Raw genomic sequence first — 110,671 nt, 5'->3', positions numbered from 1 at the left:
TCACTTGGTTGGCCGAGATCACGGGGATGCGCAGCTCGGCCTCCAGTTGGGGGATCACGTCGTACGTGGGCAGGTTGGTGCAGCTGATGAACAGCGCGTCGGCGTCGTCGCGTACGGCCTGCCGCGCCATGTCCACGACTTCCCGGTAGGGGACCTTCCAGATGTGCCGGGTCAGTCCCATGAAGGCGCAGCCGGCCACCGCGACGCCGGCCTGGGCGACGTAGGCCTCCAGCGACCGGGTGACCGAGACGGTGTACGGCGTCACGAGTGCCACCCGCCGTACGTCCAGCTCGACCAGGGCCTCCAGCAGCGCGCCGGAGGTGGTGACCGCCGGTACGGCCCCGGCCCTGCTCATCGCCTCGCACATCGCCCGCTCGCCCATCGTGCCGCCGACGAAGCTGCCCGACGTGCAGGCGTAGGCGACCACCTCGGGGGCGATCGCGGTCAGGGTGCGGACCGCCTCGCTCAGCGTCTCGTGCTCGCTGACCAGGCGGGCGAGGTCCAGACTCACCTCGACCGGCACGTACGGGGTGCGGGTTACATGGAGGGAGACCGCGTCCGGCACCCAGCGCCACAGCTCGCGGTCGAGGGCGAAGTCGAAGGGGGCGACGACGCCGACCCCACGCTGCGGGGCGGGCCCGCCGAGAAATGAGACGTCCATGGCAGGCACCGGCCTCACGCTGGGCAACGAGTGTGCAACGGATCGTGGGAACGCCCGTGTTGACGACGGTAGGTTCGGGTGCGAGCGTGGTCAATCCGCCCGGATCGCTCCTCGGCCGAGACCGGGCCGACCCGTCGCCACCGACCGGCCGGAGGAACGGCTGCTCATGCCCAACCCCACCCTCCTCGTCCTGGACGCCGAACCCCTCCCCCGCCTCGGGCGCCTCACCGGTCACGCCCGTGTCGAGCACACCGACGCGGCGGGGCTCGCCGAGCGCCTGCCGCGTGCGGATGTCCTCTTGGTATGGGACTTCACCTCGCACGCCGTGCGGGACGCCTGGCCGGGAGACGGTCCCCGGCCGCGCTGGGTGCATACGGCGAGCGCCGGTGTGGACCATCTGATGTGTCCGGAACTCGCGGCTTCCGACACGGTGGTGACGAACGCGCGCGGCGTCTTCGACCAGCCGATCGCGGAGTACGTCGCCGCGCTCGTGCTGGCGATGGCCAAGGACCTGCCGGGGACGCTGGAGCTCCAGCGGGAGCGGACCTGGCGCCACCGCGAGACGCACAAGGTCGCCGGGACCCGGGCCGTCGTGGTCGGTTCGGGGCCGATCGGCCGGGCGATCGCGCGCACCCTGGGAGCGCTGGGCGTCAAGACCGCGCTCGTGGGCCGCGCCGCACGCCCCGGCGTGCACGGCCCGCAGGACACGGACCGGTTGCTGGCCCGCGCCGACTGGGTGATCGCGGCGGCACCGCTCACGGACGAGACGCGCGGGATGTTCGACGCCCGCCGCTTCGGCCTGATGCAGCCCTCCGCCCGGTTCGTCAACATCGGCCGCGGTCGGCTGGTCGTGGAGGACGCGCTCGCCGAGGCCCTGGCCAAACGCTGGATCGCGGGGGCCGCCCTGGACGTCTTCGAGACCGAACCCCTGCCCGCCGAGCACCCGTTGTGGCGGGCCCCGGGCCTGATCGTGTCCCCGCACATGAGCGGCGACACCGTCGGCTGGCGTGACGAACTCGGCGCGCAGTTCGTGGAGTTGTACGAACGGTGGGCTGCCGGGAAGCCGCTGGAGAACGTGGTCGACAAGCAGCGTGGGTATGTACCCGGACACTGACGTTCCCGGGAGGGTGGATGACCGAGCTCACCGAGCTGACCGCCGTACGGCTCCTCGAGGGGTACCGCAAGGGCGAGTGGGGTCCCGTGGAGGCGACCAGGGCGGCGCTGGAGCGGGCCGAGGCGATCCAGCCGGAGGTGAACGCCTTCGTCCGGCTGACCGCCGAGGACGCGCTGGAGCGGGCCCGGGAGTCTCAGGAGCGATGGCGGCGCGGTGAGCCGCGGGGGCTGCTCGACGGGGTGCCGGTCACCGTCAAGGACATCCTGCTGCTGCGCGGGGCGCCGACCCTGCGGGGCTCGAAGTCCGTGGACCCGGCGGCCGGGCGGTGGGACGAGGACGCCCCCTCCGTGGCCCGGCTGCGGGAGCACGGGGCGGTGTTCCTCGGCAAGACGACGACCCCCGAGTTCGGCTGGAAGGGCGTGACGGACTCGCCGCTCAGCGGGATCACGCGCAACCCGTGCGACCCCTCGCGCACCGCGGGCGGTTCGAGCGGCGGCAGCGCGGCGGCCGTGGCGCTCGGCGCGGGGCCGCTGTCGCTGGGCACGGACGGCGGCGGCAGCGTCCGCATCCCGGCGTCGTTCTGCGGGATCTTCGCGCTGAAGCCGACGTACGGGCGGGTGCCGCTCTACCCGGCCAGCGCGTTCGGCACGCTGGCGCACGTCGGGCCGATGACCCGGGACGCGGCGGACGCGGCGCTGCTGATGGACGTCATCGGCCAACCGGACGCGCGCGACTGGTCGGCGCTGGCCGCCCCGGCCGGTCCGTACACGGACGCCCTGGCGGGCGGGGTGCGCGGACTGCGGGTGGCGTACTCGCCCTCGCTGGGCGGGCAGGTGGCGGTGCGGCCGGCCGTCGCGCGGGTGGTGCGGCGGGCGGTGGAGCGGCTGGCGGAGCTCGGCGCGTACGTCACGGAGACCGACCCGGACCTCACCGACCCGGTGGAGGCCTTCCACACCCTGTGGTTCAGCGGGGCGGCCCGGGTGACCCGGCATCTCGGCCCGCACCAGCGGGAGTCGCTCGACCCGGGCCTGCGGGAGATCTGCGCGCGGGGCGCCCGGTACTCGGCGCTGGACTATCTGGCCGCGGTGGACGTGCGGATGGACCTGGGCCGCCGGATGGGCCGCTTCCACGAGACCTACGACCTGCTCGTCACGCCGACCATGCCGATCACCGCCTTCGAGGCGGGCGCCGAGGTGCCGAAGGGATCCGGCCTCCGGCGGTGGACGGGCTGGACCCCGTTCACCTACCCGTTCAACATGACGCAGCAGCCCGCCGCGAGCGTGCCGGTCGGCGTGGACGGGGACGGCCTGCCGGTCGGACTCCAGCTCGTGGCCGCCCGGCACCGGGACGATCTGGTGCTGCGGGCGGCCCACGCGCTGTACGAGGCGGGGGCGGCCTCCGCCGGCCGGTCTACGCCCTCCGGAAGCTGAGCGTCTCCCCCGCCGCTCCCGACCTCCACAGGTCGTTGCACGCCTCGGCCATGGTCTCCAGGCCGTCGACGACCTGGCCCCAGACGATGCCGGGGACCCAGCCGACGTCGCCGTTCAGCAGCAGGTTGTTGCGCTCGTAGAACAGGGCCAGGTCGACGAGCGTGGTCCCGGCGCGGACCTCGCGGTCGTAGCCGTAGGCCTTGGTCCCCAACTCCGCCCCGGCGAAGGTGAAATAGCACAGATCGCCGGGGATCGGGGTGATGGTCGGGTTCTCCAGGGGTGGCTCGGCTCGGGCGAAGGGCGGGAAAAGGGCGTAGATCTCGTTGCGTGCGTACTTCGCGTGGTAGACGTCGCCGGCCAGCGGAAGGGAATCCCAGACGGCCGCGCAGGTGATCGGCGCGCGGTCGTCCAGCAGCCTGGCCGTGCAGGTGACGTCGCGCTTGACCAGCGAGACTTCGATGTAGCGATCAGCCATGCCCTCCATGGGAGTGCCCACCGCCGCCGCGGTCAAGGGCGCGCGGGACGAGTGCGGGGCTTGAAAAGGTCGGCATAACCCGGATGCGGTCGGGTAGCCGCGCGCCCATGGCTCCACCACTGAGAAGCCCACACAGAAGCACACTGCGAAGTCCCGAACCCATATCCGGGCCCCCCTTCGGGTCCACACGCCGGTCGCTGCTCGCGGGGGTGGCGGCGCTCGGCGCGCTGGGTGCCGCCGGTTGCAGCAGGGTCGCCACCGCCTCGGACGTCGAGGGCGGTGATCTGCTGGACCGGCTCCGGGCGGCGGGCGTCGTCCGTCTCGGCATCGCGGGCGAGATCCCGTTCGGCTTCATCGACAAGGACGGCGAGCTGACCGGTGAGGCACCGGAACTGGCCAAGGTGATCTTCAAGCGGCTCGGCGTCGACCGGGTGCAGCCGGTGCCCACCGAGTTCGGGTCGCTCATCCCGGGCCTGAACAGCCAGCAGTTCGACGTCGTGGCCGCCGGGATGTACGTCAACCCCGAGCGCTGCGAGCAGGTCGTCTTCGCCGACCCCGACTACCAGATGCTCGACTCGTTCATCGTGCGCAAGGGCAACCCGAAGGGGCTGCACAACTACCAGGACGTGGTCGAGAAGAAGGCCAGGTTCGCCACCGGGACCGGTTACGCCGAGATCCAGTACGCCGTCGAGGCGGGGTACGAGGAGAGCGAGATCCTGATCGTCCCGGACCAGGTCGCGGGCCTGAACGCGGTCGAGGCGGGACGCGTGGACGTGTTCGCCGGCACCGCGCTGACCACCCGTGAGGTGGTGAAGAAGTCGTCCAAGGCGGAGGCGACCCGGCCGTTCGCGCCGCTCGTGAACGGCAAGCCGCACGTCGACGGAGGCGCCTTCGCGTTCCGGCCGACGGAGACCAACCTGCGGGACGCCTTCAACGTGGAGCTGCGCAAGCTCAAGAAGAGCGGTGAACTCTTCCGCATCCTGCGGCCCTTCGGGTTCACGAAGGCCGAGATGACGGATCTGACCGCGAAGGAGCTGTGCGGCGGATGACCTCCGGACTCTGGGAACTCGTGCTCAAGGGCGTCTGGGTCACGATCCAGCTGCTCGTGTGCAGCGCCCTGCTGGGCGCCGTGGTGTCCTTCGTCGTCGGCGTGGCGCGCACCCACCGGCTGTGGATCGTCCGCTTCCTCGCGGGCGTCTACACCGAGGTGTTCCGCGGCACGTCGGCGCTGGTGATGATCTTCTGGGTGTACTTCGTGCTGCCCATCGCCTTCGGCTGGCAGCTGGTGCCGCTGTGGGCGGGCACCCTCGCGCTCGGCCTGACCTACGGGGCGTACGGCTCCGAGATCGTGCGCGGCGCGCTGAACGCGGTCGACCCGGCGCAGCAGGAGGGCGGGATCGCGCTCAGCTTCACGCCCTGGCAGCGGCTGCGGCTGATCCTGCTGCCGCAGGCGGTGCCGGAGATGATCCCGCCGTTCTCCAACCTGCTGGTCGAGCTGCTCAAGGGCACCGCCCTGGTGTCGATCATGGGCATGGGCGACCTGGCGTTCAGCGGCAACCTGGTGCGCCTGGCGCTCCAGGAGAGCGCGGAGATCTACACGATCGTGCTGCTGATCTACTTCGTGATCGCCTTCGTCCTGACCCGTGGGATGCGCGGCCTGGAGCGCAGGCTCAAGTCCGGCACGGGCAGGCCGGTCGGGAGCACGCCCGACCAGGAGCTGGACCGCCCGCAGACCACCGGTGTGGGAGGTGCTGTCGCATGAAGTGGGACTGGAGCGCTGTCAGCGGCTTCCTGCCGCACCTGTGGGACGGTCTGCTGGTCACCGTGCAGATCCTGGCCCTCGGTTCGCTGATCTCCTTCGCGCTGGGCCTGGTGTGGGCCCTGCTGATGCGGACGCCCTCGCGCTGGGTGACCTGGCCCGTCGGCGTGGTCACGGAGTTCGTGCGCAACACCCCGCTGCTGGTGCAGCTGTTCTTCCTCTTCTACGTGCTGCCCGAGTGGGGCCTGACCTTCTCGGCGCTGAGCACCGGTGTCTTCGCGATCGGGCTGCATTACTCGACGTACACGATGCAGGTCTACCGGGCCGGCATCGAGGCCGTGCCGGTCGGCCAGTGGGAGGCGGCGACGGCGCTGAACCTGCCGCTGCGCCGGACGTGGACCGCGGTGATCCTGCCGCAGGCGGTGCGCCGGGTCGTCCCGGCCCTCGGCAACTACGTCATCTCCATGCTCAAGGACACGCCGATGGTCATGGCGATCACCGTGCTGGAGATGCTCGGCCAGGCGCGCCTGTACTCGCAGGAGCACTTCCAGTTCACCGAGCCGCTGACGGTGATCGGCGTGGCCTTCATCGTCATTTCCTACCTGGCCTCCCTTGCCCTGCGAGCCCTGGAGCGACGCCTTGCCCACTGACACCCTCCCCACCCCCGGGACCGGCCCCGAGAAGGACCCCGTCCGCAGCAGCGGCGAGCTGATCCGGCTGGAGCAGGTCACCAAGCGGTTCGGCGACAACACCGTCCTGGACCACCTGGACTTCTCGGTCGACGCCGGCAGGCACGTCACCCTGATCGGGCCGTCCGGCTCCGGCAAGACCACGATCCTGCGGCTGCTGATGACCCTGCTCAAGCCCGACGAGGGCACCATCACGGTCGACGGGCAGCAGCTGTTCCCGGCCTCCGACAAGCAGGTCCGCGAGGTCCGCAAGAAGATCGGAATGGTCTTCCAGCAGTTCAACCTGTTCCCGAACATGACGGTGCTGCGCAACATCACCGAGGCGCCGGTCACCGTCCTCGGCCTGTCGAAGGACGAGGCGGTGGAGCGCGCCAAGGGCCTGCTCGACATGGTGGGCCTGGCCGACAAGTGCGACGCCCACCCGGCCCAGCTCTCCGGCGGCCAGCAGCAGCGGGTGGCGATCGCCCGGGCCCTGGCGATGCGCCCCCAGGTGCTGCTGCTGGACGAGGTGACCTCCGCGCTCGACCCGGAGCTGGTCGCCGGCGTGCTCGACGTCCTCAGGGACATCGCCCGCTCCACCGACATCACCATGCTCTGTGTGACCCACGAGATGAACTTCGCCCGGGACATCTCCGACCAGGTACTGATGTTCGACTCGGGCCGGATCATCGAGTCGGGCCCGCCGGAAAAGATCTTCGGCGACCCGGAGCTGGACCGGACACGGGAGTTCCTCAGCGCAGTGCTGTGACTACCCTCCGCGACCAGGCGGAATCCTGAGCCCTCCGGCTGGGGCATGTTTCTGGCGTATGCCAGAGTGTCATTGCCCCAGCCCGGGGCCCCGCGAATCTTGTCAACCCCCGCTCCGCGCAAGCCCATTGCCGGTTAACCTGGAACAGGTTCACTGACCGGATTACGGCCCTACAGCAAGCGCAGGGGGAGACCACCGTGGCGCTGAAGCACGAGCCGACCACCCCGTACCACTCGACCCAGGAGGCCCTGCGCGTCCTGGAGACGGTGGCGCGCGGTTCCAGCGGTGTCACCGACACCGAGATCGCCCGGCACACCGGCATCACCCCGGAGCGGTTGACCGCGCTCCTGCGGATGCTGCGCCGCGAGGGCTATGTCGAGCAGATCGCCGACGGCGCGTACGTCACGGGCGAGACCCTGATCCGCCTGGGCTCCGCCCACCACCGCGAGCAGGCCCTGCGCGAGCGGCTCCAGCGCGCGCTCGACCGGCTGCGCGACGCGGTCGGCGCCGCCGTCTACATGAGCCGTTACGTCGACGGCGAGATCAGCATCACCCAGTACGCCGACAGCCCGGCCACGCCCAAGGTCAACGAGTGGGTGGACTTCCGCTCCTCGGCCCACGCCACCGCCATCGGCAAGAGCCTGCTCACCCAGCTCGACCACGCCGGACGCCGCGACCACCTCGCCCGGCACAAGATGGCCCGTCTCACCTCTCGCACCATCACCAGCGACCGGCTCCTGCTCTCCCGCCTGGCGGCCCAGCCACCGACCGTTCCCGTCCTGGACCTCCAGGAGTACGCGATCGGCACGGTCTGCGCGGCCGTCCCGATCACGGCCGGTTCCTCCGTCGGCTGCCTGGCCCTTTCCCTGCCGGTCGAGCACGCCCACCGTCTGCGCCAGGCCGCCGACGCCCTCAACCGCCAGGCGGCACCGGTCCTGCTCTCCATGGCGATCTGACCCTCGCCCGGGTGGTCCGGAGCACCCCTCGGCATTGGGTAGTATTTTCTCCGTCGCCCGCCGCGGAACACTGTTCCAGCGGCAGGCGGGAGTCATGCGCCGCTAGCTCAGTTGGTTAGAGCAGCTGACTCTTAATCAGCGGGTCCGGGGTTCGAGTCCCTGGCGGCGCACAGATGAGGGGCCTCTCGTGGGAGCGAGGGGCCCCTCGGTGTGTCCGGGATTCCCGGTGTTCAGAATCCGGCGACATCCGAGGCCATCGACGACATCTCGGTGTACACCACCATGAAGCCGACGCAGAACACGACGATCACACCGAGGAACGCCAGGACGCCGAACGTGGCCGCCGCGTGCTTGGTCCGGCTCGGCGCGTGGGCCGTGGCCCGGACCTGGGGGCCGTCGGTGTAGTAGACGGTGACGAGGTCGCCCTCGAGGATCGTCCCCGGCCCGTTCTCCTCCTCGAACCGGATCACACGGCCGTCGTGCGCGGAGAACTCGTAGACATGGTGCAGCGTGGTGCTGACAGAGGTGTCGCCCCCGCCGTGGGTGGTCGTGTACGTCCGCAGGCAGCGCGCCTGAGCCGTCAGACCGCTGTCCCAGGCGCTGCGGATCTGGAGCCAGCGACGCAGCACGCAGTACGCCATGACGAGTACGCCGGCCATGATCAGGCCGGGTATGCCGTAGAACAACACGTCCATCGCGGATCCCCCGAAGTCGATGCGCAGGACCCGAGTGGCCGGCGTGGGGGGAACCTACCCACGCCGGCCGCCCCGGTGACTCAAGGGAACCTCAAGGTTCAGAAGGTCACGTCCGAGCAGGCATAGAACGCGTTGGCCGTGTCGGCGATCGTCCACACGGCCACGATGACGTGATGGCCGCTGAGCCCCGACGGCAGTCTGCCGCTGTGGGAGAGCGTGGACGGCGGGCGCTGCCCGTTGTACGGCACCGTGAAGAACGGTGTCAGGTTGAGGTCGGACCGGGCCAGGTTGTGGTTCTGATTCCAGCCCGGCTTGGTGATGTAGTACTTGAAGTCGGTCGTGGCGTGCATGGCCGTGAACTGCCAGCGGAACGTGTAGCTCTGACCGCCCGACACGCGGGTGGTCGGCCAGGCGGCGCCGGACGGGGTTCGTGGTGCGCTGAGCTGGCTGAAGTGGCCGAGGCCGGCGTTGCATATCTGCCCGTCGGCAGGGCCGGAGCCGGGGAAGCCCTTCGGGCCCTCGACGCTCTGCGGCTCCCACTGGATCGAGCCGCAGCCCGTCACGGTGCCGTTCTGGCAGAGCTTCTGCCGGCTGATGGGGAGGTCGGTGTAGCCGTGGCCGCTGGCGCCGCCGGAGGAGAGCACGAGGGCTCCGGTCGTGGCCAGTCCCACCGCGGCCGCGGACAACTTGGTCCTTGTACGCATGCTGCCGCTCCTGGAGAACGTGGGGGAAGTTCGGTGAGCCGTGCGTGTAGGTCTAGACCAAGTTCGAGATTATGGGCGTTAGTTGAACATGTCCATACCAATCACGGGGTCGTTTCTCCGCGCCCGGCGCAGAACGCCACCGTCAGGTCCTTCACCAGCGCCTTCCGCTCGTAGTCGTCGAGTTCGACCAGGCCCCGCACGGTCAGCCGGGTCACGGTGTCCTCCACCGAGTCCACGACCGAGGTCAGCACGCTCGCCCGGTGCTGGGCGTCCAGCGCGGCGATCCGGCGGCGGTGCATCGCGGCGGCCACCTCCGGGGCGTACTCCACGCGCACCGGCTGCACGGAGAACACCTCCAGACCCACCGGTGCCGCGTCCGCCGCCACCAGCCGGGTCAGCGCCTCGCCCGCCGTGTCCCCGGCCCCCATAGCCCCGCCCGGCATCTCCACCGGCACCCGCGCCAGAGCCGCCTCGACGCACTCGCGCAGATACGTCTCGTGGTCGTCCACGCCCAGCGTGGCCCGGGCGGTGTCCCGCACCCGCCACACCACCAGGACCACCACCCGCAGCGCGACCCCGCTCCCGTCGGACGCCGGCACGGGCTCGCTGCGCCAGTGCCGCAGCCGTACGTCCACCCGGCGGCGCAACAGCAGCGGGTTGACCCACAGCAGGCCCGAGCGCCGCACGGTCCCCCGGTAGCGGCCGAAGAGGCCCAGCACCCAGGCGCCCCCGGTGCGGCCCCGGGCCAGCCCGCCGAGCCCGAACAGCCCGAGCGCCCCGGCCCCGGCGTAGGCCGCCCACTGCGCGGGACCGAGTCCGGCCCCGGCGTACGCGGGCAGCCGCAGCGCCTCCAGGGCGAGCGGCGGCAGCACACCGGCCCACCAGGAGGTGGCCACGCCCCCGGCCGCACCGCAGGCCCCGGCCAGTACGCCCGCCGCGCCGGGCAGCACCCGCGCGGGCCGCTCCACCAGTTCGGGATCGACCTGCGGCACCGGGCGCTTCGGGGCGGGAGCCGGGCGCCGCAGGCGCGGCTGCTCCCCCGTGCCCTGCCTGCGGGCGACGACCGCCGGTTTCAGCGGGACCGGCGCCGGATGGGGGTCGTCACGGAACAGCAGGTGGACGGGGATCTCGGTGGTGGACTCGTTCTGGATGAGCCGGGCCGGCCGTGCCGGGCCGTCGGCCGGCCCGTCGGGCTCGGACGTGTGGGACGTGGTCGTACTCATGCGTGCCTCCAGCCTCCGCGCCAGATGCGTCACAACGGTGGTTCCCGGGGCGGCCCCAGGAGGGGCGACCGGGATGCGGGGCCCGCCCGAAGGGGGCCGAGGGGGCCCGGAGGCCCTACGAGAAGAGGCGCCGCCAGGTCTCCGGGCCCGGGTGGCCGTCCGCCGCGCCGCCCCGCCAGCCCTGGGTGCGCTGGAAGGCCTCGACGGCACGCCGGTCCGCCTCGCCCCAGCGCGGTCCCGGCCCGACCCGGTAGAACCTGCCGAACCCCTTGCGGACGAGCTGCCGGCCCAGCTGGGTGACGTAGGTGTTGTGCGCGCCGGGGCGGAACATCGCCCGCCCCGGATAGCCGGGCACGCCGTGCGGGGCGGGCGGCGGACCGACCGCCCCGCCCTTCACGTCCTTGCCCTTGCCGGTGACCAGCAGTTCCCAGGTGTGCGGGCCGGGCAGCCCGTCGGCCTCCGCACCGGTCCAGCCCTGCGCGAGCTGGAACGCCCGGGTCGCCCGCCGGTCGGCGTCGGTCCAGCGTGGGCTCGGGCCCGAGGCGTAGGAGCCGCCGGCCCCGCGCGCGACGAGGAGGCGGCCGAGCTGTGTGACGTACTTGTTGTTCGCGCCGGGGCCGAAATACGCCGCTCCGGGGTACGGCGTGGCGGCCGGGGCGCCCGGCCGGCCGCCGTCCTTCCCGGGGACCGGCTCCTCGGGGGTGACGCCCTTGTAGCGGTAGGGGACGTACCGGTCGGAGTTGTTCCAGTAGGCGTACGGGGTCGCCTGCCGGCGGGTGTGCGGACGGGTCTGTTCATAGGCGGTGTAGGTGGTGTGGGAGGCGTCCGTCCAGCCGCCGAAGATGGTGACGTGCGAGCCCTGCTCCGGGTCGGCCGCATTGTGGAACAGCAGAATGTCGCCCGGCTGGAGTTCCTCCTTGGAAATCTTCTCCCCGTACTGGGCGAGGCTGCCCGTCCATTCGTTTCCGGGCAGCTTCCAGGCCATCGAGACATAACCGGAGCAGTCCTGGCGGTAACCGTCGGACCAGTAGGCGGTCATGCTGTACGGCACCTTCGCGGCGACCCAGGTCCTGGCGCGGTCGATGATCTCCGCGCGCGTGATGGAGGTCGGCTTCGGGGCGATGGGGGGCTTGGCCGGACGGCCGCCGGGGCCGTGCAGCGGTGCCATGTCCCCCTGGGGGGTGTCGGGCTCGTCACCAGCGGGAACGCCCGGCCGGTGAGGAGCGTGCGGAGCGGCTGCGGCGGGCACGGCATGGCTCGCGCCGAGGGCGGCGGAGGCCACGGCGGCCAGGGCGAGGGCCCGGTGTGCGGCCGGATGGGCACTGGTCCGCCCGGCCCAGGAATGCGGCAGGACGCGACGCCAGTGGACGCAGCCGGGGCAGTCGCAATCGCTCGCGGGGTCGATTTCCTCGAATACCGGAGACTCCATGCGATTCCCCTCACACTTCCGGCGGAAATTGCGGCGCCCGTGCACCTCGGGGCGCGCGTCGTCAGTTTCGCAACTGTCTTCCGCACCCGCATGCTGACGGTCCGAATGATGTACGCGGGCGCCTGTCCGGGTCCCCGCCCGGGGCCGGGCGGGTGGTCCGGAGCACCTGCGGACGTCCTGTAGAGTTACGACGTCAGCAGGCGCCGCTAGCTCAGTTGGTTAGAGCAGCTGACTCTTAATCAGCGGGTCCGGGGTTCGAGTCCCTGGCGGCGCACCGACCGGAAGGCCCCTCGCGGAAGCGGGGGGCCTTCCGCATGCCCCGTGGTCGGGCGCCGTCCCGGAATCTCCTTTCGCGGCTCCCCTCCGGGCTTGGCCGGATACCCTCTCGCCATGGCAGCGCGAGACCTACAGGAGCGGATCAAGAAGCTCATCATCGACCGCCGGCTGGCCTCCGGGGCCCCGCTGCCGACCGAGCCCGAGCTGATGGAGTACCTCGGCGCGAGCCGGAACTCGGTACGGGAGGCCCTGAAGGCGCTCCAGGCGATGGGCATCGTGGAGATCCGGCACGGCTTCGGCACCTACGTCGGTCCGATGTCCCTGGCCCCGATGATCGAGGGTCTCGCCTTCCGCACGGTCGCCGGGCACTACCGGGGCGAGGACTCCCTGCTCCAGCTGCTGGAGCTGAGGGAGGCGGTGGAGACCGGGCTCGTGTCGCGGCTCGCCGGCCGGATGCCCGAGGCGGACCTCGTTGAACTGGACGCGCTCGTGGACCGTATGGAAGAGCAGGCCGCGCGGGGAGCCGGCCTCGCCGAGACCGACCGGGCCTTTCACGCCACCCTCTACCGGGGGCTGGACAACGTGCTGCTGTGCGAGGTCCTGGAGGCGTTCTGGGACGCCTTCCACCGGGTGCGCACGGATCTCGGGGGCGAGCCGCAGGACCCGAAGGTCACCTGCCGGCAGCACCGGGAGATCCTCGACGCGGTGCGGTCCGGCGACTCGATGCGGGCGGAGGAGGCCATAAGGGAACACTTCGGCAACATCCGCGCCCGCCTGTCCACCACGGCCCCACAGGGCCTCCCACACGCCACAATGAACGCGTTTGACCGGTAAATACCGCTTTCGCATCTTGCGATCATGATGGACGCCGTAGAACCCTGGCTTTCTGCTTTGACAAGATGCTGCGGGTTCGCGGCAGTTGGGGGGATTTAGGACCGGTTGCGGGCTGCGCGGGGGTAGGGGCCCCCGTTCATGAACCGATGCCGTGGGGGGCATCATGCAACCGGAAGGTCGCGTTGCCGTGTCTATAAGGTGTGGATGACGTGGTGACCGCGATCCACCACTGACACGTCCGTGAAGGTCGAGGGGGACCTGGAGCGGACGGTACGAAGCTACGAAACACGCGGCTGTCCGCGTGTGGGGGGATGACTCATGACGTCGAGGCCCACGGGTGCCCGGCAGGAAAACGACCCGTCCCAGACCACCCAGCTCAGGGTGCCGTCGCACCGGATGAGCACCACGGGGACGTTCCGGCGGATCAAGAAGACGCTGCCGAGATACGACTACGAGCACTACAGCCGGCTCGCGGGTCCCCTCACCCAGCCGGATCCGAGCAAGCCGTACAAGGTGCAGTACCGCTCCCTCATCTCGCAGGAGCCGCACCGCATCCGGGTGGCCCTGATGCTGGCCGCGGCCCCGGTGCTGTCCCTGGTGCTGCTGTTCTGGCTGCTCCAGCCCGAGCACTGGACCGAGCGCGACTACCCGGCCTTCGACTGGCTGCCCGCGCTCGACATGGTGATGCTCGTCTCGATCGGCCTGATCGAGTTCTTCCGCTGCATGAACGTGCTGTCCAACGCGCACGCCACGCTGGTGGCCCGCGACCCGATCCCGGTGGTGCCCGAGACCGGCACCCGAGTGGCCTTCCTCACCTCCTTCGTGCCCGGCAAGGAGCCGCTGGAGATGGTGACGAAGACCCTGGAGGCGGCCGTCAGGATCCGCCACCGGGGTCTGATGCACGTGTGGCTGCTCGACGAGGGCGACGACCCCGAGGTGAAGGCCGTCTGCGAGCGCCTCGGCGTGCACCACTTCTCCCGCAAGGGCGTCGCGAAGTGGAACCAGGCCAAGGGCCCGCACCGCGCCAAGACCAAGCACGGCAACTACAACGCCTGGCTTGAAGCGCACGGCGACAACTACGACTTCTTCGCCTCGGTCGACACCGACCACGTGCCGCTGCCCAACTACCTGGAGCGGATGCTCGGCTTCTTCCGCGACCCGGACGTCGGCTTCGTCATCGGCCCGCAGGTCTACGGCAACTACGACAACCCGATCACCAAGGCCGCCGAGTCGCAGCAGTTCCTCTTCCACGCGCTGATCCAGCGCGCCGGCAACCGCTACGGCTCCCCCATGTTCGTCGGCACGTCCAACGCCGTGCGCATCAAGGCGCTGAAGCAGATCGGCGGTCTGTACGACTCGATCACCGAGGACATGGCGACCGGCTTCGAGATGCACCGCCACAAGAACCCGGCCACGGGCCGCAAGTGGCGCTCGGTGTACACCCCGGACGTGCTCGCGGTCGGTGAGGGCCCGAGCGCCTGGACGGACTTCTTCACCCAGCAGATGCGCTGGTCGCGAGGGACGTACGAGACGATCATCGGGCAGTACTGGAAGGGCTGGTACTCGCTGCCGCCGAGCAAGCTCTTCAACTACACGATGATGATCATCTTCTATCCGATGTCGGCCCTCAACTGGATCCTGGCGGCGCTGAGCTGCTGCCTGTTCCTGGGCCTCGGCGCCTCGGGTGTGAACATCGACCCGGCCGTGTGGCTGATGCTCTACGGCAACGCCTCCGCCCTTCAGATCGGCCTGTACGTCTGGAACCGCCGGCACAACGTCTCGCCGCACGAGCCGGAGGGCTCCGGCGGTGTGGCCGGCATGGTGATGTCCGCGCTGTCGGCGCCGCTGTACGCCAAGGCGCTCGTCGACTCCGTGCTGCGGCGCAAGAGCAAGTTCGTGGTCACGCCCAAGGGCGACTCGGCCAGCCCGGACCGCTGGTTCGGCACGTTCCGCTACCACTGGTACTTCGTCGCGATCTTCGGTGGGTCGATCACGGCCGGCTTCGTCTTCGGCCACTCCCACCCCGCGATGATCATCTGGGCGACGTTCGCGCTGCTGATCACCGCCTCGCCGGTGTTCGCCTGGCGCTGGCAGCTGCGGCAGGACGCGAAGAAGCCCTCCGGTCCTGCCGCGGGACAGCCGCAGGACCCCGCGGGGACGCCCCGTACCCAGCCGCTGCCCATCCCGCAGCAGCCGTCGGGCCACACCCCGCAGCAGAAGCCCACGTGGGCCGCGACCCCGGGCGCACACGGGGAGGTCGGGGGATCCGACCAGACCATGCAGATCGCCCTTGGTGGACTTGGGGGACGTAAGGAATGAACGACCGTGCAGGCCGCCGCCGGGCCCGTCGACTCGCGATCGGCACGGCGGTGGTACTCGCGCTGGCCGGGATGAACGGGCCGTGGCTCTACCGCTTCAGCACCGAGAAATACCACCAGTACACAATCAACAAACCGGAGTACAAGGCCGCCAACGGCAAGTGGGAGATAGTCGACTTCCCCGAGGAGTACCGGCAGAACACCATCCACGCGGCGCTGCTGCGCACCGGCAAGGTGCTGCTCGTCGCGGGGTCGGGCAACAACCAGGACAACTTCGACGCGAAGAAGTTCGACACCCGGATCTGGGATCCGGTCAAGGGCACCGTCAAGAAGGTCCCCACGCCGGCCGACCTGTTCTGCACCGGCCACACCCAGCTCGCCAACGGCAACCTGCTGATCGCCGGCGGCACCAAGCGCTACGAGAAGCTCCAGGGTGACGTCACCAAGGCCGGTGGCCTGATGATCGTCCACAACGAGAACCCGGACGCGCCGATCACCCTGCCCGCGGGCACCACGTTCACCGGCAAGAAGAACGGCAAGACCTTCGTCTCCAAGGACCCGGTGCTCGTCCCGCGCGCCAAGAAGGTCTTCGACAAGGCGACCGGCAGGTTCCTGCGCAACGACCCCGGTCTCGGCCGGATCTACGTCGAGGCGCAGAAGCGGGGCAAGAAGTTCGAGACGGGCACGCAGGACAACTACCGCGTGCACGGTCTGAAGGGCGCCGAGGCCAAGAACACCTACGGCATCGCGCAGAAACTCGCCCTGGACAAGAAGGACTTCCAGGGCATCCGGGACGCCTTCGAGTTCGACCCGGTCGCCGAGAAGTACATCAAGGTCGACCCGATGAAGGAGGCCCGCTGGTACCCGACGCTCACCACCCTGAGCGACGGGAAGATCCTCAGCGTCTCCGGCCTGGACGACATCGGTCAGCTGGTCCCGGGCAAGAACGAGGTCTTCGACCCGAAGACCAGGAAGTGGGCCTACACCGGCAAGGTCCGGCAGTTCCCGACGTACCCGGCGCTGTTCCTCATGCAGAACGGCAAGGTCTTCTACTCGGGTTCCAACGCGGGCTACGGACCGGACAACGTGGGCCGTGAGCCGGGCGTGTGGGACGTCGACACCAACAAGTTCTCGAAGATCCCGGGCCTGAGCGACCCCACGCTGATGGAGACCTCCGGCACGGTGCTGCTGCCTCCGGCGCAGGACGAGAAGTACATGGTGGTCGGGGGCGGCGGCGTCGGCGAGTCGGAGCGGTCCAGCGAGAAGACGCGGATCGTCGACCTGAAGAAGCCCAACCCGCGCTTCGTGGACGGCCCGTCCCTGGACAAGGGCACGCGCTACCCGAACGCCTCGATCCTGCCCGACGACAGCGTGCTGATCTCGGGCGGTTCGCAGGACTACCGGGGCCGCGGCGACTCCAACATCTTCGAGGCGCGGCTCTACGACACCGAGAAGAACGAACTCAGGCGTGTCGCCGACCCGCTGGTGGGCCGCAACTACCACTCCGGGTCGATCCTGCTGCCCGACGGCCGGGTGATGTTCTTCGGCTCCGACTCGCTCTACGCCGACGCCGCCAACACCAAGCCGGGCGAGTTCGAGCAGCGCATCGAGATCTACACGCCGCCGTACCTGTACGGCGACGCGGACCGGCCCTCGCTGGCGGGCGGTCCGCAGACCATCGAGCGCGGCGGGACGGGCACGTTCACCTCGTCGGACGCGGCGAAGGTCAAGAAGGTCCGGCTGATCCGGCCGAGCGCCGCCACGCACGTCACCGATGTCGACCAGCGGTCGATCGCTCTGGACTTCAAGGCCTCCGGTGACAAGCTCACGGTGACCGTGCCGGAGAACCGGAACCTGGTCCAGGCGGGCTGGTACATGATGTTCGTGACGGACGCCGACGGCACGCCGAGCAAGGCGCAGTGGGTCAAGGTGCCCTGAGTACCGGACGAAAAGGGGCGCCCTCCCGCCGGGAGGGCGCCCCTTTTCATGCCGGTGCCGTCAGCCGGTGGCCTTCGCCAGCTTCAGCGCGTAGTCCGCCCACCACTGGCCCGCCTTGGGGCCGCCCTTGCACTCGCCGTCCGACTCGCCCGGCCGCTTCACCCACAGGTACGCGTCGACCAGCGGGTCGGCCGTCTGGGTCGTCGGGGTCTCACCGAGGGAGCGGCCCGGCGGGTTGCACCAGCGCTCGTCGGGACTGCCCGCGGTGTAGGGGCCCTTGCCGTTGCGGCTGGTGTCGATGACGAAGTGCTTGCCGCCGACCTTGGCGGAGAGCTGCTTGCCGTAGGCGATGGAGTCCTCGGTGGAGTAGAAGTTGGAGACGTTGACCGAGAAGCCGTCGGCCTGTGCGATGCCGGCCCGGGTGAGGGGCTCGAAGATCTGGTCGGGGTTCTGCCAGCCGGCGTTGCCCGCGTCCAGATAGACCTTGGTGTTCTTCAGGGACTTCAGCTTGGTGACGGCGCCCTTGAGGAGGTCGTAGCGCTCCTCGTGGAACTGCTCGGGGGTGCAGCCGTCGACGAGGTGCAGCAGGGCGTCCGGTTCCAGGATGACCATGGCGGACCGGTCGCCGATGCCCGCCGCGACGCCGTCGAGCCACTCCCGGTAGGCGTTGCCGTCGGCGGCGCCGCCCTGCGAGTACTGGCCGCAGTCGCGGTGCGGGATGTTGTAGAGGACGAGCAGGGCCGTACGGCCGGCCTTGTCGGCGGCCTCGGTGAAGCCCCGGGTCTGCCCTTCCGGATCGTCCGGGCCGACCCATTCGGCGACCGGCTGCTCGGCGATCTTGCGGATCTGCTCGGCGTCCCGCTTCTTGCCGGACTTCTCCAGGGCGACGACCTGCCGGGCCGCGGTCCCGTCCGGATTGACCCAGAAGGGGGCCTTGTCCTTGGGCTGTTGGGTGATCCCCGCGTCGGCACCCTTGTCCGATCCGTCTCCCCCGTCGGAGGAGGAACACCCCGTGATCAGCAGTGCCGCCCCCAGCACCACCGCGGACATCCGCCTCCCGGCGAACGCCCCGACCCCCCTGCTGCCGTACATGCAACTCCCCCTTGGTGCAGCGTTCCAAGTCTCAATCCTGACATACGCCCCTCGGCGCTCACGGGGCGAACCCCACCTGCGCGGATGACGCAGCGCCACCGTATCGGGACTTGGCGTCATCCCACCTCTGGGCCGGGGTGGCCCTTTGGTTCTGGTGTCTTCTCAGCACGTGCCCGGCCTTGGACCAGAGATTCACCCACCGTGACTCACGCGTCGGACCTCACAGGCCGGTCCCCGTCAGATACGCCGAGACGACCACGTTCGCCGTGTAGCTGCGGGTCGTACGGTCGAAGCTGCCGCCGCAGGTGACCAGGCGCAGCTCGGCCCGGCCCGACTCGCGGGGGCCGTAGGCCTGGTGGGCGTCGAAGCGGTCCCGGGTGAGCACCTGGACGGACTCGACGGTGAACTCGGCGACCTTGGTGTCGGCCCGGATCACCCGGATCGTCTGGCCCGGCCGCATGGCGCTGACCTTGTAGAAGACGGCGGGCCGGGTGTCGGTGTCGACGTGCCCGACCATGAGCGCGGTGCCGGGCGCCCCGGGTGCGACCCCGTCGGCGTACCAGCCGACCACGCCCGGCTGGTCGTACGGCGGCGGATCGAGCGCCCCGCGTTCGTCGAGGCCGCGTGCGATCACGGGGGCCTGGACGCCGAGCCCGGGGATGTCGACGCGCTGCGGCAGCGCGTCGCCCAGCGGGCGGTGCTCGGGCGGCAGCTTGATGTCCGGGGGGCGTCCGGCCGCCGCCATGTCACCCGTGGTGGGGGCGGAGATGCCGTGCCGCATCTCGGTGACCTCACGGCCCCACAGCCACAGCCCGAGCAGCAGCACCACCCAGGCCAGGCCGGTCAGCATCCGGCCGGTGCCCGGGAAACGCCCGTGCCCGCGCCCGCCGCTCACGTCGTGTTCCAGCCCCTGGTCCTGATGCCACATGGTCATTCCGATCCACGACGACGGCGGACGGCGCGCAGCGCGACGACCACCGCGGCCACGCCCGCGAGCATCAGTCCGGTCACCCCTTGCGCCGTACCGGGGCCGGTCCCGCGGTCCTCGGCGGCGAGGGAATCGGCGGCACCGCCACCGCCCGCCTGGACGGGGGCGACGGGTGAGGCCGGTGCGCCGGGCCGGCGGGAGGGGGTGTCCTCCTCATCGACGCCGGGGGCGGACGGCTGCCCGCCCTTGCCGGGAGCGGGCGGCTGCCCGGCGGCCCCGGTGACGGCCTCGGGGGTATCGAGCGCCGTCCTGGGGGCATCGGACGCCGCGTCCGGGGCTTCCGGCCCGTCATGGGAGCCATCGGGTGCGTCCTCGGCGCCTTCCGGCCCGTCCTCGGCGCCTCCCGGTCCGCCTTCGGGGGCTTCAAGCCCGTCCTCGGGGGCTTCCGGCCCGGCTTCGGGTGCTTCACGCACCGCCTGGGAGCGAGGCTGTCCGCCGTCCCTGACGGTGAGGGTGCCGGTGCGCCGCGTGTCGCCGCAGGTGACCCGCACGGCGTACTTGCCCGCCGGGAGCGTGGAACGGACACGGCTCTCGCCGGTGAGCTCATGTGCGCCGGTGACGGTCAGCCGCGCGTCCGCGACGAGCGCGGGGGAGGCGGCCACGGCCGTTCTCTGCGCGCAGCCCGTCACCCGGAGGGTGACGTCACTGCCGGGGGCGGGAGCCGCCGGGGTCACCGACACGCTCCCTCCGTCCGCCGCGTACGCCGCCGGGGCGAGGGCGACGACCGCCAGGACGCTCGTACAGACAGTGACTCTCAGGCAACCCATCGTGAACCTCCAGACGCCTGGAAGCCTCCCCCGCGCGGTGGGCCGCCGCATCCTCAGGGACGCGGCGGCTGCTCCGTACGGGTGACGACGGGTTTGAGCGCGCCCGTGCGGCGCCGCCCGAGCTCAGATCCGCTCGACGAGGTCCGCGATCGAGTCCACGACCTGGGAGGGCCGGTAGGGGAAGTCCTCGACCTGCTCGGGCCGGGTCAGGCCGGTGAGCACCAGGAACGTCCGCATCCCGGCCTCGATGCCGGCCAGGACGTCGGTGTCCATCCGGTCGCCGATCATCGCGCTGGTCTCGGAGTGCGCCCCGATGGCGTTCAGACCGGTCCGCATCATCAGCGGGTTCGGCTTCCCCGCGAAGTACGGCTTCCTGCCGGTCGCCTGGGTGATCAGCGCGGCCACGGCGCCGGTCGCGGGCAGCGGGCCCTCGGTGGAGGGGCCGGTCTCGTCGGGGTTGGTGGCGATGAACCGCGCGCCGCCGAGGATCAGCCGGACCGCCTTCGTCATGGCCTCGAAGGAGTACGTGCGGGTCTCGCCGAGGACCACGTAGTCCGGCTCGTGGTCGGTCAGGATGTAGCCGATGTCGTGCAGCGCGGTGGTCAGCCCGGCCTCGCCGATGACGTACGCCGAGCCGCCCGGCCGCTGGTCGTCCAGGAACTGGGCGGTGGCCAGGGCCGAGGTCCAGATGGACTCGATCGGCACCTCCAGGCCCATGCGGCGCAGCCGGGCGTGCAGGTCGCGCGGGGTGTACATCGAGTTGTTGGTGAGGACCAGGAAGGGCCGGCCGGACTCGCGCAGCTTCTTCAGGAAGGCGTCGGCGCCGGGGATCGGTACGCCCTCGTGGATGAGCACACCGTCCATGTCGGTGAGCCACGACTCGATGGGCTTGCGGTCTGCCATGTGCGGGTCTCCTGCCGTACGCGGTCCAGCGTGCGGTCCAGCCTAAACAGTGGCGGGATCTTGCGGAACGGCCCGTGTGCGGCGTCCCGACTGGCGGGACGGCCTGCTCAGCGGCGGCGGCGTACGACGAGCAGCGCCCCGCCCCCGGCGAGCAGCAGGGCCGCGGCGGCCGCGGCGACCTGGGTGCCGGTTCCCGTGCGGGCCAGTTCCTCGGCGAAGGGGAACCGGTCCTCGCGGGGCGGCACGGAGGCGTCGGAGTCGGGGCGGGGCTCGGTGCCGGTGTCCGGATCCGTGCCGGTGTCCGGGTCCGTGCTTGTGTCCGGGTCGCTGCCGGTGTCGGTGTCGGTACGCCCGCCGCCGTCGATGCCGAACCGGTAGTCGTTGGACTGGCCGACCCAGTCGCCGTCGTCGTCGTGCCGCTGCACCACGGCGGCGTTGGCCGTGACGTGGTTGGGCACGGCGTCCGAGGTGAGCGTGAGCCGCACCTTCACGGTGACGGTCCTGCCCGGTCCGACGGTGAACCCGGCGAAACGGTCGTCCTCGTCGGCGAACGCCCCGACGAGTTCGTCCTCGCCGGTCTTCTCGAACCGTACGGGGTGGGCCCGCTCCCCCTCGAAGAACTCCAGGCGCGACTGGGACGGTTCCAGGGCCCGCTTGTCGTCGACGAGCACGACGACGGGGTGGATCCCGGTGCAGGTGCGGTCGGTGGTGTTGGTCAGGTCGACGTACCAGGTGCCGAACCCGCCCCCGGCCGTGTAGGTGTCCGGGCCGCCGTGGATGCGGGTGCTGAGCGGGAAGGTGTGGTCGTCGGGCGCGGCACAGGCGGGTGCCGGGGCCTCGGCGTGCGCCGGATGAACCCCGGGGAGCAGGACGGCGGCCGCAGCTGCCGCCGCCAGGCAGAGGTGAGCGGGCGTGCAGAGTCGCATGATGATGTGACATTCCGACCACCGGAGACCGTGAGACGCCCCGGCCGCGAACCGGCCCCGAACGGCGGCGCGGATCCGCCCGGTCGGCGGACACCGGGACCTGGCCAGGAGCGGCTGGCCCACCATCCCGGCCAGGATCTTCCCCACCGGGACGGTCGCGACCGCCGGGGTTCGGGGGCTGGGGCAGCGCCGGCTGCCCCACACGACCGCCGGGGGCTCGGGGGCAGGGGGCACGACCGGCTGCCCCACTCGACCGTGCGGCGCCACAATCGGCCCCGAGCCCGACACCGGCACCAGCACCAGCACCAGCACCAGCACCAGCGGACACCGCTCCCCCGCCAGAGTGCGGGAGCTGCCGGACCACCACCCAGCCAGCGGTCTTCCCCACCAGGACGATCGCGACCGCCGAAGGGCCGGAGTCAGGGGCAACACCGGCCGCCCACCCCACCACCCGCGCCTCAACCGGCTCCGAGCCCGAACACCGGCCCCAGCACCAGGTGAGCCGCCCCCACCGCCACGGCCCCGGCGCCCCCCGGTGCGACGCGTACCGGAACCGCGTCCTGGCCGGTTCGTCGCGCGTGCGCTTCCAGTACCGCTCCGACCCCGGCCGTGAAGGCCTCCGGAGCCGCGGCCACCGTGCGTCCGCCCAGCAGGACGACGTCTATGTCGAGCAGAGCGGCGAGGTTCGCCGCCCCGGCGCCCAGCACCCGCGCGGCCTCCTCCAGGTCGCCGCGTGCCACCGCGCCGAGGCACAGGGCTTCGACGCAGCCCCGGTTCCCGCAGGTGCACGGCGGCCCGTCGAGCTGGATCACCTGGTGGCCGAACTCCCCCGCCCCGGTCCTGGCACCGCGGTGCACGGTGCCGCCGATCACCAGTCCGGCCCCAAGACCCGTACCCAGGTGCAGGTAGGCGAAGGAGCCGCCCTCGCCCCCGGCGGCCAGGCCCAGGGCCGCCGCGTTGGTGTCCTTGTCGACCACGACCGGCACCCCGAGCCGCTGCGCCAGGGCATCGCGCAGCGGGAAGCCGTCCCACTCGGGGAACCCGGTCACCCGTTGCAGCACACCCCGGGCGTGGTCGAGCGGCCCGGGCAGTGCGACGCCAGCCCCCAGCAGGGCGCCGCCGAGTCCGGCGACCGATTCCCGCACGGCCCCCGCGACCGCGGCCAGCACGTCCTGCGCCCCCGCTCCCAGATCCAGCGCGGCCCGCCGCTCCCCCACCACGCCGCCGCGCAGATCCACGAGCACGGCCCGCACCTCGTCCCGGTCCAGATGCACCCCGACCGCGTGTCCGGCCTCCGGCACCAGCCGCAGCACGGTGCGCGGCTTGCCCCCCGTCGACGCCCGGCGGCCGGCCTCCGCCGCGAGGCCCTCCTCCCGCAGCCGGCCCGTGATCTTGCTGACGGCCTGCGGGGTGAGCCCCGTCCGCTCGGCGAGTTCCAGGCGGCTGATGCCCTCGTCCCCAGCGGTCCGCAACAGGTCCAGCACCAGCGCGGTGTTGTGGCTGCGCAGAGCGAGCAGATTGACCCCGCCGCCCCCGCCCCCGACCCCTGCCCTGCCTGCTGCCCCGGCGCTTCCCGCCCCGCGCATGCCGCCCACTCCGCCCGTACGGTCGTCCGCCCTGTTCACGTCCCCATTGTCCCCGGCGCTTGCACTTTGGCAACAGCGTTGCGAAAGTGGGTGGCATGACTGGCACACCCCTCGGCACAGCCCCCGGCTCGCCCCTCCGCGTCGGCCTCGTCGGCTACGGCCTCGCCGGCTCCGTCTTCCACGCCCCGCTGATCGCCGCCACACAGGGCCTGGCCCTCGACACGGTGGTCACATCGAACCCGGAACGGCAGCGGCAGGCCCGGGCCGAGTTCCCGGACGTCCGCCTCGCCGCCACGCCCGACGAACTGTTCGACCGGGCCGACGAGCTGGACCTCATCGTCGTGGCGTCCCCCAACAAGACGCATGTGCCGCTCGCGACGACCGCGCTCAAGGCCGGCCTGCCGGTCGTGGTCGACAAGCCCGTCGCGGGCACCGCGGCCGAGGCCCGCGAGCTCGCCGCCCTGGCCGAGGAGCGCGAGCTGCTCCTCTCCGTCTTCCAGAACCGCCGCTGGGACAACGACTTCCTCACCCTGCGCAAGCTGCTGGACGAGGGCGAGTTGGGCGACGTGTGGCGCTTTGAATCCCGCTTCGAGCGCTGGCGCCCGAAGCCCAAGGGCGGCTGGCGGGAGTCCGGAGACCCCGCAGAGATCGGAGGTCTGCTCTACGACCTCGGCAGCCATGTCGTCGACCAGGCCCTGGTCCTCTTCGGTCCGGTGGCCTCCGTCTACGCGGAGACGGACATCCGCCGCCCGGGCGCCGAGACGGACGACGACACCTTCATCGCGCTCACCCACACCAACGGTGTCCGCTCCCACCTCCACGTCTCCGCGACGACCGCCCAACTCGGCCCCCGTTTCCGGGTTCTGGGCTCCACCGCCGGCTACGTCAAGTACGGCCTCGACCCGCAGGAGGCGGCGCTCCGGGACGGACTGCGCCCCGGCCCGGACTGGGGCGTGGAACCCGAGTCGCTGTGGGGCCGCGTCGGCTCCGGCGAGTCCCCGGTGACCGGCGGCGGACGCGCCGAACCGACCCTCCCGGGCGACTACCCCGCCTACTATGCGGCCGTGGCGAAGGCCCTGCTGGAGGGCGCCCCCAACCCGGTGACCGCACGGGAGGCCGCCGCCGCCCTGGACGTACTGGAGGCCGCCCGGCGTTCGGCCCGCGAGAAGGTGACGGTGACGCTGTGACCCACAAGAGCAACCCCTCCCACAGCCAGGGGCTCACCCCGAAGTTCCACCCCGAGCTCACCCCGAGCCTGGAGGAGCTGGAGAAGCAGGAACGCCTCCTGGTGTTCCGCCGGTTCACCCACGACGACGCCTGGGCGCTCGGCTCGCTCCTGGTCGAACTGGCCCGGGAGCGGCAGGCCCCGGTCGCCATCGACATCCACCGCTCCGGCCAGCAGCTCTTCCACGCCGCGCTGCCCGGCTCCAGCCCGGACAACGACGCCTGGATCGCCCGCAAGCGCCGGGTGGTCGAGCGCTACGGCTCCGCCTCCTACCTGGTCGGCGCCCGTTTCCGAGCCAAGGGCAGCACCTTCGAGGAGTCCTCCCGCCTCGACCCCGACACCTACGCGGCCCACGGCGGCTCCTTCCCGATCACGGTCGAGGGCGTGGGCGTGATCGGCGCGGTGACGGTGTCCGGGCTGCCGCAACTCCAGGACCACCGGCTCGTGGTGGAGGCACTGGAGCGGTTCCTGAATCAGTAGGCCACGCCGGAATCATCACCGGTCGCCTCCGGTTGGCACCTGCGTACGCGCGATCGAGCACGGCGCCCCGACCGGAGGGAAACCCACCGATGACCACCCCCCTGAAAGAGTCCGTCGGCCGGTACGGCATCTGGAGCGTGGGCCTGCGCTCGGAGGACCCGGACCGGCGCGGCGAACTCGCCGAGGCCGCAGCCGAACTGGAGGAACTCGGCTACGGCGCCGTCTGGCTGGGCGGCAACAGCTCCGCCGCCAACGCCGCCCCGCTGATCGAGGCGACCTCGAAGCTCACCGTCGGCACCAGCATCCAGAGCATCTGGCAGCACGAGCCGGACGCCGCCGCCTCGGCCTTCGCGGAGCTGGAGTCGGCCCGCCCCGGGCGGTTCCTGCTGGGCCTCGGGGTGAGCCACGCCAAGCGGGTGGAGCAGTACGCCCGCCCGTACTCGGCCCTGGTCGAGCACCTGGACGGGCTGGACGCCGCGGGAGTGCCGCAGGAGCGCCGTCTCCTGGCCGCCCTGGGCCCGAAGTCGCTCCGGCTGGCCCGGGACCGGGCGGCGGGCTCGATCCCGTACCTGGTCACCCCGGAGCACACGGCGCACGCCCGCGAGATCCTGGGCGATGCCCCGCTGCTGGCCCCGGAGCTGGGCGTCATCCCGGAGACGGACCCGGACCGCGCCCGCGCCCTGGCCCGGGAGTTCCTGGAGATCTACCTGCCCCTGCCGAACTACACCAACAACTTCCTCCGGCACGGCTTCACCGAGGACGACCTCGCGGACGGTGGCAGCGACCGTCTGGTCGACGCCCTGTTCGCCTGGGGCGACGACACGGCGATCCGCACGAAGATCGACGCGTTCTTCGAGGCGGGCGCGGACCATCTCGCCCTCCAGGTCCTGGACGGCGAACCGCGCGACGGCCTGCCGAGGAAGGCCTGGCGCAACCTCGCCCCCGTACTGACCTGACCTCGACCGCCCCCCAGGGGCGCGGGGAACTGCGCGACCAACCACAAACCACCCCCAGCCAACCGGTCACCACGGCCCCCCGCCCCTCAGAAGGGCGTGACGCAACCTCGCCCCCGTACTGACCTGACCGCGACCGCCCCCCAGGGGCGCGGGGAACTGCGCGACCAGCCACAAACGACCCGCAGCCGGAAACAAACCGCATTTCCCCGCCCCACCCAGCGGAGCGCCTACGCGTTCTTGAACTCCTGCCGCTGCCGCCCCAGCCCCTCGATCTCCAGCTCCACGACGTCCCCGGCACGCAGGAACGGCTTCGGCTCGGGCGCCCCGAGCGCCACGCCCGCCGGCGTCCCCGTGTTGATCACATCGCCCGGGTACAGGGTCATGAACTGGCTGAGGTACCGCACGACCTCCCCGACCGGGAAGATCTGCTCGGCCGTCGTCCCGTCCTGTTTCAACTCCCCGTTGACCCACAGCTTCAGGGACAGGTCCTGCGGATCGCGCACCTCGTCGGCCGTCACCAACCACGGCCCCAGCGGATTGAACGTCTCGCAGTTCTTGCCCTTGTCCCAGGTCCCGCCCCGCTCGATCTGGAACTCCCGCTCCGACACGTCGTGCGCCACGGCGTACCCGGCGACATGCGCCAGTCCTTCCTCCGCGGACCCGAGATACCTGGCCGTACGCCCGATGACGACGGCCAGTTCGACCTCCCAGTCGGTCTTGAGGGACCGCCGCGGCACGAGGACCGTGTCGTACGGCCCGACCACGGTGTCCGGCGCCTTCATGAAGACGACCGGCTCGGCGGGCGGCTCCGCGCCGGTCTCGCGTGCGTGATCGTGGTAGTTCAGCCCGATGCAGACGATTTTGCCGATCCGCCCGAGCGGCGGCCCGACGCGCAGCCCGGTGGCGTCGCGTACGGGCAGCTCACCGGCGTCGGCGGCGGCCCGGACCCGGCCGAGGGCCTCCTCGTCGGCGAGCAGCGTGCCGTCGATGTCCGCGACGAGGCCCGACAGGTCCCGCAGGGTCCCGTCGGCGTCGAGCAGCGCGGGCCGCTCCGCCCCCGCCGTACCGACTCGCAGCAGCTTCATGATCAATCTCCCTCGATCGCGGGCGCCCGCCCGATGCGCGCGACCCGGATGCGGCGGGGGAGCCATCGGAGGACTGGTCGATCCTCCAAGCTGGGGGTCCACTCCGCAATACCCCGTTCACGTAGTGGACCCCGGCCGCCTGCTCACCGGTACAGCACAGCCCGCTCGACGGCGCTCCACGTCGTACTGGTCACCACGTACAGCGCGGCGGCCAACGGCACGACGGCCACGGTGACGAGCGTGAAGAACGACATGAACGGCATCACCTTGGTCACCGCCCCGAGCCCGGGCAGCTGCTCCCCGCCTGCGGCCTGGGCGACCGGGTTGGCGGCCATCATGCGCTTGCTGAGCCGGTAGCCGAGCGCCGCGACGCACCCGACGACCACGAACAGCCCGGCGTAGACGAGCCCCGCGCCGCTCAGGACACCGCCCTGGAGCGCGTCCACCCACCGCTCCCCCAGTGGCGCGGCGAACAGCCGGTGGCCGAGCAGGCCGTTGGCCTCGCCGCCGATCGTGTCGCTGGAGAACAGGTGGTAGAGCAGGAAGAACGCGGGCGCCTGGAGCAGCCCGGGCAGGCAGCCGGCCAGCGGCGACACCTTCTCCTCGGCGTGCAGCTCCAGCACGGCCTTCTGGAGCTTCTCGGGGTTCTTCCCGTGCTTCCTCCGCAGCTCGGCGATCTTCGGCTGGAGCGCGGTCCGGGCCTTCTGGCCGCGCGCGGCGGCACGGGAGAGGGGATGGACGAGAAGGCGTACGAGCGCGGTGAACAGGACGATCGACGCGGCGGCGGCCGAGGCGCCGAACAGCGGCTGGAGCAGGTCGGCAAGGTGCTCGACCAAGGTGGCGAAGACGGACATGGGTGAGCCCTCCGGGGGTCTCGTCGTGCCGGAACATGTCATGGCGGCAGGACGACCCGCGCGGGGTCAGCTCAGGAAGTCAGGCCCCTACGCGACGGTCGCCCGGAGGGCGTGACCGGGTGCCCGGGGACGGGTGCGGCCCCGGGCGTCCGGGTCGCGTTGGGGCAGGAAGGCCGTACGCCGGTCCCGGTCGCGGATGGCCGTGCGCACCCGGGTCCGCGGCACGGTGGGCGCGCAGCGCGAGGCGACGACGGCGCAGAGCGCGAGGGCGGCCGAGGCCGCGGTGGTCGCGGCGAGGGCGACGGTGGCGGAGAGGCTGCCCGTGTCGAGCAGCGCCACTTCGACGAGCAGGAAGAGCAGCGCGAGGGCGGGACGCAGCGTGGCCCAGCTCCGGGTCATCGGCAGCCCCTCCCCTCGTACGTGTGTATGCCTGCTGTCCGTTATACAGGACCGCCCTCCCGTCCGGGCCTCATACAAGACCGCCTCCCGCCCCGGGCCCGTCACTTCGTACACGGGTTTGAGAAAGGTTCGTCAGAACTCTCGACAACCCACCCGCCACACCCGATGCTTCTCGTCACCCGACAACGGGACACCCCTGCGACGCCGGGCCGGGGACCGGCGTGCGCCCTCATCTCCCTTACGGAGGAGCCGTGATCCGACGCAGAAGTCTGCTGGCCGCAGCAGGCGGAACGTTCCTCGGCAGCGCCCTGGCGACGGGCACCGCACGCGCGGACGCCACGATCGCCGTCAACCCGTCGACGACCTACGGCACCTGGGAGGGCTGGGGCACCTCCCTCGCCTGGTGGGCCAACGTCTTCGGCGCCCGGGACGACTTCGCCGACCTGTTCTTCACCACCAAGTCAGTGACGTACAACGGTCGTTCCCTGCCCGGTCTGGGCCTCAACATCGCCCGCTACAACCTCGGCGCGTGCAGCTGGAACAGCGTCGGCGGCGAGACGATGGTCAAGTCGCCCAACATCCCCGCCTTCAAGCAGATCGAGGGCTTCTGGCAGGACTGGAACAACGAGGACCCCACCTCCTCGGCGTGGAAGTGGACGGCGGACGCCAACCAGCGCGCGATGCTGGTGAAGGCGACACAGCGCGGCGCGATCACCGAACTGTTCGCCAACTCCCCGATGTGGTGGATGTGCGCCAACCACAACCCCTCGGGCGCCTCCGGCGGCGGCAACAACCTCCAGACCTGGAACTACCGCCAGCACGCCAGCCACTTGGCCGCGACAGCCCTGTACGCGAAGAACAACTGGGGCGTGAACTTCGCGACGGTCGACCCCTTCAACGAGCCGGCCTCCACCTGGTGGACCGCGACCGGCACCCAGGAGGGCTGCCACATGGACCCCGCGGTCCAGGCGGCCGTCCTGCCCTACATGCGCAGCGAACTGGACAAACGCGGCCTCACGGGCCTGCGCATCGCCGCCTCCGACGAGACGAACTACGACACGGCCCGCTCCACGTGGTCGTCGTTCAACTCCACGACCAAGGGCCTGGTCTCCCAGGTCAACGTGCACGGCTACCAGGGCTCGGGCGGCCGCCGCGACCTGCTCTACACGGACGTGGTGACCACGTCCCGCAAGAAGCTGTGGAACTCCGAGACGGGCGACAGCGACGGCACCGGCCTGACCATGGCCTCGAACCTCTGCCTCGACTTCCGCTGGCTGCACCCCACGGCCTGGTGCTACTGGCAGGTCATGGACCCGTCGACGGGCTGGGCGATGATCGCCTACGACGCGAACACCCTCCAGCCGACCACCGTCCAGACCAAGCACTACGTCATGGCCCAGTTCAGCCGCCACATCCGCCCGGGCATGACGATTCTGACCACGGGCGTGGACAACGCGGTGGCGGCGTACGACGCGACGGCCCGCCGCCTGGTGATCGTCGCGGTCAACACGGCGACCTCGGCCCAGACCCTCACCTTCGACCTGTCCCGCTTCTCGACGGTCACGGGCGGCTCGGGAGGCCTGGTCCCCCGCTGGAACACGGTCACCACGGGCGGCGGCGACCTCTACACGGCCCGCTCGGACATCCGCCTGTCCGGCAAGTCCGTGAGCGTCCCCTTCGCGGCGAAGTCGGTCCAGACGCTCCAGATCGACGGCGTGACCCTGTAGTCAAGGCCGCGGTCCGGCCGCGGTCCCGAGGCGGCGGTTCGGGACGAAACGTGAAGCCCGGGGTGGCGAGCGGGGGAAAGTCGGGAGGCCGAGTGGTCTGGCCTGCGCATCTCTCACGCTCGTCACCTCCCGGCAGTACGGTGTCCCCCATGCGCCCCGACACGCCTGCCGAAAACGTCGACCACACCGCCGAGGCGGCACGCCTGGAGCGGACCGCCGGCCTGTATCCCGAGGATGCCGAGGCCCTGCTGCTGCGGGCAGCGGCCCACCTGGAGCTCTCCGGCGACCGCCCCACCGCGACGAAGCTCTACGACCGCCTCCTCGCCTCCCCCGAGGCCCTGGACAACCCGCTCCTGGTACGGGCGCTCAAGGCCTCCAACCTCTGGGAGTACGGTCACGAGGCCGAGGCCCGCGCGATCATCGAGGGCGTCCGGGCGGCGTCCCCCAAGGACCCGGCCGCCTGGGTCATCGTGGCCGAGTCCCTGGAATCCCACGACGAACTGGAAGCGGCCCACGACACGTTCACAGAGGCCGTACGCCACCTCCTGACGGACGTCCCGGAACCCCCGCAGCCGACCCACCCCCTCCTCTTCGGCCGCCACCGGGTCCGCCGCATGCTGGGCCGCTCCCACGACGAGTGGGACGCCCTGGCGGACTCGGTGCACTCCCTGCCGATCTCCCTGGACGAGCTCCACGACCCCAAGCGCGTGTGGTCCCTGGGCTCGGAGAACCCCGCGGAACTGGAAGCGGAGATCCTGCGCCTGCGAGCGGAGGTCGGCGCGTACCGGGAGGCCCTGTCCCGGCCGTTCCCGGTGGCGATCCTGCACTGGCCGGCGGGCGAGTTCACGGAACTCCTGGAGGCGTACCCCGCCCTGTCGACGGAGTACCCGTCCCACGCCGAGCACCTGACCTCGATAGAGCAGTCGCTCCGCGAACTGTCCACCTCCGGCACCCCGAACCTGGGCATCGTCACGGGCACGGTCCCGTCCTACGAGGCCTTCGCGGCCTCGGAGAGCGCGTCCCCGAACGACCCGACGCTCCTGCCGCAGTACGCGACGACACTGGCGGCGAGGGGGCGGGCGGTGGCTTGGCCACCGCAGCGGGGGGCTGGGTGCTGGTGTGGGTCGGGGGAGGCGTATGGGGGGTGTCACGGGTCGGACGCGTAGGCAAGAAGTAACGCCTCACTGAGACACGAAAGGCGCGGTCGGCGATGGAAACGTCTCCTGAGATCCGTGCGCGAATGAGTCGGCAGAAAAGCCGGAACACCGAGGTCGAGATGGCCCTGCGTCGAGCTTTGCACGCTGCAGGGCTGCGATACCGAGTGCATCGCAAACCCCTTAAGGGAGTGCGTCGAGAGGCCGACGTCTTGTTCAGTCGCGCGAGGGTCGCCGTGTTCGTGGATGGGTGCTTCTGGCACGGATGCCCAAAGCATGCGACCTGGCCGAAGAACAACGCCGAATTTTGGCGTACGAAAATCGAGGGCAACAAGCGGCGCGATCGGGACACTGACGACCGACTGGCTTCCGCCGGGTGGTTGGCACTTCGAGTGTGGGAGCACGAGAATCCTGTCGAAGCGGCAGCTCGCGTCCGGAACGAAGTAGAGGCTCGCCTATCCGGCACTGTCAGAAAAAGGTCCATTTAGTCGACCTGCGCAGAAGGATTACACACCGCTACCGCAAGGCACCAGTCCACCTGAGAACCCAAGAAGCCACGGGTCGCCCTCTTGGGCGGCTGCATTCATCCGGATGGCCGGGCTGACCGGGGAACGCCCCGAGGAGACCGGGCCTCGGCCCTCGCGATGCCCTACAGGGCAACGAAGTGGGCACGTCCCTTTGCACCGAGTGGCGACCATGCTTCACCAACATGCGCTTGGACTAGGCCCTAGACAACGGTTGCCGCACCCCTCCGTGACCCCCAGCTCCCGCAAGGGCTTCGGCGCCGACAGTTACTCAAGGGACGCCCTCAGCGTGGAGTCGCTCCCGCCCAAAGTGAAGCGAACCATTCCGCTCGACCCCTCTAGATCTTCGGCCACTTGGCAACAGTGCGCTCGTATGATTTTCTAACCCTCGCGCTGCATCCCGAAATCCCGGCCATGCCGACACATCCCCCACGCGGCGCTGAGAGGTACAGCCATGCCCAAGGCTCGGTACACCTTCGAACTCCCCCAACATGCCGTGGACTACGGGGTGGAAGTTCCTATCAGGGATCTCAACATCGACCCCCAAGCGCAACGGACCCTCAACGAGCGACGCGCCCAGAACATCGCGGACAACATGGTCCGCGAAGCCATAGGCTCGGTGATCTTGTCGAAACGTTCAGACGGAGATTTGTACATCGTTGATGGACAACACAGGTGGCGCGCGTGTGCGCTGGCCGGAATCCCAACCATCAGAGCCGAGGTTCACCACGGTCTGACGCAGGCCCAGGAAGCAATCCTCTTCCTGATCAAGAACCGGGAATCCCACAAGCCTCGCCCCGTCGACGAATACCACGTTGGCCTCACTGGGGGGGTGCCGCTCTTCGTCGACACGGACAGAGTCCTCGAAAAGCACGGCTTGACCCTCGGGTCAACCTCCACCAATGGCGTCGGAGCCGTATCCGGTGCGCTCCAAATTGTCGATCGCTATGGATCCTCGGTCTTCGACAGGACGCTTACCGTGGCAGAGGCCGCTTGGGGCCGGTCGGCAGAGACATGGGACGGTATGCTCCTCGGCGGCATCGGCATGTTTCTGGGTCGCTGGGGAGACCTCATCGATGATAGCGAGCTAGCGCGAAAGATGTTGTCAATGGGCACGGCAGCTAAATGGCGCTCCGAGATCCTCAGCCAATCGTCGCGCGGCGGATTCAACAACAGCGGAACAGGATCACGAGTCACCACTGCATATCGCTTGGTCGCTGCGGCTTGGAACAAGGGACGCAAGGCCGAAAATCGTATCGAAGCATGACAACAGAGCCCGCCGATGGGCTGGGAGCGGTGACACACCGAGGGCTCTCACCCAACGGGGGCCCATGCGCATCCCGTCCCAGCCCGACGCCCATACGGATGGCAAACTATGCGGATACCTGCTTGGACTGAAGACGAACTCGTGCTGGCTGGGGCGCTTGTGGTGAAGAACGGCTGGCGCGAGCTGCGGACCGGGGACGTGGACGTACAGGAGCTTTCAGAGCTGCTTCGTTCTCTTCCCATCCATCAGCCTGAGGCTCGGCTAGTGCCTGGCTTCCGATCTCCGGACAGTGTCAGCAGGAAGACGACTGACTTCATGACGAACCACCCGGCCTATCCCGGGAGGGCCACCCGGTGCGGCAAACCCACACTGCTCATGATCGAGGCGTTCACCAAGCGCGAAGCCGAAATGCTCCAAGCGGCAGAAGCCATTGAGGAAGGCATCGCCTCTGGCGAACTGCACCGCCTACCAGAACAGCCCGACGAAGTAGACGAGAGCGGCTCGACTGCCATCGAAGGTCGACTCCTTGTGCGTCGCGCACTGGCTCGCGAGCGGGATCCGAAGCTGCGAGCGTTGAAGATCAAACAGACACTGCTCGGCGGGGGCCAGCTGCGATGCGAGGTCTGTGAGTTCGACTTCGGCCGCACCTACGGGGAGCTTGGCTACGGTTACATCGAGGTGCACCACGTCACTCCCCTCCACGCTACGGGCACCAGGGAGACCAAGATCGCCGACCTTGCCTGCCTGTGTGCCAACTGCCACCGCATGTGCCACAGGAGCCGTCCTGGAGAATCCTGGCGCACGCCGGCCGTTCTCCGAGAGCAGATGGGGAGATCTGTTTCTGCGACTGCTCACTAGGCCGCGTCCGCCTCGGCCTCGTAGTGCATTTGGGCCTGGTCGAGGAGGTCGTCGGGATCGTGCCCGCGGGCAGCCGTCCAGTGGAGCAGGTCTGCGATCAGCTCGATCGCGGACTGTGCGAGGCCCGATTCCCTCCTCCCACCGTTCAGAGCGATACCGCCACGGCCAAGCTGATAGTTCTCAAGCACTTCGACGGCTCGCTTGGCACGTCGGCAGGATCGCTGTTCGTTGGGGATCGGGATCTCGCACCACACTGCCTTGCCCGCCGAAGTGAGCATTGCTCCCCAGTCGACTGCCAACCCTGCCAGTAGGTGCAGCCCGCGGCCGCACTCCCTGTCACAGTGGGCAACCTTCAGGGTCGGCAGTACGGGGCTCCTGTCGTGGACTTCAAGGCGTAGCCGCTCTCCCCTCCTCTCAAGGATCAGGGTCGCCAACGCACCTTCGCCTACGTGCTTGAGGACATTGGTGGCCAGCTCTGTGACGAGCAGCTCGGCTTCGTCGGAGCCAAGAGGAATGCCCCATCGGTTCAGCTGCTGAACGGTGGCTTGCCGCAGTAGACGCACCTCCACCGGCGCTGCTTCGAAGGGCAGCACGCAGCGGAGTCGAGGCTCCATGACTTCATGGCCGGGCATGACACTCCTCCCTCCGTGGCCGCGCGACGCGCTGATGTCCCGCCGTATCCGTACGGCTGCGCTCGGTAGCGACCGGAAGAGAGCATGGCACAGAGAAATCTCAGTGCGTAACTTCTCATGAGAATCTATCGGGTGAATCCGCTGGTGGCCCCGGTTCAGGGCTACCTAGCCTGATGGGCGTCCACGGGCTGAGCCCGGCACATGGCGAAGGAGCCCCATGTCCGAACGGAGCACGACACGACGCCGCCAACTGGGCGCCACCATGCGCAAGTTGCGCTCTCGCAGGGGTCTGACGCTAGAGGAAGCCGGACGCCTCGTCGGCGTTTCGAAGGCGACCGTTAGTCGGTACGAGACCACCGCCGGGCCGGTCAAGTGGCTGGTCGTCGACGCGCTCTGCCGTGAGTACGGAGCGACGGACGCCGAGCGGCGATCAGTGGTCAACCTCGCCAAGAACGCCAAGGAGCAAGGCTGGTGGAACTCCTTCGCCGACTCGATCCCGGAGAGCATGAACCTGCTGCTCACACTTGAGGACGAAGCCGTCCGTGAGAATCACTTCTGTTGTGTCTACGTCCCTGGGCTTCTTCAGACACGCGCCTACAGCACGGCGCTCCAGAGGGCGAACGAAGTGCCCTTGGCGCAGACGGAGATCGAACGGCTAGTCGACATTCGCATGAAGCGGCAGGAACTCCTGTCCCGCCCGAAGCCGCTGCATCTGTGGGCGATCCTTGATGAATCGGTGGTCCGGCGCGTCGTCGGGTCTCCGACGGTGATGAGGGAGCAGCTCGACCGGCTCCTCGAAGCCAACGAATCCCCGCACATCACGCTCCAGGTGCTTCCGTTCTCCCAGGGTGCGCACGCCGCGGCGCTCGGGAGCTTCGTCATGATCGGCGGTCCTGAACCGGCCCTCGACGTGGTGTACGTCGACATCCATACGGGTTCGCTCTTCCTGGAGAAGGAAGCGGAACTAGAGCGATACAGACTTGCGTTCGAGTACCTCCGCGCACAAGCGTTGGACATGGAGGCCTCCTCCGCCATGATCGATCGCGCCCGCAAGGAGCTCTGAATGTCCGCTGGTTCCCAGATAGCCTCCGAACCCAGATGGTTCAAGTCGTCTTACAGCGGTGCGAACACCACGGAATGCCTGGAGTGCGCCTACGTGGTCAGCGGCACGCTCATACGCGACTCCAAAAGGTCATCGGGCCCTGTCGTCTCCGTTGGAAGCGGAGCTTGGCGTTGCTTCATAGGAGCAATCAGTGCGCATGACCATGAACGACGGCTTGGCGAATCGAGCGCCCGCCCGTACAGCACGCATTAGAACGTGCCGCGCAGCCCCTCCTCGAACCGGTACTGCTCGACGAGTTCCTCCCACTCTTCGGGCTCGCCCTCGCTCAGGACGATGCGCCGCGTCTCACCCACAAGGGTGCGCACCCGGTCTGCCACCTGGGCCGCCTGCTCGCTGGACGTCAGCACGCCCAGGACCAGGACGGTGGAGTCGTCCTCCTCGCCCTCGCCGGCGAGGGTGAAGCTCCAGGGGACATCACACGGGGGCGCATGGTCGGGGTCCGGGCACAGGAGGTGTTCGATCGGGGCTTGGAGGGCGAGTGCCTCCTCCAGGCTCGGGCATCCGTGGATGCGGATCTCGTACAGCCGCGGTTCGTCTCCTGGTGGTGGCACGCGTCCCTCCTGGTTCGGCTCAAGGTTGCCGACCCTAGGGGCCGCCGCGTGCTCGCGCATCGGGTTATCGCGCCGGGACCCGGGTGAACCCGCCCTGCCAGGACCTGTCGGGCTACGTGCCGGCCTCGGGAAGGTTTCCGTTGCCGCCCAGGTTGGCGACCATGCGGCGCAGGACGTTGATCGTGGTGACGAAGTCGGCCTCGGGGATGCCCTCGTGGGTCTGGTGGTGGACGCGGAGGTTGCGTTCGCGGGCACGGAGGCGGCCGGCCTCGCCCTCCTCGGTGAGGGTCAGGCCGCCCGTCGCGTCCTCCGTGAGCCAGCCTCGGGCGATGAGGTCGTCGTAGACCGCGTCGAAGTCGGTGTTCTGGTCGTCGTAGGGGATCAGGCGGTCGGTGAGGGTGGCGCGGGTCCAGGTGCCCGGGGCGCCGGAGGCGTGGTTAAGGGTCCACCAGTGGGGCTGGGTGAGGTTCTCCACGGCCAGTTGCTCTCGTATGGCCCCAACGACCCTGCGGTAGGCCTGACCGGTCCATGCCCCGATCGGCTGGGCGGCCAGTTCCTCCTGGGAGTACTCCTTGAGGTTCTCGATCGGTGCGCTCATGCCGGTCAACGTAAGACCTCAAGCGAACTTGAGGTCAAGGAGGTAGGCGCGGATCTCCGCGTGGAGGCGGGCCGACTGGTCCAGGTGGACGTCGTTGGCCGCCCCGGGGATGCGGACCGTCCTGGTGTCCGGGCGGTAAGCGAGCATCGGGGCCGGTTCGTCGGGACCCATCGTGCCGTGTTCGCCCTGGACTGTCCCAGCAGGGTCACGGGAGCCGGAGCCAGTTCCTCGATCAGGGTGACGGCGTCCTGGACGTGGGCCTCGCGGGTCGTGGTCGCTGGGGTGCGGGTGTCGGCACCGTGGCCCCGGGCGTCGTACGTCACCACGCGGTGGCCGTCGGCCCGCAGTTGCCCGGCGAGGGTGTCCCATTCGCCCTGGTGGCCCGCCAGGCCGTGCAGGAGGAGGAACGTGGTCGCGGGCTCGCCCGCGGGGCGGTAAGCCCTGTGGGCGATGTGCGTGCCGTCGGGGGGTGAGGGTTCCGGACCTCGTGCGGATCAAGGGTTCCCCGTTGTCGTCGGCTCGGGCGGCTGCGCCGACGGCCGCCCCCTGTGCGTCGCGGGGCGGCCGTCGTGCGCGCTTCGGAAGCCCAGGAGCCTACGACGCCGGCGTCAGGTCCGCTCGGCCGAACAAGAGGGCGTAGCCGGGAGGGAGTTGGGCGAGGACGCGGGTGACCAGGTCGTCGCCGATCAGGGACGACAGGACGCCCAGGACCGAGCTGACGTCCCAGCGGGCCGTGGCGGGGGTGGCTCCCGGCGTGCGGGACGCGACCTCGTCGACGAACTGCGCGGCTGTCAGGCGGTGCGTGGCCGGGATCTGGGAGGCGATCAGGCGGGCGGCCTCCCCGGGCAGGGCGCGGGCCAGGTCGACTCGTTCGTCGCCGGTGACGTGGGTGCCGAGGGCGGCCAGGACGGTACGGGTGACCTGTTCCGCCTTCGACGGGGTGGGGTAGAGGCCCGACTCGCGGACCGCATCGATCAATTGGAGCCAGCCGTCCACGTCGTCGAGGCGGGGGGCGTGTCCTGTCGTCACACGGGGCACCGTCGGCGTGCTCATGTGTGGGGTTTTCCTCCGGGTGCGTGCGGGGGCGTGGGTGTGGGTGTCGCGCCGCCGGTCGGATCGGACCGGACCGGCGGCGCGGCCTGCGTGCGGGCGGTTGTCGCGTGCCGTGGGTTCAGCCGCTGATCTGCCTGCGGCTGTCGCCGCCCGAGATCTGGATGCGGCGGGGCTTGGCCTGCTCGGCCACCGGGATGCGCAGGGTCAGGACGCCGGCCTCGTAGGAGGCGTCGATGCGCTCGGTGTCGAGTGTGTCGCCGAGGAAGAGCTGGCGGGTGAAGGTGCCGGTGGGACGCTCGGCGACCAGCGGTTCCGCGCCCTCGGGGGCGGGGGACCTGCGCTCGGCTCGCACGTTCAGGACGTTGCGCTCGACGTCCAGCTCGATCGTCTCGGGGTCGATGCCGGGGAGGTCGAAGTGGACGAAGAAGTCGTCCCCGGAGCGGTAGGCGTCCATCGCCATCGCGGACGGGCGGCCGGCGGAGCCCAGGACCTGCTGGGTGAGTCGGTCGAGTTCACGGAAGGGATCCGTGCGCATGAGCATCACTGGTCACTCCTCTCTTCGGGTGCAGCGGGTGCGATGCCATACGGTCTGCGTCTTCTTATATAGCTCGGAGGAGGAAACTTGACAAGCCCAGGCTCAGGTTCGGGTTTCGGGGACCTGCGGGGCTAGCCTCAAGATCCCGAGCAGGGCGTAGAACGCAGGAGGCAGGCATGGCGAAGGTTCCCAGTGCGGTGGTCGCCGCGAGCGGGCTCGTGGGCGGGTACGGCGTGGCCCGCTGGACCAGGCAGCGGCCGCTCGGCGGGGTCGTGCTGGCCGCGGCCGGGGTGGCGGCGGCACGCCAGTGGCGGCAGCAGGCGGGCAACGTGACCGCCGGGGCGTTGTCGGCCGCGTACGTCGCCGCCTTCGCCGGGTCCCATCCCCTGGCCAAGAAGGTGGGTGCCTGGCCCGCCGTCTTCGGGGTGGCGGGGGCCGTGGGTCTGGCGTCGTGGGTGGCGGCGGACCGGCGCGGCTGACCGTCGACCGACCGGCGGAACGGCTGGCCTCTCGGCCGATGGGTCTGGTGACCCGTCGGCCGGTGGGGCGGTGGGGCGGTGGGACGGTTGACCGGCCGATGGCCGGCCGGTGTGAGAGTCCGCCGACCGCATGCCTGCCGTCTGTGCGCCTGCCTGTCTGCCGGGTGGTCGATTGACCGACTGGTCTCCGCACAGACAGCAAAGAACCCGGCCCTGAAATCAGGGCCGGGTTCTTGTCAGAGCGCCGGGCAGGCCTTGCACCTGCATCTCCCCACAGGAAGTGGGGCGTCTTTCCTTGGACCACCAACGCATCGTCCGTTTGCCGGAGTCCGGCGACCGGATGCAGATCAACTATAGCGCAGTTTCTGTTATCGCCCCGCCACCCGGCCGTCTCCTCACCGTCCCCCGCAGATACGCGACTTAGACGCTGAGGTACGACGACGTGACACAACGGATCAGCCGCCGAAGCATGATGAAGGCAGCGGGCATCGGTATCGGTGCCGGTATGGGTGCGACCGCGCTCGCCACCCCGGCCCACGCTGCCGGCGCCCCCTTCGCTCATCCCGGGCTGCTGCACACCCGTGCCGATCTGGACCGTATGGCGGCCAAGGTGAAGGCCGGTGCCGGACCGTACGCCGCCGGGTTCGCCAAGCTCACCGCCAACCGGCACGCGCAGAGCGGCTGGCAGGCGAATCCGCAGGCCGTCGTGTACCGGGGGTCGGGCTCGCCCGAGAACTACAGGGTCCTCTACAACGACCTGCACGCCGCGTACCAGAACGCCCTGCGGTACCACGTCAGCGGCGAGGAGCCGCATGCCGACACCGCCGTGGCGATCCTCAACGCCTGGTCGGGGAAGCTGACCCGGCTGGAGGGCAGCGCCGACCGGTTCCTCGCGGCCGGGTTGTACGGGTACCAGTTCGCGAACGCCGCCGAACTCGTCCGGGATCACGCGGATTTCGAGCTCGGGCGGGCTCGGGAGTTGCTGCTCGGCGTGTTCCATCCGCTCAGTGACGACTTCCTGACCCGTCACAACGGCGCGGTCGTCACCAACTACTGGCCCAACTGGGATCTGGCGGCGCTCGCCTGTGTGCTCGCGACCGGGATCTTCTGTGATCAACGGGCTGTCGTGGAGCGGGCCGTGGAGTACTTCAAGCACGGCGACGGGATGGGGTCGGTGAAGCACGCCATTCCGGTCGTGCACGAGGACGGGCTCGCGGAGTGGGTGGAGGCCGGGCGCGACCAGGGGCACGCGCTGCTCGGGGTCGGGCTGATGGGCACGGTGTGCGAGATGGCGTGGAACCAGGGGATCGATCTGTACGGCTACGACGACAACCGGTTCCTCAAGGGGGCGCAGTACGTGGCCAAGTGGAGCCTCGGCGGGGACGTGCCGTACACGGCGAACAGGCGGAAGAAGGGGGCGATCGGGGGGTGGTCGGGGAGCGAGACAGCGTCCGGTGTGGCCGGAGTGGACCCGGGGATGACCCGGCCCATCTGGGCGATGATCGCCAACCACTACACCAAGCGGCGGGGGTTGCCGGCGTCGTACGTCACACGGGCTGCGGCTAAGGCGGCGCCTGAGGGTGGGGGCGGGGACTACGGGCCGAACAGCGGGGGGTTCGACCAGCTCGGCTTCGGGACGCTGGCGTTCAGCCGGGACCGGCAGGAGGCGCCTGCCGGAACGCCGAGTCCCGGTCCGGCCGGTGGCGGTGTCAGGACGCAGGCTTCGGCGTCTCCGGCGGCGGCGGGAGACGACCTCGCCGCCACCGGGTCCGGGGATGCGGCGGGGTGGATCGCGGCGGCGGGCGTGAGCGCGGTGGCCGGCGGGCTGCTGATGCTGCGGCGACGGGGGCGGGCCGGATAGCGGCTGGGCGTGTGCGGGGTGGGCCACCAGCCTCGTCGGCGGAGGGGGCCCGGGGAGCGGCTGGCGTATGCGGGGCGACCGTCGGCCGCGTCGCGAGGGCCCGCACGGCCGGGACCACCGGCCGCCACCTCCGTCCGCCCCAGCCGTAGGCGATACGGCGGCGCCCTGCCTCAGAGCGGTGACCGGTGGGCTGCCCAGGCTCCGGCGACGGGGGCGGGCCGGATAGCGGCTGAGCGTCTGCGGGGTGGGCCACCGGCCTCGTCGACGGGGGCGGCCCGGGTAGCGGCTGCGCGTGTGCGAGGCGGGCCGCCGACCTCGTCACCGGGGGCGGGCGATAGCGGCTGGGCGTGTGCGGCGCGGGCCACCGGCCTCGTCGACGGGGGCGGCCCGGGTAGCGGCTGCGCGGGTGCGAGGCGGGCCGCCGACCTCGTCGCCGCAGGCGGGCCGATAGCGGCTGGGCGTGTGCGGCGCGGGCCACCGGCCTCGTCGACGGGGGCTCACACGGCTGGGCCCCGCACGACCGGGACCGCACGCCGGACCCGCATGGCCGGGACCGCCGCCCGGGATCACCGGCCGCCACTCCCCTCCACCCCAGCCGGAGGCGACGCGGTGGGGAGGCGGACCGTGGCGAGGAGGCCGCCGCCGGGGCGGGGCGTGAGGGTGAGGGAGCCGGCGTGGGCGCGGACGACGCTGTGCACGATGGCCAGGCCGAGGCCGACGCCTGCGTGTTCGTCGGTGCGGACGCGTTCCGTTCCGCGCTGGAAGGGCTCGGTGAGGGTCGGTATCAGTTCCGGCGGTACCGGAGGGCCGGTGTTCTCGACCCGCAGCACGCTCGCGTCGTGCCGCGTCTCGGTGTGGACCGTCACGGTGCCGTCGGCGGGGAGGTTGTGGACGATGGCGTTCTGGACGAGGTTCGTCACCATCCGCAGCAGGAGTTCGGCGGAGCCGCTGGCCGGGGCGGCCTCGCCGGTGACGTCGAGGGTGATTCGGCGCTGTTCGGCGAGGGGGAGCAGCGTTTCGGCGGCCTCTTCGGCGACGAGGGAGAGGTCGACGCCGGCGCGGGTGAAGGTGCCGCGGTCGCTGCGGCTGAGCAGCAGGAGGGCCTCGGTGAGACCGATCGCGCGGGTGTTGACGGCCTGGAGGCGGGCGAGGAGTTCCTCCCGGTCGCGGGTGGGGTCCTTGCGGGCGACGTCGAGCAGTGTCTGTGAGATGGCCAGCGGCGTGCGCAGTTCGTGGGAGGCGTTGGCGGCGAACCGCTGCTGTTCGGCGACGTGCGACTCGAGTTGTTCGAGCATGGTGTCGAAGGCGTCGGCGGCTTCGCGGAATTCGTCCCGGCGGCCTTTCAGGCGGATCCGGTGGGACAGCGATCCGTTCCCGGCCGTCCGTGCCGCGGCGGCGATCCGCGTGAGGGGCGCGAGCATCCGGCCGGCGAGGAGCCATCCCCCGACGAGGCCGAACAGGAGCAGGAAGCCCATCGCCACGGCCGCGGCGGGGGCGAAGGTGCGCACCAGAAGGTAGCGGTTGGGTGAGACCCCGAGCAGGCCCTGGGAGTTGTCGGGTACGTAGCGCAGCAGATACGCCCACACCACGGCCAGCAGGAGCGCTCCTGCGACGGCGAGGAACCCGGCGTAGCTGAGGGTGAGCCTGAGCCGGACGCTGAGCCCCGGGCGTCTACGCATGCCCGTGCCCATGGCCGGGGCCGCTGTGGATGCGGTAGCCGACGCCCGGCACCGTGGCGATGATCCAGGGTTCGCCGAGCCGTTTGCGCAGGGCGGAGACGGTGATGCGGACGGCGTTGGTGAAGGGGTCGGCGTTCTCGTCCCAGGCCCGCTCCAGCAGCTCTTCGGTGCTGACGACCCCGCCCTCGGCGGCGACGAGGACGTCGAGCACGGCGAACTGCTTGCGGGTGAGCGCGACGTAGCGGCCGTCGCGGAAGACCTCCCGGCGGAAGGGGTCGACACGCAGGCCGGCGATCTCGCGGACCGGGGGGCGGGCGTAGGCGCGTCTGCGGTCCAGCGCCCGCAGCCGTATGACGAGTTCCCGCAGCTCGAACGGCTTGGTGAGGTAGTCGTCGGCGCCGAGGCGGAAGCCCGACTCCTTGTCGTCGATCCGGTCGGCCGCGGTGAGCATGAGGATGGGGATGCCGCTGCCGGAGGCGACGATGCGCCGGGCGACCTCGTCGCCGGAGGGCCCGGGGATGTCGCGGTCGAGGACCGCGAGGTCGTAGGAGTTGACGCTCAGCAGTTCCAGGGCGGCGTCGCCGTCGTTCGCGATGTCGGCGGCGATGGCCTCCAGCCGCAGACCGTCACGGACGGCTTCGGCCAGGTAGGGCTCGTCCTCCACGATCAGTACGCGCATGCCGGCAGCCTAGGCAGCACGGCATACCGCCGGCGTATGCAAAGACAGGGCCCTTGCCTCAACCCGCCGGTGCCGGCTCGGGACGCGTCCCGTGCGACGGCGAAGCCGCCCCGGTGCGCCACCAGCGGCGTGACGCCAGCGCGGCCAGGACGGCGCCGGCGGTGTTGACCAGGACGTCGTCGACGGAGGACACCCGGTCCAGCCGCAGGACGTACTGCGCCGTCTCGACCAGGGCCGAGCAGCCCGCCCCGAGGGCCAGGATCCGCGGCACGGACGCCAGGGCCGCCCACCGCATCGGGCCGAAGAAGCCCAGCGCGGCGAAGACCAGCAGGTTGCCGGCGATGCCGAGCGCTCCCATGGTGACCAGGTCCCGCAGCGGCACCAGGCTGACCCGGGCGGGCGCGGTGCCGGCCGCGCCGCCCGGCATCATGGTCAGCCACAAAAACGGGACCATGCCCACCTCGGCCAGTGACTTCGGCCAGGCCCCCGGGACACCGGCGGCCCGTCGGCGGTGGGCCACCGCCCATGCCACCAGCGCGGACAGTGGCAGGGTGACCAGTGTCATGAGCACCACGCCGTTGAAGGTGTCGAAGCAGCCGTGCCACCGCCCGGCCACGCAGGTCGGGGCGGACATCATGAGCGGCCGCCGCAGGGTGAACGCGGCGGCCGCCAGGCCGGTCAGCAGCAGTAAGGGGATCACGATGCCGCGTGTGCGGCGGGGTGGTGCCGGCAGGTCGGTGTGGGGTGTCATGCCTCCATTGCAGAGGGGGAGCCGTTGCGGGGGCGTATGCGGTTTCGCATACGCCCCCGATACACCGTCCGCGGCGGACGGACGCTCCGGCCGGTTGTGCTCAGGTGCCGGCGCCCGCCCGCTTCTCCGCCGCCGTCAGCGGCTTGGCGATGTCCTCCAGGGAGCGGCGTTCGGCGTTGACCGCGAGCAGCGCCGCGACCAGGCCCGCCAGGCACATCAGCGTCGCGCCGATCGAGAAGGCGAGGACCGTGTCGCCGACGACGCCGGTTTCCGTGAGCTTGGCGAAGAGCAGCGGGCCGCTGATGCCGCCGGCCGCGGTGCCGATGGCGTAGAAGAAGGCGATGGACATGGCGCGGGTCTCCATCGGGAAGACCTCGGAGACCGTCAGGTAGGCGCTGGAGGCGCCGGCCGAGGCGAAGAACAGCACCGCGCACCAGCACGCGGTCATCGTGGCCGCGCTCAGCGAGCCCTGGTCGAAGAGCCAGGCGGTGCCGAAGAGGAGCAGGCCGGACAGGATGTAGGTGCCGGAGATCATCACGCGGCGGCCCACCGTGTCGAACAGCTTGCCCAGGATCAGTGGTCCGACGAAGTTGCCGATGGCGATGACGGCGAAGTAGTAGCCGGTGTTGCCGCTCGGGACGTCGAAGAACGTCGTCAGGATCGCGCCGAAGCCGAAGGTGATCGCGTTGTAGAGGAAGGCCTGGCCGATGAAGAGGGAGAAGCCGAGGACGGCGCGCTTGCGGTAGTCGGAGAAGACCGTGCGGCCGATCTCCAGGAAGGAGACGCTGCGGCGCTGGTGGATGGTGATCTCGCCGTCCGCGGGCGGCAGCGGCTCGCCGTTGTCCCGTTCGATCTTCTGCTCGATGGAGGAGACGATGCGTTCCGCCTCGTCGTCGCGGCCGTGGATCAGCAGCCACCGGGGGCTTTCCGGGACGTGCCGCCGGACGAGGAGGATGACCAGGGCGAGGACCGCGCCCAGTGCGAAGGTGAGGCGCCAGCCGACGTTCGCCGCGAAGATGTCCGTGTCCAGCGCGACGATCGACAGCAGCGAGCCGAAGACGGCGCCCAGCCAGAAGCTGCCGTTGATCATCAGGTCGGTGCGGCCGCGGTACTCCTTGGGGATCAGTTCGTCGATCGCGGAGTTGATGGCCGCGTACTCGCCGCCGATGCCGAAGCCGGTGAGGAAGCGGAAGAGGAAGAACCACCAGGTGTCGAAGGAGACGGCGGTCAGGGCGGTGGCCGCGAGGTACACCGCCAGGGTGATCATGAAGAGCTTTTTACGCCCCCAGGTGTCGGTCAGACGGCCCCAGAAGAGGGCGCCCAGGCAGGCACCCGCCACGTACAGGGCGGCCGCCATGCCGGTGACCTCGCCGGACGTGATGGGCAGACCGCTGCCGGGCTCCGACAGGCGGCTGGCGATGTTGCCGACGACGGTGACTTCGAGACCGTCGAGGATCCACACGGTGCCGAGGCCGAACACGATCGTCCAGTGCCAGCGCGACCACGGCAGGCGGTCCAGGCGGGCGGGAATGTCGGTGGTGATGGTTCGGCCTCTTTCGGCCTGCGCGGTGCCCATGGGCTCCCTCCTCGTCGAGCGGAACCCGGTTCTAGTGCCCTGAGCGGTTTCCCTTACGCCCTGAGCCACCTCGCCCACGCCGTGATCCGGCCTCTCACGCGCCGAGCGCGTGCGACACCGTGTAGATGAGCAGACCGGCCAGCGAGCCGACCACCGTGCCGTTGATGCGGATGAACTGCAGGTCGCGGCCGATGTTGGCCTCGATCTTCTTCGTGGTGTGCTCGGCGTCCCAGCTCGCCACGGTGTCGGTGATCAGGGAGGTGATCTCCTTGCGGTAGGTGGTGACGACGTAGACGGCCGCGTCCTCCAGCCACTGGTCGACCTTGTCCTGCACCTTGCGCTCGGCCGCCATGCGCGAACCCAGCGACAGCAGGGAGGCGCGCACCCGCAGCCGCAGCTCGCTGCGCTCGTCCTCCGCCGCCGCGACGATCATGGACCGGACGGCCGTCCAGGCGCTGGCGATGAGGTCCTGCACCTCGCCGCGGCCCAGCACCTCACCCTTGAGCCGTTCGACGCGGGCGCGGGTGTCGGTGTCGGACTGGAGGTCGGAGGCGAAGTCGGTGAGGAAGCGGTCGAGGGCGCCGCGCGCGGGGTGGCCGGGCATGTCGCGCATCTCGGTGGCGAAGCGCAGCAGCTCCCGGTAGACCCGCTCGCCGACCTTGCGGTCGACGAACTTCGGCGTCCAGCCGGGGGCGCCGCCCTCCACGGCGTCCATCACCTCGTCGCGGTGGAGCACCAGCCAGTCGTGGGCGCGGTTGACGACGAGGTCGACGACCCGTTTGTGGCCGCCGTCCGCGACGACCTTCTCCAGCATCTTGCCCATGCCGGGCCCGATCTCCTGGGCGTTCGCGCGGCGGGTGATGGCCTCGCCGACCACGGCCTGGACGTCGGAGTCGCGCAGGACCCTCAGGGCGCCGCGCAGGGCGGTGGACAGCTCGGCGGTGACCCGGTCGGCGTGCTCGGGGACGGCGAGCCAGGCGCCGAGCCGGCTGCCGATGCCGACGGCGCGCAGCCGCTGCCGTACGACGTCCTCGGAGAGGAAGTTCTCACCGACGAACTCGCCCAGGGAGACGCCGAGCTGGTCCTTCTTGGTGGGGATGATCGCGGTGTGCGGGATGGGGATGCCGAGGGGGTGCTTGAAGAGGGCGGTGACGGCGAACCAGTCGGCGAGGGCGCCGACCATGCCCGCCTCGGAGGCCGCGGCGACATAGCCCGCCCAGGGCCCGGCGCCGCTGTTCTGCGCCCACTTGGCGAGGACGTAGACCACGGCCACGAACAGCAGGAGTCCGGTGGCGGTGAGCTTCATCTGCCGCACGCCACGCCGCTTTTCCTCGTCCGCCGGGCTGAAGGTCGTCATCGCACGGTTCACGGCGGCTCCGGGCCGGGCATGCTGCCCCCCGACACCGGCACCCTTTTCTTCTGCTTTCGTCCGTTCCATCCGCTCCACCCGCTTGGTGATCCCGCACACATTGTCCCTTCCTGACCGACTCCTGGAACGGAACAGGAGTTCCCGGCGTCTGTCGGGAGGGGGTATTTGCCACGGGGTCCTGTGAGCTTCCCCCGGTCCATGACGCATCATGGGCACATCAGATCGGAGCCTTGGGCTCCCATCGCCCGAGGAGAACAACACAGCATGACCCGAGGACGTGGTTACGCCCTCCTGGGCGTGGTCGTCGCAGCGATCATGGCCCTTTCCACCGCCATATACATCGGAGTGGCATCCGACGACGGCACACGCAACCGGACCGCCCTCGGCGACGGCCGTGTCCCGCACAACTCCGCGGCCCCGGCCTCCACCGGCACCTGGGTCGGCACCTGGTCCACGTCCCCGGCCGCCGCCGAACCCGGCACCGAGACGACGGGCATGGCGGACCGGTCGGTGCGCAACGTCGTCCACACCAGCGTCGGCGGTACGAGTGCCCGCGTGACGCTGTCCAATCTCTACGGCCAGGCGCCGCTGAACATCACGCGGGCGTCGATCGCCGTCTCCGCGGGCAGCGGCACGGCGGCGGCACTCGCGGACACCATGCGGCAGCTGACCTTCGGCGGCGGCCCCTCGGTCGTCATCCCGCCCGGCCGGCAGGTGATGAGCGACGCGGTCCGGGTCGTCGTCCCGCACGACTCCGACGTCCTGGTGACCACGTACACCCCGACCAGCTCCGGCCCGGTCACCTACCACCCGCACGCCCGGCAGACCTCCTACGTCGCCCAGGGCGACCACGCGCAGGACACGACGGGCACCCCGTACACCGAACAGAGCGTCTACTGGCGCTACCTGACCGCGCTGGACGTGCTGAGCAACGAGTCCGACGGCACGATCGTGGCCCTCGGCGACTCGCTCACCGACGGCATCACCTCCACCTCGGGCGCCAACAACCGGTGGACCGACGTGCTCTCCGACCGGCTGCGCGCGCAGATCGCGGCCGGACGGGACCTGCCCCGCTACAGCGTCGTCAACCAGGGCATCAGCGGCAACCGGGTCCTCACCGACGGCCTGGGCCGCCCCGCGGACAACCCCAGCGCCCTCAACCGCTTCCAGCGGGACGTGCTGGAGCGGCCGAACGTCAAGGTCGTCGTCATCGACCTCGGCGTCAACGACATCCTGCGCAACCCGCGCCTCGCCGACCCGAACGCGATCCTCGACGGACTGCGCACCCTGGTCGGGCAGGCGCACGCCCGGGGCGTCAAGGTCGTCGGGGCGACCCTGATGCCGTTCCACGGCCACCGCGGGTACACCGACGCGCGTGAGGCGGTACGCCAGACGATCAACGCGGAGATCCGCGCCGGGAAGGTGTACGACGCCGTGGCCGACTTCGACAAGGCGCTGCGCGATCCGTACGACCCGCGGCGGCTGCGCCCCGACTACGACTCGGGGGACCATCTGCACCCCAGCGACAAGGGGTACACCCGCATGGCGGAGTCCTTCGACCTGGAGACGCTGAAGGGGTCGGCTCCGGCGGAGCTGTAGTCCCGTCCGCTGCCGGGCGTCACAGCCCGGCAGCAGCCCTCAGTGCTCCCAGTGGGAGTCCCGGTGGCGGGACCCGTCCAGCTCCCGCCGCCCCGTCTTGCGCGCCGGCTTCTCCTGGCGGCGCTCCTCGCGGACGCGCAGCTTCTCCGCCCGGGTGAGCTTCCGCTGCACCCCGACGCCGCCCCAGAACGCGAAGCCCGTGACGACGACCCGCGGGGCGCCCGGCTCCCCCGCCACGCCCTCCTCGCGGTGGTCGAAGCCGCCCATGACGCCGATACCGCGGACGACGACCTCGACCCCGGGCGGCACGATCACATCCACCCCGCCCATGATCGCGATCGCGTTCACCTCGACCTCGCGGTCCGCGAAGTTCGCCTCGCGCAGGTCGATCTCACCGCCGCCCCAGAAGGCGAAGCAGGTGAACCGCCGGGGCATCGTCCAGCGCCCCTTGCGCTGGAAGCCGGACATCACGGCGACAGCCCAGCTGGAGGACCCCTCGCCGCCGACGATCCGCCCGGACCAGTCCGGGCCGGCGGCGGGGTCCTTCGTCAGGGACACCGCCGGAGCCGTGACCCCCGCGGCCGGCAGGTCCCGGGTGATCGGCTCCAGCTCCCCGTAGGTCCGCGCCCGGTACGTCGCGTCCAGCCGCTCCTCGAACTCCGCCATGTCGAGACGGCCCTCGGCCACGGCGTCCCGAAGGATCTCGGCGACCCGTTCACGGTCGGCGTCGGAGGCGCGGAGGTCCGGGACTGCGTCGTCGGTCATGCACAGCAGATTACGAGTTCACCCCGCCGGGGGCTACGAGATCGACCGCTCGGCCTGTTCCGCGTACATCTTCGCGATCACCGCCTCGATGTCCGGCTCCCGCACCGACAGGTCCACCAGCGGGTATTCGGCCGCGATCCGCGCCACCAGCGGCGCCGCCGACTCCGACGCCGGGAACGCCAGCCACTGCCGCGGGCCGTCCACCCGCACCACCCGCGCGGGCGCGGGCGCCTCGATCGGCGGCAGCTCCCGCTCCAGGTCCACCACCAGGGTCCGTTCGCCCTCCCCCGCCTCGTGCAGCCCGGCGAGCGGACCGTCGTACATCAGACGTCCGTGGTCGATGACCATCACCCGCTTGCACAACTGCTCGATGTCCTGGAGGTCGTGCGTGGTCAGCAGCACCGTCGTGCCGCGCTCGGCGTTCAGCTCCCGCAGGAACTCCCGCACCCTCGACTTCGAGACGACGTCCAGCCCGATGGTCGGCTCGTCCAGGTACAGCACCTCCGGGTCGTGCAGCAGCGCCGCCGCGATGTCACCGCGCATCCGCTGCCCCAGGGAGAGCTGCCGGACCGGCACGTCCAGCAGGCCGCCCAGGTCCAGGAGATCGACCAGCCGGCCGAGGTTCTCCCGGTAACGGGCGTCCGGGATCCGGTACATGCGGTGCATCAGCCGGTAGGAGTCGATCAGCGGCAGGTCCCACCACAGCGTCGTGCGCTGCCCGAACACCACGCCGATCCGGTGCGCGAGCCGCGTCCGCTCCTCGGAGGGGTTGATGCCGGCCACCCGCAGCCGTCCCGCGCTGGGCGTGAGGATGCCCGTCAGCATCTTGATCGTGGTGGACTTGCCGGCCCCGTTCGGCCCGATGTAGCCGACCATCTCGCCGCGCTCCACGCGGAAGGAGATCGAGTCCACGGCCCGCACCCGCCGCCGCTCCCGCTTCATGAAGCCCGTCTTCTTGCGCACCTCGAAGACCTTCTCCACACCGTCGAGTTCGATGAACCCGCCGTGCGCGGTCCCGCTCGCCGAATCGGTCAACTCAACTCCCTGTACTCCGGTACGAACGAAGCCCCGTACGCCACGCCAGCCCGGCGAGCACACAGCAGGCCACCGCCACCAGCGGCGAGGCGAAGGCCACCCACCCGGGCAGCCCGACCGGGTACGGCCGCCCCAGCACATAGGAGGCGGGCACCCAGTTGACGAAGGCCAGCGGCACCATGAAGGTCACCCCCCGCACCAGGTCCTTGCCGAACACCGACGGCGGATACTGCAACAGCGTGGTCCCGCCGTAGGTGAAGGCGTTCTGCACCTCCGCGGCGTCCTGCGCGTAGATCTGGAAGGCCGCCCCGGCCACGAACACCGCCGAGAAGATCGCGGCACCGCTCAGCACCATCACCGGCACCAGCAGCACCCTGTCCGCGCTCCAGTCGACGTCCACCGACACCAGCGCCCAGCCCAGCACCACCACGCCCTGGGTGATCCGGCCCAGCCGGCGCAGCGCGAACCGGTCGGCCCCGACCTGGGCGAGCACCGGCGCCGGACGCACCAGCAGCGTGTCGAACGAGCCGTCGCGCATCCGGGCCCCCAGGACGTCCATCGAGCCCAGCGCCAGATCGGCGATCCCGAACGACGTCACGGACAGCCCGTACAGGAAGGCCACCTCCGGCAGGGACCAGCCGCCCAGCGAGTCGACCTGCGAGAACATCAGCAGGATCCCCACGAAGTCCAGGCCGGTCACCGTCAGGTTCCCGATCACCGTGACGACGAAGGAGGCGCGGTAGGTCATGCTGGAGCGCACCCACATCCCCGCGATCAGCCGGTAAGCCCGCAGCCCCTCGCGCAGCGCACCGCGCTCACCCACCCTGCACCACCACCCGCCGCGTCGCCGCCGACTGCATCAGCCTGCCCACCGCCAGCAGTGCCACCGCCCACGCCGCCTGGAAGGCGAACGCCCCCAGCGGGTTCGTCTCCCCCATCAGCACATCCGCCGGCATCTGGATCTGCGCCGCCCACGGCAGCACCCGCACCACCTCGCCGAGCACACCGGGGAAGGCGTTCAGCGGCAGCACCATGCCCGAGAAGAAGACCCCCGTGACCATCAGCACCTGGCTGACGCCCGTGCCGTCCATCAGCCAGAACACGCTCAGGGCCGCCAGATAGCGGATCGCGAAGCTCACCACCGTCGCCAGCAGCAGCGTGACCGCGAAAGCCGCCCAGCGGTTGACGTCCGTCGGCAGCGCCATCGGGAAGAACACCGCGCCGAAGACGAACGGAACCACCCCCCGCCCCAGCATCTGGAACAGCGCCCGCCCCACGTCCCCCGCCAGCCACCACACCTGAAGATCGGCCGGCCGGTACAGATCGACGGCGATCTCACCGGTGCGGATGCGCTCCATCAGCTCCTTCTCCGCGCCCCCGCCCTGGATCGCCAGCGTCGCGTACAGGCACTGCCCCAGCCACACATAGGTCACGGCCTGCGCCTGGTCGTACCCCCCGAGGTGCGGCTTCTCCTCCCACAGCGCCAGATACGTGTGGACGAGGATGACGCCGAATACCGTGTTCGTGAACACCCCGGCCAGCGTCGCCGCCCGATACGTCGCGTACCGCCGGAAACCCCCCGCCGCGACGGCCGCGTACAACCGTCCCGAGCCCACATCCACCGCCCTCCTCGCCACCCGGCACCGAAGCGCAGGAGCCTAGTGGCCCGGCGAACGGGCGTGCCACGCAATTTCACGGACCCACGCAGGCGGCGCACGGCGAGCGGGCACCGGCCCAGACGGTACGATCCGTTGCGTCCGCGCGGGCCGAGGCGCCCGTGGTCAGGGCGAGCAGCGTGGCGGCGGTGCCGGCCGGGCGGAGCGCGAGAGCCGTCACGATCCACGGTCGTGTCACCCTGCGGGCCGGTGCCGCACGGAAGAGTGGCCCTGCGGACAGGCGTACGGAACAGCGCGGTTCACCCCGAGCCCGCCCCCCACGCGCTCACCCGCACACGGCCCACCGCACCACACGCCTCACAGCCCGGCCCTCGATCAGGGAACTGATCAACGGATGGGACAGTCTTCATCCCAGGGGCGCAAGAGCGAGCAGAGACGTACGGGAACGACGTACGACGCGAAACAGGAGTCCGTGCACGACATGAGTGACGAGCCTCAGCCGCAGCAGCCGAACCCGGGCTGGGCACCGAGCAAGCCGCAGGCGGACGCCGGCGGCGACCCGGGCACGCCCGCGGCCACCGCGGCCGGGAAACCGAAGCGGACCGGCTGGCGCCGGCTGATCCCGACCTGGCGCATGACGCTCGGCGCCTTCATCGTCGCCGCGCTCCTGCTGGTCGGCGGCTTCTTCCTCGGCTACTCGCTGGTGCAGATCCCGCCCGCCAACGCGCTCGCCACCAAGCAGGCCAACGTCTACCTCTACGCGGACGGCTCCGTCATCGCCCGCGACGGCGAGGTCAACCGGGAGAACGTCACCCTCCCGCAGATCTCCAAGGACGCCCAGCACGCCATCCTGGCCGCCGAGGACCGCGACTTCTACACCGAGTCCGCCGTCGACCCCAAGGCCATGGTCCGCGCCGCCTGGAACACCGCCCTCGGCAAGGGCAAGCAGTCCGGCTCCACCATCACCCAGCAGTACGTGAAGAACTACTACCTGCGCCAGGACCAGACCGTCACGCGCAAGGCCAAGGAGTTCTTCATCTCGATCAAGCTGGACCGCGAGGTCAGCAAGGACCACATCCTCGAGGGCTACCTCAACACCAGCTACTTCGGCCGCAACGCCTACGGCATCCAGGCCGCCGCCCAGGCCTACTACGGCAAGGACGCCAAGGACCTCGACCCGGCCCGCGCCGCCTACCTCGCCGCGCTCGTCAACGCCCCCAGCCAGTACGACGTCGTCGCCCACCCCGAGAACCGGGGGGCCGCCGAGTCCCGCTGGAACTACGTCCTGGACGGCATGGTCAAGAAGGGCTGGCTCAGCGAGTCGAAGCGCACCGGCATGAAGTTCCCCATGCCGAAGGAGTCCACCCTCTCCACCGGCATGTCCGGACAGCGCGGCTACATCGTGCGGATCGTGAAGGACTACCTCGTCCAGAACAAGATCGTCGACGAGCGGCGGCTCGACGGCGGCGGCTACCGCATCACGACCACCCTGCAAAAGGGCAAGCAGGACGCGTTCGTGAAGGCCGTCAACGACAAGCTGATGTCCAAGCTCGACAAGAAGAACAAGGTCGACACCTACGTCCGCGCCGGCGGCGCCTCCGTCGACCCCAGGACCGGCAAGGTCGTGGCGATGTACAACGGCATCGACTACGTCAAGCAGTACACCCCCAACGCCACCCGCAGGGACTTCCAGGTCGGCTCCACCTTCAAGCCGTTCGTGTTCACCTCGGCCGTCGAGAACCACTCCGAGACCCAGGACGGCCGCGTCATCACCCCGAACACCATCTACGACGGCACCAACAAGCGCCCCGTCCGCGGCTGGACCGGCGACCCGTACGCCCCGGAGAACGAGGACCAGCACTCCTACGGCGACATCACCGTCACCGAGGCCACCGACAGCTCCGTCAACTCGGTCTACGCACAGATGGCCGCCGACGTCGGCCCCGCCAAGGTCAAGCAGACCGCGATCGACCTGGGCGTCCCCGAAAGCACCCCCGACCTCGCCGACGGCCCCGCCATCGCGCTCGGCACCGCCACCGCCAGCGTCCTCGACATGGCCGAGGCCTACGCCACCCTCGCCAACCACGGCCGGCACGGCACGTACACGATGGTCGAGAAGGTCACCAAGGAGGGCACGCCGATCGACCTGCCCGAGCGGCGCACCCGGCAGGCCGTGAGCCGCGAGGCCGCCGACACCACCACCTCGATGCTGCGGAGCGTCGTCCAGAACGGCACGGCCTCCGCCGCGCAGGCCGCGGGCCGCCCCGTCGCCGGCAAGACCGGCACCGCCGAGGAGGACACGGCCGCCTGGTTCGCGGGCTACACCCCCGACCTCGCCACCGTCGTCTCCGTCATGGGCCAGGACCCGGTCACCGCCGCCCACAAGTCGCTGTACGGCGTCATGGGCCTGCCCCGCATCAACGGCGGTGGCGCACCCGCCGAGATCTGGACCCAGTTCACCCAGGACGCCCTCAAGGGCAAGCCCGCCAAGGAGTTCGACCTCAGGCTCCAGCCCGGCGCCGACGTCTCGCAGGCCCCCAGCAGCGAGGCCCCGGCCGACCCCACCACCGGCGGCACCACCGACGGCGGCACGACCACCGGCGGCGAGGAGACGGCCACCCAGACCCCCGAACAGTCCCCCAGCGCCCCCGAAGGCCAGACGGAGGGCCAGACCGACGGCGGCGGCACCGACGGCGGCACCGGCGGCCAGTCCCCCACCGGCGGCGGCACCGCGGACGGCGGAACGACCGACGGCGGCACGACCGACGGCGGGACCACCGACGGCGGCGCGACGGACGGCGGAGGCGGCGACGCGAGCGACGGCGGCGCGACAGGCGGCCCGACCGGCCCCGGCTGGGGCGTCGTCCCGCAGGGCGCCCGCCGCGAATAGCGCGACGCCCGCTCAGTGCCCGCTGGTCGCCTTCAGCCCCACCACGGCGACCAGCAGCAGGCACACGAAGAAGATCCGGGCGGCGGTCGCAGGCTCCCCCAGCACCACCATGCCGAACACCGCCGCCCCGGCCGCACCGATACCCACCCACACGCCGTAGGCGGTCCCGATCGGCAGGGTCCTGGCGGCCTGCGACAGCAGCAGCATGCTCGCGACGATCCCGGCACCCGTGAGCACACTGGGCACCGGACGCGTGAAGCCGTCGGTGTACTTCATGCCCACCGACCACCCCACCTCGAGCAGACCGGCGACGACGAGCAGAACCCAGGCCATGACAGGCACCTCCGGAAACGGGCTGACGGTGAAGGTGCGTCGTCTTTGCCTTGATCCCGGTACGGCGCGTCTCGTCGGGGGTGCCTCCAACGTAGCAAAGCCGCAGACACGGCGAAGGGGCTGGTGACCCGGGTCACCAGCCCCTTTTTCGCACTGCCGCCGGTCCTACAGATACAGGCCCGTCGAGTCCTCGGCACCCTCGAACCGGTCCGCGGCCACCGCGTGCAGATCACGCTCGCGCATCAGCACGTACGCGATCCCCCGCACCTCCACCTCGGCCCGGTCCTCCGGGTCGAACAGCACCCGGTCACCCGCCTCCACGGTCCGCACGTTCTGCCCCACCGCCACGACCTCGGCCCACGCCAGCCGCCGGCCGACCGCCGCCGTGGCGGGGATGAGAATGCCACCGCCGGAACGCCGCTCGCCCTCGCTGGTGTCCTGCCGCACGAGGACCCGGTCGTGCAACATCCGGATGGGCAGCTTGTCGGGATGGGTGCTGTGCTCGTTTCTCTTGGCGCTCACGCCCTGCAACCTACCTGTCTTCCCGGCGAACGTCCGCAGTCGGGTCAGCCCTTGCGCCGCCGCGCACTGACCGCGAGCAGCCCGACCACGCCCACGACGACGAGCGCCACCGGCACGACCCTCTCCAGCCGGGGCGCGCCGTCCTCGTCCACGAACCGGGCCCGCACGTCGGTGACGGCCTTGTTGACCCCCACGTAGGCCCGCCCGAGGGTGTGGTCGATGTTCGAAGCCACCTTGGCCTTGGCATCCCCGACGATCGTCTTCGGGTGCACCCGCACCCCGATCTCGTCGAGGGTCTCGGCCAGGGTCGCGCGGCGGCGCCTGATGTCCGCCTCGATCTGCGCCGGGGTCCTGGTGTCCGCCGTGTCCGCCACCGTGTCGCCTTTCGAAGTCGGTGTGAAGCCTGTGCCGGACAGTCTGTCAGCTCCACGGCTCGTCGCACTGCCCCGACCCCCGGTTACGCTGGTCCGATGAGCGAGCGACTCCAGCCGGGGGACGTGGCCCCCGCCTTCACCCTGCCCGACGCCGACGGCACCGAGGTGTCCCTGTCGGACCACAAGGGCCGCAAGGTCATCGTGTACTTCTACCCGGCCGCCCTCACGCCGGGCTGCACGAAGCAGGCCTGCGACTTCACGGACAACCTGGAGCTGCTGGCGGGCGCGGGCTACGACGTCATCGGCATCTCCCCCGACAAGCCGGAGAAGCTGGCCAAGTTCCGCGACAAGGAGTCGCTGAAGGTCACGCTCCTGGCCGACCCGGACAAGCAGGTCCTGGAGTCCTACGGCGCGTTCGGCGAGAAGAAGCTCTACGGCAAGACGGTCGTCGGCGTCATCCGCTCCACGATCGTCGTCGACGAGGAGGGCAAGGTCGAACGAGCCCTGTACAACGTCAAGGCGACGGGCCACGTAGCCAAGATCATCAAGGACCTGGGGGTCTGAGCCCTCGCGGCCCCTTCTCCGAGCGGCTCGTACCGGTGGCCCCCGGTACGAGCCGCTCCGCATTTCGGGCGTGACGATCCGATAAACGGTTCGTTACTCCGTACGAGATCACGAACGAGTGGTCGAGGGCGGAGGGCGTTTCATGGGGGCCAGTGCGTACACCAAAGAGCGGCTGGAGGAGGCGGCTCGGGGGGCACGGACGTTGTCGGAGGCGCTGGAGAGGCTGGGGGTGGATCCGGCGAGTTCGACGCGCCGGTATCTGGCCGCCCGGATGAGCAAGCTCGGCGTGGACGTGTCGCACTTCGAACGGGAGGGGGTGAAGTGGACGAGAGACATCCTCGAGCGGGCGGTCGCGGCGTCGACGAACATGTGCGACGTGCTGCGGCACCTCGGGCTCGAGGTGGTGGGTGGACATCACACGCACATCAGCCGACGGGTCAAGGCGTTTGGCATCGACACGTCGCACTTCACCCTGCCGACACGACGTGGGAAACCCTGGCGTCCGCGAACACCGGAAGCCTTCCTCCTCGAGCAACCGGCCCAACGCGCCCGGCGCATTCCGAGTGACCGCCTCAAGTGGGCGATGACGTCCTCGGGAGTGGCGGAGCGGTGTGCCCTGTGCGGCACGGAGGCGGTGTGGCGGGGCCGCCCACTACCGCTGGAGGTCGATCACATCGACGGCAACTGGAAGGACAACAGGATCGGGAACCTTCGGCTTCTCTGCCCCAACTGCCATTCGACGACGGACAACTACCGAGGGCGCGGCAAAGGACATGCCGCGTGAACAGCGGGCAGGGACGGCCCACGCCCGAGGAACTACGATCCGCGGTCACCGAGTCCGTCTCCATCGCCGAGGTGCTGCGCCGCCTGAGGCGCCCGGACAGCGGCACGCAGCGCGGGCACCTGCGTCGGTGGATCGCCGAGGATCACCTCACCACCGAACACTTCCTGGGCCAGGCCCATCAACGCGGGAAGACCCGCCCGACCTCGGCCAGACGCCCTGAGGACGTCCTGGTCAAGCAGGACGGCGGACGCCGGACCCGTACCGCTGTGTTGCGCCGGGCGCTCCACGAGACGGGCAGGCCTGCCATATGTGCCGAGTGCGGGGTCGGCCCCGAGTGGCTCGGCAAGCCCATGACGCTGGAGGTGGATCACATCAACGGGGACTGGAGCGACGACCGGTTGGAGAATCTGCGGTTGCTGTGTCCCAACTGCCATGCGGTGACGAGCACGTGGTGCAGAGGCGGCAGCAGACGTTCCTCGTAGCCGCGCTGCACGTGACCGGTACGATGGCGTGGATGCGGCCGTGGCGGAATTGGCCTACGCGCAACACTTAGGATGTTGTGGGAGAAATCCCTTGAGGGTTCGAGTCCCTCCGGCCGCACACCTTTGAATCGATGGCCCACCCGGTGCACCGGGTGGGCCTCGTCGTCAGCCCAACAGTTCCCCCACCACCGGCACCAACGCCCGGAACGCCTGCCCCCGGTGGCTGATCGCGTTCTTCTCCTGGGGGGTCAGTTCCGCGCAGGTGCGGGAATCGCCCTCCGGCTGGAGGATCGGGTCGTACCCGAAGCCGTTGGAACCCGTGGGCTCGTGGCGGAGGGTGCCGCGGAGTTGGCCCTCGACCACCCTTTCCGTACCGTCGGGCAGGGCGAGCGCCGCCGCGCAGGCGAAGTGGGCGCCGCGGTGTTCGTCGGCGATGTCGGAGAGCTGGGCGAGGAGGAGGTCGAGGTTGGCCTTGTCGTCGCCGTGGCGGCCGGACCAGCGGGCGGAGAAGATGCCGGGGGCGCCGTTGAGGACGTCGACGCAGAGGCCCGAGTCGTCGGCGACGGCGGGGAGGCCGGTGGCCTGGGCGAGGGCGTGGGCTTTGAGGAGCGCGTTCTCGGCGAACGTCACGCCCGTTTCCTTGACGTCAGGGATGTCGGGGTAGGCGTCGGCTCCGACGAGTTCGTGGGGCAGCCCGGCTTCGGCGAGGATGGCGCGAAGTTCGGTGATCTTCCCGGCGTTGCGGGTGGCGAGGATCAGGCGACTCATGGCCCCAGTATTGCCCGGGCAGGATCGTGCCCCGTAAGGGGCGCGGGGAACTGCGCGATCAGCCCCCACGCACCGGCACGCGCCCGCGTCAGAAACCCGGCAGACGACAAGCCCGGCCCAGCCGGCGCGGCGTTACGGCGTGCAGACCTTGGTCAGTTCGCCCGCCGCGTCCGTGACGGGGCTGATGTCGGGTGTTTCGTCGCCGTTCTCGACGGCCCCTTGAACCTCGATCAGAGCCTTGCGCATGTCCTGGGTCGCCTTGTCCAGGTCGGCGTTGTCCGTTTTGTCGCCGATCTTGTCGAGGTTGTCGCCGATGGACTGGATGGACTCGTCGAGTTGTGTCGGGTCGTTGGCCGCGCTGTCGACCGCCTGCTGGAGTTCCGTGACGCTGTCGGCGATGGCGTCGGCGGTCTGGACGCAGTCCAGTGCTTTGTCGACGGCGGCGCAGCCGGTGGTGAGTCCGGCGGTCAGCGCGATGGCCGCCAGGGTGGCGGCGACGGCTGCGGTGCGGCGTCGGCGGCTCGCGGCCATGGAGCGGTCCCTCTCGTTCGGTGGGGCCGGTCGGGCCCGCGTGGCTGGCCGGGCGCACAGGGATGAGCCGTGCGCCCGTACTCCTTCAGACGCGAGTGTGCTCGGCGCGGTTGCCCGCACCGAGCGCTCTTCTTGGTGTGCCCTTTACTTTCCGAGGACGGTGTCAAGGGCGGTGCGCTGGTGGGCGGCGAGTTCTTCGCAGCCGGCGACGGCGAGGTCGAGGAGGGCGTTCAGTTCGTCGCGGGCGAAGGGTTCGGCTTCGGCGGTGCCCTGGACTTCGACGAAGCGGCCGTCGCCGGTGCAGACGACGTTCATGTCGGTGTCGGCTTTGACGTCTTCCTCGTAGCAGAGGTCGAGGAGGGGGACGCCGCCGACGATGCCGACGGAGACGGCGGAGACGGTGCCGGTGAGGGGCTTGCGGCCGGCTTTGACGAGCTTCCTGCCCTGCGCCCAGGCGACGGCGTCGGCGAGGGCGACGTAGGCGCCGGTGATGGCTGCGGTGCGGGTGCCGCCGTCGGCCTGGAGGACGTCGCAGTCGAGGACGATGGTGTTCTCGCCGAGGGCCTTGTAGTCGATGACGGCGCGCAGGGAGCGGCCGATGAGGCGGCTGATCTCGTGGGTGCGGCCGCCGATGCGGCCCTTGACGGATTCGCGGTCGCCGCGGGTGTTGGTGGAGCGGGGCAGCATGGAGTATTCGGCGGTGACCCAGCCTTCGCCGCTGCCTTTGCGCCAGCGCGGGACGCCTTCGGTGACGGAGGCGGTGCAGAAGACCCTGGTGTCGCCGAAGGAGACGAGGACGGAGCCTTCGGCGTGCTTGCTCCAGCCGCGCTCGATGGTGATGGGGCGGAGCTGCTGGGGGGTGCGGCCGTCGATTCGAGACATGGCGCTGAGCCTATCCGTACGCGCGCGACGGGCCCCTTCCGCGGTGGGGAGGGGCCCGTGCGGGTGACGTCGGGTGGCGTCAGGGTCCGTCAGGCGTGAAGCCCGGGACGATCCCCGCTCTTCACATCATGTCTTCGATCTCGGCCGCGATGGGGTCGGCGTCGGTGCCGATGACGACCTGGATCGCGCTGCCCATCTTGACGACGCCGTGGGCGCCGGCGGCCTTCAGTGCGGTTTCGTCGACCTTGGAGGGGTCCACGACCTCGGTGCGGAGGCGGGTGATGCAGCCTTCGACCTCTTCGATGTTGTCGATGCCGCCGAGCCCGGCAACGATTTTCTCAGCCTTGCTGGCCATGTTCGTTCTCCCTGATCCGAACCGCTTTGTCGCAGTAACCCACAGTTGGCCCATCTTCGCGAGCGGTCGTGTCGTGTGTGCCGAAGGATGGCCTCACGTCTGCGCGACCGTGCGTTCGACTGGTCTACACCACGAGCCCGTGTCTCGACAAAAGTCTCTCGGTGAAGGGGACCGGAATGAGTGCCGACAGCTCTGCCGGTGCCGGGGCCGCCGAGGGTCCGGCGCGGGTGCGCTGGAACCGGGTGTTCCAGGGTTTGCAGAAGATGGGGCGCAGTCTGCAGTTGCCGATCGCGGTGCTGCCCGCGGCGGGGATCCTCAATCGGCTGGGGCAGCCGGATGTGTTCGGGGAGGACGGGCTGGGCTGGACGAACGTCTCGAAGGTGATGGTGGGGGCGGGCGGGGCGCTGCTGGACAGTTCGCTGGGGCTGCCGCTGTTGTTCTGCGTGGGCGTTGCGATCGGGATGGCGAAGAAGGCGGACGGTTCGACGGCGCTGGCGGCGGTGGCCGGGTTCCTCGTGTACTTCACGGTGTTGCGGCAGTTTCCGGAGGGGTGTCCGCAGGGGTCGGTGGCGGTGCCGAACGTGGGGTGCCAGGTGACCGACGGGGACCGGGCGGTGACGGCGTTCACGTTCCAGAATCCGGGGGTGTTCGGCGGGATCGTGATGGGGCTGCTGGCGGCGTTCTTCTGGGCGCGTTTCCACCGGACGCGGCTGGTGGACTGGCTGGGGTTCTTCAACGGGCGGCGGCTGGTGCCGATCCTGATGGCGTTCGTGGCGATCGCGTTCGCGGCGCTGTGTCTGTGGGTGTGGCCGCCGATCGGTGACGCGCTGGAGGGTTTCAGCGACTGGATGGACGGTCTCGACGCGTGGGGCGCCGGTGTGTTCGGGGTGGCGAACCGGGCGTTGCTGGTGGTGGGGCTGCACCAGTTCCTGAACGTGCCCATCTGGTTCCAGTTCGGTTCGTTCACGAAGCCGGACGGGACGGTGGTGCACGGTGACATCAACATGTTCCTGGCGGGCGACCCGGACGCGGGGCAGTTCACCTCGGGTTTCTTCCCGATCATGATGTTCGCGCTGCCGGCGGCGGCCCTGGCGATCACCCATTGCGCGCGGCCGGAGCGGCGCAAGGAGGTCGGCGGTCTGATGCTGTCGGTGGCGCTGACGTCGTTCGTCACGGGCATCACGGAGCCGATCGAGTACTCGTTCCTGTTCGTCGCGCCGGCGTTGTACGCGGTGCACGCGTTGCTGACGGGTGTGTCGATGGCGTTGACGTGGGGGCTGGGGGTGCATGACGGGTTCAGCTTCTCGGCGGGGCTGATCGACTACGTCATCAACTGGAATCTGGCCACGCGGCCGTGGCTGATCGTTCCGGTCGGGCTGGGTTTCGCGCTCGTCTATTACGTGATCTTCCGGTTCGCGATCACGAGGTTCGACCTGAGGACTCCGGGGCGGGAGCCGGCGGAGGACGTGGAGGACAGCGCCAAGGCGTGATCGCCGCGGGGGCGGAATTGGCGGGTTCCACTCGTTCGGCCTACCGTGCTACAACTGGTCTACACCACTCACCGGTGGAGGTCGCGCGGCGATGTCCGCGTTCCCCTTTCTTTGAGACGCCGCCGTCCCCCTTCGCATGCTTCCTGGGCGGCGCCGTGCCCCCTGGAGGAAGTTCATGTCCACAGACACAGCCGCGCCCGCGGGCCCGAGCAAGGGCTCGGCCGTGATGGCCGTCCTTCAGCGCATCGGCCGCAGCCTGATGCTGCCGGTCGCCGTGCTGCCCGCCGCCGCCCTGCTGGTCCGACTCGGCAACACCGACATGCTCGGGCGCGAGTCGTTCCCCGCCTTCATCACGAAGATCGCGGGCTTCATGGCGGCCGGCGGCAACGCGATCCTCGACAACATGGCGCTGCTGTTCGCGGTGGGCATCGCGATCGGCTTCGCCAAGAAGTCGGACGGCTCCACGGCCCTGGCCGCCGTGGTGGGTTACCTGGTCTTCAAGAACGTGCTGGCCACCTTCACCGACAAGAACCTGCCGAAGGTCGCCACGGCGGTCGACGGCAAGGTCGTCATGGTCGACGCTCCCGTGGACGCCAAGGTCCTGGGCGGTGTGGTCATGGGCATCGTCGTGGCCCTGCTCTACCAGAAGTTCTACCGGACCAAGCTGCCCGACTGGGCGGGCTTCTTCGGCGGCCGCCGCCTGGTTCCGATCCTGTCCGCGTTCGCGGGTCTGGTCATCGGCATCGTCTTCGGCTACATCTGGCCTGTCCTCGGCACGGGCCTGCACAACTTCGGTGAGTGGCTGGTCGGCTCCGGCGCGGTCGGCGCGGGCATCTTCGGTGTCGCCAACCGCGCGCTGATCCCGATCGGCATGCACCACCTGCTGAACTCCTTCCCCTGGTTCCAGGCCGGCACCTACGAGGGCAAGAGCGGCGACATCGCCCGGTTCCTGGCGGGCGACCCGAGCGCCGGACAGTTCATGACCGGCTTCTTCCCGATCATGATGTTCGCCCTGCCGGCCGCCTGCCTGGCGATCGTGCACTGCGCCCGGCCCGAGCGCCGCAAGGTCGTCGGCGGCATGATGTTCTCCCTCGCGCTGACCTCGTTCGTCACCGGCGTCACCGAGCCGATCGAGTTCACCTTCATGTTCATCGCCCCGGTGCTGTACGCGATCCACGCGGTGCTGACCGGCGTCTCGATGGCACTGACCTGGGCCCTGGGGATGAAGGACGGCTTCGGCTTCTCGGCCGGCGCGGTGGACTACTTCCTCAACCTGGGCATCGCGACCAACCCGTGGGGCCTGGCCCTGGTGGGTCTGTGCTTCGCGGCGGTCTACTACGTGGTGTTCCGCTTCGCGATCACCAAGTTCAACCTGCCCACGCCGGGCCGGGAGTCCGACGAGGAGCTCGCCGAGCTGCAGAAGGCGGAGGCGAAGTAGCCCGCCGACACGCGAAGGGCCCCGGAACCGATCGGTTCCGGGGCCCTTCGCGTGGGTCGGGCCTCAGATCTCGTACGTCTGCCCCGGCGCGGCCAGGTCCACCCGGCCGTCGTAGACCTCGCGGGCGTCGGCGAGGTTGACCTGGGGGTCCGTCCACGGCGGGATGTGGGTGAGAACCAGGCGGCGGGCTCCGGCCCGGGCCGCCGTCTGTCCCGCCTCGCGGCCGTTGAGGTGCAGGTCGGGGATGTTCTCCTTGCCGTGCGTGAAAGCCGCCTCGCACAGGAACAGGTCGGCGTCGCGGGCGAGTTCGTCCAGCGCGGGGCTCACGCCGGTGTCCCCGGAGTACGTCAGCGTCCGGCCGCCGTGCTCGATCCGGATGCCGTACGCCTCCACGGGGTGGGCCACCCGCTCGGTGTGCACCGTGAAGGGGCCGAGCTCGAAGGTGGACGGCTTGACCGTGTGGAAGTCGAAGACCTCGCTCATGGAGGAGGCGGAGGGGGTGTCCGCGTAGGCGGTGGTCAGCCGGTGTTCCGTGCCTTCGGGGCCGAAGACGGGCAGGGGGTCGCAGCGGCCGCCGTCGTGGCGGTAGTAGCGCGCGACGAAGTACGCGCACATGTCGATGCAGTGGTCGGCGTGCAGGTGGCTGAGGAAGATCGCGTCGAGGTCGTAGAGACCGCAGTGGCGCTGCAACTCGCCCAGGGCACCGTTGCCCATGTCGAGAAGCAGCCGGAAGCCGTCGGCCTCGACGAGGTAGCTCGAGCAGGCCGATTCCGCGGACGGGAACGACCCCGAGCAGCCGACGACGGTGAGCTTCATGAAGCAGAAACCTCCGCTGGCGGGAATGTCGGAGAGGGGCGTCGGGGGTCGTGCGGTCCGTCGAGGGTAAGGCGCAAAACCTCCGGTAGCTCCTCCACAAAGGCCTGTTGTGGGCGAACTCACCTGTGCTGTCACCGGTATGGCTGGCAGGGCCGGGAGTGATCCCCGCGAGGAGGGCGCGTGGCGGGGGCGGCGCCGGTAACGTCTCAGTATGGACACGTCCTGGTGGCTGGCGCTCGCCGCGGTGGTGCTGCTCGCGCTCATCGCCACACTCGTCGACGGCTGGGGCCGGGGGCGGCGGCCGTCGGCCCGGCGGGGGCACACGGCGGCACCGGTCCTCACGCCGGAGGGCCGGCCGCAGCCCGCGGAGATCTGGTGGGCCGACGTGCCCTACGAGGACGAGGCCCGCACCAAGGACCGGCCCTGCCTGGTGCTGGCCGTGCGCGGGGAGCGGGCGACGGTCGTGAAGATCACCACCCGGTACCGCGACGAACGCGCCGGGGTGATCCCGCTGCCGCCGGGGTCGGTCGGTGACACGCAGGGCCGGGCGAGCTTCCTGGAGACGGACGAGCTGCGGGAGGTCCCGGTGTGGGGGTTCCGGCGGCGGGTCGGCGTGGTGGATCCGGCGCTGTGGGACCAGGTGCGGTACCTGGCGGGCTGAGCACCGTACAAGGGGAAAGGGCTGGAGTCGTCGACTCCAGCCCCTTGTTGTCGCCTCTCGCCGTCGGCTACGCCCAGAGCTGGCCCTGGAGCGTGTCGATGGCCTCCTCCGTGGTGGCCGCCGTGTAGACGCCCGTCGAGAGGTACTTCCAGCCGCCGTCGGCGACGACGAACACGATGTCGGCGGGCTCCCCGGCCTTGACGGCCTTCTTGCCGACGCCGATCGCGGCGTGCAGCGCGGCGCCCGTGGAGACCCCGGCGAAGATGCCCTCCTGCTGGAGCAGCTCGCGGGTGCGGGTGACCGCGTCCGCCGAGCCGACCGAGAAGCGGGTGGTGAGCACGGACGCGTCGTACAGCTCGGGGACGAAGCCCTCGTCGAGGTTGCGCAGGCCGTAGACCAGGTCGTCGTAGCGCGGCTCGGCCGCGACGATCTGGATGTCCGGCTTGTGCTCGCGCAGGAAGCGGCCCACGCCCATGAGGGTGCCGGTGGTGCCGAGTCCGGCCACGAAGTGGGTGATCGACGGCAGGTCCGCGAGGATCTCCGGGCCGGTCGTGGCGTAGTGGGCGCCGGCGTTGTCCGGGTTGCCGTACTGGTAGAGCATCACCCAGTCCGGGTGCTCGGCCGCGAGCTCCTTGGCGACGCGCACGGCGGTGTTGGAGCCGCCCGCCGCCGGGGAGGAGACGATCTCCGCGCCCCACATGCCCAGCAGGTCCCGGCGTTCCTGCGAGGTGTTCTCCGGCATCACGCAGACGATGCGGTAGCCCTTGAGCTTCGCCGCCATCGCGAGCGAGATGCCGGTGTTGCCGGACGTCGGTTCGAGGATGGTGCAGCCCGGGGTCAGGCGGCCGTCCTTCTCCGCCTGCTCGATCATGTGCAGGGCCGGACGGTCCTTGACCGATCCCGTCGGGTTGCGGTCCTCCAGTTTCGCCCAGATGCGGACGTCGGCGGACGGCGACAGCCGCGGCAGGCACACCAGGGGGGTGTTGCCGACCGCGGCCAGGGGGGAGTCGTAGCGCATGGTCGATCAGACCATGCCGCCGGCCACGGCCGGCAGGATCGTGACGTTGTCGCCGTCCGACAGCTTGGTGTCGATGCCGTCGAGGAAGCGGACGTCCTCGTCGTTCAGGTAGACGTTGACGAAGCGGCGCAGCTGACCGCCGTCCACGATGCGGGCCTGGATGCCGGCGTGCCGGGTCTCGAGGTCGGTGAAGAGCTCGGCGAGGGTGTCTCCCTTGCCCTCCACTGCCTTCTGGCCGTCGGTGTAGGTGCGGAGGATGGTCGGGATGCGGACCTCGATGGCCATGGCTTCAGGGCTCCTGTCGGGAGTAGTCGATCGGGGCGCGCGGCAGCGCAGGAACAGCGGGGTGGTGCGTGTGTGCGGCGCCGCGGCTCACGGCCGTACGGCGGCAGGGTGCTGCGTCAACAGATGGCGCTGGCGAGCCTGCACAGGTCGACGTGCAGCCGCGCCACGAGCAGATCGCCCGGCGTCTTTTCGCTCACGTCAAGGAAAACCATGGGCTCATCGTATCGATTCCCGGTCCGGGTCCTGGAATGTGATCCCACATGGCGGACGCTTTCGGGCCGGAGAGTGAGACCGCCCTGCTCAGACGCCCTCAGTAGGCCTCGACGACCCGGACCTCCTCCTCCGTGACCTCGCCCTCGACGATGCGGAAGGAGCGGAACTGGAACTCGCCGGCGCCGTCGGTGTCGGCGGTGGAGACCAGGACGTAGTGCGCGCCGGGCTCGTTGGCGTAGGAGATGTCGGTGCGCGAGGGGTAGGCCTCGGTCGCGGTGTGGGAGTGGTAGATGACCACCGGCTCCTCGTCGCGGTCGTCCATCTCGCGGTAGAGCTTGAGCAGGTCGCCGGAGTCGAACTCGTAGAACGTGGGCGACATGGCCGCGTTGAGCATGGGGATGAAGCGCTCGGGGCGGTCCGAGCCCGCCGGGCCGGCGACGACGCCGCACGCCTCGTCGGGGTGGTCCTTGCGCGCGTGGGCGACGATCTGGTCGACGAGGGCCTGGGTGATGGTCAGCATGCTCGCCAGGATAAGCAGAAGGGCCGTTCCGTACCGAGGAATGGTACGGAACGGCCCATATGCCGGACGCCCTGAGCGGCAGCCGCAGGGGGTGCCACGAGAACTCCCTGCGGCGGACGTCCCGCGGGTTGGTCAGCCGACCTTCTCGAACTCCGCGTCACCGCCGCGCTCGGCGATCTGCGGGTTGCGGCTCTTGAGGACCGCCCAGCCGACGCCGAGGGCGACGGCCCAGCCGGCCGCGACGTACAGGCACACCCGCGCGTCCTTGTCGTACGCGATCATGCAGGTCACGCCGATGAGGAAGAGCAGCGCGACCCAGCTGAAGAGGGCGCCGCCGGGAGCGGGGAAGGACGAGGCGGGCAGCCGGCCCGCGTCGACCGCCGCGCGGTAGCGGATGTGGCTGACGAGGATCATCATCCAGGTCCAGATGCCGGCCGCGGTGGCGACGGAGGTGACGTAGAGGAACGCCTTCTCCGGGACGACGTAGTTCAGGACGACGCCGATGCCCATGAGTGCCACGGAGACGGTGATGCCGACGGCGGGCGTCTTGCGGGCGTTGAGCTTGCCGAAGACCTGCGGCGCCTCGCTGTTGGCGGCCAGGTCGCGCAGCATGCGGCCGGTGGAGTACATGCCCGAGTTGCAGGACGACAGGGCGGCGGTGAGGACCACGAAGTTGACGATGCCCGCGGCGAGCGGGATGCCGATCTTGCCGAAGGCGTGCACGAAGGGGCTCTCGCCGGCGGAGAACTCGGTCCACTTCACCACGGAGAGGATCACCAGCAGGGCGCCGACGTAGAAGACGATGATGCGCCAGGGCAGGGTGTTGATGGCCTTGGGCAGGGTCTTCTCGGGGTTCTCGGACTCGCCCGCGGTGACGCCGACGAGCTCGACGGCGAGGTAGGCGAACATGACGCCCTGGAGCGTCATCAGGCTGGAGCCGATGCCGTTCGGGAAGAAGCCGTCGTGCGCCCAGAGGTTGGAGACGGTGGCGGTGTCACCGGCGTCGGAGAAGCCGAGGGTGAGCACGCCGAGGCCGATGACGATCATGCCGATGATGGCGGTGACCTTGATCATCGAGAACCAGAACTCGACCTCGCCGAAGATCTTGACCGAGATCAGGTTGACGCCGAAGAGCACCACCAGGAAGACCAGGGCACTGACCCACTGCGGGATCTCCGGGAACCAGAAGTGGATGTAGATCGCGGCGGCGGTGAGCTCGGCCATGCCGGTCACCACCCACATGAGCCAGTACGTCCAGCCCGTGACGAACCCGAAGAACGGGCCGAGGAACTCACGGGCGTACTCGGCGAAGGAGCCGGAGACGGGCCGGTAGAGGAGCAGCTCGCCCAGGGCCCGCATGATGAAGAAGATCACGACGCCCGCGAGGGCGTACATGAGGATGATGCTGGGGCCGGCCTTCGCGATGTTCGCCCCGGCGCCCATGAACAGGCCGACGCCGATGGCACCGCCGATCGCGATCATCTGGACCTGGCGGCTGCCGAGTCCGCGCTCGTATCCCTCTTCGGAGACGTTTTCCGATTCGACCTGCGCAGAGGTCATGTGTGGTGCGCCTTTCTCCATGCCGACCCGGGCCTCTCGTCGGCCTCGGATCGGGTTTCGATCCCCCCGGAATGATGGAGCTGAGCGGGCCCGGAGGCCGCTCGTGCCTGGCCGGCGGTCGCCGGCTCGGTGGCGCACCCGGCGGAACATTCGGGTGGTGTTCTGCCGGGCGGTCGTGAAGATTTATCACGCCCGCAACACTGATCACAGGAGAGGGATGTGGCGCACCGCACAGGGAAAAGCGGACAAAGCGCTCGCGAAGCGGCCATAGGCGGCGGGTGCGGTGACGGGATCGTTATCCGGATTTGAGTGTCCTCTGAGCGAACACCGATCGGTCACCCACCGGTCACAAAACCTGCACTGATCAGGCCATAAGGGTTCCGACCAGCGTCTCCTGGAGTCCACCCAGCCACAGGTAGGCCATCACCATCGGCTTGCGCGGGTCGTCGTCCGGGAGGCGGTAGAGCAGGTCGGTGTCCTCGTCGTCGGTGATCTCCAGCCGGGAGCCGATGGCGAGCCGCAGGTCGTTCAGGGCGCCCAGCCACTGCTGCGACTGTGCCGGCGACAGCTTCAGCACCGCGCCGCCCTCACCGGCCGACGCCGAGGCGAGCGCGTCGAGGGCGCGGATCACGGCCAGGGCGTTGTCCCGCTTGCCGGCCCGCAGGTCGTTCTCGGTGTAGCGGCGGAACTCCGCGGAGTGGGCCCGCTGCTCCTCGGCGTCCCGCGGCGAGGCGGGCTGCCCGGGGTCGGGGTCGCCGTAGGCGTCGGGGAAGAGCCGGCGCAGCACCGGGTCGCTGGGCGGCTCGCTGGGGCCCTCGGCGAACAGCTCGGCGAGCGGGTCGCCGGAGGCATCCTCGGCGGGGCCGGGGCCGATGAGCTCCAGGAGCTGGACGGCCAGCGACCGGATGATGGAGATCTCGACGTCGTCGAGGGCGACGGCCGCGCCGCCGCCGGGGAGCGGTTCGAAGGTTCCGGGCATGAACGCCTTTTCGCTGCTGGGCGGGGTGCTGGCTACTTGCGGTCCTGCTGGAGGGTGGCCCACAGGCCGTAGCCGTGCATGGCCTGCACGTCGCGTTCCATCTCCTCGCGGCTGCCGCTGGAGACGACCGCCCGGCCCTTGTGGTGGACGTCGAGCATGAGCTTGGTGGCCTTGTCCTTGGAGTAGCCGAAGTACGTCTGGAAGACGTACGTCACATAGCTCATGAGGTTGACCGGGTCGTTGTGGACGATGGTGACCCACGGGAGGTCCGGCTCGGGTACGGCGAAGACCTCCTCCGCCGACTCGGTGCGTTCGATCTCCAGGGGCGCGGGTGACGTCACACTGCCCATGCTGCCACCCGAGGGGGGTAGTCGCACAAACGGGCCTGGCCGCAAGGCGATCGCGTGTCCGCGGACCGCAATCGTCAGACTGACGAAATGGGGGTACCCTCCTCACCATGAACACAGCGGACCTTGGGCTGCCGGTGGATGTTCCCTCGACGGCGCTCTTCACGGATCAGTACGAGCTGACGATGTTGCGGGCCGCCATGACGGCGGGCACGGCGGAGCGGCGGAGCGTGTTCGAGGTGTTCACCCGGCGGCTGCCGGACGGGCGCCGCTACGGCGTGGTGGGCGGCACCGGACGGGTGCTGGACGCGGTGGAGAACTTCCGCTTCGACACGGCCGTGCTGGACTTCCTGCGCGAGCGGGGAATCGTCGACGAGGAGACCCTGGAGTGGCTGTCCGGCTACCGCTTCAGCGGGGACATCTGGGGCTACCCCGAGGGCGAGGTGTACTTCCCGGGCTCGCCGATCATGCGGGTCGAGGGCACCTTCGCCGAGTGCGTGCTGCTGGAGACGGTGATCCTGTCGATCCTCAACCACGACTCGGCGATCGCCGCGGCGGCCTCGCGCATGGCGGCCGCCGCGGGTGACCGGCCGCTGATCGAGATGGGCGCCCGGCGCACGCACGAACTCGCCGCGGTGGCGGCCTCCCGGGCCGCGTACGTCGGCGGTTTCGCGACCACCTCCGATCTGGCGGCGGGTTTCCGCTACGGCATCCCCACCGTCGGCACCTCCGCACACGCCTTCACCCTGCTGCACGACAGCGAGCGGGACGCCTTCCAGGCCCAGGTGAACACGCTGGGCCGGGGCACCACGCTGCTGGTGGACACCTACGACGTCACCGAGGCGGTCCGCACGGCCGTCGAGGTCGCCGGGACCGAGCTGGGCGCGGTGCGCATCGACTCCGGCGACCTGCTGCTGGTGGCGCACCGGGTGCGCCGGCAGCTGGACGAGCTGGGCGCCACCGACACGAAGATCGTCGTCACCTCCGACCTGGACGAGTACGCGATCGCCTCGCTGGCCGCGGCCCCGGTGGACGCCTACGGCGTCGGCACCCAGCTGGTGACAGGCTCCGGCCACCCCACCTCCTCGATGGTCTACAAGCTGGTCGCGCGCGCCGAGTCCGCCGACCCGAAGGCGCCGCTGGTGCCGGTGGCGAAGAAGTCCAGCGGCGGCAAGACGTCCGTCGGCGGACGCAAGTGGGCCGCGCGGCGGCTGGACGCCCACGGGATCGCCGAGGCCGAGGTGATCGGCACCGGTCCGGTACCGGGCGAGCTCGCGGACCGGCAGCTGCTGGTGGAGCTCGTCAAGGGCGGCGAGGTCGTGGCGCGCGAGCCGCTGGACGCGGCGCGCGAGCGGCACACGAGGGCGCGCGCGGGTCTGCCGATGTCGGCCACGCAGCTCTCGCGCGGGGAGCCCGTGCTGCCCACGGAGTACCTGTACGAGACCCCGGGTAGCTAGGGGGTGTGCCGTGACGCGCCGACCCGTGCCCCCTGTCGTCCGCTCTCCTCTGTCAATAGGCTCGGTGGTTCACCGGCCGGGCTCGCCGACCTCCTAGCCGAAGGACACCGACCATGCGCCGCGCCTTGATCGTCGTCGATGTGCAGAACGACTTCTGCGAGGGGGGCAGTCTCGCGGTGTCCGGCGGGGCCGATGTGGCCGCCGCCGTCACGGAGCTGATCGGACAGGCGGCCGGGTCCGGCTACCAGCACGTCGTGGCCACCCGCGACCACCACATCGCCCCCGGCGGCCACTTCTCCGCCAACCCGGACTACGCCCGCTCCTGGCCCGCGCACTGCGTCGCCGGCACGGAGGGCGTCGGCTTCCACCCGAACTTCGCCCCGGCCGTCGCCTCCGGCTCGGTCGACGCGGTGTTCGACAAGGGGGCGTACTCGGCGGCGTACAGCGGTTTCGAGGGCACCGACGAGAACGGCACGTCCCTGGCCGACTGGCTGCGCTCGCGCGAGGTCACCGAGGTGGACGTGGTGGGCATCGCCACGGACCACTGCGTGCGCGCCACCGCCCTGGACGCCGCCCGGGAGGGCTTCCGTACCCAGGTCCTGCTGGACCTGACGGCCGGGGTGGCCCCTCAGAGCACCGAGCGGGCCCTGGAGGAGCTGCGCGAGGCGGGTGTGGAGCTGTCGGGCAAGCCGGTCGTGCAGTAGCCCCGGGCCTCGGCGGGCCCCCGCGGGTCAGGTCCGGGCCGTCGGGCGGCGCAGGAGGGCTCTGATCGGGCGCCACAGCTCCTGGACCAGGTCCGGGCTGGAGGCGACACCGTTGTCGGGGGCCGTGCGCCATATGAGGCCGTCGGGGTGGTGCAGGACCGCGGTGATCTCGTCGGGGGTCGGCGGGGCCGCGTTGCCGCGCAGGTACACCGACCGCAGACCGAGGTTGCGGAGCCTGGTCAGGGCCCGGGCGCGGTTCACGGAGTGCACGAGGACACGGACGGCGCCGGGGCCGTCGGCGGCGGGACTGGGCAGGTTCAGCGCCACCACCACCATGCCGTTCGGCAGCTTGCAGAAGCCTCCTGCGGCCATGCGGTCATACCCCCGTGTCGGTCGGTGTCAATAAGAGAGCCACAGGACGCACCTAAACACGGATCGGCGGTGACCCGCCAGTGGGTCACCGCCGATCATGCTCTGACCTGCAAGGATGCGGATTACCTACCCGCGGGGCCGACCTCCAGCTCGATCGTCGAGCCGTTCTTGGCCTCCTTGAGGATCTTGATCTTCGTGTTGGTGTCAGTGATCTTGACACCCGCGGTCGGGTTCGACTCGTCGTAGTAGTCGTTCTTCCGGTCGTTGAAGACCGAGACGCCCTTCGAGCCCGGGATGTACTTCGCCACGTCCGCCTTGTGCAGCGTCATGCCGTCGGTGCGGTAGAGGCTGAACGGCGAGTCGTAGGCCTGGATGCGGTTGCGCATCAGCGTGCCGTCGGCCCACTTCAGCTGGTCCGGGTGCGAGTCGATCGGCAGGACCAGACCGGTGCCCTTGTGCTGGCTGGTGTTGTTGTCCGCCTGGGAGGTGTCCCACTTCCAGATCAGCAGACCGTTCTGGTACGCGTAGTGCTCCACCCAGTCCGGGCGCGCCGTGAAGCCGAAGTTGTACGGGCCGACCTTCAGCGTCTTGTCGTACGACACGTACTGCCGGTTCTCGGCGATGTAGTACTGCGCGTAGTCCTTGGTGAAGGACGCGCCGATACGGGAGAAACCGGTGGCCTGCCAGGCGGCGTCCGCGGTCTCGGCGTTGTCGGTGAAGACGGGGGCGCCGTCGGCGGTCACCGTGATCGAGTCGGCCGCGAAGCCCTTCATCGCCAGGCCGCCGTCGGTCTGGTAGCGGAAGCGCAGGTCGATCTTCTTGCCGGCGTAGGCGTCGAGCGGGAAGGCCAGCTTCTTGTAGCCGTCGACCGTGCCGGTCAGGACCGGCTTGTCGCTGCCGTCGCGCGGGATCGGGTTGCCGTCCACCGTGCCGTCCAGGGCGGTCCAGTTGGCGCCGCCGTCGGTCGAGACCTCGGTGTAGAGGTAGTCGTAGTTGGCCTCGATCTCGTACCAGCCGTCGAGGGTCAGCTGCGCCTTCGACTTGCCGGTCAGGTCGACGGAACGGGTCAGCGTGTTCTTCAGATTGTTGCCGCTGCCGCTCCACCACTGGGTCTTGCCCTCGGCGGGGGTCACGAGCTCGGTGGTGACCGCCTTCTTGGGGAGGTCGACGACCAGGGCCTGCTTGTGCTTGGTGTTGTACTCGGCCACGCCCAGCTTGTGCCAGGAGTTGACGCCGGCCTTGGCCTTGTCGTAGTTCAGCCAGCCGAGCTGGAGCTTGTCCCAGGCGGTCATGTCGCCGGGCAGGTCGCCGATCTCGTTCTTGCCGGTGCCGAGCCAGGAACCGGACGACATCAGCGTCCAGAAGCCGGTGGAGTTCTCGCCGCCCGAGGTGTCGTAGTGGTCCGGCAGACCGAGGTCGTGGCCGTACTCGTGGGCGTAGACACCGAGTCCGCCGTTCTCCGGCTGGACGGTGTAGTCGCCGACCCAGATGCCGGTGTCGCCGATCTTGGCACCGCCGAGCTTGTTGTTCTCGGGGCCGGTGGCGCCGGCGTCGGTGCCGAAGGCGTACCAGCGGTGGGCCCAGATGGCGTCGGTGCCCTGGGCGCCGCCGCCCGCGGACTCGTCCTCGCCGGCGTGCACGATCTGGAAGTGGTCGATGTAGCCGTCGGGCTCGTTGAAGTCGCCGTCACCGTCGAAGTCGTAACGGTCCCACTCGTCGAAGCGCGCGACGTCCGCCTTGATCTGCGCGTCGGTCCTCCCCGCTGCCTTCTGCTGGGAGACCCAGGCGTTCAGACCGTCGCTGACGACGTTCCACACACTCGGGCAGTTGGTGTCACCGCAGGCGTTGTTGCCGTAACGGGCCTCGTTGTAGGGGACCTTGACCCAGTCGGAGACCTCGCCGTCGACCGAGTAGCGGCCCGAGGACTGCTTCTCGTAGTAGGTCTTTACGGAGTCGACGCCCTTGCCGTGACCGAAGTACAGGTCCTGGAAGTACTCCTGGTCGTAGTCGGCCCTCCACGCCGTGGAGTTGTCCTTCTTGCGGTCGGGCTTGGGTATCGCGTTGTGCAGCGGGCCCGCCGTGCCGCCGTAGCGGCTGTCGACCTTGTCGCCGAACTCGACCAGGATCGTGAAGATCTTGTCGGTCTTCTCGCGGCCGAGCTCGACGTACTTGTCGTCGCCCTTCTTGCTCTTGAGCTGCACGACCTTCGAACCGTCACGGTTCTTGACCTTGTTCTTGCCCGATATGACCTGCTTGAGGGCTTCCTGGCGCTGAGCTTCCTGGGTCTTGCTCAGCGGGCCTTCGAGGTCGTGCTCGCCATGGTGACGATCCGCCGGGTCGCGCCGGTCCACGGTGGTGGTCCGGGGGGCCGAGGCGTCGTCGGCCACCGCGTACGTGGATGCGGTGGCGGTGGCCGCCGCGAGCGCCACGCTGATGGCGGCCGCTCTGAACGTCCAGGGTCTACTGGTCACTTGAGATCCTCCCCCGCGTTCGGGCGCGCGGCAGGCAGGGTCCCGGTCGTGGAAGTCCGCGCGCGCGTGATCAACGCGTGTAGTCAAGTGACGACATTTGACTAGAGGTTTGAAAGAAAAGACAGACCTTGACTTGAACAAGTCAAGTGCACTATGCGGAGACGACGTTCGTTTTACGAACAACCAAACGGTTGTGCCGAGGCCCCCCACCACCGGCCGGGCGGGCGCGTGCATATGTCCACCAGGTGGACGTCATGACTCCGTGCGCCCCCCGTGCACCGCCCTTGTTGATGAGGTCACGCTTACCGCCGGTTCCGGTCGGGCACCCTGCCCGAGAGAATGTCGTTCGGCGGAACGCCTGGAAGCCGGCGCAATGCCAGGCCGACACCCCCGTGGACCCCCACTTTCGAGGACATGATGGCCATGCCCCGTCCGACTGCCGCACAGCTCGCCTACGGTTCCTGCACCGTGATCCTCTCGACGCTCGCCATGCTGCTGCTGTCGCAGACGAGTTCGGGCGCGGGAATCGCGCTCATCGCCCTCGCGGGGCTCGCCCTCGGGCTGCTGGTCGCCCTGACGGTGCCGTTGCCCGGGAAGCGCCCGAGCGCGGTGGAACAGCCCGCGCCCCGGGAACCGGTCCGGGCGTCCATCCCGGCGCCCGCCCCGGAGCCGATGCGCGAACGGGCGGCCTCCTGACCGTCCGTTGACCCTCCGGTGCCGCCTGCGGTCTCCGGCTGTCTCAATCGGTGCGGACCACGACCGTTTTGGCCGCCTTGTCGTGCAGGCCCTGCTTGTAGGGCCGGTCGAAGAAGCTCCAGCCACCCGCGATCGCGGTCCACAGGCAGGCACAGCAGAAGGCGAAGGGGATCCACAGCACCGCGGCGCGCGCGAACGCGGTCTGCACGGAGGGCGTGGCGCCGTTGTCCAGGTTGGCCACGCGCATGCGCAGCAGCTTCTTGCCGAGGGTCTGGCCGGTCCTCGCGGTCATGAGGGTGTCGTAGGCGATGTAGAGGACGGCGGCGACGGCCGACTGCCAGAACGACTTGCCGGCCTCGATGCGGTCGCTGTCCACGTCGTACTCGTTCACGCCGAAGCCCCAGGTGAGCAGCCAGACGACCACACCCACCAGGATCATGTCGATGATGCGGGCGAGCGTGCGCTTGCCGCTGTCGGCGAGCGGGGGCATGCCGGAGAGGGGGTCGGTCGGGTAGGCGCCGCCGCCGTACGGATCACCGCCGTAGGGGCCGCCACCGGGAGGCATCCCACCGCCGGGAGGGCCTCCACCGCCGGGAGGGCCTCCACCGAAACCGCCGCCCTGTCCGCCGGGGCCGCCCGGGCCGCCGAAGCCACCGCCCCCGTACGGCGGGGGTTCGTTGCCGTAGGGCGAGCCCGCGCCCTCACCGGGCGGCTCGTTCGGGGGGCGCTTCCTGAACGGGTCGTCTTCCGGGGGCTGCTGTCCGGAGCCGGGGGGCGGTTCACTGCTCATGGCCCGAGTCGACCGCGAACACCCCGCCACCGCATCCGGCAGACGGCCGTCCGAGGGAGCTCAGCCCGCCACGAAGGTGTGCGCGGCCTTGTCGTGCCAGCACTGGCGCCAGGGCCGGTCGAACAGGCACCAGGCGACGCCGACGAGCCCCACGACGAGGAGCCCGGGCACGCTGTAGACCAGCCAGCGGCGCAGGGCCGCGCCGAAGTCGGGCGAGTCGTGGCCCTCGATGTCCCGGACTTCGAGACCCGTCAGCTTCTTGCCGAGGGTGCGGCCCCACTTGGCGGTGGGCAGCACCTCGCAGAGGACACCCGCGAGCAGCAGCACGGCCAGGATGATGCCGAGGCAGACCGAGGTGGTGCCGTCGAGCAGCCACACCGTGACGGTCTCACCGGAGAGCTTCGCCGCGTCGATCTTCTCGTTCACGTGGTCGACGGCCTTGGTGCCGAGCGGTACGGCGGCCACGGCGGTGAGGGCGGCGAGGACGACGGTGTCCAGCAGCCGGGCGACCAGCCGCTTGCCGAGCCCGGCGGGGCGGGCCTCCGCCTGGCGCCGGGCGGCCGCCTGGAACACGTCCTCGACGGGCGGCTTCCAGGGCGCGACGGGCTGCTCGTCGCCTCCTTCGCCGCCTCCGGCCAGCCGGTGCACCTGCTGGGCCCAGGACGACTGACCGCCGCCGGGGCCGGGGCTGAGGGGAGCGGCGGCGCCGGGCCCGGCGGACTGCGCGGGAACGACGGGGGCCGGGGCCGCCTGCGGCCCGGACAGCACGCTCGGGGCGGCTCCGGAGGCCTGGGCGGCGGCGCTCGCGGCCCCCGCCTGTGCGGCGGAGGCCCGGGCGGCCGCCGCCTTCCCGGCACCGAAGCCGGGTCCTGCGGAGCCGCTTTGGGAGCCGGTCGGCCCGGCCTGCGCGCCGAACGCGGGCCCCGACGGGCCCGCGCCGAAGGCGGCCGGCGCCGCACCGCCGCCCGAGCCGGCCGGCCCGAACCCGGAGCCTGCCGCGGCCGCTGGCCCGCCGAAGGGGGACGCCCCCGAGCCGCCGCCCGGGCCCGCCGCCCCGAAGCCGGAGCCCGAGCCGCCGGAGTTGCCTTGCCCGGCGGCACCGGACGCGGCCGGCCCGAAACCGGAACCGGCGGCCCCGCCCTGCCCGACGCCACCCGGCGCGGCCGAACCACCACCCGGCACGGCCGAACCCGCCGGACCGAAACCCGAGCCCGCGGCCCCGCCCTGCCCGGCGCCACCCGGCGTGGCCGAGCCGCCGCCGGCCGGGCCCGGGCGCGGGGACACCGCGCGGAACGTCATCGTGCCGTCGTCGGGCGCGTCGGCCGCCGCCCCTCCCCCGCCCTGGCCCGTCGGACGGCGGAACACGAACGTGCCGCCCCCGGCCGCGGCGCTCGCCTCCTGGCCGGACGGCGGGGTGTTCGCCGTGCCGTCGGCGCGGGCGGACTCCCCGTCGGGCCGGCGGTCGGCGTGCGACAGCCTCGGGTCGGCACTCCGGGCACCCTGCTGGGCCGCGCCCTGCGCCCCCTGCGGCGCGCCCCACGAGACACGGCGGTCCTGGTCGCCGCCGAAGCCGGACTGGTGGGAGCGGTCGGCGCCCCAGGCGGACGCCGGCTCGGGACGGCTGCCGTGCTGGGCGTCGGCGGGAGACGGCTCCTCGACCGGGTCCTCGTCGAAGAAGTGCGGGCCGGTCTCCTCGACCGGGGCGGGCTGCGCCGCCCCCGCTCCGGGCGGCGGCGCGAGCGACTCGCCGTCCTTGGGCGCCGGACGGCTGGTGCCCGGCACCCAGGAGGCGCCGTTCCAGTACCGGACGTATCCAGGAATGGACGGGTCCGGGTAATACCCTTCGCGGGGCCTGTCGTCACCGGGGGCCGGGGTTGGGGCGCTCATGTCCGTCGTCCCGTATCTGCTCGGGGGCCAAATGGGGGCCTCCACATCTATCAGACGAGCGCAAGCCCCACCGCCGCTCCCACGGGACCCGCCCCTTTCGAGCACCGATGTGCTACGTGCCGCGCCGCTCCGGCGGGTACCCCTGCGAAAAAACTTCCGGGAAGGCGCGTAATGCCACGGCCCCCGCCCGCTCTCTCCACCTGACCGGCCCTCACGGGCAGCCGTCAGAAGAAGGGAACACCGCGATGCACACCGTGGTGGAGCGGGAACTGGAGCTGGAACTCGTCCTGTCCCCGGAGCGGAGAATCCCGGTGCCGGCCCGGCTCGGGTATCTCACCGACGACCCCTACGCCGTCCACGTCACCTTCCACATCGACTCCGAGCACCCGGTGTACTGGACGTTCGCGCGGGAGCTGCTGGTGGAGGGCGTGTTCCGGCCGTGCGGGCAGGGGGACGTGCGGGTGTGGCCGGCGAAGACCGAGGGGCGCGGCGTCGTGCTGATGGCGCTGAGTTCACCCGACGGGGACGCCCTGCTGGAAGCCCCGGCCGCGGCGGTGTCGGCCTGGCTGGAGCGGACGCTGCGGGTGGTGCCGCCGGGGACGGAGGGTGAGCAGCTCGGCCTGGACGACGAACTGGCCCACCTGCTCGCCCAGTGAGGGCCCGGCCTCAGAAGAGCTTGCCCGGGTTCAGGATGTTCAGCGGGTCGAAGGCCTGCTTGACGGCCCGCTGCATCTCCATGCCCACGGGGCCGATCTCGCGCGCCAGCCACTCCTTCTTCAGGACGCCGACGCCGTGCTCGCCGGTGATGGTGCCGCCGAGTTCCAGGCCGAGGGCCATGATCTCGTCGAAGGACTCGCGGGCCCGGTGGGACTCGTCGGGGTCCGCCGGGTCGAAGCAGACCGTCGGATGGGTGTTGCCGTCGCCCGCGTGGGCGACGACGCCGATGGTGAGCCGGTGCTTCTCGGCGATCCGGCCGACGCCTTCGAGCATCTCGGCGAGCCGGGAGCGCGGCACGCACACGTCGTCGATCATCGTGACGCCCTTGACCGCCTCCAGCGCGGTGAGCGACAACCGCCTCGCCTGGAGCAGCAGTTCGGACTCGGCGGCGTCGTCGGCGGGCACGACCTGGGTGGCGCCGGCCGCCTCGCACAGGGCGCCGACGGCGGCGAGGTCGGCGGCCGGTGCCGTGGTGTCGAACGCGGCCAGGAGCAGGGCCTCGGTGCTCTCGGGCAGGCCCATCCGCGCCATGGCGTTGACGGCCTTGACCGTCGTACGGTCCATGAGTTCGAGGAGTGACGGGACGTGGCCGCCCTCCATGATCCGGCACACGGCGTCGCAGGCCGCGGCGGCGGAGGCGAACTCGGCGGCCAGCACCAGCTGCTCGGGCGGCTTGGGACGCAGTCCGAGGACGGCCCGGACGACGATGCCGAGCGAGCCCTCGGAGCCGACGAACAGACGGGTGAGGTCGTAGCCGGCGACGCCCTTGGCGGTGCGGCGGCCGGTGGACATCAGACGGCCGTCGGCGAGGACGACGTCGAGGCCGAGGACGTACTCGGCGGTCACCCCGTACTTGACGCAGCACAGGCCGCCGGAGGCGGTGCCGATGTTGCCGCCGATGGTGCACATCTCCCAGCTGGAGGGGTCCGGCGGGTAGTACAGGCCGTGTGCGCCGACGGCCCGGGACAGGGCGGCGTTGACCACGCCGGGTTCGCAGACGGCGATGCGGTCGACCGGGTTGATCTCCAGGATCCGGTCCATCTTCGTCAGGGACAGGACGATGCAGCCCTCGGAGGCGTTGGCGGCGCCGGACAGGCCGGTGCGGGCGCCCTGCGGGACGACCGGGACGCGCAGGGCGGTGGCGGTGCGCATCACGTGCTGGACCTGCTCGGTCGTGCGGGGCAGGACGACGACGGCCGGGGCGCCGGCCGGGCAGAAGCTCGCCATGTCGTGGGCGTAGGAGGCCGTGACGTCGGGGTCGGTGAGGACCGCTTCGGCGGGGAGGCCCCCGAGCAGCAGCTCCACCAGGTCGCCGGTCGCTGCGGTGTCCTCGGAGCGTGGCGCTTCGATACGGCTCATGATCACAGGTTCGCACCCGGGGCCATCGGTGTGAACCCCGTCGGCGGCGGCCTTCACCTGCCCGGGTGGGGTCGTCGTACTGACGCACAGTGAGCGCCATGGAGAACCAGCAGGAGGGCCGGGTGCGGCGGGAGAGCCGCTCGAAGCCTCGCGTGCGTGCCCGCCCGGTGCTGATCGCCTCCGTCGCGGGGTGTGCCGTGCTGGGCGGGGTGCTGGTGCTGCTGCCCGGGGAGCGGCCCGCCGGGCCCGCAGAGCCGACGCCGGGTGCGCTGGCCCTGACGGCGGTGGGCAGCGGGGTGCCGGCGGCGCTGCCCGGCCTGGCGGAGCTGATCGACGAGCGGGAGCGGGCCGTGCGGACCCGGCCGCGCGACGCCGTGTCCTGGGCGGTGCTCGGGGCGGCGTACGTGGAGCGGGGGCGGCGCCTGGCGGACCCGGCCTCCTACCCGCGCGCGGAGAGGGCGCTGCGTACGTCGCTGAAGGTGCGCCCGCAGCGCAACACCCGGGCCCTGGCGGGGCTGTCCGCGCTGTCGAACGCCCGCCGGGACTTTCGCGCGGGGCGCCGGTGGGGGGAGGCGGCGCTGAAGCTGGAGCCGCGGCGGTGGACGACGTATCCGCTGCTCATCGACGCCCACCTCGGGCTCGGTGAGCACAAGGCGGCCGAGCGGACTCTGGAGCGGCTGACGAAGCTGCGCTCCGGCCCGGCCGTGCTCGCGCGGGCCGCGGCCGTGTACCGGGACGGAGGCCGGCGGGAGGACGCGGCGGCCTCGCTGGCGGACGCGGCGGCCGGCGCGCGGGCCGGTGCCGAGCGGGCGGCCTATCTGGAGCGGGCCGGGCAACTGGCCTTCGAACGCGGGGACGCCGAGGTCGCGCTGCGGCACTTCCGGGAGGCGGTCCGCCTCGACCCGGACCAGCGGGCCGCGCAGGCCGGGCAGGGCCGGGCGCTGGCGGCTCTGGGCCGCACGACACAGGCCCTGAACGCCTACCGGACGGCCCTGGCCGGGCAGCCGAGCCCGCAGTACGCCCTGGAGCTGGGCGAGTTGTACGAGTCGCTGGGCATGCCGGACGCGGCCCGGGTGCGGTACGGCCTGGTGCGGGAGCGGGTGCGGGCCGCTGCGGCGGGCGGGGCCGACGAGGAGCTGGTGCTGGGCCGGTTCGAGGCCGACCACGGCGACCCGGAGGCGGCGGTACGGCGCTTGCGGGCGCAGTGGAGACGCCGGCCCGCCACGGAGGTCGCCGACGCGCTGGGGTGGGCGCTGTACCGGGCCGGGAAACCTTCGGAGGCCCTGCGGTTCGCGCTCTTGGCGACGGATCCCGAACGCGGGGGCGGGGTGCGCGACGCGGTGTCCATGTACCACCGGGGCGTGATCGAGCGAACCCTGAAACGACCCGGCGCGGCCCGCCGTCATCTGGCGGAGGCCCTGCGGATCAACCCCCGCTTCTCCCCTCTGCACGAGCCCGCGGCCCGCGGGCCCTGGAGGCACTGGGCGAGCCCCCGGACGTGGCGGTGCCGGAGACGGACGCCGGGGCGGGGTGACCGGAGCCGGACGTACGCGCCCCGGCCCACCTCCAGCGGTTGCCGCTCGTGCGGGTGCCCCGTGACACCCGCACGGACGGCCCGTGCCGCCGGGGCCTTACAGGTTGCCGCGGCGGGCCTGCTCGCGCTCGATCGCCTCGAACAGGGCCTTGAAGTTGCCCTTGCCGAAGCCCATCGAGCCGTGGCGCTCGATGATCTCGAAGAAGACGGTCGGACGGTCCTGGACCGGCTTGGTGAAGATCTGGAGCAGGTAGCCGTCCTCGTCGCGGTCGGCGAGGATCTTCTGTTCGCGCAGGGTGTCGATCGGCACGCGCGTCTCGCCGACCCACTCGCCGAGCGTGTCGTAGTAGGAGTCGGGCGTGTTGAGGAACTCCACGCCGGCCGCCCGCATCGTGCGGACCGTCTGCACGATGTCGTTGGTGTTGAGCGCGATGTGCTGGACGCCCGCGCCGCCGTAGAACTCCAGGTACTCGTCGATCTGGGACTTCTTCTTCGCGATGGCCGGCTCGTTGATCGGGAACTTGACCTTGAGCGTGCCGTCGGCGACGACCTTGGACATCAGCGCGCTGTACTCGGTGGCGATGTCGTCGCCCACGAACTCCTTCATGTTCGTGAAGCCCATGACCTTGTTGTAGAAGCCGACCCACTCGTTCATCCGGCCGAGCTCGACGTTGCCGACGCAGTGGTCGATCGCCTGGAAGGTGCGCTGGGCGGGCGGCTCGACGATCGGCTTGGCCGCGACGTAGCCGGGCAGGTAGGGGCCGTCGTAGCCGGAGCGCTCGACGAGGGTGTGGCGGGTCTCGCCGTAGGTGGCGATCGCGGCCAGGACGACCGTGCCGTGCTCGTCCTTCACCTCGTACGGCTCGGCCACCGAGCGGGCGCCGTGCTCCAGGGCGTAGGCGTACGCGGCGCGGGCGTCCGGGACCTCGATGGCGAGGTCGACGACCCCGTCGCCGTGCTCGGCCACGTGCCGGGCGAGGAAGTGGCCCCAGTCGGTGGAGGGCTTGATGACGGAGGTGAGGACGAACCGGGCGGAGCCGTTCTCCAGCACGTAGCTCGCGGTCTCGCGGCTGCCGTTCTCCGGTCCGGAGTAGGCGACCAGCTTCATGCCGAAGGCGGTGGAGTAGTAGTGCGCCGCCTGCTTGGCGTTGCCCACGGCGAAGACGACCGCGTCCATTCCCTTGACCGGGAAGGGGTCGGCCTGCCGGGCGGTGTCGGGAGTGTGGTGAGTGGTCTGCGTCATAGCCGCAGGGTCTCCCCGACCGGCAAGGTGCGCAATAGTTTGCGTTTTGGTTGGGCAATGTGTTCAGCAATACGGCCGTATCTCCGGCCTTTCTGTACAGGATGACCATGCCGGGAGGCTGCTGTGGCGATCGATCATCTGGACGGCCGGATCATCCTGCTGCTGGCCCGGGAGCCGCGGATCGGGGTGCTGGAGATGTCCCGGCGGCTGGGCGTGGCCCGGGGCACCGCGCAGGCGCGGCTGGACCGGCTTCAGTCGAACGGAGTCATCCGCGGATTCGGTCCGCAGGTGGATCCGGCCGCGCTGGGCTACCCGGTCACGGCGTTCGCGACCTTGCAGATCCGCCAGGGCCAAGGGGCCGACGTGCGGGCCCACTTGGCGACCGTCCCGGAGGTGCTGGAGCTGCACACCACCACCGGCACCGGGGACATGCTGTGCCGGCTGGTGGCGCGCTCCAACGCCGATCTCCAGCGTGTGATCGACCGGGTCGTCGGTTTTGATGGCATCGTCCGGGCCTCCACGGCGATCGTCATGGAGAACCCCGTTCCGCTGCGGATCATCCCGCTCGTGGAGCAGGCCGCGGAGGAGACCTGAATCGTGGGGTGAGCGCGTGTGAACTTCTGGGAGTACCTGGTCAACCGGCACCAGCAGCTGCTCACGGACGCCTACCAGCACGCCAGCGCCGTCTTCCAGTGCATGGTCGTGGCGACCCTGCTCGGGGTGCTGATCGCCGTCGCCGCCTACCGCAGCGAGTGGGCCGGGAACCTCGCGACGACGACCACCGCCACCATCCTGACCGTGCCGGCGCTCGCCCTGATCGGTCTGCTCATCCCCCTCGTGGGCCTCGGCGTGCCGCCCACGGTGATCGCGCTGACGCTGTACGGGCTGCTGCCGGTCGTGCGCAACGCGATCGTCGGACTGCGCGGGGTCGATCCGACGCTGGTGGACGCGGCCACGGGCATCGGGATGTCCCGGCCGGCCCGGCTGCTGCGGATCGAGCTGCCGCTGGCCTGGCCGCCGATCCTGACCGGTATCCGGGTCGCCACCCAGATGCTGATGGGCATCGCGGCCATCGCGGCCTACGCCTCGGGCCCCGGTCTGGGCAACGTCATCTTCCGCGGCCTGGCCTCGCTGGGCAGCGCCAACGCGCTCAACCAGGTCCTGGCGGGCACGCTCGGCATCATCGTCCTGGCGTTGCTGTTCGACGCCGCGTACGTCCTGATCGGACGGCTGACCATTCCCAGGGGGATCCGTGCCTGAGACCGGCGGCCACGGCGCCTCCATCGAGCTGGAGAGTCTGACGAAGCGCTACCCCGGAAGTGCGCAGCCGGCCGTGGACAACGTCAGCATGGAGATCAAGGCGGGCGAGGTCGTCGTCTTCGTCGGTCCCTCGGGCTGCGGGAAGTCGACCACGCTCAAGATGATCAACCGGCTGATCGAGCCGACCGGCGGCCGTATCCGCATGGGCGGCGAGGACGTCACCGACATGGACCCGGTCAAGCTGCGCCGCAAGGTGGGCTACGCGATCCAGTCCGCCGGGCTCTTCCCGCACCTGACGGTCGCGCAGAACATCGGGATCGTCCCGAAGATGATCGGCTGGCCGAAGCCGCGGATCAGGGAGCGGACCGAGGAGCTGCTCGACCTCGTCGGCCTGGACCCGGCCGAGTTCCACGGCCGCTACCCGCGTCAGCTCTCCGGCGGGCAGCAGCAGCGCGTGGGCGTGGCCCGGGCCCTGGCCGCCGACCCGCCGGTGCTGCTGATGGACGAGCCGTTCGGGGCGGTGGACCCGATCACCCGGGACCACCTCCAGGACGAGCTGATCCGGCTTCAGCACGAGCTGCACAAGACGATCGTGTTCGTCACGCACGACTTCGACGAGGCGATCAAGATCGGCGACCGGATCGCCGTGCTGCGTGAGCGGTCGCACATCGCCCAGTTCGACACCCCCGAGGCGATCCTGACCAACCCGGCGGACGACTTCGTGTCCGGGTTCGTGGGCGCCGGGGCGGCGCTGAAGCGGCTGAACCTGACCCGCGTACGGGACGTGGAGATCACCGACTATCCGACGGTCATGGTCGACGACCCGTTGCAGCAGATCTTCAACCGGCTGCGGGCCAGCGGCACCAACGAGATCCTGCTGCTCGACCGGCGGGGCCGCCCCTACAAGTGGCTGCGGCGCGGCGACCTGATGCGGGCCCGGGGCTCGCTGGCCCGCGCCGGGACCCTGGTGCACGACACGGTCACCCGGGACGCCACCCTGCGGGACGCGCTGGAGGCGGTGCTCACCGACAACGCGGGGCGGGTGGCGGTGACCGGACGGCGCGGCGAGTACACGGGCGTCGTCGACATGGAGACGCTGATGAACTCCGTGCACGAGATGCTGGAGGCCGACCGGCTCGACGCGATGGAGCACCAGCACGAGCTGGAGTCGCTGCGGGCCGCGCAGACGCACGCGGAGCAGGAGGGAGCCGGCGGCCCGGCGGGCGTGAGCGGGCCGGGAGGGGCACGGTGACGGCCACGGAGGTCGAGGAGACCTCCGAGCCCGCAGACGAGACAGGTGCAGAGGCACCCACGGAGACATCCGCACCGGCGGCCCGGCCCGCCCGCCTCACCTGGCAGAAGCTGACGTTGCTGCCGGTCGCCCTGATCGCCGTGCTGCTCGCCACCTGGCTGTGGTTCCAGCAGGCCGACCTGGACGCGCTCACCCGCAACGCCCTGTCGGGCGGCCAGGTCAGCAAGGCGCTGTGGCAGCACATTCAACTCACGGTGATCTCCACCTTCTTCGTGCTGATCATCGCGATCCCGCTGGGCATCCTGCTGACCCGCGGGGCGGTGAGCAGGGCCACCCCGGTGGCGATGGCGTTCGCCAACACGGGCCAGGCGACCCCGGCGATCGGTCTGCTGGCCCTGCTGGTGATCTGGCTGGGCATCGGCCGCCGGGCGGCCCTGATCGGCATCATCGTCTACGCCATCCTGCCGGTGCTCTCCAACACCATCACGGGCCTGAAGGCGAACGACCCGACCCTGCTGGAGGCGGCCCGCGGCATCGGCATGTCCCCGCTGGGGGTGCTGACCCGGGTGGAACTGCCGCTCGCGGTCCCGCTGATCCTCGCGGGCGTGCGTACGGCCCTCGTCCTGAACGTCGGTACGGCGACGCTGGCGGTCTTCGGCGGGGGTGGCGGCCTCGGTGTGCTCATCACGACCGGCATCACCAACCAGCGGATGCCGGTGCTGGTGCTGGGGTCGGTCCTCACGGTGGTGCTGGCGCTGCTGGTGGACTGGCTGGCGTCGATCGCCGAACTGCTGCTGCGCCCGCGGGGGTTGCAGCCGTGAGGCGCCGGACCTGCCTGCTCGCGGCGGGCCTGCTGCTGGCGGCCGTCGGCTGCGGCCTGACCAGCGGATCTCCCCTGACCGACGATGTGGAGCCGGGGTCGATCGGCCGCGGGGAGCCGCTGAAGGGCGCCCAGCTGACCGTCACGTCGAAGTCGTTCACCGAGCAGCTGATCCTCGGCGCGATCATGGGCATCGCCTTCGAGGCCGCCGGTGCGGACGTCATCGACCGCACCGGCATCCAGGGCTCCATCGGCAGCCGCGAGGCGGTGCGCAAGGGCGACGCGGACGCCGGGTACGAGTACACCGGCACGGCCTGGATCACCTACCTCGGGCGCAGCAAGCCGATCACCGATCCGAAGCGGCAGTGGGAGGCGGTGAAGAAGGCGGACGCGGGCAACGGGCTGGTCTGGCTGCCGCCGTCGGAGCTCGACAACACGTACGCCCTGGCGATGAACCAGCAGAACGCGAGGAAGTACGGCACGAAGACCACGTCGGACGTGGCGAAGCTGGCGAAGTCCGACCCGGGGGCCGTGAAGCTGTGCGTGGAGGTCGAGTTCGCGAACCGGGCGGACGGGTTGCCGGGCATGCAGAAGGCCTACGGCATGAGCGTCCCGGCCCGGAACATCACCCAGATGGACACCGGCATCATCTACACCCAGACCGACAAGGGCAGTTGCACGTTCGGCGAGGTGTTCACCACCGACGGGCGCATCAAGTCCATGAACCTCGCGGTCATGGAGGACGACAGGAAGTTCTTCCCCAACTACAACGCCGCGCCGATGATCCACGCGAAGACGCTGAAGGAGTGGCCGGCGATCGCGGAGGTCCTGAACCCGGTGACGGCGAGGCTGAACAACTCCGTGGCCCGGACGCTGAACGCGAAGGTGGACGTCGACGGCGAGGATCCCCACCAGGTGGCGCTGGACTGGCTGGTGCGGGAGGGGTTCGTCAAGGAAGGGTGAGTTACAAAGAAGCCGTTGCAAAAGAGGCTTTGCAACGCTACCTTTGCATGCATGAGCGACGAACCGGCTCCCCGACTGCTCGACGCCCGCTCCCTGCGCGGTCTGGCGCACCCCCTGCGCATGCAGCTGCTGATCGCACTGCGGCGTGGCGGGCCCGCCACAGCCTCCCAACTGGCAGAGAAACTGGGCGAGTCGAGCGGCGCCACCAGCTACCACCTACGGCAACTCGCCGCGCACGGCTTCGTCACCGACGACCCGGAGCGCGGCAAGGGGCGGGAGCGCTGGTGGAAGGCGGTGGACCAGGGCGTCCAACTCGACGAGACGCTGATCCAGGACCCGGATCCCGCCGTGCGCGGAGCCGTCGCCCTCTTCCGCTACGAACTCGCGAACGTGCACACGCGGGAGGTCGCGACCTATCTCGGCAACACGAGCGAATGGGCCGCGGAGTGGGACGGCGCGACCGATCTGAGCGACTTCACGCTGCGGCTCACTCCCGAACTCGCACGGGAGCTGATCGGCAAGATGCACGAGCTCGTCCAGAGCTACCGCCCGCTCCCCGAGGGCACCCCGGACGCCGAAACGGTACGCGTCCACACGCACGTCTTCCCCAGCCAGACGACGCTGTGAGAGGCCATCACCCATGCACCCGGACATCCACCTCGCCCTGCACCACGCCCGCGCCGCGGAACTCCGCGCCGAGGCCGGACCCCGCCCGGCACCCCGGCAGGACCTCCGTACCCGTCTGGGCTGGACCCTCATAGAAGTCGGGCTGAAGCTCGCCGGCCGGCCCGGGCCGGTGCCCGTCCACTAGCAGCTGGGGACGGAGCCCTTCCCGGTCTCCAGGGCCACCAGGGAACTCACCGTGCCCTTCAGCGTGGTCACCGGAATCAACCGCAGGCCCTTCGGCAGTTCGGCACGGGCGTCCCCGCACTCCGCCTTCGGGACCAGGAACACCGTCGCCCCGTCCCGCTTCGCCGCCTGGGTCTTGAGGGCGACGCCCCCCACCGCACCGACCCGGCCGGACGCGTCGATCGTGCCCGTGCCGGCGATGACCCGGCCGCCCGTGAGGTCCCCGCCCGTGCCGTCGCCGTCGAGCTTGTCGACGATCCCGAGGGAGAAGAGCAGCCCCGCACTGGGCCCGCCCACATCCGCGAGCTTCAGGCTGACCTCGATGTCCTTGCCGTCGAGGTCGAGGTAGCCCAGCGCGGCCTGCGTCGCCGCGTCCTGGGACTCCTTCATCTGCTTCTCGTTGTGCCGCTCGATCTCCTTGACGCTGTTCCCGCTCGGGTAGACGGAGTCACGCGGCATGACCGCCTGGTCGGTGCGGAACCAGCTGTCGATGAGGTCGGGGAGCGAGACCCGGGTGTCCGGGGAGGTCGCCTCGATGGTGGTCATCCGCAGCTGGCCGGAGGTCTTCCGGACGGGCGCACCGGAGATGGTGATCACCTGGGTGCCCTTGTTCTCGCCCAGCACGTTCGCCGTCAGCCCCGGCTGCGCCACCGAGAACGGCAACGGCGCGAGCACCGCCGTGGCGAACAGGGCCACGACGGGAAGGGCGCAGACGGCGATGGCCTGGGGGCGCGTGAGGCGAGAGAACACGGGATCAATCTAACGTGGGGCCGCGGTACGGCCGGGATCAGGGCGTCCCGGTCCCCTCCATTACAGGGGCGTATGTCAGCGCAGTGCCTCCGCCACCTCCCGGGCCGCGTCGAGGACCCTCGGTCCCACGCGTTCCGGTACCGCCTCCGCCAGCATCACCACGCCCACGCTGCCCTCGACGCCCGTCACACCCAGCAGCGGCGCCGCCGCCCCGCACGCGCCCGCCTCCAGCTCCCCGTGGGTCAGCGTGTAGCCGGGGCCGGTCATCGGGTGCTGCCGGGCCGCGAGGATCGCCTTGCCCGCGGCGCCCCGGTCCAAGGGGTGCCGGAACCCGGCCCGGTAGGCGACGTGATAGTCCGTCCAGGTCGGCTCCACCACCGCCACGGCCAGCGCGTCCGCGCCGTCGACGAGGGTCAGGTGCGCCGTCGCGCCGATGTCCTCGGCCAGTGACCGCAGCGCCGGCATCGCGGCCTCCCGCACCAGCGGATGGACCTGCCGCCCCAGGCGCAGCACGCCGAGGCCGACCCGGGCACGCCCGCCGAGGTCACGGCGTATGAGGGCGTGCTGTTCCAGCGTGGCGAGCAACCGGTACACAACGGTCCGGTTCACGCCGAGCCGGAGGGACAGCTCGGTCACGGTCAGCCCGTGGTCGGTGTCGGCGAGCAGCTTGAGGACACGCAGTCCCCGGTCGAGCGTCTGAGAGGTCTCCGCGGTCACGACGCCCACTCCTTAGTGGTGAGGTCGGCGGCCCCTCGGTCGGCGGATGCGTCACCGAGTCCCGTCGGTCACGCGCTTCAGAGGCCGCCGATCGGCCGGCGGCCCGGCCTGTCCGGGCCGCGTCGCTTCACGGCTGCGCTCCGCGGCGGCGCTGCCACGGGGCGTGTGCGTAGCCGGACAGTAGCGAAGCAGGTTCGCTGAGCGGAAGGCTCCGTCCAGAATCCGGGCACCGCCGAGTACGGCCTGTCGCTCTTTGCGGTGGTATGCGCCTCGCGAGGGCGTGCGGAACCGCACGACCGGCCTCACGGGTCCCGCAGGCAACGGACGCCTGCGTCACTTCATCCGCGTGGCCCACTCCTGCACCTTGGCGATCCGCTGCTTGAGCTGTCCCGCCGTCGCCTCCGCCGCCGGAGGCCCCCCGCACACCCGCCGCAGCTCCGTGTGGATCACTCCGTGCGGCTTGCCGCTCTGGTGGACGTACGCGCCGACCATCGTGTTGAGCTGCCGGCGCAGCTCCATCATCTCCTTGTGGGAGACCACCGGGCGCCGCTCGGCGGGCACTTCGAGCAGGTCGGCCTCCTCGTCCGGCTTCTTGCGGCTGTGCGCGATCTGCCGGGCCTGCCGCTTCTGGAGCAGCAGCTGCACCTGGTCGGGTTCCAGCAGCCCCGGGATGCCGAGGTAGTCCTGCTCCTCCTCGCTGCCCGGGTGCGCCTGCATGCCGAACTCGGCGCCGTTGTACATGACCCGGTCGAAGACGGCCTCGGACTCCAGCGCCTCGAAGGAGAACTGCTCCTGCTCGCCGGTGTCCTCGTCCTGCTCCCGGTTCGCCTCGTCCATCTCCTTCTCGGACTCGGCGTAGGGGTCCTCCTCGCCCTCCTTCTTGGGCTTGTCGAGGACGTGGTCGCGCTCGCGCTCCATCTCGTTGGCGAAGGAGAGCAGGTCGGGCACGGTCGGCAGGAACACGGACGCCGTCTCGCCGCGCCGCCGGGACCGCACGAAACGCCCCACGGCCTGCGCGAAGAACAGCGGCGTGGAGATGGTGGTGGCGTACACCCCGACCGCGAGCCGGGGCACGTCGACGCCCTCGGACACCATCCGCACGGCGACCATCCACCGGTCGTTGTTCGCGCTGAACTGGTCGATCCGCTCGGAGGCGCCGGAGTCGTCGGACAGCACGAGGGTCGCGCCGGTGCCGGTGATCTCCCGGATGAGCTTGGCGTACGCGCGCGCCGAGTCCTGGTCGGAGGCGATGACGAGGGCACCGGCGTCCGGGATGGCCTTCCTGACCTCGGTCAGCCGCTGGTCGGCGGCGCGCAGCACGGACGGCATCCACTCACCGCGCGGGTCGAGGGCGGTCCGCCAGGCCTGGCTGATGGCGTCCTTGGTCATCGGCTCGCCGAGCCGGGCGGCGATCTCGTCACCGGCCTTGGTGCGCCAGCGCATGTTGCCGCTGTAGGAGAGGAAGATGACGGGCCGCACGACGTTGTCGGCGAGCGCGTTGCCGTAGCCGTAGGTGTAGTCGGCCGCCGACCGCCGGATGCCGTCGTTGCCCTCCTCGTACGTGACGAAGGGGATGGGATTGGTGTCGGACCGGAAGGGCGTACCGGTCAGGGCGAGCCGACGGGTCGCCGGCTCGAACGCCTCCAGACAGGCCTCGCCCCAGGACTTGCTGTCACCGGCGTGGTGGATCTCGTCGAGGATGACCAGCGTCTTGCGCTGCTCCACGCGGTTGCGGTGCAGCATGGGCCGCACGCCCACACCGGCGTACGTCACGGCGATCCCGTGGTACTCCCGGCCGAGCGGCCCGGCGCTGTACTCCGGGTCGAGCTTGATCCCTATCCGGGCGGCGGCCTCGGCCCACTGCTTCTTCAGGTGCTCGGTCGGGGCGACCACGGTCACCTGCTGTACGACGTGGTGGTGCAGCAGCCAGGACGCCAGCGTCAGCGCGAAGGTCGTCTTGCCGGCGCCGGGGGTGGCGACCGCAAGGAAGTCCCGCGGCTGCTCCTGGATGTACTTCTCCATCGCACCCTGCTGCCAGGCGCGGAGCTTGCTGGCGGTGCCCCACGGGGCGCGGCCGGGGAACGCCGGGGAGAGGTGGTGCGAGGCAGTGCTGGTGCCGGCGGTGGTAGTCACGGTCTCCGTTGGGGGTCGGGCGGCTCGTGCGAGGAGCCTGACGGCTCGGCTACGTATGACAACCGGGCCACCCTACCGGCGCCCCGAGCCGGCCCACGCGCGGACCGGGCCGGGTCGCCCGTGGGTGGGACCGACGTCACAGCCCCCGCAAGCGCCCCGCGATCTCCCCGACCTCTCCCTCGGCCCCGGACGCGACGTCGACGACCAGCGTGTAGGCCGCGTCCTGGTCCACCCCGGCCGTGTCGACGCCGTTGAGGGCGAGGAAGGTGGCGGTGGCCAGCCACGCCGTGCGCTTGTTGCCGTCGACGAGGGGGTGGTTGGTGGCGAGGGCGTGGAGCAGGGCGGCCGCCTGCTCGTACAGGTCGTCGTAGGCGGCAGTGCCGAACATCCGTGCGCGGGGACGGTGCACGGCGGAGGCCAGCAGCCCGGGGGCACGCGCCTCGGGCGGCCGTCCGCCGAAGGCGATCTCGGCGATGGCGGTGACCTCGCCGACGGTCAGGTACCGGGTGTCCCTGGTCATTCGCCGAGCCTCCTCAGCAGGTCGGCGTGGTGGCGCGCGAGCCCTTCCGCGACGGCACGCACGCGTCCGTCCTCCTGCCGCAGGTGGGCGCGTACGGCCGCGAGCGCGACCTCTTCGGGCGTACGGCCCTGTGCGTCGGCGAGGTCGTCGAGGGCCGCGCGCAGGCCGGGGTCGAGGGACAGCACGAGCTGGGACATGCGCCGAGGCTACGGGGGGCGTCGGCGGGTGACGACCGCTTTTACCGGTGCCGGAGCGTCCCGGGTGTGCCCCGGGGTCGGCCGCCGGTTCATGGCCGGTTGCGGGGGGCCGCGCAGGGTCTGCGGCCGGTTCGAGGGGGCGCCGCCCCGGGTCCACCACCCGTCTACGGCCGGTTCCAGGGGCACCGCCTCAGGTCAGCCGCGGGTCCACAGCACCTTCCAAGGGCGCCCGCCGCGGGGCCGTCGCCGACCTGCGGCCCGTTCCGGGGAGCCACCCTGGACCCGTCGCCGACCCACGGCCCGTTCCCAGGACGTCGCCCCGCGGTCCGCCGGTCCACGGCCCCTTCCAAGGACGCCGCCCCGGATCCGCCACCTCTCTACGGCCGGTGTTCGCGCAGCCGCGTCGACACCCAGGCCCCGGCCAGCGCCACCACCGCCATTGGCAGGAACACCGCGGTGAAGGCGGCCGGGTGGGAGCCGGAGGCGTGGGCGGCCGTGTGGGTCACCGTGCCGCCGCCCAGCGCGGCGAAGGCGGCGCCCCCGGCGGACAGCAGGACGACGTTGGAGAGGCCGTCGGAGATCTGGAGGGCGGCGGAGTTGGTGCCGGCCTCCTCGGGGGCGGACAGCTTGAGCAGCAGCACGCTCGTGGAGGAGATCACGAGTCCCATCCCGAAACAGCCGAAGGCCCAGGCGACGGCCACGGTCCACACGGGCACGGAGTCGATCAGCACACTCGGCGCCGTGGCGATGGCCGAGGCCACCAGCAGCATTCCGACCGTGGCCAGCCGCTCCCGGTACGGTTCCACCCGCGAGCGCGACTGCACCCAGGAGCCCAGCGCCCACGTCCCGCCGCCCGCGGCGAGCGAGAACCCGGCCAGGGTCGGACTGAGTCCCCGCTGGGTGACGAGCATCAGCGGCACGAACGACTCGGCGGCGATGAAGGACCCGGCGGCGACGCCGCGCAGCAGCACGACGGACGGCAGCCCGCGCGCGGCCCGGTAGGTGCCGCGCGGCAGCAGCCCCAGCACGGCGGGCACGAGCAGGGCCACCCCGACGGCGCCGGGCAGCAGCGACAGCGGACGCAGATCCTGGGCGGCGTACTGGAGCAGTCCGGCCCCCAGCGAGATGGCCAGGGCGAGCCGGATCCGCCGACGGTCGAAGGAGGGGGGCGAGGGGTCTTCCGGGGCAGGCGTGTCCACCGTCCTGCCCGGGTCCGCCGTGACGGGCCGGTCGGCCAGGGCGGTCCTTTCGGCCGGGACCGGCAGATCCGACGCCGGCACGGGCGGATCCGCCGGGACGGCACTCTCCGTCGGGACAGAACCCTCCACCGGGGCGGAATTGTCCATGGGCGCCCGTTTCGTGACGGTCCCTCCCGTCGGCCCGCTCGCCGCCGGCCCGGCCGCCCGCCGCCGTATCTGCGGCAGGGCGAGCGCGAGCGGGAGGACGACGAGCACGGGTATCCCCACGAACACCCACCGCCAGCCCAACTGCTCGGTGACCGTACCGGCGGCGAGCGGGCCGACGATCGACGGCAGCACCCAGCTCGCGGCGAACGCGGCCATGATGGCCGGCCGCAACCGCTCCGGATAGGCCCGTCCGACGACGACGTACAGCGCGACGATCACCAGCCCGCCGCCGAACCCCTGCACGGCCCGCCCCAGGATGAACACCCACATCGTCCCCGCGGTCCCCGACAGCAGCAGCCCGGCCGCGAAGGAGGCGATGCCCGTCGTCAACGGCCCGAGGGGGCCGCGCCGGTCCGACCACTGCCCGGACAGCACCATGCCGAACAGGCTGGTCGTGAAGTACCCGGAGAACGCGAACGCGTACAGGGACACCCCGTCCAGTTCCCGGGCCGCGACCGGCATCGCCGTCCCCACGGCGGTCGCCTCGAAGGCGATGAGCAGCACGACGGAGACGATCCCGACACTCAACGCCCGGTACGCCGCCCCCAGCACGCCCTCGTCACACTCGGACACGGAGGGCGGATCAGCGGCTTCCCCGACATCGGCATCACGCGGCTTCGAGACGGTCATGCCCGCCAGCGTAAGGTGCACGCCCCGCTTTGACCCCTGTCCCGAGACGGTCCCGGCCTGAGACCTTGGTCGTAGACCTCTCCTCGAATCCCCCTCTATGAACCGCGTATGGCAGTCACGTTGCAGCCCACCCCAGATCCTTGAGGCCCCGCCCCGCCCCGGCCTACCGTCGACACAGCTCGACAACACGGCCGTGTGCCCGAGTGGTTCAGGGGCTCGCCTGCAAAGCGAGTAACGCGGGTTCGAATCCCGCCACGGCCTCTAGTGCCTTGGCCAGGCGAAATGATGGGCGGCGTCCCCGTAGGGATGCCGCCCTTTTGGCCGTCCGTCTCAGTTCCCGTCTCAGTTCGTCCACCCAAGGACACCTGCAGACCCCCGCCGTCATCGTCGGGCATGTCTACGCACTCGTGATGTCGATTGGGCGACGCTTGCCTCACCACTCGTCACGGGCCGTACGCCCCTCCTCAGCCTGCTTTGCTTGCACCTCTGGGTCCAGACGTCCAATGACTGATTCCCCCGTCCGACGGGCAACGCTCGGACTTCCCGCCCTCGCGCGGCACCCTTGCCGATGAGTCCTTGCCCCTCCATCTGCGCGATGGCTGAACGGACGGCCGTCCGCGAGGCTCCGAACCGCTCGCATAGCTCCTTCTCTGTGGGGAAGCGGTCGCCGACCCTGACCCCGTCGGCCCGCACCAGGTCGGTCACCTTCTCGACCAACGGCCGGCGGTCGCCAGTCCCCGCCACGAACCACCCGGCACCCTGTACCGACTCGATGACGCCCTCACCCTTGAGCGCGGCAAGCGCCCACTCGATGGTGCTGCGGCTCACGCCGTCCTCGCTCGCGAGTACCGACTGAGACGGCAGCGCTTCCGTGATCCCGCCGTCCCTGATCTTCTCGCGGAGGGATTCGGAGACCTCCAAGTACGTACCGCGGACTGCCCTGCGGCACGTGACCTCCCCTTCCTCTGCCTCGCCGGTGTCCCGGTGGGCGCCTAACGGATTCAACTTTGCCACGTGCCCCGCGACTGACCGATGGTCTCGCCTCCCCTGTTCCGGTCTCGCACTCTCTGCCAGTGCCTCCCCGGGCACGATGCAGAAGGGCCCCACCGCGAGGTGGGGCCCTTCGATGCGCGGATATCGTGGCGCCTGAACAGCCTAGGGGCGGTTACCCTCGTTCCAGATGTAGACACCGGTGGTGCCCGCGCCGTACCAACCCTCCGGCCCAATCTCGGCCGTGAGAAACGGGTACTCGCTGATGGACTCCCGAACCTCGGCCGGGTTCACTTGCCCGTACGGCTGGTTGAAGACCAGGGCGGGCCTGCCGGTGGTCCGGGAAAGCCACGTGGTCGTGTGGTCGTAGAACCCCGGCTTGCCGTGACATTCCCTCTTGGCGCAGCGGCCCTTGTCGAGCCAGTGAAGCCCGGACTGACACCCCGTGTTGCCAATCTTGAGGTCGTACCGGTCCGCCCAGTCCAGCAGGTCCACGCGCATCTGGACGTAGATGTTCGGGCCGTAGGGCCAGTGCACGCCGTCGGCGTCGCGGTCGAGCACGCCCCGAGCTCGATCGTCCAGAGAGCTGATCAGTTCCTTCTGGTCAGCACTCTGGCAGCTCCAACACCACCATTGCGCTTCGCCGATCCCGGAGCCGAAGTACAGTCCCTGCCGGGATCGTCCGCATCCCTCGCAGTCATACATGATCTAGCTCCTTCACTTCTCGTCAGGCCCGGTTCGGTGCTGTCGGGAACGGTTCAGACAGTTCGGTCCCTCCGGAGGAACCGGAAGGCAGAACCGCCTGGCTCCCGGTGGTTCAGGACCACCCGGAATCACCGTGTATGACCTGGGCTTTTGTCTGAAGTACACCCAGTCATGCGCTTATCATCGCGCGGGGCGCGCTTCCGCAGTCCCAGAACCACAGATTTGATCCGGTAGCCATAGCCAAGCTAAGGGCCTTTGGCGCCGGCTCCACGAGGTACGTTCAGGGGTGGGCGCGCCGAGAACGCCCAGCACGCCGTGAGAGGAACCGAAAGCCAGATGGAATCCGCCACCGCCGCCCAGGAACGGCTGCGCGCACGCCAGCGGGAGCTTCAGACCGAACTGGCACAGGTCCAGCGTCAGCTGAAGCAACTGGAGACAACGGTGGTCGCCTCTCGGTGGCGGCATACCCCCAGTGGCCCGAAGGGACGCGGCACCCTCTACCACGCGACGACGAACCGGAGTTGCTTCCCGGCAAGCAGGCCGGAAGAGATCACCCTGTATGAGGCCCTACAGACGGGACTGGGCCCGTGCTCCAGGTGCCGGCCGAACAGCGCCTAGCCCCCAGGCACCATGGGGCCGATCCTCTTCCGGCAACACTGAACGTTCGCCCACGAGGTACAAGACGTGCGCGCCCGTCTCAGTTTCCGTCTCATTCATCGCCGTACGCAGCCGTACGGCGCAGTTCACGCTGCCCGGTAGGTGCGGCCGTTCGTACGGGGCTGAACGGCGACGGACGCACCCGGATAGAGCCCTGACCAGCGCCGACAAACCTGCAAAGCGAGTAACGCGGGTTCGAATCCCGCCACGGCCTCCGACGTCAGCCCGCCGAGCACAGACCTTCGTTCGGGCAGAACATGACCCACGTGTAGTTGTAACCCGTGTGGATCGTCACGGGGTTCGGGGAAGGGCCGTCGTTGACGGAGGACCCCGTGTCGGGTGTGGCGGTGAAGGTGACCGTCGTTCCGACCACGAAGCTCGCGGTGCACGTGCCCGTCGGGTTCGGCTGCGGGTCGTTGGAGGCGTACGGGTCCCACGCCTCCTGGTGGCAGTTGATGCCGGCCGGCTGGCTGGTGATGGTGCCGCCGCCCCAGCCGTCGCTGACGTACGCGGACAGTTGAGCGGTGGTCTGGGCCTGGGCCGGGGCCACGGAGGCGATCGCGGCGGCCGTGGCGAGTGCGGTGAGGACGCCTGTCACGCGCCAGGCGCCGACGGTGTTCTTCCTCATGGGAGGCTCCTCGGATCGATCCATGTCGACCCCTGCGACCAGCCTATGGGCCGTCCCGGGGATCTGCCACGGGAGTGGGTCGCGCGGCGTCAACCGGCGCTCGGTGAGGGGACGGTGCTCGGCTCGTCGTGTCCCTCCACGGACCGGGCATGGGTGCCCGCCCGAGGGGGAAGGGCGCGTCGGAGCGCTCCGTCGCGGGCTCCGGCGCGCCGCCCCGGCTGCGGTCCGGCAAAGTCGTGCACAACCCCGAGCCCCCTTCAGGTGTCCAGGACATGACCGGTAGCGGACGCTCCGGTCGTCGTGCCTCCGGGCCGACGAGGTAACCCGACGAGGAGAACACCGTGCACCTCCGCCCCTCGGCAGCCGTCCTGGCCGCTGCCGTGATCGCCGTCGCCGGTCCCGCTGTCGCCGCGCCCCTGGCGCACGCGGAGGAGGGCGGGCCGGACCTGGTCGTGTCGGCGCTGCCGGGCGCGACGCCCGAGCCGGGCGAGGTGTACGACAAGTCCGTCACCCTCACCAACAAGGGCACGGCCGCCGTGGACGGGGTCACCTTCCGGGTGCGTCTGACGCGGGGGCTGGACTTCCCCGAGCAGGTGAAGGGCTGCACCTACTCGACCGTCCAGGACAAGGTGCGGCAGGCGGTCTGTGAACTCGACACGGTCATCGAGCCCGGTGCCTCCGTCACCACGCCCGTCCGGTTCAAGGCGCTGGGCAGCGCCCTGATGGAGGCCGTCGAGTACGGCACGAGCGCGAGCGGTGAGGCGCCGGGCGAGGGGTTCGACGACAGCTACCGGCGGCTGACCCTGACCGCGGACAACACCGCCGACCTCGTCGCGGTCGGCGAGTCGACCGAGGCGCTGGCCGGTGACAAGCAGTCGGTCACGGCGACCCTGCGCAACGACGGCCCCGGCTGGGTGCAGAACCAGGAGAGCGACGACCTCCCGGCCCTGCTGGTGCAGATCCCGCCGGGCACCGTGGCCGTGGGTGTGCCGAAGGACTGCGCGCCGTTCGGGATCGACGGCCCCAGCGCGCCGCGGGGGACCACGGGCAAGCCGAAGTACGTCTGCTGGCCGCAGGACGGGACCCTCGACGTCGGCCAGTCCCTCCTGTACACCTTCACGCTGAAGATCAAGGAGTCGGCGCAGGACACCGAGGGCCAGGTCAAGGCGTCGTCCGTCTACGACATCGCCCCGGCGTACGACAAGAACCGCGCCAACAACACCGCCCTGATCAGCATCGACCTGCCGAGCGACTACGAGCCCGAGCCGAGCCCCTCGGACGGCGCCGACGGTGGCTCCGGCGACGGCGGGAACGGCAACGACCCGGAGGGGCAGGCCGCCGGCGGCACGGGCGCCACGGCGTCCCCCTCGGAGTCGGCCTCGACCGGCACCACGACGGGTGGCTCCACCGGCACCACGACCAACGGCACCACGGGCGGCAACCTCGCCACCACCGGCTCCGACGGCACTCCGCTCCTCGCCGGTGCGGCTGCCGCAGCCGCGGTGATCGGCGGCGGCCTGGTGTTCGTCGTGCGCCGCCGCACCGCCTCCACGTCGGCCTGACGGCAGCCCGTCAGAGCACTCCGCCCGCCTCGTCCTGGAAGGCGTCCGTCCAGTAATGGCGGACCGAACGGCCGTCGGCGGTCGCACCCGTCGGGTCGACCGTCGACAGGACCTGAAGCATCGTCATGGCCAGCTGGTCGTAGGTGTCGGTCGTCAGCTCGTGGGACGACCCGGCGTCTATCGCGCGCTCGCGGTGCAGCAGCCAGAGGGTGAAGGCGAGGGTCGACACGTCCGTGTTGAGCGGGTGGAGCGCCGCCTCGGGCTCGTTCCAGTTGAGGACCGCGCCCGTCGCCCCGTCGATGACGAGGCTGTTGTCCTCGATCAGGTGGCCGAGGCGGATCAGGCGGTGGGCCCCGGCGGGCAGTTCGGCCGGGGTGGCGGCGTCGGCTTGGTACTCGGCGAGCGTCGCCAGGGGGACGTCCGTGTCCAGGGAGAAGACGTGGGCGTCCTCGGGCAGGCCCACCTCGCGCAGGAAGCGGCGGGTCGGTTCGTGGGTGAGGGCCGCGGGGAAGTCGACGTCCTCGAAGCGCGCCACCTTGCCGGGGCCGAACTCCTGGTCCAGGAGGCGGTGCGGGAGGTCCAGGGAGAGGCCGGACGCGCCGCCGCGGCCCGCCACCAGGGACAGCGGGCGGATCAGGGCCGCCATCTTCCAGAACGGGGCCGGTTCGCCGTCCTCGCCGTCCCGGAACACCGCCAGCAGGTGCTGGGACGCCTCCGCCACCGCCTTGAGGCCGTAGCGGCCCGCGTAGGAGGCGAACTGGCCGCGCAGGCCCGCCAGTTCGTCCGTGGCCTCCGCGAAGCGCACCAGCGTGCGCAGCGAGGGGGCCAGAGGGCGGCGGTCCATCAGGTCGGGGCGGTCGTGCGAGACGTACGTCGTGGAGATCTCGCCCGTCGCGCCGTCCAGCAGGACCGATTCCGTCTCCAGGCCGACCGGGCCCAGCAGTCCGCCTATCACCAGCTGCTCGCGCAGCTCGGCCGGGAGGAGGCCGTCCGGGTCGCCGGTGGAGTCGGCGACCGTGCGCAGGCCCTCGCGGCTCAGCTCCGCGAAGCTCAGCACACCGCTGTCGCAGGGCAGTCCGGGGCCGGTCAGCCAGTACCGCGTGGACGCGTGCGTCACCCACGGGTCCAGCTCGGACTCACTCAGAGTGATCACCGCAGAACCGGCGTCGGTCGTACTCATGGGCTCCCCCGCATGCGCTCGCTCACCGTCCCCTGGCGGAGCACGGCAGACCGCCCGGCGCAGCCCGGCAGCCTTTCCCCACTGCCCGGAACAGTACGCCCCACCACTGACAACGCCCCGGAACAGCGACGCGCGCCGACGACCGCGCCGCGTCACCCCATAAGACGCTCGGAGCACCCTCGCGCGTTCCCTCGCCGCCGCACCCGCTCCGGCCTCCGGCGCACCGCCGGTTCCTCAGCGCCTGGGCCCGACGCCCGACACACGGCACACGACGCGGCACCGAGCGGTTCTCAGGCCCGTTCGGTGACCACCGCGGCCTGGGGGCGGATCGGGAGGCGGTTCACCGGGCGGCCCGTCGCGGCGCGGACGGCGGACGCCACGGCCGCCGGGGACGTCACCACCGGCACCGCGCTGACCGCCTTGGCCCCGAAGGGGGCGACCACGTCCCGTTCCTCGACCAGCCGGACGATACGGATGTCGGGCGCGTCGAGGGCGGTCGGCAGGGCGTAACCCGTCAGGTCGGGGTGGCGGATCAGGCCGCGCGGCGTGCGGAGGTTCTCCGTGAGCGCGATGCCCACGCCCTGGGTGACACCCCCCTCGATCCGGGCGGCGAGCTGGGCGGGGTTCAGGACGCGGCCCACGTCCTGGGCGACGGCCAGCTCCACGACCCGCACGGAACCGATCTCGATGTCGACGTCCACCACCGCGCGGATCGCGCAGAAGGCCATGCCCACGAAGGCGTCGCCCTGGCCGGTCTCGTTCAGCGGCTCGGTCGGGTGCGGGCGGCACTGGGCGGTGGCCCACAGCTCCTTGCCGTCCAGCGCTTCGGTGACGGTCGTGGACAGGACCCCGTCGTACGACGTGATCTTGCCGTCGGTGATCTGGAGCAGCTCCGTCGACATGCCGAACTTGTGGGCGAGCGGCTGGAGGAGCTGGGTGCGGACCATCTTGGCCGCGCGCTCCACCGCCCCGCCCGAGACCCAGGTGTGCCGGCCGCGGCACCCCGCGCCCGCCGGGGGCTGGTCGGTGTCGACGGGCGCCACGTGCACCTCGTCGATGCCGAGCGTCTCCTGGACGATCTGGCGGGCCAGCGTCGTGAAGCCCTGGCCGGTCTCGACGGCCGCGCACAGCACCGTCGCGACACCGTCGTGGACCTTCACGGTCGCCGTGGAGACCTCGTCGGCGCCCTCCGCGCCGAGCATGTGCACCATGCCCACGCCGTAGCCCACGCCCCGGCGCACCGCGCCCGGCTCGCCCGCGCCCTCGGGGCCGCCGGGCAGCAGCCACTCGTCCTCGGGGGTGTCCTTGGGCAGCGGCGGCAGGGGGAAGTCCCGGACCGCCTGGAGCAGTTCGGCGACGGGGGCCGGGCAGGTCACCGTCTGGCCGGTCGGCAGCACGTCGCCGGTCGCCAGGGCGTTGCGCAGCCGCACTTCGGCCGGGTCGAGGCCGAGCTTCTTGGCGATCTTGTCCATCTGCGCCTCGTAGGCGGCGCAGACCTGCATGGCGCCCTCACCGCGTACGTGGCCGGACGGGGGGTTGTTGGTGCGTACGGCCCAGCCCTCGATGAAGGCGTTCGGGACGACGTAGGGGCCGCAGGCGAACGCGACGGCGGCGGCCAGGGCCTCGGAGGAGGTGTCGGCGTAGGCGCCCGCGTCGAGCAGGATCTGCGCCTCGACCTTGACGAGTCTGCCCTCGCCGTCGGCGTGGTGACGGTAGCGCAGCAGGGTGGGATGCCGGTGGACGTGGCCGAGGAAGGACTCCTCGCGCGTGGCGGTGAGTTTCACCGGGCAGCCGGTGCGCAGCGCCAGCAGGCCGAGCGGAAGCTGGAAGCCCTGGTCCTCGCGGTCGGCGGTGGCGCCGGGGACGCCGGTCACGACGACCTTGACGCGCTCGGGCTCCAGGCCCAGGGCGGCGGCGGCCGCGTCACGGTCGGCGTGCGGGTCGGTGGAGGCGAGGTACAGCTCCACGCCGCCGTCCGGGCGCGGCACGGCCAGGCCCGCCTCGGCGCCGATGGGCGCGGGGTCCTGGCGGCCGATGCGGTAGAGGCCCTCGACGACGATCTCGCCGGCCGCCTCCGGGTCGCCGTGGCGCAGCGGGATGTGCCGGATCAGGTTGCCGTCGGGGTGCAGCGGCTCGGCCTCGAAGGCCTGCTCCGGGTCGGTCACCGGGTCGAGCACCTCGTACTCGACGATGACGGCGGCGGCCGCCATGCGCGCGGTGTCCGGGTGGTCGGCGGCGACGGCGGCGATGGGCTCGCCGTGGTGGCGCACGACCTCGGAGGCGAAGACCGGGCGGTCGGCCGTGCCGCGGCCGTGCAACGGGGCGCCGGGGATGTCCTCGTGGGTGACGACGGCACGGACGCCGGGCATCTCGCGCGCGTGGCTGGTGTCGATGGACAGGATGCGCGCGTGCGGATGCGGAGAGCGCAGCACGGCCGCCCACAGCAGGCCCTCGGCCCACAGGTCGGCGGCGTACGGGAAGGTGCCCTCGGTCTTGGCGCGGGCGTCGGCGGGCGGGAGCGAGGCGCCGATGCCGTGCGGAAGCGGTTCTGGGGCGGGGGCGGCCTCCGCGGCCTGTGCGGCCTGGGCGGTGGCTGCTTCGTTGCTCACGCGGGGCCTCCGTCCTGGCCGTAGGGCTGGTCATGCGGTTCCGGGGAGTGCGGTTCCGGGCGGTGCGGTTGCGGGGGCGCCCCGAAGGCCGAGGCGTTCACGCCACCGGCGCCCGGGCCGGCCTGGTGCGGGATGCGGGCCTCGTCGCCGGAGCCGTCGGCGGGCGCGGCGTGGGCCTCGCGTTCGGCGACGACTTCCTTGACGGCGTCGACCACGCCCCGGTACCCGGAGCAGCGGCAGAGGTTGCCGCACAGGGCCTGGCGGGTCTCCAGCTCGGTGGGCGCCGGGTTGCCCTCCAGCAGGTCGTGCACGGTCATCGCCATGCCCGGGACGCAGAAGCCGCACTGCACGGCGCCGCAGCGCGCGAGCGCCCGCTGCACGTCCGAGGGCTGCCCGTCCTCGGCCAGGCCCTCGACGGTGCGGACCTCGCTGCCGGCGGCGGTCACGGCCGGGACGAGGCAGGACGCCACGAGGCGCCCGTCGACCTGGACGTTGCAGGCGCCGCACTCGCCCTGCGAGCAGCCGTCCTTGGCGCCCGCGAGCCCGAGCCGCTCGCGCAGCACGTACAGCAGGGACTCGCCGATCCAGGCGTCGCCGACGGGGCGGTCGGCGCCGTTGACGCGCAGGACGTAGGAGGCGAGCGGGTGTTCCTCCTGGGGTGCGGTGCCGGAGGGGGCATCGGACGGGGCGTCCGTGGTGCCGGCCGGGCCGGCCGCCGGGTCCTCGCCGGGGCCGGGGTCCGCCGGGGTCTCGCCGTCGGCGGCCTCCGGACGGGTGCCGGCGTCCGCGTCCGCTTCCGCCGGGGCCTGGCCGGCAGTGGGCTCGGAGGGGCTGTCGGCGGCCTCCGGGGCCTCAGGAGCGTCCTGTGCGGGCTCGACGGCCTCACCGGCCCCAGGAGCGGCCTGTGAGGCTTCCCGGGCCTCCTGGGCGCCCTGAGCGTCCTCGGCGTCCTGCGCGAGCGCGGCGGCTTCCGGGTGTGTCTCCGGCCCGGGCTCCTGCGGGTGGGGGCCGGGGGTCTCCTCGTACGACTCGTACGACGGCTCGGGCGCGTGGTCGGCGGGCGACGGATGACCGTCGGAGCCGGGCGCCTCCGGGGCGTGCCCGGGGAAGTCGGCGGGGTCGGCAGCGTGGTCGTCGAAGCCGGCGGACTGCGAGCCGTGGTCGTCGAAGCCCGCGGACTGCGAGCCGTGGTCGTCGAAGGCGGCGGACTGCGGCCCGTGTTCGGCGAACTCGGCGTACGCGGCCGCCTCGGGCCGGTCCTGGTCGGCGTGGGCGGACGGGCCCACCGGGTGACCGGCCGCCCCGAGGGCCTCCGGTGCGTACTCCGACGGCCGGGGCGCGACACCGGCACCGTGCGTCTCCGGCCCGTGGCCGGTGTCCTCGTGCGGCCCGGGCGCGTACTCCGACGGCCGGGGCGCGACACCGGCACCGTGCGTCTCCGGACCGTGCCCGGCGGTCCCCGACGGCTCCGGGGCATGACCGAACTCCCCCGGCCCGTGGCCGGTGTCCTCGTGCGGTCCCGGGGCGTGGGCGTCCTGCGGGTGGCCGGCGTCGTCCGGGCCCGTCTCCCGCGGCAGCGGCCCGGCCTGCTGCCCGGGCGCGTACTCGGCGGCCGGTCCGGCGTCGCCCTGCTGTCCGTGGCCGTGGCCCGGTTCGTGCCCGAACTCGTGGGGGTGGCCCGGCTGCTCGTGCCCGGCCGTGTCCTGCTGCCCCCACGGCGCCCCCGCCGTCTGTGTCGCCCAGGGCGCGGGCGCGCCGCCCGGCAGCGTGGCCGGCGGGGTGCCGCCCCACTGCTCGACCAGCGAGGACGTGGTGAACTCGCCCGACTCGTCCGGAAGGTCGCCCCCGGCGACGGGGATGGACCACTGCCCTGTCACGTCGTGGCCGGGCGCGGCTTCGACGGCCGCGGCCTCCTCGAAGTGCCACTGCCCGGTCGCCGCCGGGTTGTACGTGAACCGGTCGTCCCCGGTGGTCCGGCCCGCGCCGGAGCCGTAGGGCGTCCCGGGGTCGTACGGCGCGTCGGAGCCGTAGGGCTGTCCGGGCACGTCGTGGCCGTGCTGGTGCGCGCCGTGCTCGTGACCGTGCTGCTGGTGCGCGGCGTTCGGGTCGTGCCACTGCGCCCCGTCGACCGGCGCGCCCGGGACCGGCCACGCGCCCGTGGCGGCCGGGTCGGTGCCGGCGGTCGTCGCGGGGCTGACCGTTATCTGCGGCGGCACGTAGCCGTGGCCGGGCGCGGCGAGGGGGCTGTCGGCGGCGAGCAGGGCGTCGACGCCTCCCTCGGGGAGTTCGACGAAGGCCGTGGCGCCGTCGTCGTACTCGCCCTGGGGCAACGGGTCCCAGCGGCTGCCGCCCCGGGGCGTGCCCTCTCCGTGCTGGTCGTCGGTCACGACAGCGCCCTCCCCAGTGCTCGTCGGGCCAGCGCGGCGACGGTGCGCCGCAGGTGCAGAACGGCGGGCGGGAGCTGCGCGACCGAGCCGTCCTCGGCCGGCGCCGCGTCGGGGATGCAGGCCGCGGCGACGTACTCACCGAAGGCGCTCAGGGCCTCCGGGACGAGCGCGCGGTTGTTGTCCCAGTCGATGAGGCTGCCGACCCACTGCTCGGCCTCCAGGGGCCGCAGCGGCATCGGCGCTATGGCGCCCACCGCGCAGCGCACACCCCGGCGCGCGGGGTCCAGGACCAGGGCCACGGACGCCACCGCGCGCCCCGGGCCGGTCCGGCCGGTCGCCTTCAGGAAGACCTGCGGGGCGTGCAGCAGGGGCACGCGCACGTAGCCGATGAGTTCACCGGCGCGCAGCATGTCCACCCCGGCCAGCAGGTGCGACACGGGGATCTCCCGGCGGGCCCCGCCCGGACCCGCGATGATCAAGGTCGCTTCCAGGGCGGCCAGCACCGGCAGCGCGTCCCCGGTGGGGGCGGCCGAGGCGATGTTGCCGCCCAGGGTGCCCGCGTTGCGGATGTGCGGCGGGCCCGCGGCGCGCGCGGCGGCGGCGAGCGCCGGGATCAGGGCCGCGAAGTCCGGGCGGCCCATGCGCGCGTGCGTGAGGCCGGCGCCGAGCAGCGCGTGGCCGTCCAGGTACTGCCAGCCGCGGATCTCGTTGATGCGGCCGAGTCCCACCAGGGCGGCGGGCCTGAGCTGCCCGGAGTTGACGGCGGCCATCAGGTCGGTGCCGCCCGCGACGGGCACGGCGGCGGGCACGGCGGTGAGTGCCGCGACGGCCTCGTCCAGCGTCGTGGGCAGCGTGACGGCCTGCGCCGCCTGCGGTGCGTGCGTGGTCAAACCGGCTGCCCCTTCCCGCTGCCCCACCTGGTCCCACCTGTGCTGCCGTACGGTACGTGCTGACAGGGCGGACGTGGCAACTCTGGCACATCTTGGCGAGAGCCGAGGACACGGGTCCGCTAGGAGGCATTCGCCCACCTCACCGGCGAGATGGTCCGTTTTCGCACAGGTTCAGCAGTGCATGCCGATTGGCACTTTCGGTGACCCTTGTGCGCTTTTTCCGTGGCCTGTTCGAGCTGTTCGGTCACGAGGGGCGCGCCTACCGGTTCGGCGGCGGGCCGTCGATCGGGCGTCCCAGGACGCCGGGGCGCCGCTGCCAGGGCAGGGGGCCCGCGGGGGGCCGGTAGGCCACGCCCAGGGCATCGAGCCGCCGGTAGTGGGCGGTCATACGGCGCCGGAAACCGGCGAAGTCCCGGTCCGCCGGGGCCGGCAGGGCACTCCAGGCCACCTCCGCGAAGGCCGCGAGGCGGGGGAACGCCTGGTAGTCCACGCGCGCCTGGTCCTCCATCACCTCGGTCCACAGGTTGGCCTGGGTACCCAGCACGTGCCGGGCCTCCTCGGGCGTCAACTCCGGCGGCACCGGCTCGAACCGGTAGACGTCCTCCAGGGTGCGCACCCACCCGATCGGTACCGGCTCGTCGGGGCCCGGGTCCTGACGGTGGTCCAGGTACACATGCTGCTCGGGGCACATGACGACGTCGTGGCCGGCCCGGGCGGCGGCGACGCCCCCGGCGCGGCCCCGCCAGGAGGACACGGCCGCGCCCTTCGCCAGACCGCCCTCCAGGATCTCGTCCCAGCCGATCAGACGCCGCCCGCGCGCGGAGAGCCACGCGTCGAAGTGCCCGATGAACCAGGACTGGAGCTCGTCCTCGTCCGCGAGCCCCAGTTCGCGCATGCGCGCCTGGGCGGTGGCCGACCTCCGCCACTGCTCCTTGGGGCATTCGTCGCCGCCGATGTGGACGAACTCCGAGGGGAACAGGGCGAGCACCTCCTCGAGGACGCCCTCGTAGAAGCGCAGGGTGGTGTCGGTGGGGGCGAGTACGTTCGGGTTGATCCCCCAGGTCTCCCAGACGGTGAGGGCGGCGGTGTCGACGACGTCGGTGTTGCCGAGTTCCGGGTACGCGGCGATGGCGGCCTGCGAGTGGCCCGGTACGTCGATCTCGGGCACGACGGTGATGTGCCGCTCTGCGGCGTAGGACACGATCTCCCGGATGTCGTCCTGGGTGTAATAGCCGCCGTGCGGCTTGTCCTCCCACAAGGGGGAGGCCCGGTGGCCGGTTTTCGTGCGGGCGCGCCAGGAGCCGATCCCGGTCAGCCGGGGATGCCGCTCGATCTCGATGCGCCAGCCCTGGTCGTCCGTCAGGTGGAAGTGGAAGACGTTGAGTTTGTGCGCCGCCAGCAGATCGAGGAAACGCAGCACGCCGTCCTTGGGCATGAAGTGCCGGGCGACGTCGAGCATCGTGCCGCGCCAGCGGAATCGGGGGGCGTCCTCGATCGTCAGGTACGGCACGATCCAGGCGCGGTCGCGGTCGAGCGGGGCCCTGCGGCAGGCGTCGGGGCCGAGGAGCTGACGCAGCGTCTGGGCACCCCAGAAGACTCCGGCCGCGTCGCCGCCCTCGATGAGGACGCCGGAGCCGTCGCTGACGAGGCGGTACTCCTCGGGGCCGAGGCCGGGGTCGCGGCGCAGCCCGATGCCGCCCCCGGCTTCGCCGAGCTCCCGCGCCTCGCGCAGCGGCAGGCCGGTGGCCTGCCGGAGGGCGGTGCCCAGCCAGTGGGCGACGCCCTCGGTCGCGGTGTCCGCGTAGAGCCGGGAGTGGCACGTCAGCCGCAGCTCACCGGTGCCTGTGACGACGCTGCGGGGTTGCGGAATCAGTGGGCTCACGTCAGCCGCAGCTTCATGGAGTCGCCCTCCGGCGAGATTGTTGCAGCCTGCGCAATGACGGTTTCGCTGTGCACAACACCTGGGAGGCTAGGGCCCGCGGGAACAGGCCACAAGAGGTCTGAACCATTTTGTGCCCGGCGGACGCACCCCGCGATGCTCCGGACAGCACAAAAGCCCCCAGGGCACGCGAAGCGTGCTCCGGGGGCTTCACGCCCGGCGGGCCGGGCCTACTTGTCGCCCTTGCCCTTGTCGTCGTCGCCGGAGCCCATCGACTCGTAGATCTCCTTGCACATGGGACACACGGGGTACTTCTTCGGGTCGCGGCCCGGCACCCAGACCTTGCCGCACAGCGCCACGACGGGAGTGCCGTCGAGGGCGCTCGCCATGATCTTGTCCTTCTGGACGTAATGGGCGAAGCGCTCGTGGTCACCGTCACCGTGGGAGGTCTGCGGCGTCGGCTCAACGAGGGTCCCCGTACCAGTCCCGCGCTCGGGCTCGAGAGTGCTCATAGGGCCAAGGGTACTGAAGCTCACAGGCATCAGTTGAGCGAAGGGTCGTCCGGGTAGGTCGCGACCATCGCCAGCTCGCTGCGCTGGCGCCGCAGCACCTCGCGCCAGAGCCGCTCGGGGGACGGGGAGGAGACGTCACCGGGCTCCGACTCGACGACGTACCACGCGCCGTCCACCAGCTCGTCCTCCAGCTGGCCCGGGCCCCAGCCGGCGTATCCGGCGAAGATGCGCAGCGAGCCGAGGGCGGAGGCCAGCAGCTCCGGAGGGGCCTCCAGGTCGACCAGCCCGATCGCGCCGTGCACCCGCCGCCAGCCCAGCGGGGCGGCCTCGCCGGACGCGCCGCCGGGGACGACCGCGACGCCGAGGGCGGAGTCCAGCGACACCGGGCCGCCCTGGAAGACGACACCCGGTTCCACGGCGAGATCTCCCCAGCCCTCCAGGATGTCGCCCACGTCCACCGGGGTGGGGCGGTTGAGGACGACACCGAGGGAGCCCTCCTCGTCGTGGTCGAGGAGCAGCACCACCGCACGGTCGAAGTTCGGGTCCGCCAGGGCGGGGGTGGCCACGAGCAACCGCCCTGTGAGCGAGGACACCTCGGTCATGGCAGACATGATCCCGCATCTTGCCTCGGCATGGGGAGCCAATACGGGGAGACCCGTGCACGCAGCTCAGGGCGCACCGAAGCGTTGTGCGCGCACGGAAGGGGCGGTGACCCCATGTGCCCGGCACGGAACCGTTCGTGTTGTGACAGAGCTATGACGTGGCTGGGTCCTGCTCAGGCTTACAGAAGGGGGGCGGTGGGCGATTACCCTTTCCCTCCTGGCCCCTGCCCGACTCCATGGAACGCGAGATTCATGACCGTCAACGACGATGTCCTGCTTGTCCACGGCGGAACCCCGCTGGAGGGCGAGATCCGTGTCCGCGGTGCGAAGAACCTCGTACCGAAGGCCATGGTCGCAGCGCTGCTGGGCAGCGCTCCGAGCCGGCTCCGCAATGTTCCGGACATCCGCGACGTCCGAGTCGTACGGGGTCTGCTGCAGCTGCACGGTGTGACGGTCCGTCCGGGTGACGAGCCCGGCGAACTGGTGATGGACCCGACGCGCGTGGAGAGCGCGAACGTCGCCGACATCGATGCCCACGCCGGTTCGAGCCGTATCCCGATCCTGTTCTGCGGCCCGCTGCTGCACCGCCTCGGCCACGCGTTCATCCCCGGCCTCGGCGGCTGCGACATCGGCGGCCGGCCCATCGACTTCCACTTCGAGGTGCTGCGACAGTTCGGCGCGACCATCGAGAAGCGCGCGGACGGCCAGTACCTGGAGGCGCCGCGGCGGCTGCGCGGCACCAAGATCCAGCTGCCCTACCCGTCCGTCGGCGCGACCGAGCAGGTGCTGCTGACGGCCGTCCTCGCCGAGGGTGTCACCGAGCTCTCGAACGCGGCCGTCGAGCCGGAGATCGAGGACCTCATCTGCGTCCTGCAGAAGATGGGCGCCATCATCGCGATGGACACCGACCGCACCATCCGCGTCACCGGTGTGGACAAGCTCGGCGGCTACAACCACCGCGCCCTGCCGGACCGTCTCGAGGCCGCGTCCTGGGCGTCGGCGGCGCTGGCGACCGAGGGCGACATCTACGTCCGCGGCGCCCAGCAGCGCTCGATGATGACGTTCCTGAACACCTACCGCAAGGTGGGCGGGGCGTTCGAGATCGACGACGAGGGCATCCGCTTCTGGCACCCCGGCGGGCAGCTGAAGTCCATTGCGCTGGAGACGGACGTGCACCCGGGCTTCCAGACCGACTGGCAGCAGCCGCTGGTGGTCGCCCTGACCCAGGCCACGGGCCTGTCCATCATCCACGAGACGGTCTACGAGTCCCGCCTCGGCTTCACGTCCGCCCTGAACCAGATGGGCGCGCACATCCAGCTCTACCGCGAGTGCCTGGGCGGCTCGAACTGCCGCTTCGGCCAGCGCAACTTCCTGCACTCGGCGGTCGTCTCCGGCCCGACCAAGCTTCAGGGCGCGGACCTGGTCATCCCCGACCTGCGCGGCGGTTTCTCGTACCTGATCGCGGCGCTGGCGGCCCAGGGCACGTCCCGCGTCCACGGCATCGGCCTCATCAACCGCGGCTACGAGAACTTCATGGAGAAGCTCGTGGAGCTGGGCGCGAAGGTCGAACTGCCCGGCAAGGCGCTCGGG

The 110,671-nt window shown here is 71.0% G+C and carries 110 protein-coding genes, 4 tRNA genes, 2 pseudogenes and 1 riboswitch (1 of these 117 cut by a window edge); of the genes and pseudogenes, 48 read left to right on the top strand and 68 right to left on the bottom strand.

All coding sequences use genetic code 11. The features are described 5' to 3' along the window. Window positions 1-661, bottom strand: partial view of an aspartate/glutamate racemase family protein gene (locus AB0I06_RS30500; RefSeq protein WP_363122067.1) — the 5' portion only. 155 nt of this gene lie to the left of the window's left edge; only the first 661 of its 816 coding nucleotides appear in the window; the start codon lies at window positions 659-661; its stop codon lies off the left edge, out of view. 166 nt (window positions 662-827) lie between these two features. Between AB0I06_RS30500 and AB0I06_RS30495 the strand changes: the two genes are divergently transcribed. Next, window positions 828-1,775: a D-2-hydroxyacid dehydrogenase gene (locus AB0I06_RS30495; RefSeq protein ID WP_363122065.1), complete on the top strand. Its 948-nt coding sequence runs from the start codon at window positions 828-830 to the stop codon at window positions 1,773-1,775. Window positions 1,776-1,792: 17 nt separating this feature from the next. Further along, window positions 1,793-3,205, top strand: a complete 1,413-nt coding sequence (locus AB0I06_RS30490; protein ID WP_363122064.1) for an amidase — start codon at window positions 1,793-1,795, stop codon at window positions 3,203-3,205. Here AB0I06_RS30490 and AB0I06_RS30485 read toward each other — a convergent pair. After that, complete coding sequence (locus AB0I06_RS30485; protein WP_363122063.1) at window positions 3,186-3,680, bottom strand: DUF3830 family protein; 495 nt, start codon at window positions 3,678-3,680, stop codon at window positions 3,186-3,188. The genes AB0I06_RS30490 and AB0I06_RS30485 overlap by 20 nt on opposite strands. A gap of 209 nt (window positions 3,681-3,889) precedes the next feature. Between AB0I06_RS30485 and ehuB the strand changes: the two genes are divergently transcribed. The 6 genes from ehuB to AB0I06_RS30455 all read left to right on the top strand — a co-directional run bounded on the left by ehuB (window position 3,890) and on the right by AB0I06_RS30455 (window position 8,002). Then, window positions 3,890-4,729 carry an ectoine/hydroxyectoine ABC transporter substrate-binding protein EhuB gene (ehuB, locus tag AB0I06_RS30480; protein WP_363122062.1) on the top strand — a complete coding sequence of 280 codons (840 nt, stop codon included), beginning with the start codon at window positions 3,890-3,892 and terminating at the stop codon, window positions 4,727-4,729. Next, window positions 4,726-5,442, top strand: coding sequence for an ectoine/hydroxyectoine ABC transporter permease subunit EhuC (gene ehuC, locus AB0I06_RS30475; protein WP_363122061.1), 717 nt, complete (start codon window positions 4,726-4,728; stop codon window positions 5,440-5,442). Before ehuB ends, ehuC begins: the two co-directional genes overlap by 4 nt. Then, a complete protein-coding gene (ehuD, locus tag AB0I06_RS30470; protein WP_363122060.1) occupies window positions 5,439-6,089 on the top strand; it encodes an ectoine/hydroxyectoine ABC transporter permease subunit EhuD in 651 nt (216 codons plus the stop codon). Before ehuC ends, ehuD begins: the two co-directional genes overlap by 4 nt. Next, window positions 6,079-6,876, top strand: a complete 798-nt coding sequence (gene ehuA / locus AB0I06_RS30465) for an ectoine/hydroxyectoine ABC transporter ATP-binding protein EhuA (RefSeq protein ID WP_363122059.1) — start codon at window positions 6,079-6,081, stop codon at window positions 6,874-6,876. Before ehuD ends, ehuA begins: the two co-directional genes overlap by 11 nt. Before the next feature lie 197 nt (window positions 6,877-7,073). After that, entirely contained in the window at window positions 7,074-7,832 is a 759-nt protein-coding gene (locus AB0I06_RS30460; protein ID WP_363122058.1) for an IclR family transcriptional regulator C-terminal domain-containing protein, read from the top strand. 96 nt (window positions 7,833-7,928) lie between these two features. Beyond that, window positions 7,929-8,002, top strand: a tRNA-Lys gene (locus AB0I06_RS30455). Between the two features lie 60 nt (window positions 8,003-8,062). On the opposite strand, the gene AB0I06_RS30450 is transcribed toward AB0I06_RS30455, so the two are convergent. The 4 genes from AB0I06_RS30450 to AB0I06_RS30435 form a co-directional block, all read right to left on the bottom strand. After that, entirely contained in the window at window positions 8,063-8,527 is a 465-nt protein-coding gene (locus tag AB0I06_RS30450) for a DUF3592 domain-containing protein (protein ID WP_363122057.1), read from the bottom strand. A 98-nt stretch (window positions 8,528-8,625) separates the two neighbouring features. Beyond that, window positions 8,626-9,231 (bottom strand): lytic polysaccharide monooxygenase, encoded by a 606-nt coding sequence (locus tag AB0I06_RS30445; protein WP_363122055.1) that lies wholly within the window; start codon window positions 9,229-9,231, stop codon window positions 8,626-8,628. 101 nt (window positions 9,232-9,332) lie between these two features. Then, window positions 9,333-10,454, bottom strand: a complete 1,122-nt coding sequence (locus AB0I06_RS30440; RefSeq protein WP_363122054.1) for an SPFH domain-containing protein — start codon at window positions 10,452-10,454, stop codon at window positions 9,333-9,335. Between the two features lie 115 nt (window positions 10,455-10,569). Next, on the bottom strand, window positions 10,570-11,883 hold the full coding sequence (locus tag AB0I06_RS30435; protein ID WP_363122053.1) for a peptidoglycan-binding protein: 1,314 nt from the start codon (window positions 11,881-11,883) through the stop codon (window positions 10,570-10,572). 200 nt (window positions 11,884-12,083) lie between these two features. On the opposite strand from AB0I06_RS30435, the gene AB0I06_RS30430 reads away from it, so the two are divergent. From AB0I06_RS30430 to AB0I06_RS30415, 4 genes are all read left to right on the top strand, one after another. Continuing rightward, window positions 12,084-12,157: transfer RNA gene (locus AB0I06_RS30430), tRNA-Lys, on the top strand. Between the two features lie 116 nt (window positions 12,158-12,273). Beyond that, window positions 12,274-12,993 carry a FadR/GntR family transcriptional regulator gene (locus AB0I06_RS30425; protein WP_363122052.1) on the top strand — a complete coding sequence of 240 codons (720 nt, stop codon included), beginning with the start codon at window positions 12,274-12,276 and terminating at the stop codon, window positions 12,991-12,993. A 318-nt stretch (window positions 12,994-13,311) separates the two neighbouring features. Then, window positions 13,312-15,312, top strand: coding sequence for a glycosyltransferase family 2 protein (locus tag AB0I06_RS30420; RefSeq protein ID WP_363122051.1), 2,001 nt, complete (start codon window positions 13,312-13,314; stop codon window positions 15,310-15,312). Continuing rightward, a complete protein-coding gene (locus tag AB0I06_RS30415; RefSeq protein ID WP_363122050.1) occupies window positions 15,309-17,249 on the top strand; it encodes a kelch motif-containing protein in 1,941 nt (646 codons plus the stop codon). Before AB0I06_RS30420 ends, AB0I06_RS30415 begins: the two co-directional genes overlap by 4 nt. Before the next feature lie 60 nt (window positions 17,250-17,309). Here AB0I06_RS30415 and AB0I06_RS30410 read toward each other — a convergent pair whose 3' ends face one another. The 6 genes from AB0I06_RS30410 to AB0I06_RS30385 form a co-directional block, all read right to left on the bottom strand. Next, complete coding sequence (locus tag AB0I06_RS30410; protein WP_363122049.1) at window positions 17,310-18,341, bottom strand: glycoside hydrolase family 6 protein; 1,032 nt, start codon at window positions 18,339-18,341, stop codon at window positions 17,310-17,312. Between the two features lie 220 nt (window positions 18,342-18,561). Beyond that, entirely contained in the window at window positions 18,562-19,191 is a 630-nt protein-coding gene (locus AB0I06_RS30405; RefSeq protein ID WP_363122084.1) for a class F sortase, read from the bottom strand. Window positions 19,192-19,271: 80 nt separating this feature from the next. Further along, window positions 19,272-20,096 carry a hypothetical protein gene (locus AB0I06_RS30400; protein ID WP_363122048.1) on the bottom strand — a complete coding sequence of 275 codons (825 nt, stop codon included), beginning with the start codon at window positions 20,094-20,096 and terminating at the stop codon, window positions 19,272-19,274. Window positions 20,097-20,219: 123 nt separating this feature from the next. Beyond that, complete coding sequence (locus AB0I06_RS30395; RefSeq protein ID WP_363122047.1) at window positions 20,220-20,999, bottom strand: HAD-IIA family hydrolase; 780 nt, start codon at window positions 20,997-20,999, stop codon at window positions 20,220-20,222. A gap of 107 nt (window positions 21,000-21,106) precedes the next feature. Further along, window positions 21,107-21,925, bottom strand: coding sequence for an LPXTG cell wall anchor domain-containing protein (locus AB0I06_RS30390; protein ID WP_363122046.1), 819 nt, complete (start codon window positions 21,923-21,925; stop codon window positions 21,107-21,109). Between the two features lie 458 nt (window positions 21,926-22,383). After that, complete coding sequence (locus AB0I06_RS30385) at window positions 22,384-23,511, bottom strand: ROK family transcriptional regulator (protein ID WP_363122083.1); 1,128 nt, start codon at window positions 23,509-23,511, stop codon at window positions 22,384-22,386. Between the two features lie 95 nt (window positions 23,512-23,606). On the opposite strand from AB0I06_RS30385, the gene AB0I06_RS30380 reads away from it, so the two are divergent. The 3 genes from AB0I06_RS30380 (at window position 23,607) to AB0I06_RS30370 (ending at window position 26,172) form a co-directional block, all read left to right on the top strand. Then, window positions 23,607-24,698, top strand: a complete 1,092-nt coding sequence (locus AB0I06_RS30380) for a Gfo/Idh/MocA family oxidoreductase (protein ID WP_363122045.1) — start codon at window positions 23,607-23,609, stop codon at window positions 24,696-24,698. After that, window positions 24,695-25,216, top strand: a complete 522-nt coding sequence (locus AB0I06_RS30375; RefSeq protein WP_363122044.1) for a heme-degrading domain-containing protein — start codon at window positions 24,695-24,697, stop codon at window positions 25,214-25,216. The genes AB0I06_RS30380 and AB0I06_RS30375 overlap by 4 nt, the downstream gene beginning before the upstream one ends. A gap of 89 nt (window positions 25,217-25,305) precedes the next feature. Further along, window positions 25,306-26,172, top strand: a complete 867-nt coding sequence (locus AB0I06_RS30370) for an LLM class F420-dependent oxidoreductase (RefSeq protein ID WP_363122043.1) — start codon at window positions 25,306-25,308, stop codon at window positions 26,170-26,172. Window positions 26,173-26,399: 227 nt separating this feature from the next. Here AB0I06_RS30370 and AB0I06_RS30365 read toward each other — a convergent pair whose 3' ends face one another. From AB0I06_RS30365 to AB0I06_RS30355, 3 genes are all read right to left on the bottom strand, one after another. Beyond that, the gene (locus tag AB0I06_RS30365) at window positions 26,400-27,257 is read right to left on the bottom strand and encodes a fumarylacetoacetate hydrolase family protein (protein WP_363122042.1); all 858 of its coding nucleotides are present in this window, start codon (window positions 27,255-27,257) and stop codon (window positions 26,400-26,402) included. 143 nt (window positions 27,258-27,400) lie between these two features. Continuing rightward, complete coding sequence (locus tag AB0I06_RS30360; protein ID WP_363122041.1) at window positions 27,401-28,111, bottom strand: YidC/Oxa1 family membrane protein insertase; 711 nt, start codon at window positions 28,109-28,111, stop codon at window positions 27,401-27,403. 87 nt (window positions 28,112-28,198) lie between these two features. Beyond that, entirely contained in the window at window positions 28,199-28,510 is a 312-nt protein-coding gene (locus AB0I06_RS30355; RefSeq protein ID WP_363122040.1) for a DUF6412 domain-containing protein, read from the bottom strand. 251 nt (window positions 28,511-28,761) lie between these two features. On the opposite strand from AB0I06_RS30355, the gene AB0I06_RS30350 reads away from it, so the two are divergent. The 5 genes from AB0I06_RS30350 to AB0I06_RS30330 all read left to right on the top strand — a co-directional run bounded on the left by AB0I06_RS30350 (window position 28,762) and on the right by AB0I06_RS30330 (window position 34,040). Further along, the gene (locus tag AB0I06_RS30350; RefSeq protein WP_363122039.1) at window positions 28,762-30,237 is read left to right on the top strand and encodes a beta-1,6-galactanase; all 1,476 of its coding nucleotides are present in this window, start codon (window positions 28,762-28,764) and stop codon (window positions 30,235-30,237) included. A 149-nt stretch (window positions 30,238-30,386) separates the two neighbouring features. Beyond that, entirely contained in the window at window positions 30,387-31,403 is a 1,017-nt protein-coding gene (locus AB0I06_RS30345) for an SEC-C domain-containing protein (RefSeq protein WP_363122038.1), read from the top strand. A gap of 44 nt (window positions 31,404-31,447) precedes the next feature. Next, window positions 31,448-31,879: a very short patch repair endonuclease gene (locus AB0I06_RS30340; protein ID WP_363122037.1), complete on the top strand. Its 432-nt coding sequence runs from the start codon at window positions 31,448-31,450 to the stop codon at window positions 31,877-31,879. Window positions 31,880-32,369: 490 nt separating this feature from the next. After that, window positions 32,370-33,182 (top strand): ParB/RepB/Spo0J family partition protein, encoded by an 813-nt coding sequence (locus AB0I06_RS30335; protein ID WP_363122036.1) that lies wholly within the window; start codon window positions 32,370-32,372, stop codon window positions 33,180-33,182. A 375-nt stretch (window positions 33,183-33,557) separates the two neighbouring features. Then, window positions 33,558-34,040, top strand: coding sequence for an HNH endonuclease (locus AB0I06_RS30330; protein ID WP_363122035.1), 483 nt, complete (start codon window positions 33,558-33,560; stop codon window positions 34,038-34,040). Here AB0I06_RS30330 and AB0I06_RS30325 read toward each other — a convergent pair. Further along, complete coding sequence (locus tag AB0I06_RS30325) at window positions 34,037-34,633, bottom strand: ATP-binding protein (protein WP_363122034.1); 597 nt, start codon at window positions 34,631-34,633, stop codon at window positions 34,037-34,039. The two genes, AB0I06_RS30330 and AB0I06_RS30325, sit on opposite strands and share 4 nt — an antisense overlap. A 256-nt stretch (window positions 34,634-34,889) precedes the next feature. On the opposite strand from AB0I06_RS30325, the gene AB0I06_RS30320 reads away from it, so the two are divergent. Together AB0I06_RS30320 and AB0I06_RS30315 are read left to right on the top strand one after the other, a co-directional pair. Further along, a complete protein-coding gene (locus AB0I06_RS30320; protein ID WP_363122033.1) occupies window positions 34,890-35,735 on the top strand; it encodes a helix-turn-helix transcriptional regulator in 846 nt (281 codons plus the stop codon). Next, window positions 35,736-35,987, top strand: a complete 252-nt coding sequence (locus AB0I06_RS30315) for a DUF397 domain-containing protein (RefSeq protein ID WP_363122032.1) — start codon at window positions 35,736-35,738, stop codon at window positions 35,985-35,987. On the opposite strand, the gene AB0I06_RS30310 is transcribed toward AB0I06_RS30315, so the two are convergent. From AB0I06_RS30310 to AB0I06_RS30285, 6 genes and pseudogenes are all read right to left on the bottom strand, one after another. Next, on the bottom strand, window positions 35,984-36,346 hold the full coding sequence (locus AB0I06_RS30310; RefSeq protein ID WP_363122031.1) for a hypothetical protein: 363 nt from the start codon (window positions 36,344-36,346) through the stop codon (window positions 35,984-35,986). The genes AB0I06_RS30315 and AB0I06_RS30310 overlap by 4 nt on opposite strands. 112 nt (window positions 36,347-36,458) lie before the next feature. Further along, a complete protein-coding gene (locus AB0I06_RS30305) occupies window positions 36,459-36,944 on the bottom strand; it encodes a MarR family transcriptional regulator (protein WP_363122030.1) in 486 nt (161 codons plus the stop codon). A gap of 18 nt (window positions 36,945-36,962) precedes the next feature. Then, complete coding sequence (locus AB0I06_RS30300) at window positions 36,963-37,115, bottom strand: hypothetical protein (protein ID WP_363122029.1); 153 nt, start codon at window positions 37,113-37,115, stop codon at window positions 36,963-36,965. 77 nt (window positions 37,116-37,192) lie between these two features. Then, window positions 37,193-37,333: pseudogene (locus AB0I06_RS30295) on the bottom strand (alpha/beta hydrolase); the annotation flags it as partial. Between the two features lie 205 nt (window positions 37,334-37,538). After that, window positions 37,539-37,997, bottom strand: a complete 459-nt coding sequence (locus tag AB0I06_RS30290) for a DUF2267 domain-containing protein (protein ID WP_363122028.1) — start codon at window positions 37,995-37,997, stop codon at window positions 37,539-37,541. Between the two features lie 118 nt (window positions 37,998-38,115). After that, the gene (locus AB0I06_RS30285) at window positions 38,116-38,538 is read right to left on the bottom strand and encodes an Hsp20/alpha crystallin family protein (RefSeq protein ID WP_363122027.1); all 423 of its coding nucleotides are present in this window, start codon (window positions 38,536-38,538) and stop codon (window positions 38,116-38,118) included. A gap of 170 nt (window positions 38,539-38,708) precedes the next feature. Between AB0I06_RS30285 and AB0I06_RS30280 the strand changes: the two genes are divergently transcribed. Together AB0I06_RS30280 and AB0I06_RS30275 are read left to right on the top strand one after the other, a co-directional pair. Next, window positions 38,709-39,011, top strand: a complete 303-nt coding sequence (locus AB0I06_RS30280; protein WP_363122026.1) for a hypothetical protein — start codon at window positions 38,709-38,711, stop codon at window positions 39,009-39,011. A 469-nt stretch (window positions 39,012-39,480) separates the two neighbouring features. Continuing rightward, the gene (locus AB0I06_RS30275) at window positions 39,481-40,872 is read left to right on the top strand and encodes an alginate lyase family protein (RefSeq protein ID WP_363122025.1); all 1,392 of its coding nucleotides are present in this window, start codon (window positions 39,481-39,483) and stop codon (window positions 40,870-40,872) included. Between the two features lie 566 nt (window positions 40,873-41,438). Here AB0I06_RS30275 and AB0I06_RS30270 read toward each other — a convergent pair. The 5 genes from AB0I06_RS30270 to AB0I06_RS30250 all read right to left on the bottom strand — a co-directional run bounded on the left by AB0I06_RS30270 (window position 41,439) and on the right by AB0I06_RS30250 (window position 47,025). After that, window positions 41,439-42,551 carry a HAMP domain-containing sensor histidine kinase gene (locus tag AB0I06_RS30270; RefSeq protein ID WP_363122024.1) on the bottom strand — a complete coding sequence of 371 codons (1,113 nt, stop codon included), beginning with the start codon at window positions 42,549-42,551 and terminating at the stop codon, window positions 41,439-41,441. Next, window positions 42,544-43,230, bottom strand: a complete 687-nt coding sequence (locus AB0I06_RS30265) for a response regulator transcription factor (RefSeq protein WP_363122023.1) — start codon at window positions 43,228-43,230, stop codon at window positions 42,544-42,546. Before AB0I06_RS30265 ends, AB0I06_RS30270 begins: the two co-directional genes overlap by 8 nt. Before the next feature lie 58 nt (window positions 43,231-43,288). Beyond that, entirely contained in the window at window positions 43,289-43,981 is a 693-nt protein-coding gene (locus AB0I06_RS30260) for a VanZ family protein (protein ID WP_363122022.1), read from the bottom strand. Window positions 43,982-44,081: 100 nt separating this feature from the next. Continuing rightward, on the bottom strand, window positions 44,082-45,557 hold the full coding sequence (locus AB0I06_RS30255; protein WP_363122021.1) for an MFS transporter: 1,476 nt from the start codon (window positions 45,555-45,557) through the stop codon (window positions 44,082-44,084). Window positions 45,558-45,651: 94 nt separating this feature from the next. Further along, window positions 45,652-47,025 carry a DUF445 domain-containing protein gene (locus AB0I06_RS30250; protein ID WP_363122020.1) on the bottom strand — a complete coding sequence of 458 codons (1,374 nt, stop codon included), beginning with the start codon at window positions 47,023-47,025 and terminating at the stop codon, window positions 45,652-45,654. A gap of 165 nt (window positions 47,026-47,190) precedes the next feature. On the opposite strand from AB0I06_RS30250, the gene AB0I06_RS30245 reads away from it, so the two are divergent. Further along, entirely contained in the window at window positions 47,191-48,525 is a 1,335-nt protein-coding gene (locus AB0I06_RS30245) for an SGNH/GDSL hydrolase family protein (protein ID WP_363122019.1), read from the top strand. A 39-nt stretch (window positions 48,526-48,564) separates the two neighbouring features. Here the strand turns inward: AB0I06_RS30245 and AB0I06_RS30240 are convergent, their stop codons facing one another. From AB0I06_RS30240 to AB0I06_RS30225, 4 genes are read right to left on the bottom strand one after another with little or no spacing between them, the layout of a single operon-like run. Then, the gene (locus tag AB0I06_RS30240; protein ID WP_363122018.1) at window positions 48,565-49,290 is read right to left on the bottom strand and encodes a DUF1707 domain-containing protein; all 726 of its coding nucleotides are present in this window, start codon (window positions 49,288-49,290) and stop codon (window positions 48,565-48,567) included. A gap of 33 nt (window positions 49,291-49,323) precedes the next feature. Further along, window positions 49,324-50,325, bottom strand: a complete 1,002-nt coding sequence (locus AB0I06_RS30235) for an ATP-binding cassette domain-containing protein (protein ID WP_363122017.1) — start codon at window positions 50,323-50,325, stop codon at window positions 49,324-49,326. A gap of 1 nt (window position 50,326) precedes the next feature. After that, complete coding sequence (locus AB0I06_RS30230) at window positions 50,327-51,148, bottom strand: ABC transporter permease (RefSeq protein ID WP_363122016.1); 822 nt, start codon at window positions 51,146-51,148, stop codon at window positions 50,327-50,329. Next, a complete protein-coding gene (locus tag AB0I06_RS30225) occupies window positions 51,141-51,941 on the bottom strand; it encodes an ABC-2 family transporter protein (protein ID WP_363122082.1) in 801 nt (266 codons plus the stop codon). Before AB0I06_RS30225 ends, AB0I06_RS30230 begins: the two co-directional genes overlap by 8 nt. A gap of 481 nt (window positions 51,942-52,422) precedes the next feature. Here AB0I06_RS30225 and AB0I06_RS30220 point away from each other — a divergent pair, with 481 nt between their 5' ends. Then, window positions 52,423-54,831, top strand: a complete 2,409-nt coding sequence (locus AB0I06_RS30220) for a transglycosylase domain-containing protein (RefSeq protein WP_363122015.1) — start codon at window positions 52,423-52,425, stop codon at window positions 54,829-54,831. 12 nt (window positions 54,832-54,843) lie between these two features. Here the strand turns inward: AB0I06_RS30220 and AB0I06_RS30215 are convergent, their stop codons facing one another. The 3 genes from AB0I06_RS30215 to AB0I06_RS30205 all read right to left on the bottom strand — a co-directional run bounded on the left by AB0I06_RS30215 (window position 54,844) and on the right by AB0I06_RS30205 (window position 56,060). Next, on the bottom strand, window positions 54,844-55,164 hold the full coding sequence (locus AB0I06_RS30215) for a multidrug efflux SMR transporter (RefSeq protein ID WP_356447652.1): 321 nt from the start codon (window positions 55,162-55,164) through the stop codon (window positions 54,844-54,846). 33 nt (window positions 55,165-55,197) lie between these two features. Next, window positions 55,198-55,265, bottom strand: a riboswitch (guanidine-III (ykkC-III) riboswitch). Window positions 55,266-55,329: 64 nt separating this feature from the next. Beyond that, window positions 55,330-55,686 (bottom strand): co-chaperone GroES, encoded by a 357-nt coding sequence (locus AB0I06_RS30210; RefSeq protein WP_031140106.1) that lies wholly within the window; start codon window positions 55,684-55,686, stop codon window positions 55,330-55,332. Between the two features lie 44 nt (window positions 55,687-55,730). Beyond that, on the bottom strand, window positions 55,731-56,060 hold the full coding sequence (locus AB0I06_RS30205) for a DUF3618 domain-containing protein (RefSeq protein ID WP_363122014.1): 330 nt from the start codon (window positions 56,058-56,060) through the stop codon (window positions 55,731-55,733). A gap of 96 nt (window positions 56,061-56,156) precedes the next feature. Between AB0I06_RS30205 and bcp the strand changes: the two genes are divergently transcribed. From bcp to AB0I06_RS30185, 4 genes are all read left to right on the top strand, one after another. Further along, window positions 56,157-56,624, top strand: coding sequence for a thioredoxin-dependent thiol peroxidase (bcp, locus tag AB0I06_RS30200; RefSeq protein ID WP_033308146.1), 468 nt, complete (start codon window positions 56,157-56,159; stop codon window positions 56,622-56,624). Window positions 56,625-56,766: 142 nt separating this feature from the next. After that, window positions 56,767-57,408, top strand: coding sequence for an HNH endonuclease signature motif containing protein (locus tag AB0I06_RS30195; RefSeq protein ID WP_363122013.1), 642 nt, complete (start codon window positions 56,767-56,769; stop codon window positions 57,406-57,408). Then, a complete protein-coding gene (locus AB0I06_RS30190; protein ID WP_363122012.1) occupies window positions 57,405-57,890 on the top strand; it encodes an HNH endonuclease in 486 nt (161 codons plus the stop codon). The genes AB0I06_RS30195 and AB0I06_RS30190 overlap by 4 nt, the downstream gene beginning before the upstream one ends. A 34-nt stretch (window positions 57,891-57,924) precedes the next feature. Next, a tRNA-Leu gene (locus AB0I06_RS30185) sits at window positions 57,925-58,008 on the top strand. 47 nt (window positions 58,009-58,055) lie between these two features. On the opposite strand, the gene rdgB is transcribed toward AB0I06_RS30185, so the two are convergent. From rdgB to AB0I06_RS30165, 4 genes are all read right to left on the bottom strand, one after another. Continuing rightward, window positions 58,056-58,658 (bottom strand): RdgB/HAM1 family non-canonical purine NTP pyrophosphatase, encoded by a 603-nt coding sequence (gene rdgB, locus AB0I06_RS30180; protein ID WP_363122011.1) that lies wholly within the window; start codon window positions 58,656-58,658, stop codon window positions 58,056-58,058. 132 nt (window positions 58,659-58,790) lie between these two features. Continuing rightward, window positions 58,791-59,189: a hypothetical protein gene (locus AB0I06_RS30175; protein WP_363122010.1), complete on the bottom strand. Its 399-nt coding sequence runs from the start codon at window positions 59,187-59,189 to the stop codon at window positions 58,791-58,793. Window positions 59,190-59,333: 144 nt separating this feature from the next. Then, on the bottom strand, window positions 59,334-60,071 hold the full coding sequence (rph, locus tag AB0I06_RS30170; RefSeq protein ID WP_363122009.1) for a ribonuclease PH: 738 nt from the start codon (window positions 60,069-60,071) through the stop codon (window positions 59,334-59,336). 121 nt (window positions 60,072-60,192) lie between these two features. Next, window positions 60,193-60,426 carry a PTS glucose/sucrose transporter subunit IIB gene (locus AB0I06_RS30165; RefSeq protein ID WP_363122008.1) on the bottom strand — a complete coding sequence of 78 codons (234 nt, stop codon included), beginning with the start codon at window positions 60,424-60,426 and terminating at the stop codon, window positions 60,193-60,195. A gap of 176 nt (window positions 60,427-60,602) precedes the next feature. Here AB0I06_RS30165 and AB0I06_RS30160 point away from each other — a divergent pair, with 176 nt between their 5' ends. Both AB0I06_RS30160 and AB0I06_RS30155 read left to right on the top strand, forming a co-directional pair. Continuing rightward, window positions 60,603-61,916, top strand: coding sequence for a PTS transporter subunit EIIC (locus AB0I06_RS30160; RefSeq protein WP_363122007.1), 1,314 nt, complete (start codon window positions 60,603-60,605; stop codon window positions 61,914-61,916). 175 nt (window positions 61,917-62,091) lie between these two features. Next, window positions 62,092-63,354 carry a PTS transporter subunit EIIC gene (locus tag AB0I06_RS30155; protein ID WP_363122006.1) on the top strand — a complete coding sequence of 421 codons (1,263 nt, stop codon included), beginning with the start codon at window positions 62,092-62,094 and terminating at the stop codon, window positions 63,352-63,354. A 63-nt stretch (window positions 63,355-63,417) separates the two neighbouring features. Here the strand turns inward: AB0I06_RS30155 and AB0I06_RS30150 are convergent, their stop codons facing one another. After that, window positions 63,418-64,170, bottom strand: a complete 753-nt coding sequence (locus AB0I06_RS30150; RefSeq protein WP_363122005.1) for an MBL fold metallo-hydrolase — start codon at window positions 64,168-64,170, stop codon at window positions 63,418-63,420. Between the two features lie 211 nt (window positions 64,171-64,381). Here AB0I06_RS30150 and AB0I06_RS30145 point away from each other — a divergent pair, with 211 nt between their 5' ends. Further along, window positions 64,382-64,831, top strand: a complete 450-nt coding sequence (locus AB0I06_RS30145) for a type II toxin-antitoxin system PemK/MazF family toxin (protein ID WP_363122004.1) — start codon at window positions 64,382-64,384, stop codon at window positions 64,829-64,831. Between the two features lie 67 nt (window positions 64,832-64,898). Here AB0I06_RS30145 and AB0I06_RS30140 read toward each other — a convergent pair whose 3' ends face one another. The 7 genes from AB0I06_RS30140 to clpS form a co-directional block, all read right to left on the bottom strand. Further along, entirely contained in the window at window positions 64,899-65,849 is a 951-nt protein-coding gene (locus tag AB0I06_RS30140; protein WP_363122003.1) for a cysteine synthase, read from the bottom strand. Window positions 65,850-65,855: 6 nt separating this feature from the next. Next, window positions 65,856-66,134: a MoaD/ThiS family protein gene (locus AB0I06_RS30135; protein ID WP_363122002.1), complete on the bottom strand. Its 279-nt coding sequence runs from the start codon at window positions 66,132-66,134 to the stop codon at window positions 65,856-65,858. Between the two features lie 116 nt (window positions 66,135-66,250). Then, entirely contained in the window at window positions 66,251-66,346 is a 96-nt protein-coding gene (locus tag AB0I06_RS30130) for a putative leader peptide (protein ID WP_363122001.1), read from the bottom strand. A 98-nt stretch (window positions 66,347-66,444) separates the two neighbouring features. Further along, window positions 66,445-66,867: a M67 family metallopeptidase gene (locus tag AB0I06_RS30125; RefSeq protein WP_190899287.1), complete on the bottom strand. Its 423-nt coding sequence runs from the start codon at window positions 66,865-66,867 to the stop codon at window positions 66,445-66,447. A 132-nt stretch (window positions 66,868-66,999) separates the two neighbouring features. Next, window positions 67,000-68,427 carry an amino acid permease gene (locus AB0I06_RS30120; protein ID WP_363122000.1) on the bottom strand — a complete coding sequence of 476 codons (1,428 nt, stop codon included), beginning with the start codon at window positions 68,425-68,427 and terminating at the stop codon, window positions 67,000-67,002. Window positions 68,428-68,791: 364 nt separating this feature from the next. Continuing rightward, entirely contained in the window at window positions 68,792-69,406 is a 615-nt protein-coding gene (locus AB0I06_RS30115; protein ID WP_363121999.1) for a DUF2017 domain-containing protein, read from the bottom strand. 32 nt (window positions 69,407-69,438) lie between these two features. Next, on the bottom strand, window positions 69,439-69,756 hold the full coding sequence (gene clpS / locus AB0I06_RS30110) for an ATP-dependent Clp protease adapter ClpS (protein WP_020270284.1): 318 nt from the start codon (window positions 69,754-69,756) through the stop codon (window positions 69,439-69,441). A gap of 107 nt (window positions 69,757-69,863) precedes the next feature. Between clpS and AB0I06_RS30105 the strand changes: the two genes are divergently transcribed. Beyond that, window positions 69,864-71,210, top strand: a complete 1,347-nt coding sequence (locus AB0I06_RS30105) for a nicotinate phosphoribosyltransferase (RefSeq protein ID WP_363121998.1) — start codon at window positions 69,864-69,866, stop codon at window positions 71,208-71,210. 113 nt (window positions 71,211-71,323) lie between these two features. After that, window positions 71,324-71,914: a nicotinamidase gene (locus AB0I06_RS30100; protein ID WP_363121997.1), complete on the top strand. Its 591-nt coding sequence runs from the start codon at window positions 71,324-71,326 to the stop codon at window positions 71,912-71,914. A gap of 27 nt (window positions 71,915-71,941) precedes the next feature. Here AB0I06_RS30100 and AB0I06_RS30095 read toward each other — a convergent pair whose 3' ends face one another. Both AB0I06_RS30095 and AB0I06_RS30090 read right to left on the bottom strand, forming a co-directional pair. Beyond that, window positions 71,942-72,286 (bottom strand): hypothetical protein, encoded by a 345-nt coding sequence (locus tag AB0I06_RS30095; protein WP_363121996.1) that lies wholly within the window; start codon window positions 72,284-72,286, stop codon window positions 71,942-71,944. A gap of 122 nt (window positions 72,287-72,408) precedes the next feature. After that, window positions 72,409-74,757 (bottom strand): immune inhibitor A domain-containing protein, encoded by a 2,349-nt coding sequence (locus AB0I06_RS30090; RefSeq protein WP_363121995.1) that lies wholly within the window; start codon window positions 74,755-74,757, stop codon window positions 72,409-72,411. A 423-nt stretch (window positions 74,758-75,180) separates the two neighbouring features. On the opposite strand from AB0I06_RS30090, the gene AB0I06_RS30085 reads away from it, so the two are divergent. Further along, window positions 75,181-75,453 (top strand): hypothetical protein, encoded by a 273-nt coding sequence (locus AB0I06_RS30085; protein ID WP_363121994.1) that lies wholly within the window; start codon window positions 75,181-75,183, stop codon window positions 75,451-75,453. 43 nt (window positions 75,454-75,496) lie between these two features. On the opposite strand, the gene AB0I06_RS30080 is transcribed toward AB0I06_RS30085, so the two are convergent. After that, the gene (locus AB0I06_RS30080) at window positions 75,497-76,243 is read right to left on the bottom strand and encodes an RDD family protein (RefSeq protein ID WP_363121993.1); all 747 of its coding nucleotides are present in this window, start codon (window positions 76,241-76,243) and stop codon (window positions 75,497-75,499) included. Between the two features lie 60 nt (window positions 76,244-76,303). Next, complete coding sequence (locus tag AB0I06_RS30075) at window positions 76,304-78,130, bottom strand: RDD family protein (protein WP_363121992.1); 1,827 nt, start codon at window positions 78,128-78,130, stop codon at window positions 76,304-76,306. 245 nt (window positions 78,131-78,375) lie between these two features. Here AB0I06_RS30075 and AB0I06_RS30070 point away from each other — a divergent pair, with 245 nt between their 5' ends. Further along, a complete protein-coding gene (locus tag AB0I06_RS30070) occupies window positions 78,376-78,786 on the top strand; it encodes an SsgA family sporulation/cell division regulator (protein ID WP_363121991.1) in 411 nt (136 codons plus the stop codon). Window positions 78,787-78,796: 10 nt separating this feature from the next. On the opposite strand, the gene AB0I06_RS30065 is transcribed toward AB0I06_RS30070, so the two are convergent. Next, on the bottom strand, window positions 78,797-80,212 hold the full coding sequence (locus tag AB0I06_RS30065) for an FAD-linked oxidase C-terminal domain-containing protein (protein ID WP_363121990.1): 1,416 nt from the start codon (window positions 80,210-80,212) through the stop codon (window positions 78,797-78,799). Window positions 80,213-80,304: 92 nt separating this feature from the next. Between AB0I06_RS30065 and AB0I06_RS30060 the strand changes: the two are divergent. Next, window positions 80,305-81,740: pseudogene (locus tag AB0I06_RS30060) on the top strand (tetratricopeptide repeat protein). Between the two features lie 97 nt (window positions 81,741-81,837). On the opposite strand, the gene hppD reads toward AB0I06_RS30060, so the two are convergent. Beyond that, on the bottom strand, window positions 81,838-82,983 hold the full coding sequence (gene hppD / locus AB0I06_RS30055) for a 4-hydroxyphenylpyruvate dioxygenase (protein WP_363121989.1): 1,146 nt from the start codon (window positions 82,981-82,983) through the stop codon (window positions 81,838-81,840). Window positions 82,984-83,106: 123 nt separating this feature from the next. On the opposite strand from hppD, the gene AB0I06_RS30050 reads away from it, so the two are divergent. The 7 genes from AB0I06_RS30050 to AB0I06_RS30020 are packed head-to-tail and all read left to right on the top strand — an operon-like array spanning window position 83,107 to window position 88,089. Then, window positions 83,107-83,577 carry an Lrp/AsnC family transcriptional regulator gene (locus tag AB0I06_RS30050; protein WP_031140050.1) on the top strand — a complete coding sequence of 157 codons (471 nt, stop codon included), beginning with the start codon at window positions 83,107-83,109 and terminating at the stop codon, window positions 83,575-83,577. An 18-nt stretch (window positions 83,578-83,595) separates the two neighbouring features. Further along, window positions 83,596-84,243, top strand: coding sequence for an ABC transporter permease (locus tag AB0I06_RS30045; protein WP_363121988.1), 648 nt, complete (start codon window positions 83,596-83,598; stop codon window positions 84,241-84,243). After that, the gene (locus tag AB0I06_RS30040) at window positions 84,236-85,495 is read left to right on the top strand and encodes a betaine/proline/choline family ABC transporter ATP-binding protein (protein ID WP_363121987.1); all 1,260 of its coding nucleotides are present in this window, start codon (window positions 84,236-84,238) and stop codon (window positions 85,493-85,495) included. Before AB0I06_RS30045 ends, AB0I06_RS30040 begins: the two co-directional genes overlap by 8 nt. After that, on the top strand, window positions 85,492-86,316 hold the full coding sequence (locus AB0I06_RS30035) for an ABC transporter permease (RefSeq protein WP_363121986.1): 825 nt from the start codon (window positions 85,492-85,494) through the stop codon (window positions 86,314-86,316). The genes AB0I06_RS30040 and AB0I06_RS30035 overlap by 4 nt, the downstream gene beginning before the upstream one ends. Further along, window positions 86,313-87,278, top strand: coding sequence for a glycine betaine ABC transporter substrate-binding protein (locus AB0I06_RS30030; RefSeq protein WP_363121985.1), 966 nt, complete (start codon window positions 86,313-86,315; stop codon window positions 87,276-87,278). The genes AB0I06_RS30035 and AB0I06_RS30030 overlap by 4 nt, the downstream gene beginning before the upstream one ends. A gap of 51 nt (window positions 87,279-87,329) precedes the next feature. Continuing rightward, entirely contained in the window at window positions 87,330-87,905 is a 576-nt protein-coding gene (locus tag AB0I06_RS30025; protein ID WP_363121984.1) for a helix-turn-helix domain-containing protein, read from the top strand. A gap of 13 nt (window positions 87,906-87,918) precedes the next feature. After that, window positions 87,919-88,089 carry a hypothetical protein gene (locus AB0I06_RS30020; protein WP_363121983.1) on the top strand — a complete coding sequence of 57 codons (171 nt, stop codon included), beginning with the start codon at window positions 87,919-87,921 and terminating at the stop codon, window positions 88,087-88,089. On the opposite strand, the gene AB0I06_RS30015 is transcribed toward AB0I06_RS30020, so the two are convergent. From AB0I06_RS30015 to AB0I06_RS29990, 6 genes are all read right to left on the bottom strand, one after another. Next, window positions 88,086-88,877, bottom strand: a complete 792-nt coding sequence (locus AB0I06_RS30015) for a S16 family serine protease (protein WP_363121982.1) — start codon at window positions 88,875-88,877, stop codon at window positions 88,086-88,088. The genes AB0I06_RS30020 and AB0I06_RS30015 overlap by 4 nt on opposite strands. Before the next feature lie 75 nt (window positions 88,878-88,952). Next, window positions 88,953-89,594: a helix-turn-helix domain-containing protein gene (locus AB0I06_RS30010; protein WP_363121981.1), complete on the bottom strand. Its 642-nt coding sequence runs from the start codon at window positions 89,592-89,594 to the stop codon at window positions 88,953-88,955. Between the two features lie 333 nt (window positions 89,595-89,927). Further along, window positions 89,928-91,727, bottom strand: coding sequence for a DEAD/DEAH box helicase (locus AB0I06_RS30005; protein WP_363121980.1), 1,800 nt, complete (start codon window positions 91,725-91,727; stop codon window positions 89,928-89,930). A gap of 136 nt (window positions 91,728-91,863) precedes the next feature. Then, a complete protein-coding gene (locus AB0I06_RS30000) occupies window positions 91,864-92,247 on the bottom strand; it encodes a type II toxin-antitoxin system death-on-curing family toxin (RefSeq protein WP_363121979.1) in 384 nt (127 codons plus the stop codon). Then, entirely contained in the window at window positions 92,244-92,444 is a 201-nt protein-coding gene (locus AB0I06_RS29995; protein ID WP_363121978.1) for a hypothetical protein, read from the bottom strand. Before AB0I06_RS29995 ends, AB0I06_RS30000 begins: the two co-directional genes overlap by 4 nt. A 377-nt stretch (window positions 92,445-92,821) precedes the next feature. Continuing rightward, complete coding sequence (locus AB0I06_RS29990) at window positions 92,822-94,480, bottom strand: MFS transporter (protein ID WP_363121977.1); 1,659 nt, start codon at window positions 94,478-94,480, stop codon at window positions 92,822-92,824. Window positions 94,481-94,669: 189 nt separating this feature from the next. On the opposite strand from AB0I06_RS29990, the gene AB0I06_RS29985 reads away from it, so the two are divergent. Then, a tRNA-Cys gene (locus tag AB0I06_RS29985) sits at window positions 94,670-94,741 on the top strand. Between the two features lie 120 nt (window positions 94,742-94,861). Here the strand turns inward: AB0I06_RS29985 and AB0I06_RS29980 are convergent. The 3 genes from AB0I06_RS29980 to AB0I06_RS29970 all read right to left on the bottom strand — a co-directional run bounded on the left by AB0I06_RS29980 (window position 94,862) and on the right by AB0I06_RS29970 (window position 97,460). Further along, complete coding sequence (locus AB0I06_RS29980) at window positions 94,862-95,494, bottom strand: GntR family transcriptional regulator (protein ID WP_363121976.1); 633 nt, start codon at window positions 95,492-95,494, stop codon at window positions 94,862-94,864. 141 nt (window positions 95,495-95,635) lie between these two features. After that, a complete protein-coding gene (locus tag AB0I06_RS29975) occupies window positions 95,636-96,175 on the bottom strand; it encodes a hypothetical protein (protein ID WP_363121975.1) in 540 nt (179 codons plus the stop codon). A gap of 877 nt (window positions 96,176-97,052) precedes the next feature. Next, on the bottom strand, window positions 97,053-97,460 hold the full coding sequence (locus AB0I06_RS29970; protein ID WP_363121974.1) for a hypothetical protein: 408 nt from the start codon (window positions 97,458-97,460) through the stop codon (window positions 97,053-97,055). Window positions 97,461-97,801: 341 nt separating this feature from the next. Between AB0I06_RS29970 and AB0I06_RS29965 the strand changes: the two genes are divergently transcribed. Next, window positions 97,802-99,022 carry an LAETG motif-containing sortase-dependent surface protein gene (locus AB0I06_RS29965; RefSeq protein ID WP_363121972.1) on the top strand — a complete coding sequence of 407 codons (1,221 nt, stop codon included), beginning with the start codon at window positions 97,802-97,804 and terminating at the stop codon, window positions 99,020-99,022. A 10-nt stretch (window positions 99,023-99,032) separates the two neighbouring features. On the opposite strand, the gene AB0I06_RS29960 is transcribed toward AB0I06_RS29965, so the two are convergent. The 7 genes from AB0I06_RS29960 to AB0I06_RS29930 all read right to left on the bottom strand — a co-directional run bounded on the left by AB0I06_RS29960 (window position 99,033) and on the right by AB0I06_RS29930 (window position 109,081). After that, on the bottom strand, window positions 99,033-100,202 hold the full coding sequence (locus AB0I06_RS29960) for an SUKH-4 family immunity protein (protein WP_363121971.1): 1,170 nt from the start codon (window positions 100,200-100,202) through the stop codon (window positions 99,033-99,035). A 290-nt stretch (window positions 100,203-100,492) separates the two neighbouring features. Next, window positions 100,493-102,811: a molybdopterin cofactor-binding domain-containing protein gene (locus AB0I06_RS29955; RefSeq protein WP_363121970.1), complete on the bottom strand. Its 2,319-nt coding sequence runs from the start codon at window positions 102,809-102,811 to the stop codon at window positions 100,493-100,495. Further along, window positions 102,808-105,198, bottom strand: coding sequence for a 2Fe-2S iron-sulfur cluster-binding protein (locus tag AB0I06_RS29950; protein WP_363121969.1), 2,391 nt, complete (start codon window positions 105,196-105,198; stop codon window positions 102,808-102,810). The genes AB0I06_RS29955 and AB0I06_RS29950 overlap by 4 nt, the downstream gene beginning before the upstream one ends. After that, window positions 105,195-106,088, bottom strand: a complete 894-nt coding sequence (locus AB0I06_RS29945) for an FAD binding domain-containing protein (protein WP_363121968.1) — start codon at window positions 106,086-106,088, stop codon at window positions 105,195-105,197. The genes AB0I06_RS29950 and AB0I06_RS29945 overlap by 4 nt, the downstream gene beginning before the upstream one ends. Before the next feature lie 259 nt (window positions 106,089-106,347). After that, on the bottom strand, window positions 106,348-107,970 hold the full coding sequence (locus tag AB0I06_RS29940; RefSeq protein WP_363121967.1) for a beta-N-acetylhexosaminidase: 1,623 nt from the start codon (window positions 107,968-107,970) through the stop codon (window positions 106,348-106,350). Window positions 107,971-108,197: 227 nt separating this feature from the next. After that, window positions 108,198-108,479: a DUF3039 domain-containing protein gene (locus tag AB0I06_RS29935; RefSeq protein ID WP_010039914.1), complete on the bottom strand. Its 282-nt coding sequence runs from the start codon at window positions 108,477-108,479 to the stop codon at window positions 108,198-108,200. 29 nt (window positions 108,480-108,508) lie between these two features. Beyond that, entirely contained in the window at window positions 108,509-109,081 is a 573-nt protein-coding gene (locus AB0I06_RS29930; protein WP_352119173.1) for a YqgE/AlgH family protein, read from the bottom strand. 252 nt (window positions 109,082-109,333) lie between these two features. On the opposite strand from AB0I06_RS29930, the gene murA reads away from it, so the two are divergent. After that, on the top strand, window positions 109,334-110,671 hold a 1,338-nt coding region (gene murA / locus AB0I06_RS29925), incomplete at its 3' end, for a UDP-N-acetylglucosamine 1-carboxyvinyltransferase (protein WP_356445774.1).

The sequence above is a fragment of the Streptomyces sp. NPDC050674 genome (genome assembly GCF_040654575.1).
Taxonomy (GTDB): Bacteria; Actinomycetota; Actinomycetes; order Streptomycetales; family Streptomycetaceae; genus Streptomyces.
This window is presented reverse-complemented; position numbering and strand designations above follow the sequence as displayed.

Excerpts from the sequence above, each read along its gene's own strand:
- AB0I06_RS30495 (WP_363122065.1), top strand. The coding sequence starts at position 828 with ATGCCCAACCCCACCCTCCTCGTCCTGGACGCCGAACCCCTCCCCCGC.
- AB0I06_RS30490 (WP_363122064.1), top strand. The coding sequence starts at position 1,793 with ATGACCGAGCTCACCGAGCTGACCGCCGTACGGCTCCTCGAGGGGTAC.
- AB0I06_RS30485 (WP_363122063.1), bottom strand. The coding sequence starts at position 3,680 with ATGGCTGATCGCTACATCGAAGTCTCGCTGGTCAAGCGCGACGTCACC.
- ehuC (WP_363122061.1), top strand. The coding sequence starts at position 4,726 with ATGACCTCCGGACTCTGGGAACTCGTGCTCAAGGGCGTCTGGGTCACG.
- ehuD (WP_363122060.1), top strand. The coding sequence starts at position 5,439 with ATGAAGTGGGACTGGAGCGCTGTCAGCGGCTTCCTGCCGCACCTGTGG.
- AB0I06_RS30450 (WP_363122057.1), bottom strand. The coding sequence starts at position 8,527 with ATGGACGTGTTGTTCTACGGCATACCCGGCCTGATCATGGCCGGCGTA.
- AB0I06_RS30445 (WP_363122055.1), bottom strand. The coding sequence starts at position 9,231 with ATGCGTACAAGGACCAAGTTGTCCGCGGCCGCGGTGGGACTGGCCACG.
- AB0I06_RS30440 (WP_363122054.1), bottom strand. The coding sequence starts at position 10,454 with ATGAGTACGACCACGTCCCACACGTCCGAGCCCGACGGGCCGGCCGAC.
- AB0I06_RS30435 (WP_363122053.1), bottom strand. The coding sequence starts at position 11,883 with ATGGAGTCTCCGGTATTCGAGGAAATCGACCCCGCGAGCGATTGCGAC.
- AB0I06_RS30425 (WP_363122052.1), top strand. The coding sequence starts at position 12,274 with ATGGCAGCGCGAGACCTACAGGAGCGGATCAAGAAGCTCATCATCGAC.
- AB0I06_RS30420 (WP_363122051.1), top strand. The coding sequence starts at position 13,312 with ATGACGTCGAGGCCCACGGGTGCCCGGCAGGAAAACGACCCGTCCCAG.
- AB0I06_RS30415 (WP_363122050.1), top strand. The coding sequence starts at position 15,309 with ATGAACGACCGTGCAGGCCGCCGCCGGGCCCGTCGACTCGCGATCGGC.
- AB0I06_RS30410 (WP_363122049.1), bottom strand. The coding sequence starts at position 18,341 with ATGTACGGCAGCAGGGGGGTCGGGGCGTTCGCCGGGAGGCGGATGTCC.
- AB0I06_RS30405 (WP_363122084.1), bottom strand. The coding sequence starts at position 19,191 with ATGCTGACCGGCCTGGCCTGGGTGGTGCTGCTGCTCGGGCTGTGGCTG.
- AB0I06_RS30400 (WP_363122048.1), bottom strand. The coding sequence starts at position 20,096 with ATGGGTTGCCTGAGAGTCACTGTCTGTACGAGCGTCCTGGCGGTCGTC.
- AB0I06_RS30395 (WP_363122047.1), bottom strand. The coding sequence starts at position 20,999 with ATGGCAGACCGCAAGCCCATCGAGTCGTGGCTCACCGACATGGACGGT.
- AB0I06_RS30390 (WP_363122046.1), bottom strand. The coding sequence starts at position 21,925 with ATGCGACTCTGCACGCCCGCTCACCTCTGCCTGGCGGCGGCAGCTGCG.
- AB0I06_RS30385 (WP_363122083.1), bottom strand. The coding sequence starts at position 23,511 with ATGCGCGGGGCGGGAAGCGCCGGGGCAGCAGGCAGGGCAGGGGTCGGG.
- AB0I06_RS30380 (WP_363122045.1), top strand. The coding sequence starts at position 23,607 with ATGACTGGCACACCCCTCGGCACAGCCCCCGGCTCGCCCCTCCGCGTC.
- AB0I06_RS30370 (WP_363122043.1), top strand. The coding sequence starts at position 25,306 with ATGACCACCCCCCTGAAAGAGTCCGTCGGCCGGTACGGCATCTGGAGC.
- AB0I06_RS30365 (WP_363122042.1), bottom strand. The coding sequence starts at position 27,257 with ATGAAGCTGCTGCGAGTCGGTACGGCGGGGGCGGAGCGGCCCGCGCTG.
- AB0I06_RS30360 (WP_363122041.1), bottom strand. The coding sequence starts at position 28,111 with ATGTCCGTCTTCGCCACCTTGGTCGAGCACCTTGCCGACCTGCTCCAG.
- AB0I06_RS30355 (WP_363122040.1), bottom strand. The coding sequence starts at position 28,510 with ATGACCCGGAGCTGGGCCACGCTGCGTCCCGCCCTCGCGCTGCTCTTC.
- AB0I06_RS30345 (WP_363122038.1), top strand. The coding sequence starts at position 30,387 with ATGCGCCCCGACACGCCTGCCGAAAACGTCGACCACACCGCCGAGGCG.
- AB0I06_RS30340 (WP_363122037.1), top strand. The coding sequence starts at position 31,448 with ATGGAAACGTCTCCTGAGATCCGTGCGCGAATGAGTCGGCAGAAAAGC.
- AB0I06_RS30335 (WP_363122036.1), top strand. The coding sequence starts at position 32,370 with ATGCCCAAGGCTCGGTACACCTTCGAACTCCCCCAACATGCCGTGGAC.
- AB0I06_RS30330 (WP_363122035.1), top strand. The coding sequence starts at position 33,558 with ATGATCGAGGCGTTCACCAAGCGCGAAGCCGAAATGCTCCAAGCGGCA.
- AB0I06_RS30320 (WP_363122033.1), top strand. The coding sequence starts at position 34,890 with ATGTCCGAACGGAGCACGACACGACGCCGCCAACTGGGCGCCACCATG.
- AB0I06_RS30315 (WP_363122032.1), top strand. The coding sequence starts at position 35,736 with ATGTCCGCTGGTTCCCAGATAGCCTCCGAACCCAGATGGTTCAAGTCG.
- AB0I06_RS30305 (WP_363122030.1), bottom strand. The coding sequence starts at position 36,944 with ATGAGCGCACCGATCGAGAACCTCAAGGAGTACTCCCAGGAGGAACTG.
- AB0I06_RS30300 (WP_363122029.1), bottom strand. The coding sequence starts at position 37,115 with ATGGGTCCCGACGAACCGGCCCCGATGCTCGCTTACCGCCCGGACACC.
- AB0I06_RS30290 (WP_363122028.1), bottom strand. The coding sequence starts at position 37,997 with ATGAGCACGCCGACGGTGCCCCGTGTGACGACAGGACACGCCCCCCGC.
- AB0I06_RS30285 (WP_363122027.1), bottom strand. The coding sequence starts at position 38,538 with ATGCTCATGCGCACGGATCCCTTCCGTGAACTCGACCGACTCACCCAG.
- AB0I06_RS30280 (WP_363122026.1), top strand. The coding sequence starts at position 38,709 with ATGGCGAAGGTTCCCAGTGCGGTGGTCGCCGCGAGCGGGCTCGTGGGC.
- AB0I06_RS30275 (WP_363122025.1), top strand. The coding sequence starts at position 39,481 with ATGATGAAGGCAGCGGGCATCGGTATCGGTGCCGGTATGGGTGCGACC.
- AB0I06_RS30270 (WP_363122024.1), bottom strand. The coding sequence starts at position 42,551 with ATGCGTAGACGCCCGGGGCTCAGCGTCCGGCTCAGGCTCACCCTCAGC.
- AB0I06_RS30265 (WP_363122023.1), bottom strand. The coding sequence starts at position 43,230 with ATGCGCGTACTGATCGTGGAGGACGAGCCCTACCTGGCCGAAGCCGTC.
- AB0I06_RS30260 (WP_363122022.1), bottom strand. The coding sequence starts at position 43,981 with ATGACACCCCACACCGACCTGCCGGCACCACCCCGCCGCACACGCGGC.
- AB0I06_RS30255 (WP_363122021.1), bottom strand. The coding sequence starts at position 45,557 with ATGGGCACCGCGCAGGCCGAAAGAGGCCGAACCATCACCACCGACATT.
- AB0I06_RS30245 (WP_363122019.1), top strand. The coding sequence starts at position 47,191 with ATGACCCGAGGACGTGGTTACGCCCTCCTGGGCGTGGTCGTCGCAGCG.
- AB0I06_RS30240 (WP_363122018.1), bottom strand. The coding sequence starts at position 49,290 with ATGACCGACGACGCAGTCCCGGACCTCCGCGCCTCCGACGCCGACCGT.
- AB0I06_RS30220 (WP_363122015.1), top strand. The coding sequence starts at position 52,423 with ATGAGTGACGAGCCTCAGCCGCAGCAGCCGAACCCGGGCTGGGCACCG.
- AB0I06_RS30215 (WP_356447652.1), bottom strand. The coding sequence starts at position 55,164 with ATGGCCTGGGTTCTGCTCGTCGTCGCCGGTCTGCTCGAGGTGGGGTGG.
- bcp (WP_033308146.1), top strand. The coding sequence starts at position 56,157 with ATGAGCGAGCGACTCCAGCCGGGGGACGTGGCCCCCGCCTTCACCCTG.
- AB0I06_RS30195 (WP_363122013.1), top strand. The coding sequence starts at position 56,767 with ATGGGGGCCAGTGCGTACACCAAAGAGCGGCTGGAGGAGGCGGCTCGG.
- rdgB (WP_363122011.1), bottom strand. The coding sequence starts at position 58,658 with ATGAGTCGCCTGATCCTCGCCACCCGCAACGCCGGGAAGATCACCGAA.
- AB0I06_RS30175 (WP_363122010.1), bottom strand. The coding sequence starts at position 59,189 with ATGGCCGCGAGCCGCCGACGCCGCACCGCAGCCGTCGCCGCCACCCTG.
- rph (WP_363122009.1), bottom strand. The coding sequence starts at position 60,071 with ATGTCTCGAATCGACGGCCGCACCCCCCAGCAGCTCCGCCCCATCACC.
- AB0I06_RS30165 (WP_363122008.1), bottom strand. The coding sequence starts at position 60,426 with ATGGCCAGCAAGGCTGAGAAAATCGTTGCCGGGCTCGGCGGCATCGAC.
- AB0I06_RS30160 (WP_363122007.1), top strand. The coding sequence starts at position 60,603 with ATGAGTGCCGACAGCTCTGCCGGTGCCGGGGCCGCCGAGGGTCCGGCG.
- AB0I06_RS30155 (WP_363122006.1), top strand. The coding sequence starts at position 62,092 with ATGTCCACAGACACAGCCGCGCCCGCGGGCCCGAGCAAGGGCTCGGCC.
- AB0I06_RS30150 (WP_363122005.1), bottom strand. The coding sequence starts at position 64,170 with ATGAAGCTCACCGTCGTCGGCTGCTCGGGGTCGTTCCCGTCCGCGGAA.
- AB0I06_RS30145 (WP_363122004.1), top strand. The coding sequence starts at position 64,382 with ATGGACACGTCCTGGTGGCTGGCGCTCGCCGCGGTGGTGCTGCTCGCG.
- AB0I06_RS30140 (WP_363122003.1), bottom strand. The coding sequence starts at position 65,849 with ATGCGCTACGACTCCCCCCTGGCCGCGGTCGGCAACACCCCCCTGGTG.
- AB0I06_RS30135 (WP_363122002.1), bottom strand. The coding sequence starts at position 66,134 with ATGGCCATCGAGGTCCGCATCCCGACCATCCTCCGCACCTACACCGAC.
- AB0I06_RS30130 (WP_363122001.1), bottom strand. The coding sequence starts at position 66,346 with ATGGTTTTCCTTGACGTGAGCGAAAAGACGCCGGGCGATCTGCTCGTG.
- AB0I06_RS30125 (WP_190899287.1), bottom strand. The coding sequence starts at position 66,867 with ATGCTGACCATCACCCAGGCCCTCGTCGACCAGATCGTCGCCCACGCG.
- AB0I06_RS30120 (WP_363122000.1), bottom strand. The coding sequence starts at position 68,427 with ATGACCTCTGCGCAGGTCGAATCGGAAAACGTCTCCGAAGAGGGATAC.
- AB0I06_RS30115 (WP_363121999.1), bottom strand. The coding sequence starts at position 69,406 with ATGCCCGGAACCTTCGAACCGCTCCCCGGCGGCGGCGCGGCCGTCGCC.
- clpS (WP_020270284.1), bottom strand. The coding sequence starts at position 69,756 with ATGGGCAGTGTGACGTCACCCGCGCCCCTGGAGATCGAACGCACCGAG.
- AB0I06_RS30105 (WP_363121998.1), top strand. The coding sequence starts at position 69,864 with ATGAACACAGCGGACCTTGGGCTGCCGGTGGATGTTCCCTCGACGGCG.
- AB0I06_RS30100 (WP_363121997.1), top strand. The coding sequence starts at position 71,324 with ATGCGCCGCGCCTTGATCGTCGTCGATGTGCAGAACGACTTCTGCGAG.
- AB0I06_RS30095 (WP_363121996.1), bottom strand. The coding sequence starts at position 72,286 with ATGGCCGCAGGAGGCTTCTGCAAGCTGCCGAACGGCATGGTGGTGGTG.
- AB0I06_RS30085 (WP_363121994.1), top strand. The coding sequence starts at position 75,181 with ATGCCCCGTCCGACTGCCGCACAGCTCGCCTACGGTTCCTGCACCGTG.
- AB0I06_RS30080 (WP_363121993.1), bottom strand. The coding sequence starts at position 76,243 with ATGAGCAGTGAACCGCCCCCCGGCTCCGGACAGCAGCCCCCGGAAGAC.
- AB0I06_RS30075 (WP_363121992.1), bottom strand. The coding sequence starts at position 78,130 with ATGAGCGCCCCAACCCCGGCCCCCGGTGACGACAGGCCCCGCGAAGGG.
- AB0I06_RS30070 (WP_363121991.1), top strand. The coding sequence starts at position 78,376 with ATGCACACCGTGGTGGAGCGGGAACTGGAGCTGGAACTCGTCCTGTCC.
- hppD (WP_363121989.1), bottom strand. The coding sequence starts at position 82,983 with ATGACGCAGACCACTCACCACACTCCCGACACCGCCCGGCAGGCCGAC.
- AB0I06_RS30025 (WP_363121984.1), top strand. The coding sequence starts at position 87,330 with ATGAGCGACGAACCGGCTCCCCGACTGCTCGACGCCCGCTCCCTGCGC.
- AB0I06_RS30020 (WP_363121983.1), top strand. The coding sequence starts at position 87,919 with ATGCACCCGGACATCCACCTCGCCCTGCACCACGCCCGCGCCGCGGAA.
- AB0I06_RS30000 (WP_363121979.1), bottom strand. The coding sequence starts at position 92,247 with ATGACCAGGGACACCCGGTACCTGACCGTCGGCGAGGTCACCGCCATC.
- AB0I06_RS29995 (WP_363121978.1), bottom strand. The coding sequence starts at position 92,444 with ATGTCCCAGCTCGTGCTGTCCCTCGACCCCGGCCTGCGCGCGGCCCTC.
- AB0I06_RS29990 (WP_363121977.1), bottom strand. The coding sequence starts at position 94,480 with ATGACCGTCTCGAAGCCGCGTGATGCCGATGTCGGGGAAGCCGCTGAT.
- AB0I06_RS29975 (WP_363121975.1), bottom strand. The coding sequence starts at position 96,175 with ATGTATGACTGCGAGGGATGCGGACGATCCCGGCAGGGACTGTACTTC.
- AB0I06_RS29970 (WP_363121974.1), bottom strand. The coding sequence starts at position 97,460 with ATGAGGAAGAACACCGTCGGCGCCTGGCGCGTGACAGGCGTCCTCACC.
- AB0I06_RS29960 (WP_363121971.1), bottom strand. The coding sequence starts at position 100,202 with ATGAGTACGACCGACGCCGGTTCTGCGGTGATCACTCTGAGTGAGTCC.
- AB0I06_RS29935 (WP_010039914.1), bottom strand. The coding sequence starts at position 108,479 with ATGAGCACTCTCGAGCCCGAGCGCGGGACTGGTACGGGGACCCTCGTT.
- AB0I06_RS29930 (WP_352119173.1), bottom strand. The coding sequence starts at position 109,081 with ATGACCGAGGTGTCCTCGCTCACAGGGCGGTTGCTCGTGGCCACCCCC.